The sequence below is a fragment of the Arthrobacter sp. NPDC090010 genome (genome assembly GCF_044748305.1).
In the GTDB taxonomy this organism is placed as follows: Bacteria; Actinomycetota; Actinomycetes; order Actinomycetales; family Micrococcaceae; genus Arthrobacter_E.
The window spans coordinates 239,456-352,131 of record NZ_JBIVFT010000001.1; the positions used below are offsets into that span (position 1 = coordinate 239,456).

The 112,676-nt window shown below is 65.6% G+C and carries 104 protein-coding genes and 1 tRNA gene (2 of these 105 running past the window's edge); 64 read left to right on the forward strand and 41 right to left on the reverse strand.

Annotation, left to right across the window (positions count from 1 at the left end):
- Window positions 1-574, forward strand: the 3' portion of a protein-coding gene (gene tsaD / locus ACIPXZ_RS01145) for a tRNA (adenosine(37)-N6)-threonylcarbamoyltransferase complex transferase subunit TsaD (protein ID WP_400590261.1). It extends 506 nt beyond the left edge of the window; only the last 574 of its 1,080 coding nucleotides appear in the window; its start codon lies beyond the left edge, outside the window; the stop codon is at window positions 572-574.
- Window positions 575-660: 86 nt separating this feature from the next.
- On the opposite strand, the gene ACIPXZ_RS01150 is transcribed toward tsaD, so the two are convergent.
- Window positions 661-993, reverse strand: coding sequence for a TfoX/Sxy family protein (locus ACIPXZ_RS01150; protein WP_400590263.1), 333 nt, complete (start codon window positions 991-993; stop codon window positions 661-663).
- A gap of 117 nt (window positions 994-1,110) precedes the next feature.
- Window positions 1,111-2,265, reverse strand: a complete 1,155-nt coding sequence (locus tag ACIPXZ_RS01155) for a glutamate--cysteine ligase (protein ID WP_400590265.1) — start codon at window positions 2,263-2,265, stop codon at window positions 1,111-1,113.
- 174 nt (window positions 2,266-2,439) lie between these two features.
- Between ACIPXZ_RS01155 and ACIPXZ_RS01160 the strand changes: the two genes are divergently transcribed.
- The 4 genes from ACIPXZ_RS01160 (at window position 2,440) to ACIPXZ_RS01175 (ending at window position 6,816) form a co-directional block, all read left to right on the forward strand.
- The gene (locus tag ACIPXZ_RS01160) at window positions 2,440-3,549 is read left to right on the forward strand and encodes a GTP-binding protein (protein WP_400590267.1); all 1,110 of its coding nucleotides are present in this window, start codon (window positions 2,440-2,442) and stop codon (window positions 3,547-3,549) included.
- A gap of 16 nt (window positions 3,550-3,565) precedes the next feature.
- On the forward strand, window positions 3,566-3,688 hold the full coding sequence (gene ykgO, locus ACIPXZ_RS01165; protein WP_400590269.1) for a type B 50S ribosomal protein L36: 123 nt from the start codon (window positions 3,566-3,568) through the stop codon (window positions 3,686-3,688).
- A gap of 67 nt (window positions 3,689-3,755) precedes the next feature.
- A complete protein-coding gene (locus ACIPXZ_RS01170) occupies window positions 3,756-4,586 on the forward strand; it encodes a shikimate 5-dehydrogenase (protein ID WP_400590271.1) in 831 nt (276 codons plus the stop codon).
- Between the two features lie 130 nt (window positions 4,587-4,716).
- Complete coding sequence (locus ACIPXZ_RS01175) at window positions 4,717-6,816, forward strand: hypothetical protein (protein ID WP_400590273.1); 2,100 nt, start codon at window positions 4,717-4,719, stop codon at window positions 6,814-6,816.
- Here the strand turns inward: ACIPXZ_RS01175 and ACIPXZ_RS01180 are convergent.
- Window positions 6,813-8,039 carry an SAM-dependent methyltransferase gene (locus ACIPXZ_RS01180; protein WP_400590275.1) on the reverse strand — a complete coding sequence of 409 codons (1,227 nt, stop codon included), beginning with the start codon at window positions 8,037-8,039 and terminating at the stop codon, window positions 6,813-6,815. The two genes, ACIPXZ_RS01175 and ACIPXZ_RS01180, sit on opposite strands and share 4 nt — an antisense overlap.
- Window positions 8,040-8,107: 68 nt before the next feature.
- Here ACIPXZ_RS01180 and ACIPXZ_RS01185 point away from each other — a divergent pair, with 68 nt between their 5' ends.
- The 3 genes from ACIPXZ_RS01185 (at window position 8,108) to groL (ending at window position 10,735) form a co-directional block, all read left to right on the forward strand.
- Window positions 8,108-8,488: a hypothetical protein gene (locus ACIPXZ_RS01185; protein ID WP_400590276.1), complete on the forward strand. Its 381-nt coding sequence runs from the start codon at window positions 8,108-8,110 to the stop codon at window positions 8,486-8,488.
- Between the two features lie 238 nt (window positions 8,489-8,726).
- Window positions 8,727-9,023: a co-chaperone GroES gene (groES, locus tag ACIPXZ_RS01190; RefSeq protein WP_066211406.1), complete on the forward strand. Its 297-nt coding sequence runs from the start codon at window positions 8,727-8,729 to the stop codon at window positions 9,021-9,023.
- 101 nt (window positions 9,024-9,124) lie between these two features.
- Window positions 9,125-10,735, forward strand: coding sequence for a chaperonin GroEL (gene groL, locus ACIPXZ_RS01195; RefSeq protein WP_400590278.1), 1,611 nt, complete (start codon window positions 9,125-9,127; stop codon window positions 10,733-10,735).
- Between the two features lie 74 nt (window positions 10,736-10,809).
- Here groL and ACIPXZ_RS01200 read toward each other — a convergent pair whose 3' ends face one another.
- Both ACIPXZ_RS01200 and ACIPXZ_RS01205 read right to left on the reverse strand, forming a co-directional pair.
- On the reverse strand, window positions 10,810-11,796 hold the full coding sequence (locus ACIPXZ_RS01200) for a hypothetical protein (RefSeq protein ID WP_400590280.1): 987 nt from the start codon (window positions 11,794-11,796) through the stop codon (window positions 10,810-10,812).
- On the reverse strand, window positions 11,793-12,158 hold the full coding sequence (locus tag ACIPXZ_RS01205; protein ID WP_400590282.1) for a PadR family transcriptional regulator: 366 nt from the start codon (window positions 12,156-12,158) through the stop codon (window positions 11,793-11,795). Before ACIPXZ_RS01205 ends, ACIPXZ_RS01200 begins: the two co-directional genes overlap by 4 nt.
- 198 nt (window positions 12,159-12,356) lie before the next feature.
- Between ACIPXZ_RS01205 and ACIPXZ_RS01210 the strand changes: the two genes are divergently transcribed.
- Together ACIPXZ_RS01210 and guaB are read left to right on the forward strand one after the other, a co-directional pair.
- Window positions 12,357-14,426, forward strand: coding sequence for an acyltransferase family protein (locus ACIPXZ_RS01210; protein WP_400590283.1), 2,070 nt, complete (start codon window positions 12,357-12,359; stop codon window positions 14,424-14,426).
- A 137-nt stretch (window positions 14,427-14,563) separates the two neighbouring features.
- On the forward strand, window positions 14,564-16,075 hold the full coding sequence (gene guaB, locus ACIPXZ_RS01215) for an IMP dehydrogenase (protein ID WP_400590285.1): 1,512 nt from the start codon (window positions 14,564-14,566) through the stop codon (window positions 16,073-16,075).
- 83 nt (window positions 16,076-16,158) lie between these two features.
- Here the strand turns inward: guaB and ACIPXZ_RS01220 are convergent, their stop codons facing one another.
- Entirely contained in the window at window positions 16,159-17,157 is a 999-nt protein-coding gene (locus ACIPXZ_RS01220; RefSeq protein WP_400590287.1) for an ABC transporter substrate-binding protein, read from the reverse strand.
- Window positions 17,158-17,312: 155 nt separating this feature from the next.
- Here ACIPXZ_RS01220 and ACIPXZ_RS01225 point away from each other — a divergent pair, with 155 nt between their 5' ends.
- Genes ACIPXZ_RS01225 through ACIPXZ_RS01235 form a run of 3 tightly spaced genes read left to right on the forward strand, consistent with a single transcriptional unit; the run spans window position 17,313 to window position 20,217 of the window.
- A complete protein-coding gene (locus ACIPXZ_RS01225) occupies window positions 17,313-18,356 on the forward strand; it encodes a FecCD family ABC transporter permease (protein WP_400590289.1) in 1,044 nt (347 codons plus the stop codon).
- Window positions 18,353-19,420: a FecCD family ABC transporter permease gene (locus tag ACIPXZ_RS01230; RefSeq protein ID WP_400590290.1), complete on the forward strand. Its 1,068-nt coding sequence runs from the start codon at window positions 18,353-18,355 to the stop codon at window positions 19,418-19,420. Before ACIPXZ_RS01225 ends, ACIPXZ_RS01230 begins: the two co-directional genes overlap by 4 nt.
- Window positions 19,417-20,217, forward strand: coding sequence for an ABC transporter ATP-binding protein (locus ACIPXZ_RS01235; protein WP_400590292.1), 801 nt, complete (start codon window positions 19,417-19,419; stop codon window positions 20,215-20,217). The genes ACIPXZ_RS01230 and ACIPXZ_RS01235 overlap by 4 nt, the downstream gene beginning before the upstream one ends.
- Before the next feature lie 74 nt (window positions 20,218-20,291).
- Here ACIPXZ_RS01235 and ACIPXZ_RS01240 read toward each other — a convergent pair whose 3' ends face one another.
- A complete protein-coding gene (locus ACIPXZ_RS01240) occupies window positions 20,292-20,687 on the reverse strand; it encodes a MarR family winged helix-turn-helix transcriptional regulator (protein ID WP_400590294.1) in 396 nt (131 codons plus the stop codon).
- A gap of 84 nt (window positions 20,688-20,771) precedes the next feature.
- On the opposite strand from ACIPXZ_RS01240, the gene ACIPXZ_RS01245 reads away from it, so the two are divergent.
- Entirely contained in the window at window positions 20,772-22,247 is a 1,476-nt protein-coding gene (locus tag ACIPXZ_RS01245; RefSeq protein ID WP_400590296.1) for an MFS transporter, read from the forward strand.
- Window positions 22,248-22,360: 113 nt separating this feature from the next.
- Here ACIPXZ_RS01245 and ACIPXZ_RS01250 read toward each other — a convergent pair whose 3' ends face one another.
- Genes ACIPXZ_RS01250 through ACIPXZ_RS01260 form a run of 3 tightly spaced genes read right to left on the reverse strand, consistent with a single transcriptional unit; the run spans window position 22,361 to window position 24,683 of the window.
- Window positions 22,361-23,008, reverse strand: a complete 648-nt coding sequence (locus tag ACIPXZ_RS01250) for a hypothetical protein (protein WP_400590298.1) — start codon at window positions 23,006-23,008, stop codon at window positions 22,361-22,363.
- A 7-nt stretch (window positions 23,009-23,015) separates the two neighbouring features.
- Window positions 23,016-23,645: a hypothetical protein gene (locus tag ACIPXZ_RS01255; protein WP_400590300.1), complete on the reverse strand. Its 630-nt coding sequence runs from the start codon at window positions 23,643-23,645 to the stop codon at window positions 23,016-23,018.
- Window positions 23,646-23,696: 51 nt separating this feature from the next.
- A complete protein-coding gene (locus ACIPXZ_RS01260; RefSeq protein ID WP_400590302.1) occupies window positions 23,697-24,683 on the reverse strand; it encodes a hypothetical protein in 987 nt (328 codons plus the stop codon).
- Window positions 24,684-24,835: 152 nt separating this feature from the next.
- Between ACIPXZ_RS01260 and ACIPXZ_RS01265 the strand changes: the two genes are divergently transcribed.
- From ACIPXZ_RS01265 to ACIPXZ_RS01285, 5 genes are all read left to right on the forward strand, one after another.
- Window positions 24,836-25,966, forward strand: coding sequence for a GuaB3 family IMP dehydrogenase-related protein (locus ACIPXZ_RS01265; RefSeq protein WP_400590304.1), 1,131 nt, complete (start codon window positions 24,836-24,838; stop codon window positions 25,964-25,966).
- Between the two features lie 322 nt (window positions 25,967-26,288).
- Complete coding sequence (locus ACIPXZ_RS01270; protein ID WP_400590306.1) at window positions 26,289-26,600, forward strand: hypothetical protein; 312 nt, start codon at window positions 26,289-26,291, stop codon at window positions 26,598-26,600.
- Window positions 26,601-26,881: 281 nt separating this feature from the next.
- A complete protein-coding gene (locus ACIPXZ_RS01275; RefSeq protein ID WP_400590308.1) occupies window positions 26,882-27,589 on the forward strand; it encodes an excalibur calcium-binding domain-containing protein in 708 nt (235 codons plus the stop codon).
- Window positions 27,590-27,813: 224 nt separating this feature from the next.
- Window positions 27,814-29,550 (forward strand): glycerol-3-phosphate dehydrogenase/oxidase, encoded by a 1,737-nt coding sequence (locus ACIPXZ_RS01280; RefSeq protein WP_400590310.1) that lies wholly within the window; start codon window positions 27,814-27,816, stop codon window positions 29,548-29,550.
- An 81-nt stretch (window positions 29,551-29,631) separates the two neighbouring features.
- Entirely contained in the window at window positions 29,632-30,120 is a 489-nt protein-coding gene (locus ACIPXZ_RS01285) for a PTS sugar transporter subunit IIA (protein WP_400590312.1), read from the forward strand.
- Between the two features lie 202 nt (window positions 30,121-30,322).
- On the opposite strand, the gene ACIPXZ_RS01290 is transcribed toward ACIPXZ_RS01285, so the two are convergent.
- A complete protein-coding gene (locus ACIPXZ_RS01290; RefSeq protein WP_400590598.1) occupies window positions 30,323-32,092 on the reverse strand; it encodes an ABC transporter ATP-binding protein in 1,770 nt (589 codons plus the stop codon).
- Between the two features lie 55 nt (window positions 32,093-32,147).
- Complete coding sequence (locus ACIPXZ_RS01295) at window positions 32,148-33,857, reverse strand: ABC transporter transmembrane domain-containing protein (RefSeq protein ID WP_400590314.1); 1,710 nt, start codon at window positions 33,855-33,857, stop codon at window positions 32,148-32,150.
- 201 nt (window positions 33,858-34,058) lie between these two features.
- Between ACIPXZ_RS01295 and ACIPXZ_RS01300 the strand changes: the two genes are divergently transcribed.
- The 5 genes from ACIPXZ_RS01300 to ACIPXZ_RS01320 all read left to right on the forward strand — a co-directional run bounded on the left by ACIPXZ_RS01300 (window position 34,059) and on the right by ACIPXZ_RS01320 (window position 41,423).
- Window positions 34,059-34,922, forward strand: a complete 864-nt coding sequence (locus ACIPXZ_RS01300) for an SURF1 family protein (RefSeq protein WP_400590316.1) — start codon at window positions 34,059-34,061, stop codon at window positions 34,920-34,922.
- Window positions 34,919-35,404, forward strand: coding sequence for a DUF3817 domain-containing protein (locus tag ACIPXZ_RS01305; RefSeq protein ID WP_400590318.1), 486 nt, complete (start codon window positions 34,919-34,921; stop codon window positions 35,402-35,404). The genes ACIPXZ_RS01300 and ACIPXZ_RS01305 overlap by 4 nt, the downstream gene beginning before the upstream one ends.
- 174 nt (window positions 35,405-35,578) lie before the next feature.
- Window positions 35,579-37,126: a glutamine-hydrolyzing GMP synthase gene (gene guaA, locus ACIPXZ_RS01310; protein WP_400590599.1), complete on the forward strand. Its 1,548-nt coding sequence runs from the start codon at window positions 35,579-35,581 to the stop codon at window positions 37,124-37,126.
- 194 nt (window positions 37,127-37,320) lie between these two features.
- Window positions 37,321-41,097, forward strand: a complete 3,777-nt coding sequence (locus tag ACIPXZ_RS01315) for an AAA domain-containing protein (protein WP_400590319.1) — start codon at window positions 37,321-37,323, stop codon at window positions 41,095-41,097.
- Between the two features lie 71 nt (window positions 41,098-41,168).
- Entirely contained in the window at window positions 41,169-41,423 is a 255-nt protein-coding gene (locus tag ACIPXZ_RS01320; RefSeq protein WP_400590321.1) for a hypothetical protein, read from the forward strand.
- A gap of 21 nt (window positions 41,424-41,444) precedes the next feature.
- On the opposite strand, the gene cpaB is transcribed toward ACIPXZ_RS01320, so the two are convergent.
- The 3 genes from cpaB to ACIPXZ_RS01335 form a co-directional block, all read right to left on the reverse strand.
- Window positions 41,445-42,113: a Flp pilus assembly protein CpaB gene (gene cpaB / locus ACIPXZ_RS01325; protein ID WP_400590323.1), complete on the reverse strand. Its 669-nt coding sequence runs from the start codon at window positions 42,111-42,113 to the stop codon at window positions 41,445-41,447.
- A gap of 69 nt (window positions 42,114-42,182) precedes the next feature.
- Window positions 42,183-42,455 carry an FmdB family zinc ribbon protein gene (locus ACIPXZ_RS01330; RefSeq protein WP_400590325.1) on the reverse strand — a complete coding sequence of 91 codons (273 nt, stop codon included), beginning with the start codon at window positions 42,453-42,455 and terminating at the stop codon, window positions 42,183-42,185.
- Window positions 42,456-42,554: 99 nt separating this feature from the next.
- Window positions 42,555-43,202 (reverse strand): 5-formyltetrahydrofolate cyclo-ligase, encoded by a 648-nt coding sequence (locus tag ACIPXZ_RS01335; protein WP_400590326.1) that lies wholly within the window; start codon window positions 43,200-43,202, stop codon window positions 42,555-42,557.
- Between the two features lie 71 nt (window positions 43,203-43,273).
- On the opposite strand from ACIPXZ_RS01335, the gene galU reads away from it, so the two are divergent.
- The 4 genes from galU to ACIPXZ_RS01355 all read left to right on the forward strand — a co-directional run bounded on the left by galU (window position 43,274) and on the right by ACIPXZ_RS01355 (window position 45,926).
- On the forward strand, window positions 43,274-44,170 hold the full coding sequence (galU, locus tag ACIPXZ_RS01340; protein WP_400590327.1) for a UTP--glucose-1-phosphate uridylyltransferase GalU: 897 nt from the start codon (window positions 43,274-43,276) through the stop codon (window positions 44,168-44,170).
- A gap of 10 nt (window positions 44,171-44,180) precedes the next feature.
- Window positions 44,181-44,795, forward strand: a complete 615-nt coding sequence (locus tag ACIPXZ_RS01345; RefSeq protein WP_400590328.1) for a GNAT family N-acetyltransferase — start codon at window positions 44,181-44,183, stop codon at window positions 44,793-44,795.
- A gap of 86 nt (window positions 44,796-44,881) precedes the next feature.
- Window positions 44,882-45,784 (forward strand): hypothetical protein, encoded by a 903-nt coding sequence (locus tag ACIPXZ_RS01350; RefSeq protein WP_400590329.1) that lies wholly within the window; start codon window positions 44,882-44,884, stop codon window positions 45,782-45,784.
- Window positions 45,785-45,853: 69 nt separating this feature from the next.
- Window positions 45,854-45,926, forward strand: a tRNA-Ala gene (locus ACIPXZ_RS01355).
- A 70-nt stretch (window positions 45,927-45,996) separates the two neighbouring features.
- On the opposite strand, the gene ACIPXZ_RS01360 is transcribed toward ACIPXZ_RS01355, so the two are convergent.
- From ACIPXZ_RS01360 to ACIPXZ_RS01370, 3 genes are read right to left on the reverse strand one after another with little or no spacing between them, the layout of a single operon-like run.
- Window positions 45,997-48,600 (reverse strand): tetratricopeptide repeat protein, encoded by a 2,604-nt coding sequence (locus ACIPXZ_RS01360; protein WP_400590330.1) that lies wholly within the window; start codon window positions 48,598-48,600, stop codon window positions 45,997-45,999.
- A 43-nt stretch (window positions 48,601-48,643) separates the two neighbouring features.
- Complete coding sequence (corA, locus tag ACIPXZ_RS01365) at window positions 48,644-49,639, reverse strand: magnesium/cobalt transporter CorA (protein WP_400590331.1); 996 nt, start codon at window positions 49,637-49,639, stop codon at window positions 48,644-48,646.
- Window positions 49,640-49,646: 7 nt separating this feature from the next.
- The gene (locus tag ACIPXZ_RS01370) at window positions 49,647-50,162 is read right to left on the reverse strand and encodes an Lrp/AsnC family transcriptional regulator (protein WP_400590332.1); all 516 of its coding nucleotides are present in this window, start codon (window positions 50,160-50,162) and stop codon (window positions 49,647-49,649) included.
- 162 nt (window positions 50,163-50,324) lie between these two features.
- On the opposite strand from ACIPXZ_RS01370, the gene ACIPXZ_RS01375 reads away from it, so the two are divergent.
- On the forward strand, window positions 50,325-51,557 hold the full coding sequence (locus tag ACIPXZ_RS01375; protein WP_400590333.1) for an MFS transporter: 1,233 nt from the start codon (window positions 50,325-50,327) through the stop codon (window positions 51,555-51,557).
- A gap of 53 nt (window positions 51,558-51,610) precedes the next feature.
- Here ACIPXZ_RS01375 and ACIPXZ_RS01380 read toward each other — a convergent pair whose 3' ends face one another.
- Both ACIPXZ_RS01380 and ACIPXZ_RS01385 read right to left on the reverse strand, forming a co-directional pair.
- The gene (locus tag ACIPXZ_RS01380; protein ID WP_400590334.1) at window positions 51,611-52,114 is read right to left on the reverse strand and encodes an Lrp/AsnC family transcriptional regulator; all 504 of its coding nucleotides are present in this window, start codon (window positions 52,112-52,114) and stop codon (window positions 51,611-51,613) included.
- Between the two features lie 62 nt (window positions 52,115-52,176).
- A complete protein-coding gene (locus ACIPXZ_RS01385) occupies window positions 52,177-53,229 on the reverse strand; it encodes an NAD(P)H-dependent flavin oxidoreductase (RefSeq protein WP_400590335.1) in 1,053 nt (350 codons plus the stop codon).
- Between the two features lie 28 nt (window positions 53,230-53,257).
- Between ACIPXZ_RS01385 and ACIPXZ_RS01390 the strand changes: the two genes are divergently transcribed.
- From ACIPXZ_RS01390 to ACIPXZ_RS01410, 5 genes are all read left to right on the forward strand, one after another.
- Complete coding sequence (locus ACIPXZ_RS01390; protein ID WP_400590336.1) at window positions 53,258-54,184, forward strand: N-acetylglucosamine kinase; 927 nt, start codon at window positions 53,258-53,260, stop codon at window positions 54,182-54,184.
- A 77-nt stretch (window positions 54,185-54,261) separates the two neighbouring features.
- The gene (locus ACIPXZ_RS01395) at window positions 54,262-56,085 is read left to right on the forward strand and encodes a beta-galactosidase family protein (protein ID WP_400590337.1); all 1,824 of its coding nucleotides are present in this window, start codon (window positions 54,262-54,264) and stop codon (window positions 56,083-56,085) included.
- Between the two features lie 125 nt (window positions 56,086-56,210).
- Window positions 56,211-57,212 (forward strand): ABC transporter substrate-binding protein, encoded by a 1,002-nt coding sequence (locus ACIPXZ_RS01400; RefSeq protein WP_400590338.1) that lies wholly within the window; start codon window positions 56,211-56,213, stop codon window positions 57,210-57,212.
- 27 nt (window positions 57,213-57,239) lie between these two features.
- Window positions 57,240-58,460 (forward strand): pyridoxal phosphate-dependent aminotransferase, encoded by a 1,221-nt coding sequence (locus ACIPXZ_RS01405; protein WP_400590339.1) that lies wholly within the window; start codon window positions 57,240-57,242, stop codon window positions 58,458-58,460.
- A 31-nt stretch (window positions 58,461-58,491) separates the two neighbouring features.
- Window positions 58,492-59,358 carry a polyphosphate kinase 2 family protein gene (locus tag ACIPXZ_RS01410; protein ID WP_400590340.1) on the forward strand — a complete coding sequence of 289 codons (867 nt, stop codon included), beginning with the start codon at window positions 58,492-58,494 and terminating at the stop codon, window positions 59,356-59,358.
- A 144-nt stretch (window positions 59,359-59,502) separates the two neighbouring features.
- Here ACIPXZ_RS01410 and ACIPXZ_RS01415 read toward each other — a convergent pair whose 3' ends face one another.
- Complete coding sequence (locus tag ACIPXZ_RS01415; RefSeq protein ID WP_400590341.1) at window positions 59,503-59,727, reverse strand: exodeoxyribonuclease VII small subunit; 225 nt, start codon at window positions 59,725-59,727, stop codon at window positions 59,503-59,505.
- Window positions 59,724-61,100 carry an exodeoxyribonuclease VII large subunit gene (gene xseA / locus ACIPXZ_RS01420; RefSeq protein ID WP_400590342.1) on the reverse strand — a complete coding sequence of 459 codons (1,377 nt, stop codon included), beginning with the start codon at window positions 61,098-61,100 and terminating at the stop codon, window positions 59,724-59,726. Before xseA ends, ACIPXZ_RS01415 begins: the two co-directional genes overlap by 4 nt.
- Window positions 61,101-61,284: 184 nt before the next feature.
- Between xseA and ACIPXZ_RS01425 the strand changes: the two genes are divergently transcribed.
- Window positions 61,285-62,181 carry a hypothetical protein gene (locus ACIPXZ_RS01425; protein ID WP_400590343.1) on the forward strand — a complete coding sequence of 299 codons (897 nt, stop codon included), beginning with the start codon at window positions 61,285-61,287 and terminating at the stop codon, window positions 62,179-62,181.
- A gap of 26 nt (window positions 62,182-62,207) precedes the next feature.
- Here ACIPXZ_RS01425 and ACIPXZ_RS01430 read toward each other — a convergent pair whose 3' ends face one another.
- Window positions 62,208-62,795, reverse strand: coding sequence for a MarR family winged helix-turn-helix transcriptional regulator (locus ACIPXZ_RS01430; protein ID WP_400590344.1), 588 nt, complete (start codon window positions 62,793-62,795; stop codon window positions 62,208-62,210).
- Window positions 62,796-62,921: 126 nt separating this feature from the next.
- Here ACIPXZ_RS01430 and ACIPXZ_RS01435 point away from each other — a divergent pair, with 126 nt between their 5' ends.
- From ACIPXZ_RS01435 to ACIPXZ_RS01450, 4 genes are read left to right on the forward strand one after another with little or no spacing between them, the layout of a single operon-like run.
- Window positions 62,922-65,108, forward strand: coding sequence for an MMPL family transporter (locus tag ACIPXZ_RS01435; RefSeq protein ID WP_400590345.1), 2,187 nt, complete (start codon window positions 62,922-62,924; stop codon window positions 65,106-65,108).
- Window positions 65,109-65,117: 9 nt separating this feature from the next.
- Entirely contained in the window at window positions 65,118-66,203 is a 1,086-nt protein-coding gene (locus tag ACIPXZ_RS01440; RefSeq protein WP_400590346.1) for a 4-hydroxy-3-methylbut-2-enyl diphosphate reductase, read from the forward strand.
- Between the two features lie 44 nt (window positions 66,204-66,247).
- Window positions 66,248-67,105: a PhzF family phenazine biosynthesis protein gene (locus ACIPXZ_RS01445; protein WP_400590600.1), complete on the forward strand. Its 858-nt coding sequence runs from the start codon at window positions 66,248-66,250 to the stop codon at window positions 67,103-67,105.
- A complete protein-coding gene (locus ACIPXZ_RS01450) occupies window positions 67,098-67,664 on the forward strand; it encodes a nitroreductase family protein (protein ID WP_400590347.1) in 567 nt (188 codons plus the stop codon). The genes ACIPXZ_RS01445 and ACIPXZ_RS01450 overlap by 8 nt, the downstream gene beginning before the upstream one ends.
- 12 nt (window positions 67,665-67,676) lie before the next feature.
- On the opposite strand, the gene ACIPXZ_RS01455 is transcribed toward ACIPXZ_RS01450, so the two are convergent.
- Window positions 67,677-68,891 carry a DNA recombination protein RmuC gene (locus tag ACIPXZ_RS01455; protein WP_400590348.1) on the reverse strand — a complete coding sequence of 405 codons (1,215 nt, stop codon included), beginning with the start codon at window positions 68,889-68,891 and terminating at the stop codon, window positions 67,677-67,679.
- A 78-nt stretch (window positions 68,892-68,969) separates the two neighbouring features.
- On the opposite strand from ACIPXZ_RS01455, the gene ychF reads away from it, so the two are divergent.
- The 3 genes from ychF (at window position 68,970) to ACIPXZ_RS01470 (ending at window position 72,207) form a co-directional block, all read left to right on the forward strand.
- Window positions 68,970-70,055 (forward strand): redox-regulated ATPase YchF, encoded by a 1,086-nt coding sequence (ychF, locus tag ACIPXZ_RS01460; RefSeq protein WP_400590349.1) that lies wholly within the window; start codon window positions 68,970-68,972, stop codon window positions 70,053-70,055.
- A gap of 37 nt (window positions 70,056-70,092) precedes the next feature.
- The gene (locus tag ACIPXZ_RS01465; protein WP_400590350.1) at window positions 70,093-71,148 is read left to right on the forward strand and encodes a DUF5677 domain-containing protein; all 1,056 of its coding nucleotides are present in this window, start codon (window positions 70,093-70,095) and stop codon (window positions 71,146-71,148) included.
- Window positions 71,149-71,538: 390 nt separating this feature from the next.
- Entirely contained in the window at window positions 71,539-72,207 is a 669-nt protein-coding gene (locus ACIPXZ_RS01470; protein ID WP_400590351.1) for an MOSC domain-containing protein, read from the forward strand.
- Between the two features lie 380 nt (window positions 72,208-72,587).
- On the opposite strand, the gene ACIPXZ_RS01475 is transcribed toward ACIPXZ_RS01470, so the two are convergent.
- Window positions 72,588-73,124: a DinB family protein gene (locus tag ACIPXZ_RS01475; protein WP_400590601.1), complete on the reverse strand. Its 537-nt coding sequence runs from the start codon at window positions 73,122-73,124 to the stop codon at window positions 72,588-72,590.
- Between the two features lie 24 nt (window positions 73,125-73,148).
- Here ACIPXZ_RS01475 and ACIPXZ_RS01480 point away from each other — a divergent pair, with 24 nt between their 5' ends.
- The 3 genes from ACIPXZ_RS01480 to ACIPXZ_RS01490 all read left to right on the forward strand — a co-directional run bounded on the left by ACIPXZ_RS01480 (window position 73,149) and on the right by ACIPXZ_RS01490 (window position 75,728).
- Window positions 73,149-74,174, forward strand: a complete 1,026-nt coding sequence (locus tag ACIPXZ_RS01480; RefSeq protein ID WP_400590352.1) for a GNAT family N-acetyltransferase — start codon at window positions 73,149-73,151, stop codon at window positions 74,172-74,174.
- 148 nt (window positions 74,175-74,322) lie between these two features.
- Window positions 74,323-74,712, forward strand: coding sequence for a VOC family protein (locus ACIPXZ_RS01485; RefSeq protein ID WP_400590353.1), 390 nt, complete (start codon window positions 74,323-74,325; stop codon window positions 74,710-74,712).
- Window positions 74,713-74,864: 152 nt separating this feature from the next.
- Window positions 74,865-75,728 (forward strand): GyrI-like domain-containing protein, encoded by an 864-nt coding sequence (locus ACIPXZ_RS01490; protein WP_400590354.1) that lies wholly within the window; start codon window positions 74,865-74,867, stop codon window positions 75,726-75,728.
- 414 nt (window positions 75,729-76,142) lie between these two features.
- Here ACIPXZ_RS01490 and ACIPXZ_RS01495 read toward each other — a convergent pair whose 3' ends face one another.
- Both ACIPXZ_RS01495 and ACIPXZ_RS01500 read right to left on the reverse strand, forming a co-directional pair.
- Complete coding sequence (locus ACIPXZ_RS01495; protein ID WP_400590355.1) at window positions 76,143-76,727, reverse strand: histidine phosphatase family protein; 585 nt, start codon at window positions 76,725-76,727, stop codon at window positions 76,143-76,145.
- A 245-nt stretch (window positions 76,728-76,972) separates the two neighbouring features.
- Complete coding sequence (locus tag ACIPXZ_RS01500; RefSeq protein WP_400590356.1) at window positions 76,973-77,341, reverse strand: hypothetical protein; 369 nt, start codon at window positions 77,339-77,341, stop codon at window positions 76,973-76,975.
- A gap of 99 nt (window positions 77,342-77,440) precedes the next feature.
- Here ACIPXZ_RS01500 and ACIPXZ_RS01505 point away from each other — a divergent pair, with 99 nt between their 5' ends.
- Together ACIPXZ_RS01505 and ACIPXZ_RS01510 are read left to right on the forward strand one after the other, a co-directional pair.
- Window positions 77,441-78,433, forward strand: coding sequence for an alpha/beta fold hydrolase (locus tag ACIPXZ_RS01505; protein WP_400590357.1), 993 nt, complete (start codon window positions 77,441-77,443; stop codon window positions 78,431-78,433).
- Window positions 78,434-78,639: 206 nt separating this feature from the next.
- Entirely contained in the window at window positions 78,640-78,885 is a 246-nt protein-coding gene (locus tag ACIPXZ_RS01510) for a GNAT family N-acetyltransferase (protein WP_400590358.1), read from the forward strand.
- Between the two features lie 18 nt (window positions 78,886-78,903).
- Here ACIPXZ_RS01510 and ACIPXZ_RS01515 read toward each other — a convergent pair whose 3' ends face one another.
- Together ACIPXZ_RS01515 and ACIPXZ_RS01520 are read right to left on the reverse strand one after the other, a co-directional pair.
- A complete protein-coding gene (locus ACIPXZ_RS01515; protein ID WP_400590359.1) occupies window positions 78,904-79,734 on the reverse strand; it encodes an oxidoreductase in 831 nt (276 codons plus the stop codon).
- A 57-nt stretch (window positions 79,735-79,791) separates the two neighbouring features.
- Window positions 79,792-80,697: a LysR family transcriptional regulator gene (locus ACIPXZ_RS01520; protein ID WP_400590360.1), complete on the reverse strand. Its 906-nt coding sequence runs from the start codon at window positions 80,695-80,697 to the stop codon at window positions 79,792-79,794.
- Between the two features lie 72 nt (window positions 80,698-80,769).
- Here ACIPXZ_RS01520 and ACIPXZ_RS01525 point away from each other — a divergent pair, with 72 nt between their 5' ends.
- From ACIPXZ_RS01525 to ACIPXZ_RS01535, 3 genes are all read left to right on the forward strand, one after another.
- The gene (locus ACIPXZ_RS01525; RefSeq protein WP_400590361.1) at window positions 80,770-81,708 is read left to right on the forward strand and encodes a DMT family transporter; all 939 of its coding nucleotides are present in this window, start codon (window positions 80,770-80,772) and stop codon (window positions 81,706-81,708) included.
- A gap of 62 nt (window positions 81,709-81,770) precedes the next feature.
- On the forward strand, window positions 81,771-83,006 hold the full coding sequence (locus tag ACIPXZ_RS01530; RefSeq protein WP_400590362.1) for an acetyltransferase: 1,236 nt from the start codon (window positions 81,771-81,773) through the stop codon (window positions 83,004-83,006).
- Between the two features lie 45 nt (window positions 83,007-83,051).
- Window positions 83,052-83,567: a GNAT family N-acetyltransferase gene (locus tag ACIPXZ_RS01535; RefSeq protein WP_400590363.1), complete on the forward strand. Its 516-nt coding sequence runs from the start codon at window positions 83,052-83,054 to the stop codon at window positions 83,565-83,567.
- A gap of 22 nt (window positions 83,568-83,589) precedes the next feature.
- Here the strand turns inward: ACIPXZ_RS01535 and ACIPXZ_RS01540 are convergent, their stop codons facing one another.
- Genes ACIPXZ_RS01540 through ACIPXZ_RS01565 form a run of 6 tightly spaced genes read right to left on the reverse strand, consistent with a single transcriptional unit; the run spans window position 83,590 to window position 90,181 of the window.
- Window positions 83,590-84,402, reverse strand: a complete 813-nt coding sequence (locus ACIPXZ_RS01540; protein ID WP_400590364.1) for an HpcH/HpaI aldolase/citrate lyase family protein — start codon at window positions 84,400-84,402, stop codon at window positions 83,590-83,592.
- The gene (hpaH, locus tag ACIPXZ_RS01545) at window positions 84,387-85,172 is read right to left on the reverse strand and encodes a 2-oxo-hept-4-ene-1,7-dioate hydratase (RefSeq protein WP_400590365.1); all 786 of its coding nucleotides are present in this window, start codon (window positions 85,170-85,172) and stop codon (window positions 84,387-84,389) included. The genes ACIPXZ_RS01540 and hpaH overlap by 16 nt, the downstream gene beginning before the upstream one ends.
- 26 nt (window positions 85,173-85,198) lie before the next feature.
- The gene (gene hpaD / locus ACIPXZ_RS01550; protein WP_400590366.1) at window positions 85,199-86,362 is read right to left on the reverse strand and encodes a 3,4-dihydroxyphenylacetate 2,3-dioxygenase; all 1,164 of its coding nucleotides are present in this window, start codon (window positions 86,360-86,362) and stop codon (window positions 85,199-85,201) included.
- Between the two features lie 30 nt (window positions 86,363-86,392).
- Window positions 86,393-87,946 carry a 5-carboxymethyl-2-hydroxymuconate semialdehyde dehydrogenase gene (gene hpaE, locus ACIPXZ_RS01555; protein ID WP_400590367.1) on the reverse strand — a complete coding sequence of 518 codons (1,554 nt, stop codon included), beginning with the start codon at window positions 87,944-87,946 and terminating at the stop codon, window positions 86,393-86,395.
- Between the two features lie 46 nt (window positions 87,947-87,992).
- A complete protein-coding gene (locus ACIPXZ_RS01560) occupies window positions 87,993-88,661 on the reverse strand; it encodes a GntR family transcriptional regulator (RefSeq protein ID WP_400590368.1) in 669 nt (222 codons plus the stop codon).
- Window positions 88,658-90,181 (reverse strand): fumarylacetoacetate hydrolase family protein, encoded by a 1,524-nt coding sequence (locus tag ACIPXZ_RS01565; RefSeq protein ID WP_400590369.1) that lies wholly within the window; start codon window positions 90,179-90,181, stop codon window positions 88,658-88,660. Before ACIPXZ_RS01565 ends, ACIPXZ_RS01560 begins: the two co-directional genes overlap by 4 nt.
- Before the next feature lie 108 nt (window positions 90,182-90,289).
- Between ACIPXZ_RS01565 and ACIPXZ_RS01570 the strand changes: the two genes are divergently transcribed.
- Window positions 90,290-91,675, forward strand: coding sequence for an MFS transporter (locus ACIPXZ_RS01570; RefSeq protein WP_400590370.1), 1,386 nt, complete (start codon window positions 90,290-90,292; stop codon window positions 91,673-91,675).
- Window positions 91,676-91,817: 142 nt separating this feature from the next.
- Here the strand turns inward: ACIPXZ_RS01570 and ACIPXZ_RS01575 are convergent, their stop codons facing one another.
- Window positions 91,818-93,470, reverse strand: coding sequence for a thiamine pyrophosphate-binding protein (locus ACIPXZ_RS01575; RefSeq protein WP_400590371.1), 1,653 nt, complete (start codon window positions 93,468-93,470; stop codon window positions 91,818-91,820).
- 285 nt (window positions 93,471-93,755) lie between these two features.
- On the opposite strand from ACIPXZ_RS01575, the gene ACIPXZ_RS01580 reads away from it, so the two are divergent.
- On the forward strand, window positions 93,756-95,642 hold the full coding sequence (locus ACIPXZ_RS01580) for an FAD-binding monooxygenase (protein ID WP_400590372.1): 1,887 nt from the start codon (window positions 93,756-93,758) through the stop codon (window positions 95,640-95,642).
- A gap of 20 nt (window positions 95,643-95,662) precedes the next feature.
- Here the strand turns inward: ACIPXZ_RS01580 and ACIPXZ_RS01585 are convergent, their stop codons facing one another.
- Together ACIPXZ_RS01585 and ACIPXZ_RS01590 are read right to left on the reverse strand one after the other, a co-directional pair.
- Complete coding sequence (locus tag ACIPXZ_RS01585; protein ID WP_400590373.1) at window positions 95,663-96,370, reverse strand: IclR family transcriptional regulator; 708 nt, start codon at window positions 96,368-96,370, stop codon at window positions 95,663-95,665.
- Window positions 96,371-96,400: 30 nt separating this feature from the next.
- Window positions 96,401-96,616, reverse strand: coding sequence for a hypothetical protein (locus ACIPXZ_RS01590; protein ID WP_400590374.1), 216 nt, complete (start codon window positions 96,614-96,616; stop codon window positions 96,401-96,403).
- A 93-nt stretch (window positions 96,617-96,709) separates the two neighbouring features.
- On the opposite strand from ACIPXZ_RS01590, the gene ACIPXZ_RS01595 reads away from it, so the two are divergent.
- The 6 genes from ACIPXZ_RS01595 (at window position 96,710) to ACIPXZ_RS01620 (ending at window position 103,973) form a co-directional block, all read left to right on the forward strand.
- The gene (locus tag ACIPXZ_RS01595) at window positions 96,710-97,693 is read left to right on the forward strand and encodes a DUF5937 family protein (protein ID WP_400590375.1); all 984 of its coding nucleotides are present in this window, start codon (window positions 96,710-96,712) and stop codon (window positions 97,691-97,693) included.
- A 57-nt stretch (window positions 97,694-97,750) separates the two neighbouring features.
- The gene (locus ACIPXZ_RS01600) at window positions 97,751-98,290 is read left to right on the forward strand and encodes an MOSC domain-containing protein (protein ID WP_400590376.1); all 540 of its coding nucleotides are present in this window, start codon (window positions 97,751-97,753) and stop codon (window positions 98,288-98,290) included.
- A 259-nt stretch (window positions 98,291-98,549) separates the two neighbouring features.
- The gene (locus ACIPXZ_RS01605; protein WP_400590377.1) at window positions 98,550-100,223 is read left to right on the forward strand and encodes an ABC transporter substrate-binding protein; all 1,674 of its coding nucleotides are present in this window, start codon (window positions 98,550-98,552) and stop codon (window positions 100,221-100,223) included.
- A gap of 141 nt (window positions 100,224-100,364) precedes the next feature.
- Window positions 100,365-101,294, forward strand: coding sequence for an ABC transporter permease (locus ACIPXZ_RS01610; RefSeq protein ID WP_400590378.1), 930 nt, complete (start codon window positions 100,365-100,367; stop codon window positions 101,292-101,294).
- Window positions 101,284-102,249, forward strand: a complete 966-nt coding sequence (locus ACIPXZ_RS01615; RefSeq protein WP_400590379.1) for an ABC transporter permease — start codon at window positions 101,284-101,286, stop codon at window positions 102,247-102,249. Before ACIPXZ_RS01610 ends, ACIPXZ_RS01615 begins: the two co-directional genes overlap by 11 nt.
- Entirely contained in the window at window positions 102,246-103,973 is a 1,728-nt protein-coding gene (locus ACIPXZ_RS01620) for a dipeptide ABC transporter ATP-binding protein (RefSeq protein WP_400590380.1), read from the forward strand. Before ACIPXZ_RS01615 ends, ACIPXZ_RS01620 begins: the two co-directional genes overlap by 4 nt.
- Window positions 103,974-104,056: 83 nt before the next feature.
- Here the strand turns inward: ACIPXZ_RS01620 and ACIPXZ_RS01625 are convergent, their stop codons facing one another.
- Window positions 104,057-104,821: an SGNH/GDSL hydrolase family protein gene (locus ACIPXZ_RS01625; protein WP_400590381.1), complete on the reverse strand. Its 765-nt coding sequence runs from the start codon at window positions 104,819-104,821 to the stop codon at window positions 104,057-104,059.
- 257 nt (window positions 104,822-105,078) lie between these two features.
- On the opposite strand from ACIPXZ_RS01625, the gene typA reads away from it, so the two are divergent.
- From typA to ACIPXZ_RS01640, 3 genes are all read left to right on the forward strand, one after another.
- Complete coding sequence (gene typA, locus ACIPXZ_RS01630; protein WP_400590382.1) at window positions 105,079-106,986, forward strand: translational GTPase TypA; 1,908 nt, start codon at window positions 105,079-105,081, stop codon at window positions 106,984-106,986.
- Window positions 106,987-107,123: 137 nt separating this feature from the next.
- Window positions 107,124-108,650 carry a WXG100 family type VII secretion target gene (locus ACIPXZ_RS01635; protein ID WP_400590383.1) on the forward strand — a complete coding sequence of 509 codons (1,527 nt, stop codon included), beginning with the start codon at window positions 107,124-107,126 and terminating at the stop codon, window positions 108,648-108,650.
- A gap of 33 nt (window positions 108,651-108,683) precedes the next feature.
- A complete protein-coding gene (locus ACIPXZ_RS01640) occupies window positions 108,684-109,136 on the forward strand; it encodes a hypothetical protein (protein WP_400590384.1) in 453 nt (150 codons plus the stop codon).
- A gap of 70 nt (window positions 109,137-109,206) precedes the next feature.
- On the opposite strand, the gene ACIPXZ_RS01645 is transcribed toward ACIPXZ_RS01640, so the two are convergent.
- Together ACIPXZ_RS01645 and ACIPXZ_RS01650 are read right to left on the reverse strand one after the other, a co-directional pair.
- A complete protein-coding gene (locus tag ACIPXZ_RS01645; protein WP_400590385.1) occupies window positions 109,207-109,656 on the reverse strand; it encodes a hypothetical protein in 450 nt (149 codons plus the stop codon).
- Window positions 109,657-109,768: 112 nt separating this feature from the next.
- Window positions 109,769-110,041, reverse strand: a complete 273-nt coding sequence (locus ACIPXZ_RS01650; RefSeq protein ID WP_400590386.1) for a hypothetical protein — start codon at window positions 110,039-110,041, stop codon at window positions 109,769-109,771.
- Between the two features lie 121 nt (window positions 110,042-110,162).
- Between ACIPXZ_RS01650 and fdxA the strand changes: the two genes are divergently transcribed.
- The 3 genes from fdxA to ACIPXZ_RS01665 form a co-directional block, all read left to right on the forward strand.
- Window positions 110,163-110,486, forward strand: coding sequence for a ferredoxin (gene fdxA, locus ACIPXZ_RS01655; RefSeq protein WP_400590387.1), 324 nt, complete (start codon window positions 110,163-110,165; stop codon window positions 110,484-110,486).
- Between the two features lie 11 nt (window positions 110,487-110,497).
- Window positions 110,498-111,640: a succinyldiaminopimelate transaminase gene (gene dapC / locus ACIPXZ_RS01660; protein WP_400590388.1), complete on the forward strand. Its 1,143-nt coding sequence runs from the start codon at window positions 110,498-110,500 to the stop codon at window positions 111,638-111,640.
- A gap of 220 nt (window positions 111,641-111,860) precedes the next feature.
- Window positions 111,861-112,676 carry the 5' portion of a citrate synthase gene (locus ACIPXZ_RS01665; protein ID WP_400590389.1) on the forward strand. Its footprint extends 468 nt past the window's final position, so the window shows 816 of its 1,284 coding nt (coding positions 1-816); its start codon is at window positions 111,861-111,863; its stop codon lies beyond the right edge, outside the window.

Sequence of the window (112,676 nt, forward strand, 5' to 3'; positions counted from 1 at the left end):
CGCGGGTGAGGCTTATGACAAGGTGGCCCGTCTGCTGGGGCTGGGCTATCCGGGCGGACCGGTGATCGATCGGCTCGCGCACGAAGGCGATCGCAAGGCGATCCGCTTCCCGCGCGGCCTGACCCAGCCGAAGTACATGGGCACCGTAGAGGAACCCGGCCCGCACCGTTACGACTGGTCGTTCAGCGGCCTGAAGACCGCCGTCGCACGCTGTGTTGAACAGTTCGAAGCGCGCGATGAGGAGCCTCCGGTGGCCGATATCGCCGCGAGCTTCCAGGAGGCCGTGGTCGACGTGGTGACCGCCAAGGCCATGCTGGCCTGTAAGGAGCACGGCATCACGGAGCTGCTGCTGGGCGGGGGAGTGGCCGCGAATGTTCGGCTGCGCGAATTGACGGCGCAACGGTGCGCTTCGGCCGGCATCAGACTGCATGTGCCGCCCATAAACCTGTGCACGGACAACGGCGCCATGGTCGCGGCACTCGCGTCCCGGCTGGTCATGGACGGCGCCGAGCCGTCCAGTCTGGACTTCGCCCCGGACTCCTCGATGCCGGTTTCCACGGTCCTGCTGCCCTAGTCAACCACCCTGCCCGCGAAGTAACAGTTCACGCCCCCAAAACACGATTTTGGGGGCGTGAACTGTTACTTCGCGGGCAGGGAGGGCTACTTGGGTGGCAGGGACTTCGCGAAGTCCACGCCCACGGCCACCCAACGCGCCAGTCCGGCGTCATCGGATGTCACTGCGTCGTCCACGCGTAGCCAGCCGTCCATCGCTTTGCCGCGCATCACCACGCGTTCCACGCCGGCTTCCTCGGTCAGTCTTCCGCTGTCGGACGGCTCGCAGCGGAGCATCATGCCGCCGTTCCCGCTTGCGCTCACGGCCATGTTGCCGCCCACCAGGAACGCGAGTCCGCCGAACATCTTTTTCTCGCTGACCCCAGGGGTGCCGCTCAGGGCGCCGCGCATGCGGGCGGCGAGCTCTTCGTCATATGCCACGCGCTCATCGTCGCACCACGCCGTCAGCCCCGCAATGGCCCGCGAAGTTACAGCTGACGCCCCTAAAACCGAGTTTTAGGGGCGTCAGCTGTAACTTCGCGCAAGAGGGTGAGGCGCTCAGGCGTCCGGGCCGCGGCGCATCTGCTGGACGAGATCGAGCACGACGGCGCGCAGCTCGCCGTCGTTGGCCTCTGCCACGCGGCGCTGGCGCTGGTAGCCGGCACCACGCTCGATGATGTGGTCCACGTGGGCCAGCTCCTCGGAGCAGCCGAGCTTGGCGGCCACCGGTTCAAGCCGGTTGAGGACGTTGTTGCGGAGGTGGTCGGTGATGAGGAGCTCATCACCCGCCTGGTTCAGGATGATGATCGCATCCATGCCGTACCGGGCCGCGCGCCACTTGTTCTCCTTGAGGAACCACCGGGACATGGTGGGGACGGCCCAGCCCTCGTCCAGCCGTTGGGAGGCCTCTTCCACCAGGCATTGGGTGAGAGCTGCGATGGCGCCCACCTCCTCCAGAGTCGCCAGGCCGTCGCACACCCGCATCTCGATGGTGCCGAGTGCCGGGACCGGTCGGATGTCCCAGCGGATCTCACTGCCCGCATCGATCACGCCGGTGGTGAACATGTCCTGGACGTAATCCTCGTACTGTCCCCAGGAGGAGAAACTGAACGGCAGCCCGGCGGTGGGCAGCTGCTGGAACATCAGGGCGCGTTGGGAGGCGTATCCGGTGTCCTCGCCGCCCCAGTACGGGCTTGAGGCGGACAGGGCCTGGAAGTGGGGCATGTAGTTCAGCAGGGCGTCCATGACGGGGAGCGCTTTGTTGCGGTGGTTCAGTCCGACGTGGACGTGCACGCCATAGATCACCATCTGCCGGCCCCACCACTGGGTGCGGTCGATCAGCTTGGCGTAGCGTTCCTTGTCCGTGACCGGCTGGAGCTGGGGAGGGCTGAAGGGGTGACTGCCGGCGCTGAAGACCTCGACGCCCATGGGGTCCGTGACCTGACGGACGGCATCCAGAGAGCGCTGGAGATCTGCTTTGCCCTCGGCGACGGTGTGGTGCACGCCGGTGACCAGTTCCACGGTGTTGAGCAGGAGTTCCTGCTTGATGTGCGGATGTTCTTCGCCGTCCTGCAGCTCGGGGTGGTTGGCGGTCACATCGCTCAGGACCTCCTGAGCAACGGACTTGAGTTCGCCCGTGTGGGAGTCCACGAGCGCCAGCTCCCATTCGATGCCGAGCGTGGATTGCTCGGAGTGCGCGAAGTCGATCTGCACCTAGGTCCCCTCTTCCGTGATCGGCGTCCTCGCGTGGCCGTCCGGAGACCATGCCGATGCTTGCACAAGTTTAGGGCAGGAGCGCCGTCCTTCGAGGGGAGGGGCCGGACGGTGACGTAACAGAGCAATCACCTCAGATTGATAATGAGAATCATTCTCATGTAGTCTCGAATCATGCATCTTTCCCTCGTGAGTTCCCTGGACAGTCAATGCCGTGCGGCTGCGACCGCGATGGTGGGACAAGGACACCGCGATTCGGTGCTTGTGCTCCACGACCTGTTGCCGGACGGGAGCGTGCTGCGTCGCATCCACTTCCGAGGACGCCTCATTGAGCGGCAGGAAAGGCGGTTGGAGCACGGATGCCTTTCCTGCACCGTGCGCCTGGATGTGATTCCGACGGTCCGGGAGTTCCTGCGGGCGGGCTGTCCGCATCTGACTCTCGGGCTGCCGCCCGGGGTGGCGGCCGCCCAGGTTCTGGAAGAGCTGGGGCTCGGTGGCCTGGAAGGACTCCGGGTGGACAACCTTCTGGTGGCGGTGGACCCCCTGGAGCTCGAAGAGCAGATCTGGGACGCTCGCACCTTGTATGAGGCGGGATTCACCGCGCTGCGAGGGGACGACCGGATCGGTGGCGAGTTCCTGGTGGGGGAGTTCGCCCTGAGTGACACGGTCCTTGCCGTGCCGGGCATGTCCTCGCTGCTCTCCGAGCCGGATGATGAGCGGTCCCCGAAGCGCGAGCCCTGGATGCAAGGTGTCCGCCTTCTGGGGCATCTGGCGCCGCATGCCACGGTCCTTGAACCCGAGGACGACTTCCTTCCCGGATGCCATGACCACCGCGAGGCGTTCTCGCGCAGCAGGCCCGGCTCCGTGCGAGTCCCGGTTCTTGACGACCCGGGCGACTTCCGCACCGTTCTGCACCGGCTCGACCGGCCCCTTCATCCGGTGCGGTTCCACGAGTCCCTGCCGCTGATGGCCCAGGGCGTGCATTGGCTCCGCGGAAATCTCCGGATCGCCGGCGCAGGCGCGGAGCCGGTCGCCCTCCAAGGTGTCGGGCCGCGGGTCTGGATGGAACCCGCCCAGGCCGCCCCGCCGGCGGCTCTTCTGGCCGGAGCCGCTGACCGGTCCGGGGTGGTCGCGGTGACCGGCCGCGCCGAGGACGTGGACCAGGCGGAACTGACGCGTCTTCTGGACCATTGCAGCCTCCGGGACGACGAACTGCGCCTGGACCACTCCCGGTTCCCGGACACGTTCGGACTTGCCGGACCGTTTTCAACCAACAGCGAATGACCCTCGAAGGAGAATCATGAAAGTCCGTAACTCCCTGCGTGCCCTGAAGAAGATCCCCGGTGCCCAAGTCGTCCGGCGCCGCGGACGGGTCTTCGTGATCAACAAGAAGAACCCTCGTTTCAAGGCGCGCCAGGGCTGATCGTTCCCTGCATCCCGTCCGGCCCGAGTGGAGTCCGGTCGGGATGCGGTGCCGTTTAATGGTGGTCATGGCCATCTTGAACAAGGACATGACCCTTTGCATCTCTCTCGCGGCGCGGCCCAGCAACATCGGCACGCGCTTTCACAATTACCTCTACGAGAAGCTCGGGCTGAACTTCGTCTACAAGGCGTTCGCGCCCGCCGATCTGGCAGCGGCGGTCCAGGGCATCCGCGGCCTCCCGATCCGTGGCGCCGCCGTCTCGATGCCATACAAGGAGGCCGTGATCCCCTTGGTGGACCGCCTTGCGCCTTCTGCCGCCGCCATCGACTCGGTGAACACGATCGTCAACGACGATGGTGTCCTCACGGCCTACAACACCGACTATCAGGCAGTTGAGCGGCTTCTCGCCGAGCACGAGGTGCCCACCGGACTGTCCGTCATGCTGCGGGGCTCTGGTGGCATGGCCAAGGCCGTGGCCGCTGCCTTCCGCGACGCCGGGTTCCGTGATGTCACGCTCGTGGCGCGGAACGAGGAGAAGGGGCGTGCGCTCGCGGAGCTGTACGGTTTCGCCTGGCAGGCGGACGACGACGGCGGGCGCACTGCCTCGGGCGCTCCGGCGCAGGTGCTCGTGAACGTCACACCGCTCGGCATGCGGGGCGCCGATGAAGCCGCTCTGGCTTTTCCGCAGGTGGCGATCGAGGCGGCGGAACTCGTGTTCGACGTCGTCGCCATGCCTGCTGAGACCCCGCTCCTGGCGGCGGCCCGGGCTGCGGGAAAGGCTGTGATCACCGGTGCGGAAGTGGCTTCGATTCAGGCCGAGGAGCAGTTCGTGCTGTACACCGGTGTCCGGCCGGATCCGGAAACGGTCCGTGAAGCCGCGGAGTTCTCCCGCCAGTAGCTCTGAGCCCGTCCGCTGGGACAGGCTGTTTTGTCATGTCCGGAACCCTTGGCGCGGTATTGCTAAACCGTTATAGTTCCTGGCAGCGGTGCACCGTGGCACCGCCAGTGACTTGAAGGGCGGTATCTGAATGTCCAATTCCAGCGCGACCAGCAGGCGAACCTTCCTCACCGTGGGCGGAGCGGGGCTGGCAGGATTGCTCGGCCTCCCGGCGGCGCCCCCGGCCTCGGCGGCTCCGGCCTCCGCAGCGGCAGGCATGGCCCCCTCGGCTGCACCCGCACATCCGGTGCCGGGGAGCGGCGGCATACCCGCAGGCCCATCCACCTTCGGATGGAATCCCCAGGACCTGCTCGACTTCGACCCCGCCACCACCCCCTGGGGCCGGCAATTGCGTTGCCTCATCCCCCGGGCCCCGCGCATCGCCCCGTTCGCACCGACCCAGGCGCACCCCGATCTGGATCCTGCCGTGCAGCTGTCAACCCTCACGATCGATGACGCGGGTTCCATTTACGAAGCCCGCAACCAGGCCATCGGCCAGGAACCCTACGTCTACACGCAGCGCTACTGGCCGTACATCGACATCTGGGGCACCTGGCATGGTCAAGTCCTCGCCTCGGTACCCGATGACGTGGTGAAGAATCCCGCCGCCCCGCATCGGGATTACGGTGTCATCGACATCCCCAATCCGGGCTGGACCGAAGCCGCGCACAAGAACGGAGCCCGAGCCATCGGCGGATGGTTCTGGCCGCGGAGCACGACGGCGTTCGACGCCTTCCTCGTCCAGCGGGCGGACGGCAGTTTCCCGGTAGGCGACAAGATCGTGGAACTGAAGAAGTACTTCGGCTTCGACGGCCTCTTCATCAACCAAGAGGCATCCATCACCAAAGCCCAGGTGACCAGACTCTTCGCGCTGTTCCGGTACATCAAGTCCCTCGACGGGGACTTCTATCTGCAGTATTACGATGCCGTGCTCCCGGACAGCGGGGTGCTGGACTACCAGAACGAACTCAACGCCCGGAACCTGCCCTCGCTCGGATCGCCTGAGGACCGTGCGGTCGATTCGATCTTCATCAACTACGACTGGCCCCGCGTCGACCCGGGACTGGTGAACAGTGCCGCCGCGGTGAGGGAGGCTGGATTCGATCCCCGGCAGGTCGGTTTCGCAGGTGTCGAACATCAGAAGGGCGGGTTCCGTCCGATGGAGTGCTTCGGTGATCTGGCAGCGCCGGGCAAGCCTGGCCCGATGTCGGTCGCCCTCTTCGTGGACACCGAATTCTGGCTGGACGCGGCACGCCGTGGTGAGGTCCACGACCCTCAGGGCCGGGCTCAGTACCGCGACTTGGAGCGGAAATTCTGGTCCGGGCCGAAAGGCAACCCCGCTGAATCGGGACGACTGGATGCCAGGAAACCTCCCTACCGCAGCGACGTACTGAACTATCGGCAGTGGGACGGGATCGCGCATTCCGTGGTGGAGCGGTCACCCTACGGAGCGCTGCCGATCGTCCACAGCTTCAACGTGGGTGTCGGGTCATCGTTCAGCATCGAGGGGCGGACGGTGAGTACCCGCGGGTGGAACAACCAGGGGGTGGCCGATGCCGCACTCAGCTGGCAGTACTGGACCGAAGGGGAGCTGACGGTGTCTCTGGACGAGACGGCCTCCTACGACAGCGGTCACAGCCTCGCGGTTTCGGGGGCCGGAGTGCTGCACCTCTTCAAGACGGAGCTGCGGCAGAGCCGTGCGATTCAGGTGGACGTGATCGGCAGTCCGGGCCTGGCGCTTGAGCTGGGCGTCACCCGGCGATCCAGCCCTGGACGGATTCAGTGGCGGACGCTGAAGCAGGAGGCCGGGACCGCTCCAGGCTGGACGGCTTACCGGGGTGCGATTCCGGCGGACCGCGACGTCGTCGCGCGGCTCTCGCTGCGGATCCGGGGCGCCGGGCGACTCGGGCGGCTGTCCTTCCGTGAGGCGGGCTCCGTGCCGGCCCCGGCCGCGGTGACGGGGTTCTCCGCCCGTCGCCCGGGGACGGCGTCGGACGTAGAGTTCACGTGGACCGCGAGTTCTGGGGCCTTCGCCTATGACGTCTTCCAAGGCGGGCTCTGGCTGGGGAGGACCCACCGGGACGCCTTCTTCTCCGAAGGTGTGGACCCGAACGCCGGGAGGACGTTCACCGTCGTCCCGATCTCTTCTGCGGGTGTCCGCGGGGCGGCCGCCGTCGCCGTCCTCGCTTAGCGCACCCGGGGGAGAGGCTCCACCACGATCACCACACGGTCCTGGCCGATCCTAGTCAGGACCAGTGTGGCGTGGCGGCCACCCTTCCGGGGTTTTCCGGGGAGGATCAGGCGGCGCAGTTCCTCCGGAGTGACCGCCGTGCCGCGCTTCTTGATGTCCACGCTGCTGAGGTCCTGTGCCTTGGCCCAGCTGCGGAGGGCCTTGACGTTGTAGGGCATCGTCTCCAGGATCCGGTAGCTCCGGGCGAAGGGGCTCGCCAACGGCCCGGGGCTGCAGAGGTAGGCGATCTGTGGATCAAGGAAATGCGCGCCCAGTTCGACGGCCAGATCGGAGACCAGTCCCGCCCGGATGACCGCACCGTCCGGTTCGTGCAGATAGCCTTCCACGGGCCCAGTGACCGCCTCCGGGCTCTGTCCGAAGTCGGTCCCGGAGCTCAGCTCCAGGACCGCTTCTCCGTCCAGGAGCAAGGCGGAGCGACGCACTCCGGGACGCGCGAGTTCGTTGAACCACAGGGTGGCTTCCGTGACATCGCCGTCCACGGAGACCCATTGGGCTTCGCAACCGCCCGGAATGGATTCGTGCGGCATGCCGGGACCGAACTTCACGCCGACGGCCTTCCCTGTCCCGGCCAGTGCCTCGACGAAGGACAGCGGTGGAGAGAAGGCCTCGGGATCCCAGAGCCTCGCCGACCCCGAGCTGGAGACCTCACGGCGCGCCGGGTCGAGCCAGACGCCGTCGTAGTCCTCCAGGTTCACGGTGGTTGCGTCCGTGTGGAGGACACGCGCCTCGGGGAACGGGCGCAGATTGACGGCGGCGCACGCCGCGGTCTCCTCATCGCGTTCGACGGCGGTGACGGCCAGGTCGAGTGAGGCAAGGGCCAGTGAGTCGGCACCGAGGCCGCACCCCAGGTCCGCCACCGAGTGCACCCCGGCCTGGCGGTAGCGCCCGGCGTGATGGGCCGCGACGGTCAGCCGGGTGGCCTGTTCCAGGCCGGCCTCCGTTAAGAGCATGTCCTGGGCGAAACGGCCGAACTTGGCCGTGGCCTTGGCGCGCAAGCGGCTCTGGGTGAGCAGAGCCGAGATCAGCGAGGGATCGTGCCCCTCTTTGCGCAGGCGCAGATTCAGCTGGAGGGAGTCCTTCTCCGAATACGGCGGCAGGGAGTTCAGCAGAGCGAAGGCGTCGGCGTTCAGAAGCGGGGCGATCAGGCCGGCGGGGGAAGGCATGCTCCCAAGCCTACGAGCTTTGCTCCGGCGGATCGGTCCACAGCTTGCCGCACCGGTACGCTGGAAACATGAGTGCGAACAAGCCTGCCCGGTCCGCATCGAGCACCCGGAAGGTCTTCGTCGCTCTCCTGGGCGAGTATTCCAAAGCCCTCCTGGTGGTCGGGACCGTGGTCCTTCTGGTGGCGCTCGCCGTGCTCGGTGTTCTCTGGATCCTGGACACCTTCAACGCCGCGGTCTATTCGGTGGACGGCAAGAGCATCAGCGATGCGACGGACGAGGCCAGAGCACTGCGCGACACCTATGCTCCTGCCCGTGCCGGCTCGGTGGTGGTCCTGATCTTCGCGGCGGTCTTCATGGTGCTGGGCGGTGCGGGCCTCTATCTGAACCGCGGAGCCAGAGCGGCGCAGCCGGACGACGGTGAACTCGGCGTCGACGACATGTTCGGCTGAACCCGCTCCACCTGACGCGCCGAGCAGACGGGCGGACGACGCCGGACACCGCGGTCCTGTGTGTTCACCCGTGACGAATGCTTGGCACTCGCCTTGACCGAGTGCTAACCCGCCCCTACAGTTTCTATTAGCACTCGAACCCCTCGGGTGCTAAGCCCAAGGTTGCTGCCGGCACCCGCGACGACGGTTTGCTCCCAGGCTGAAGACTTAAGAAATCTCATGAAAAGGAGAGAGCCGAGTGTCGGTCTCCATCAAGCCTCTTGAGGATCGTATTGTCATCCGCCAGCTCGCCGCAGAGGTGACCACCGCCTCCGGCCTGGTCATCCCGGACTCCGCACAGGAGAAGCCGCAGGAGGGCGAAGTCGTCGCCGTCGGTCCCGGCCGCGTCGACGACAACGGCAACCGTGTGCCGATCGATGTCGCTGTGGGCGACGTCGTCCTGTACTCCAAGTACGGCGGCACCGAGGTCAAGGCCGGCGGTGAGGAGTACCTCGTGCTCTCCTCCCGCGATGTCCTGGCGATCATCGTCAAGTAACGCCCCTACAGCTCATGTAGCGCAGATCCCCGCACCGGGCCGGGTGCCCGGCCCGTCCGGCCCAGGCTCCGGTGCGGGGATCCGCTGTTGAAAGGACACACATGGCAAAGCAACTTGCCTTCGACGATGCCGCCCGCCGCGCGCTGGAAGCCGGCATCGACAAGCTGGCCAACACGGTCAAGGTCACCCTCGGTCCGCGTGGCCGGAACGTCGTGCTCGACAAGAAGTGGGGTGCTCCCACCATCACCAACGATGGCGTGACCATCGCCCGTGAAGTCGAACTCGACGATCCGTATGAGAACCTCGGCGCGCAGCTGGCCAAGGAAGTCGCCACGAAGACCAACGATGTGGCGGGCGACGGCACCACGACGGCGACCGTGCTGGCCCAGGCCTTCGTGAAGGAGGGTCTGCGCAACGTGGCCGCGGGTGCTGCCCCCGGCGAGATCAAGCGAGGCATCGAGGCCGCTGTCGAGGCGGTGGCTGACCGTCTGCTGGAGAATGCCCGCGAGGTGGAAGGCAACCACGTGGCCAACGTGGCCGCCATCTCCGCACAGTCCGAGGAGATCGGCGAGCTGCTCGCCGAGGCTTTCGGCAAGGTCGGCAAGGATGGTGTCATCACCATCGAGGAATCCTCCACCACCCAGACCGAACTGGTCCTCACCGAGGGCATGCAGTTCGACAAGGGCTTCCTGTCCCCGTACTTCATCACGGACCAGGACCGCCAGGAGGCCGTCCTGGAGGACGCCTTCATCCTGATCAACCAGGGCAAGATCTCCAACCTCCAGGAGCTGCTGCCGCTGCTGGAGAAGACCCTGCAGGCCAGCAAGCCGCTGTTCGTGATCGCCGAGGACGTGGACGGCGAGGCGCTGTCCACCCTGATCGTGAACCGTCTGCGCGGCACCCTGAACGTCGTGGCCGTCAAGGCTCCCGGCTTCGGAGACCGCCGCAAGGCCATGCTGCAGGACATCGCGATCCTCACGGGTGCACAGGTCATCTCCCCGGAGCTGGGCCTCAGCCTGGACCAGGTTGGCCTCGAGGTGCTCGGCACCGCGCGTCGCATCACCGTCACCAAGGATTCGACCACGGTGGTCGACGGCGCAGGTACGACTGAGGACGTCGCCTCCCGCGTGGCTCAGCTGCGCGCCGAGCTGGAGCGCACCGATTCCGAGTGGGATCGCGAGAAGCTCCAGGAGCGTCTGGCCAAGCTGGCCGGCGGCATCGGTGTCATCAAGGTCGGCGCCGCAACCGAGGTGGAGCTCAAGGAGAAGAAGCACCGCATCGAGGACGCCGTGTCCTCCACGCGTGCCGCTCTCGAAGAGGGCATCGTCTCCGGCGGTGGTTCCGCTCTGATCCACGCCCTCAAGGCGCTGGATGAGAGCCCGGCGGTCGCAGCTCTGGAAGGTGACGCGGCGGCTGCCGTCGGCATCGTCCGCCGCGCCCTGGCCCAGCCGCTGCGCTGGATCGCGCAGAACGCGGGCTTCGACGGCTTCGTGGTGGTTTCCAAGGTCTCCGAGCTGGAGAACAACCACGGCTTCAACGCGAAGACCGGCGAGTACCAGAACCTCATCGAGGCCGGCGTCATCGACCCGGTCAAGGTCACCCGTTCGGCTCTGCGCAACGCGGCCTCCATCGCGGCGCTCGTGCTGACCACGGAGACCCTGGTCGCGGAGAAGCCCTCCGAAGAGGACGAGCACGCAGGTCACCAGCACTGACCCGTTCGCTGACACGGAAAGGCCCGGATCCCCCCAATGGATCCGGGCTTTTCGTGTCTTCAGCGGGGAAGGGCTCAGCGCCCGGCCGTGGCGCTCGCTTTCGGGGCCGGGGTGACCGACGACGACGGCGCGGGGGAGATCGGCGCGGAAGTCGTCCCGTTGCCGGGCACGGCGCTGCCCGGTGTGGTTGGGCTGGGCGCGGGGCTCATGTCCGGGGTCGAGGCTCCGGACGTGCTGCGCGGAGCCACGGTCCACGGCCCGGGATCTTCCGCCGGGGCCAGATCCACCGGAACGGTGGACCCGTCGTAGCTGAAGAATCTGACGTTCTCCAGGCGCGATCCATCCGGCCCGTAGACGAACAGCGGTCCGACCACCGAGCCGTTGTGGCAGACTCCGTCGTAAACGGTGCACGGTCCGCCGGGAGGCGTGTACCCGGTGTACGCCTCGGTGCTGTTCGCGACCGCGATGGCCAGGGGGACCATTACGAGGGAAGCGGCGACCGTCACCACATTGGTGATCGTCCGCAGCCGGGCCGGCCACTGCCCGGGCCGAAGGACCCTGGTGCTCCAGCTGACGCTCAGTACCACGCAGAGGATGAAGAACGCCCAGGTCAACGGTCCGTGCGGGAAGACGAAGCGGGGGACCCCTGATCCCCACGCCGACGCGAAGATCTGGTACACCGTCCAGGCACGCACCACCCACCAGAGCGGTCGCAGCAGGACGAGGAAGTCCCAGGCGGCCCGGAGGAGGGGGTACCGGTCTGCGGCGAGGCGGAGCTTGGTGACCGCCTCCCGGTACGCGGCGGTGAGGCCGCGCGCCGCACCGGACCGGCTCGCCGTCCTGGGTCCGAACCCGGCGGACGTCCGCAGTTCCGCCGCGTAGGCGGCCGGCGATTCCAGCGGCGGCGTCCCGGACTCACGGAACTGCTCCAGGAGGTCGGCGTCGAGGCCTTCGGTGAGCTCGTCGACGTCGTGCTTCGGCAGGTCGCCGAGCTCACGGCGGACTGCCGCGGCGTAGTCGGCGATGGCTGCCGGCATGCCCGTGATTCCTGTGGTGCTCATTCCGTCTCCTGGATGGTTTCGGTGGTGCGGGTGCCGGGGAGCGGAGCTCCGGAGATCAGCAGGTCCATGCTGCGTGAGAAGTCCTGCCATCCTTTGGCCTGGACCTCCAGCAGGGCTTTGCCCTGCGCGTTGATGCCGTAGTACTTCCGATGCGGGCCCCCATCGGAGGGCACGACGTAGCTGCTGAGTGCGCCCCCGTTGTAGAGGCGGCGCAGTGTGCCGTAGACCGAGGCGTCACCGACCTCTTCCAGCCCTGCCGCGCGGAGCCGACGGACGACGTCGTAACCGTAGCCGTCCTCCCGGTCCAGTACGGCCAGGACCGCGAGGTCCAGGACGCCTTTGAGCAGCTGTGTGGTTTCCACGGATCCCCCTCTCTCACCTCTGGTGAACTTGCGTGCTTCTTCTGCACACGACACTACTATGCAATGCGCACTAGTCAAGAGTGCGGAGTAGGTCGGGAGGCCCCGAGTGGGCGCACAGCGGACGCACAGGCTAGAATGTAACGGTGAGATAACGGCCATCCTTCCGGCAGGCGAACCGATACACGACTCAGCGAGATCATGACCCAGACTTCAGTGCAGACCACGGGCGGGACGGCCGCCGGTTCGACGACGGCGACCGTGCGGAACGGGCTGCGTTCCTTCCGCCCGGAGATCCAGGGATTGCGGGCCCTGGCCGTGCTGATGGTGGTCACCTATCACGTCTGGTTCGGGCGGGTCTCCGGCGGCGTGGACGCCTTCCTGCTGATCTCCGCGTTCCTGATGACCATGCAGTTCACCCGGCGCTTCGACAAAGGGCAGCGCGTGAACCTGCCCAAGCACTATCTGCACGTCTTCCGGAGGCTCCTCCCGGCCGCCGTCCTGGTCATCGTGGCAGTGCTCCTGGCATCCCGGTTCCTGGTCCCCGCCACCCGCTGGGCCGAAGTCATCGGACAAGGGCTGGCCTCCCTCTTCTATGTCCAGAACTGGGCACTGCAAAGCCAAGCCGTGGACTACTACGCCGCGGATCACTCCCTGGCCAGCCCCTTCCAGCACTTCTGGTCCCTGTCCATCCAGGGGCAGGTCTTCATCCTCTGGCCGCTGATCTTCGTGCTGTGCGCCGTGCTGGCCCGGAAGATGAAATGGAACTACCGGGGCATCCTGCTCGCGGTGTTCGCCGTGATCTTCCTGGCGTCCTTCATTCACTCGGTGCAGTACACGGCCTCACACCAATTGCTGGCCTACTTCGACACCTTCTCCAGGCTCTGGGAATTCGCTCTGGGCAGTCTGCTGGCCCTCCTGCTCCCGTATCTGAACCCGGCACGAGGCGTGCGGGTGTTCCTGGGCTGGGCAGGGGTCGTGGCCATGCTCAGTTGCGGTTTCGTGCTGGACGTCCAAGGCGTGTTCCCCGGGTATGTCGCACTATGGCCGACGCTCGCGGTCTCCGCGGTGATCGTGGCGGGAGCGAGCGGCTCGCGCTGGGGCGTGGACCGGATCCTCAGTTCCGCCCCGCTGACCCGGCTCGGAGGCAACTCCTATGCCCTGTATCTCTGGCACTGGCCCGTCCTGACCTTGACCCTGATCGTCGCCGACCGGGACTCGGCGGGATTCCTGCTGGGGCTGGGAGTCATCGCATTCTCCCTGGTGCTCGCCGTCCTCACCACGCGTTTCGTCGAGAAGCCGCTGCGCAGCTGGTCCTGGCCGGAGACCCGGACCCGGAACGCGGTCCTCGCCACCGTGGCGTTCGTCCTTTGTGCGGCCGTGCCGCTGACCGCGTGGCGCGCGGATTACTCGGCGAAATCACTCACACCGGTGAGTGTGTCCACGGCCACCAATCCGGGGGCCACGAGCCTGGATCCTGGTTACGTGCCCATGGATGAGCCCACGTCCACTGTCGTGCCGCGGCCCGAACGGGTCGGCAACGACTGGACGACGCTGGACGGCAGCTGTGCAGGGGACTTCCAGCCCGCCGTCGGCGATGAAGTGATCCGCAACTGTGCCATGCAGACGCCGGACGGACCGGCCAGTAAGACGGTGCTCGTTGTGGGGCACTCCCACGCGCAGCAGATGCTCGCCGCCATCAAGCCGCTGGCGGAGAAGGAGCACTGGAACCTGATCGCGGACGTCAAGGGCGGGTGCCCGTATTCCCCGCTGGAGCTCACCGGCAATGAGGAATGCGACGAATTCAACGGCGACCTCCGCCAGTACATCTCGCAGGTGAAGCCGGATCTGGTGATCACCATGGCGACTCAGTCGACGCCGGACTCTCCCCAGGAGGAGATGAGCCTCGGGTTCACCCAGATGGCGCGGGATCTGGACCACCAGGGCATCAAGCTGCTGGGTATCCGGGACAACCCGCGCTCCAGCAAGAATCTCGCTGAATGTGCTCTGTCCAAAGGCATGGACAACCCGTCGTGCCTGCTGAACCGCAGCGACGTGCTGTCCCAGACCCCCGCCTATGCCTCCCTGCAAGGCTCTCTGAAGAACACCACGTTCATGGACCTCAGCAACTACATCTGCACGCCCAGCGAGTGTCCGCCCGTGGTCGGCAACGTCCGGGTCTTCCTGGACTCCAACCATCTGACCCAGACTTTCGTCGAAACTCTGGCCACCCCCTTCGCCACGGAGTTCGCCCGTCTCTTCAGGTGGTGAACGTCACCCCTCTCCGGGGGAACGGGTAGCCCGTCCTGCGCGTTTAGAATTAAATCCACCACGCACGGACCAGACCCGTAATGACTGGCTGGTCATCTGCTGCACACCCACCCGGTAACCCCGAAAGAGTCGCACTCATGACCACCCCCGAACACGATCCGTTCGCACTCATCGGCCTGACCTACGACGACGTCCTGCTCCTCCCCGGGCACACGGACGTCATCCCCTCCGAGGCCGACACCTCCTCCCGCATCTCCAAGCGCATCACGGTCCAGACCCCGCTGCTTTCGGCGGCCATGGACACCGTGACCGAGTCCCGCATGGCCATCGCCATGGCACGCCAAGGCGGCCTGGGCGTCATCCATCGCAATCTGGCCATCGCGGATCAGGCCGATCACGTCGATCGCGTCAAGCGCAGCGAGTCCGGCATGATCACCAACCCGCTCGTGATCGGCCCGGACGCCACACTCCTGGAACTGGACCAGCTCTGCGCCCGCTACCGCGTGTCCGGACTCCCGGTGGTGGATGGCGACAACCGCCTGCTGGGCATCATCACCAACCGCGACACCCGCTTCGTGCCGGAGAGCGAGTACTCGAGCCGTCTGGTCCGCGACATCATGACCAAGATGCCGCTCATCACGGGCCGCGTGGGCATCAGCCGCGAAGAGGCATCGGATCTGCTTGCCAAGAACAAGATCGAGAAGCTTCCCCTGGTGGACGCCGACGGCCGTCTTCAGGGGCTCATCACCACCAAAGACTTCACCAAGGCTGAGCAGTACCCTCTCGCCACCAAGGACGAGGAAGGCCGCCTGCGTGTCGGCGCCGCGATCGGATTCTTCGGTGACGGCTGGGAGCGTGCGATGACCCTCGTGGAGGCCGGCGTCGACGCGCTCTTCGTGGACACGGCCAACGGTCACTCCCAGGGCGTGCTGGAGATGATCTCCCGCCTGAAGAAGGAGAAGGCCGCGGCGCACGTGGACATCATCGGTGGCCAGGCCGCCACCCGTGAGGGTGCTCAGGCACTCATCGACGCCGGTGCCGACGGTATCAAGGTCGGAGTCGGTCCGGGTTCCATCTGCACCACCCGCGTGGTCGCAGGCGTCGGTGTTCCGCAGATTACCGCGATCTACGAATCCGCCAAGGCGGCCAAGCCGGCCGGTGTCCCGTTGATCGCCGACGGCGGCCTGCAGTACTCGGGCGACATCGGCAAGGCCCTGGTGGCGGGCGCCGACACCGTCATGCTCGGTTCGCTGCTGGCTGGTTGCGAGGAGTCCCCGGGCGACCTCATCTTCGTCAACGGCAAGCAGTACAAGAGCTACCGGGGCATGGGGTCCTTGGGGGCCATGCAGACCCGCGGCAAGAACACCTCGTACTCGAAGGACCGTTACTTCCAGGCGGACGTCTCCGGGGACGACAAGCTCATCCCCGAGGGCATCGAAGGCCGTGTCGCCTACCGCGGCCCGCTGTCCTCCGTGGCGTACCAGCTGGTGGGCGGCCTGCGCCAGACCATGTTCTACGTCGGTTCCCCGACCATCCCCGAGCTGAAGGCACGCGGCAAGTTCGTCCGCATCACCCCGGCCGGTCTCAAGGAGAGCCACCCGCACGACATTCAGATGACCGTCGAGGCACCGAACTACACCTCACGCTGAGTCTCCTGAACAACGACGACGGCGGCGGGTCACCCGGAAAGGTGACCCGCCGCCGTCGTCGTTCGCGGGGTGGCGACGGGGCGTCAGCTCTTCACGGCGAGCTGGGGGTCCACACCGAAGTGCTCTGCCAGCTTGCTCAGCGCCGCATTGGCACCCTGGAGGCTGACCGAGGTGGCGAAGACGGTGTCGCTGACTTCGAGCACGTCTCCCTTGAGGGACTTCCACAAGGGGTTGGCCTGGAACTTGTCCCGCAGCTTGAGCGCCTTGTCGCCACCGGAGGCGGTGGCCGAGGTGACGATCAGACCGGCGTCCGCCTCCAGCAGCTTCTCCTGCGAGAGCTCGGTGAAGATGGTGTCCTTGGAGTCCGGCTGCCCCGCGGGCCGGGGGATGCCTGCGTCCTTCATGATCTCGCCGAAGAACGAGTTCGTGGAGTAGAGCCGTGCGGTGTCCTCTCCGGAGAACCGCAGGTAGGAGTAGGTGAGTCCAGGCTTCTTCGCCAGGATCTCGGCGCCGACCTTCTTCGCCCGGGCCTCGTAATCGGAGATGAGTTTCTCGGCCAGGTCTTTTTTGCCCAGGGCGTCCCCGAGCATGACGATGTTCTGCTTCCAGGTCGGGCCGGTCGTGGTGGAGAAGACGGTCGGTGCGATCTTGTTCAGCTGGCCGTAGAGAGCCTCGTGCCGGACCTTCGCCGAGACGATCAGATCGGGCTTCGCATCGAGGATCTTGTCCAGGCTCGGCTCGGCCAGGGAACCGACGTCGACTGCGTCCTTGGTCTGGGCGCTGACGTCGCCGAGGTAGTCCGGGAAGCTGACGTCGCCCTTGCGGTAGATGGTGTAGCCTGCGATGTCCGCGCCCAGAGCGAGAGCGGCATCGGTGTAGCTCGGGTCGAGGGTCGCCACCCGGACCGGCTTGGACTCGATCGTGGTGGTTCCCATGGCGTGTTCGATCGTCTTGGGGAATTGCGTGTCGGAGGTGCCGGAAGCGGGGGCCGCCGGCGCGGAACCACCGCAGGCGGTCAGGGTGAGGAGTGCGGCGGCCGCGGCCGTGCCGAGCAGGGATCGCGTGAATCGGGTTCGGAACATGGGTGCCTTCGTCAAAGGGGAGGGGGGACCCCGGAACCTCGTCATGCAGGTTCCGGTTCGGACTAAGGCAAGGCTTGCTTTAGTCATGTTGCTAGACTGTAGCGGCACGGATCGAATACGTGCAATTTTTGTCACGTATTTATTCTGGAGGTCCGGTGATCACTGCTGAGCTGTCACGCTCATCGCGCCGCGAGACCGGACGACGGCGTTCGCCCGTGCGGGGCCTGCTGATCGCCTGCGCGGCCCTCGGGGTCGCGCTGATCGCCAGCGTGCTGTTCGGCGGGCTTGAATCCAGCCTGGCGGACGTCTGGCATGCGGTGGTCTCGCCGACAGGTTCGGAGGCCGACGTCGCGATCCGTGACCTCCGCTGGCCGAGGACGCTCAACGGCCTCGTTGTCGGCGTGTGTTTGGGGATTGCAGGCTGCCTTACTCAAGCGCACACCAGGAACCCCATCGCAGACCCAGGCCTGCTGGGGATCTATTCCGGGGCGGCGTTGGCCGTGGTGACCGGCTCACTCACCGGGGGCGCTGCGTTCGAGTCAGCGCCGGTTCAGGCGGCGCTCGCGTTCGTCGGGGCATTGCTCGCCAGTGCCCTGGTGTTCGCCGTCGGTTCGGCCAGCCGGCACGGGGTCACCACTGTCACCTTGGTGCTGGCCGGTGCCGCGGTGACCGCCTTGGCCGGCGGCGCGGTGTCCATGATCGTCCTGAGCAACGATGCAGCGCTGGACACCCTGAGGTTCTGGCAACTCGGTTCCATCGCGGCGCGGGGCGGCATGATCCCCGGAATTCTTCCCTTCGTTCTTCTCGGCCTCGTCCTGACGGTCCTGAACGTCGGCTCACTCAACGCACTGGCCCTCGGGGAGGAGGCCGCTGCTTCCCTGGGGGTGGACGTCAGAAGATCCAGAATGCTTGGGGTCGCGGCGATCGCCGTCCTGGCCGCCTGCGCCGTCACTCTGGCCGGGCCCATCGCCTTCGCCGGTCTGCTGGTGCCGCACATGACGCGATGGCTCGTCGGGCACGATCACCGCTGGCAGGTCCCGGTCGGTGGGCTGCTCGGCGCGGTCGTGTTGCTTCTTGCAGACACGGCGGGACGAGTGGTGGCAAGGCCGGGGGAACTGCCAGTGGGGGTGCTCCTGGCGGTCCTCGGAGGTCCATTCTTCATCTATCTGGCTCGCCGTAAGAAGCTGGTGGCGCTATGACGGGATGGGCTCTTCGGGTGGGCGGGGTGTCTCTCGTGGTCAGGGCACGACCCCTCCTTGTGGCCGGCCTCGCTGCTGTGGTGCTCCTGGCGGCGGTCCTGGCACACCTCATGCTTGCAGGGCGTCCCTTGGCCTTCAGCGAGGTACTGTCCGGGCTGTCCGGTTCGGCTGCGACTTCTCCTCGCTTGAGCCTTCAGGTGACGGAGTTCCGCCTTCCGCGGACAGTGGCCGGTGCCGTGGCGGGCGCTTGTCTTGCCGTCTCCGGAGCGTTGACTCAGAACGTGGCGAGAAACCCTCTGGCGACCCCCGAGATCCTCGGCGTGACTGCGGGAGCCTCTCTAGGTGCTGTCTCTGTGCTGGTCATCGCCGGCGGCGGAGCGGGCGGGCTCAGTGGTGCCGCGGCAGCCGTTGGGCTGCCACTCGCCGCCGGGTCCGGTGCGCTCCTGTTTGGAGGTGGAGTGTTCCTGCTGGCCATGCGACGGGGCAGCGAGATCCTGGACAGTAACCGGATGGTCCTGGTGGGCTTAGGGGCAACGGCGTTGGCGACGAGCCTTGTGACCTGGCTCTTGACCCTGGGGGACGTGAGTAATGCTGGGCAGGCCCTGACCTGGATGAGTGGTTCCCTCAATGGCAAGGACTGGGACACGGTCACTCCCATGGTGGTTGTCGCCCTCCCCTTCCTGCTGCTCAGTGCCTTTGCAGGACGGTGGCTGCTCCTAGGGGCTTTTGATGACAACACCTCCCGGAGTCTGGGGCTGCCCTTGCGCAGGAGCAGACCCCTTCTGCTCCTGCTGTCCGTGCTCCTTGCGGCGGTAGGCACTGTGCTGGCCGGACCTGTGGCGTTCGTCGCCTTGGTGTGCCCGCTGGCAGCACGCCAGCTGAGCGGCGCGGTGGTGCCGCCTCTGGGGGTCGCCGCCTTGCTGGGAGCCGGATTCGTCGTCGTCGCCGATCTGGTGGCCGGATTCCTGCTCCCGCACGCCTTGCCTGTTGGTGTGCTCACCACTGTTCTCGGGGCTCCTGTGCTGATCGCATTGGTGCTTCGCTCTCAAAGGAGGACCTCGTGAAGGCTCAGATCCTTGTTGCGGAGGCGTTGAGCCTCGGCTTCGACGGCCGTACCGTCGTACACGGCGTGAACCTCGGCTTGGAGGAGGGGAGCGTGACCACGATCATCGGCCCGAACGGCTGCGGCAAATCGACGCTCTTGAAAGGAATGTCCCGCTTGCTCAGGCCGCGCCATGGACGAGTCCTTCTTGAAGGGCGTGATCTGGCGGAGTTCCCGCAACGGGAACTGGCGCAGCGCATCGCCGTCCTGCCCCAGACTCCGCTCGCTCCCAGCGGGCTCACGGTCTCCGAACTTGTCACGCGGGGCCGGCATCCGCGTCAGAGGTGGTATCAGCAGTTCTCCGCGGGAGACGAAGCGGCGGTGGCCTCGGCGCTCGCCGCTACCGACATCACGGCTTTGGCGGACAGCGCTTTGGACGATCTCTCCGGGGGACAGCGCCAGCGGGCCTGGATTTCCATGGCCCTGGCGCAGGAGAGCGACATCCTCCTACTGGACGAGCCGACCACGTATCTCGACCTCGCGCACCAGGTGGAAGTCCTTGAACTCGTGCGGACGCTGAACCGTCAGCTGGGCAGGACCGTGGTCATGGTGCTTCACGACATTTCCCTGGCGGCCAGGTATTCAGACCGGATCATCGCGATGAAGGACGGGGCGCTCCGGGCTCAAGGGAGTCCTGCCGAAGTGGTGACGGAGGAACTGTTGTGGGACGTCTTCGGATTGCGGGCGCTCGTCACCCCGGAGCCTTCCGAAGGCCGTCCGCATGTGATTCCGCTGGGCAATGAGTCTCTGCCCATCTGACACGAAGTGGCAGCTGATGCCCCTAAAACCGAGTTTTAGGGGCATCAGCTGCCACTTCGTGTCAGATGTGGGCCTCAGGCCGGATGTGCCGAGGCCTCCAGCGTGCTCTGCAGCACTTCGCGGTGCACCTTGGAGGCATCCTGGTGCAGGGTGGCACCTGCGTCCGTCAGGCCCACCACCAGCGAACGACGGTCATTGCTGCATGCTGAGCGATGCACATAACCGCCCTTCTCCAGGCGGTCCACGATCTTGCTCAAGGCGCTCTGCGTCATGGGGGAGACCTGCGTGAGGTCTTTCATGCGGCATTCCGCATCCCCGTACTCGGCCAGCAGGTCGAGGGTCTCGAAGTCATTGAGGCCGATGCCGAAGTGGGCGCTGAGCTCGCGATCCAAGACGTTCGAGGTCTTGAGGTAGCAGTTCTGCACGGAGCGCCATTGCTCGACGAGCGGTTCCGGATCCGTAGTAGACATGCCCCGATTTTAGTCCATGACGGAATATTTTTCCATAGAAACTTTTTCCTTGTCATTCAATGATGAGTCATATAAGTTGGCGTCATGGAATCAGGAACCGCACTGACCACTGCTCCCGTGGCAGCGAACGGGACCAGCCGCGCCGCGGCTGCAGGTCTCGCTGTCACCGACCTTCTCTGGAACCGCCGTACCTGGCTGCTCCTCGTGACCCTCTGCATCGTCCTGGCCCTCGACGGGCTGGATGTCTCGATGGTGGGTGTCGCCCTTCCGTCCATCGGGCATGAACTCGGTCTCGGAACCGGTGCGCTCCAGTGGATCGTCTCCGCCTACGTCCTGGGCTACGGTGCGCTCCTGCTGCTCGGCGGTCGGATGGCTGATCTGCTCGGCCGCCGGAGGGTGTTCCTCGTGGCGCTGACCGTCTTCGGGCTCGCCTCGCTTCTGGGCGGCCTGGTGAGTGACCCCACGCTGCTGATCGCGACCCGTTTCATCAAGGGACTCGCCGCCGCTTTCACCGCTCCGGCAGGCTTCTCCATCATCACGACCAACTTCTCTGAAGGCCCGGCCCGCAACAAGGCGATCTCCATCTATGCGACCTTCGGCGCCAGCGGCTATTCGCTCGGGCTGGTGGTCGGCGGCTTCATGACGGAGCTGAGCTGGCGCTGGACCTTCCTGGTCTCCGTGCCCGTCGCCGCCGTGGTGCTCCTGATGGCTCTGCGCTTCATCCCGCGTGACCGTCCCGCAGCGGAAGGAGGGCACGACGTCTGGGGTGCACTCACCCTGGCGGTCGGCATGCTGGGTCTCGTCTTCACCGTCGTACAGGCCCCGGACTCCGGCTGGGCATCGCCGTTCACGATCGGCGGCTTCGTCCTCTCGGCCGTGATCCTGGCTCTCTTCGGTCTCGTGGAGACTCGGACCAAGCACCCACTGATCCGTTTCGGAATCCTCAAGGAGGGCTGGGTGGCGCGCGCCAATCTGGCGGCCGTGGCCCTCTTCGGCTCCTACCTGAGCTTCCAGTTCATCGTCACGCTGTACCTGCAGTCAGTTCTCGGCTGGGCACCGCTGGCGATGGCACTGGCTCTGCTGCCGGCAGGTCTGCTCGTGGTGAGCAGCGCGCCGTTCGCAGACAAACTGATCGACCGCTTCGGGGCCACCCGTCTCATCGTGATCGGCCTGACCGCGCTTGCCGCGGGGTACATCTGGTTCCTGCGGATCGGGCCCGAGGTTAACTACGTGGTGGACGTGCTGCCGTCGGTGCTGCTGCTCGGCGTCGGATTCGCGCTCGGCTTCCCGGCTATCAACGTCCAGGCGACCGCAGGCATCCACGACGACGAGCAGGGGCTCGCCGCGGGGCTCATCCAGTCCAGCACTCAGGTCGGCGCCGCGCTGGTTCTTGCGGTCACGACGGCGCTGGTCACCTCCGGCTCGCACGGCGGTTCACCGACGCATGATGCGGCGGCGATGCTTGCCCAGTTCAAGCCGGGGCTCGTGCTCAGCATGGTGGTCGCCGTCGTCGGGCTCGCCATCGCGGTGGTTCCAGGGCGCCGGCGGTCACGCGTCTGATTCACCCCGCGAAGTAACAGTTGACGCCCCTAAAACCCAGTTTTAGGGGCGTCAACTGTTACTTCGCGGGGTGAGGGGCTGGCCGGCAGCGTGGCCGGTCCGCAGTAGACGGCTCAGAGGGGCCCGTAGCTCGCGTTGCCGACAGGGTCCCGCCAGGTGGCGAGATCCGCTTCCAGAGCCGCGCGCAAAGGCTGTCCCGACTGTGCCCGGCGCCGGAAGGAGTCCCGTGCCCGGCCCAGAACGGCCGACGGGATCACGATGCAGGCCACGAGCAGCAGCACGAACAGGACGTAGGCTCCCGTCAGCCCCGCCACCGTGCCGATGCCCCGGGAAGCGATCCCCGGTGCCACAGCGGCGAGGATCCCGCCCAGCAGCACCGCCAGTACGGCTGCCATGATCATGCCGCCGCGGGCTGAACCCGGACCGCGTGACACCAGAGTCCGTGAGGTGTTCGGAAGTGCCGAGCGGGTCCGTTTCCAGAGGAGCAGCCCCAGAGCGAGGAGTCCGGCTCCCAGGACGCCGAGCACCAGTGCGGCGACGGGGTTGCCCGTCATGACGGTGGTGAAGGCTCCGCCGAGGATCAGCAGAGGACCGGTGGCGATCGCGCTGCTCCAGCCGGCGGCCACGGTCCCCTGAGCGTCGGCGAGTTGCCGCAGCCGGGACGGGGCGTTCGGTGGGCTCAGGCGGGCGAGCTCCGGATCCAGCCAGTGGTCCAGTGAATGAGAGGGCTGCTCCAGCGGAGCGGGGTAGGGGACCGTCATGCCGCTGTCAGAGACCGAGGCCTTCGCGCAGGCGCGCATCCAGATCGCTCACGGCCAAGGGGGTGGACGGGAGGTTCTCGCCCTCGCCCAGAGCCAGTGCCAGCGAACCATCCGCCTCGGCCTTGACGTTCACGGACTTGAAAGAGCCGTCGGCGAGGTGACGGCGCAGGGTTGCCGCGGCGGGCCGGCCGTCGGGAGCCGTGCCGAGGTAGTAGTCCACCATCTGCACCGCCGTGGTGAACATGCCGTCCGAGCTCGTCAGGGGGCGCAGCTCGTGGACACCGTACTTGCTCAGGCTGAGGACCAGGGCACCATCGGCCGCTCCGAAGAGGAAGTAGACGTGGTCGGCCTCCGGGGTCACCAGAGCGACCTCCAGCCAGGCGTCCGAGTTGGCCAGCACCCCGGTGACCGCCACGGCCGGGCCGGTGGGGAGGAGGCTGTTCTGCTCCACGGTCATGAGGCCACGTTCCAGCAGAGTGGCCACGCCGGCCTGTTCCAGGGGAGCGCCCGCAGCATGGTCCAGGCGGAACATGGTCTGGCACTTCTGAGCGCCCGGAGTCCCGGCCAGGGCGATGAGGGCGATGAGTTCGTGCTCGGTGATGAGCAGGGGAGCGTCGTCTGGGGTGGTGGTGGTCATGGCAGCCTTCGTGTCGACGGTTCTGGGTTTCAGTCTAGAGAAGCCGGGTCATCAGGTGAGCCAGCCCCATACCTTCTTGGCGCCGTCGGCTACGGCGTCGACGGTCTTCTTGGCTCCATCCGCCACGGCGCCGACCACGTTCTTGGTGCCTTCCCACACGTGCTTGGCGCCGTCCGCCACCATCTCGGAGGCGGAGCCGTAGCCGAGGTTCGTGGCCAGCAGGCCGAGTCCACCCCAGGCGATGCCCGCCACGGCGAAGAACGGTCCGGCGCCGGGAATGAAGCTGCCGGCCGCGAGAACGGTGGAGATACCGCCGTCGATGGCCATGCCGGTGTTCCCGGTGGAGATGCCCTGGGCCAGCTGGAGGCCGCCGGTCACCACGCCCAGACCGCCGGAGAGGCGGCCGAGCATGGAGGTCCCGTTGAGGAGCTGGGTGCCCTTGACGTAGCCGGTCTCGGCGGCCATGCCGTACTGGGCGCTCAGCCAGGGCCACTTGGTCAGTTCGGTGACCAAGCCGCCCTTGGCCATGGTGGCCAGGAGGTTGTCCGTGTAGAGGCCCGCACCGGTGACCAGAGCATTGCCGGTCCACCATTCGGGGCTGCCAGCGACGGACAGGATACCCTCCAGACCGGTGGGGGCGCCGGGGGTGCCTGGTCCGGCCGGGCCGCCAGCTCCACCCGAGCCTCCGGGACCGCCGTTCCCAGCAGGGCCGCCAGGTCCACCCGGTCCACTACCGCCCGGGCCGCCGCTCACGGATCCACCGTTGGTGCTGGCGCTCTGCTGTTCATCGGCCTGAGCGAGCAGCAGCTTGGAGCCGTCGCTCAGTGACTGGGACGCCTTGTGCAGCATGGGGCGCAGGGTGCCGCTCCATTCGCGCCGGAAGCGCTCGCCGTCTTCACCTTTCCAGGCGACTCCGGACACCAGGCTGTTCACCTGCATCTCCGTGTTCCTCAGACGCGAGCCGGACAGACCCATCGACTTCGACAGGGCTTTCAGCTGCTCGACGTCTGCGCCGTAGAAGCCCGGTGCCATGGGCATCCTCCTCTGAAGTGGTGTGACGGGCGGATCCTTGCCAGCTTAGGTGGTCGGGGTGTCATGGGCGATGGGCAGAGGTCCCCATGTGCGGCTGCAGACGTTCGCGGAAGCGAATGGAAAGAAGCTTGTCGCTTGGACTCAGTAGACTGGACCTCGTGACTTACGAGATTGAGATTGGCCGTGGGAAGCGTGGACGCCGCGCGTATGGACTCGACGACATCGCGATCGTCCCCAACCGCCGCACCCGTGATCCGCGTGACGTGAGCGTCTCCTGGCAGATCGATGCCTACAAGTTCGACATGCCGGTCATCGCAGCGCCCATGGACTCGGTCATGTCGCCGGCCACGGCCATCCGGCTTGGAGAACTCGGTGGTCTGGGCGTCCTCGATCTCGAGGGACTGTGGACCCGGTACGAGGATCCGCAGGCTCAGCTTGACCGCATCGCGGAGCTGACGGCGGAAGTGCCCAGCCCGGTGGTCATCCGTACCCTTCAGGAGATCTATCAGGCTCCCATCAAGGCCGAGCTGATCACCCAACGTCTCGCTGAGATCCGCGCCTCCGGTGTCACGGTGGCCGGTTCCCTCACCCCGCAGCGGACTCAGGAGTTCTACGAGACCGTGGTCGCGGCCGGTGTCGACATCTTCGTCATCCGCGGCACCACCGTCTCCGCCGAGCACGTCTCCAAGACCACTGAGCCGCTGAACCTGAAGCAGTTCATCTACGAACTCGACGTTCCCGTTATCGTCGGTGGCGCTGCCGGATACACTCCGGCCCTCCATCTGATGCGCACCGGTGCCGCCGGTGTGCTGGTCGGCTTCGGCGGAGGGGCCACCACGACGACGCGTCGTGCGCTCGGCATCCATTCGCCGCTGGCCTCGGCCATCTCCGACGTCGCCGCGGCACGCCGCGACTACCTGGACGAATCCGGCGGGCGCTACGTGCACGTGATCGCCGACGGCGGCATGGGCAGCTCGGGGGACATCGTCAAGGCGATCGCCATGGGTGCCGACGCCGTCATGCTCGGTTCGGTGCTTGCGCGTGCTGAAGAGGCCCCGGGCAAGGGCTGGCATTGGGGTGCCGAAGCGCATCACCCGGAGATGCCGCGCGGAGACCGCGCGTTGATGGGTACGGTCGGGCCGCTGGAAGAGGTTCTCTTCGGGCCGGGTCATCACACTGACGGCACCTCCAACCTGATCGGTGCGCTGCGCCGTTCGATGGCGACCACCGGGTACTCCGACCTCAAGGAGTTCCAGCGCGTCGACGTCGTGGTCCGTCCGCGTCAGTAGCCGCCAAGGCCTGACGCTGCGCCGTGCCAGCTGCAAGGCCCTCACGTTGCGCCGTGTCGAGTCCGCTAGTGGTGCCGTGAGTCAGCTACTCCGAGTAGCTGACTCACGGCACCACTAGCGGACTCGTTCGTTAAGGGCCAGCCGATGGCGCGCCGGTTTCAGCCGGACCGCGGTCATGATTGAAATAACCCGGACGGTCGGTATGTAATTTCGATGACGAATGTTACCGTCTCGAGGTATGACCCTTCAGCCTCCACATTTTCAGGCCCCGCCTCCGCCACTTGTCAGCATCGGCAACGTCCACTTCACGGAGCATCATGTCGTGACGCCCGCTGGGTCCTGGCCTCTTCGGGACGTCAATGTGACGACCACGGACCAGACCGCCACCACCACGCACACTCCGGGCTGGGCGATCGTCCTGGTGATCCTGTTCATCTGGTTCTTCTTGCTGAGCCTGCTGTTCCTCCTTGCCCGGGAGAGCAGGGTCCGGGGATACATCGCGGTTCACATCCAAGCGGGTGCGTACTCGTATACCGAGCAGGTTCCGGTGGCGTCAGAAGGTGCCCGGGCAGACGTCATGAACCGGGTTCTCTTTGCTCAGAGCCTGATCGGCCGGGCCAGAGTGGGTCAGTAGGAACTCTGAGATCGACCATCTGCCGAGTCCGCTAGTGGGGCCGTGAGTCAGCTACCCGAGATAGCTGACTCACGGCCCCACTAGCGGACTCGGCGGATGTTGGGGCGGATTGCGACTCCTGTGGCATTGTCTCCACGCCTTGACGAGAAGTTAATTTGGTGTACCAATACTGGCCTCCTCTACAGTGGCGGATCACTGCACCTTTATTTCTCTGGGGGAAATAGGCCATGTTCTTTCGTCGTATTCAAATTTCGGGATCCCATCGCCGATCTATTCGCCATATGTCGTTCGCTGCGATCGCTGTCGCATTGGCGCTTCTGCTGTCAGCCTGTGGCAACGACCTGCCCCAGAAGACCGCACCGCCGTCGTCGAGCCCGACGCCGACTCTCGAATGCCCCAGCCCGGAACCGACCGCGACGGTCACGGTCACTATGGGGGCAGCTCCGGAGCGCAGCCCTTCGCCGTCGGTGCCGGAGCCGTGCCCGACTGCGACTGCGACGGTCCGAGTGGCCTTGCATCACTCCGGCGACACGTGCACGACGATCGGCGACAAGTATCTTGCCGTGGATCCGGCCCTGCTCTGTTTCAGGAATGAGAAGGGCAAAGCGCTCTGGTTGACCGCAGCTCAGGTTCGCAAGGCCCAGGCGGCGATCACCGCGGCCAAGGCGGAAGCATCGCGCAAAAAGGCGGAGGCGGAAGAGACGGCCCGGAAGAATGCCGCCGCCGAAGAGACAGCCCGTCAGAAGGCTGCGGAAGAAGAGCTGAACAAGGCCGCCGAGGAAGCTCAGCAGCCGACGCAGCAGAAACCCAACTACCTCGTTCCGCAAGCACCGAAGAACGACCCAGCGCCGGTTCAGCAGGCTCCGTCAGCGTCCTACTACCCGAATTGTGCTGCGGCCCGAGCCGCTGGGGCCGCCCCGATCTATGCAGGTCAGCCGGGGTATCGGGCAGGCCTGGACCGTGATGGAGACGGCATCGCCTGCGAATAACGCTCATCGTTCGCCCTGCACCTGCCGAGTCCGCTGTCCGGGCCGTGAGTCAGCTACCCCGGGTAGCTGACTCACGCCCCCACTAGCGGACTCGGCGGTAGGTGGGCTGTGGGCAGGGCTGGATCGGCGTGTTTCAGAATGCTTGGGACCCCGCGCCCCTCGCCGGTCTGGACCTCACGCACTAAGCTTGAGGAAAGTTGCAGCCACGCACTATGGAGGCCTCCATGAGTCAGCAGTCCAGCAGCAAGGTTCTCGGTCCGGAGCAGCGCGAACGCTCCATTCGGGCCCTCAAAGAGACCGCCCAGCCCGGCCAGGAACTCGACATCCTGATTGTCGGCGGCGGCGTGGTCGGTGCCGGCGCGGCCCTCGACGCGGCGACCCGAGGCCTCAAAGTGGGCATCGTGGAACAGAACGACTGGGCCTCGGGAACCAGCTCCCGCTCTTCCAAACTGATTCACGGCGGCCTGCGTTACCTCGAGATGCTGGACTTCGCACTCGTGACCGAAGCCCTCCAGGAACGCGGCCTGCTCATCCAGCGGATCGCGCCTCACCTGGTCAGGCCCGTGCCGTTCCTTTACCCGCTGAGCAAGCGTTTCGTGGAACGTCCTTACGTGGGCGCTGGCATCCTTCTCTACGACACCCTGGGTATGACCAGCGGAAACGCTCGCGGTGTCCCCATGCACAAGCACCTGACGCGACGGGGGACCCTCAAAGCGGCCCCGAGCCTCAAGGACGACGCGATGGTCGGTTCCATCCGCTACTACGACGCGCAGGTCGACGACGCGCGTCTGGTCGTCAACCTCGTCCGGACCGCGGCATCGTACGGAGCACATGCTGTCAACCGTCTCAAGGTGGTGGACTTCCTCCGCGAAGGGGAACGCGTCGTGGGCGCCCGTCTGGAGAACATGGAGGATGGCAGCAGCTTCGACGTCCGTGCCCAGCAGGTGGTGAATGCCACCGGTGTCTGGACCGACGAGACGCAAGCGCTCGTCACGGACCGCGGCCAGCTCAAGGTGCGGGCCTCCAAGGGCATCCACCTCGTGGTTCCACGCGACCGTTTCCAGTCCACCGTGGGTCTCATCCTCCGTACGGAGAAGAGCGTCCTGTTCGTGATCCCTTGGGGCCGGCACTGGATCATCGGAACCACTGACACCGACTGGAAACTGGACAAGGCCCATCCGGCCGCGTCCAGCCAGGACATCGACTACCTCCTGGAGCACGTCAACAAGGTTCTCAAGAGGCCTCTTACCCGAGAGGATGTGGAGGGCGTCTACGCGGGTCTGCGCCCGCTGCTCGCCGGTGAGAACGACTCGACCGCGAAACTCTCCAGAGAACACGTCGTCGCGCACCCGGTTCCGGGGCTGGTCGTCGTGGCAGGCGGCAAGTTGACCACGTACCGGGTCATGGCCAAGGACGCGGTCGATGAAGCAGTGCGCGGTCTCGACGAGCGTGTGGCGCCGAGCTGCACGGACAGTATCCCTTTGCTCGGTGCGGAAGGGTTCAAAGCCGCCTGGAACCGCCGGCACCGCAGTGCCGACGAGGCGGGCGTCCACGTCGCCCGCGTGGAACACCTGCTCAACCGGTACGGGTCGTTGACCAGCGAACTTCTGGATCTCATCCGTGAACGGCCCGAGTTGGCGGAACCACTGCCCGGGGCGGATGATTATCTGGGTGCCGAGGTGGTCTACGCTGCCACACACGAAGGCGCCCGCCACGTGCATGACGTTCTCACTCGGAGGACCAGGATTTCCATTGAAGCGTGGGACCGGGGAGTCTCCGCGGCCCCTGTGGTCGCCAAACTCATGGGAGAGGTACTCGATTGGAGTCCGGCCCAGGAGGAGAGCGAAGTCAAGCACTATCTGGCCCGGGTGGAGGCAGAACGACTCTCCCAGGAACAGCCCGACGACGAGTCCGCGGATGCGGCCCGTCTCGGGGTGGAAGACATCGTTCCGTTGCGGTGAAGCCGCAGGCCGACGCCCACTCGCGTCGGCCTGGGACCTGGGGGCGCCCGCCGTGCCGGAAGTTTGAAGAAAGGACGCCCCATGTCAGAGGATCTGAACCGCTACGACGCCGACCTGACCCTGCCCGGCATGGTCATCCTGGAGATGGTCGCCGCTGATCGCGAGGATGCAGCCCAACAGCTTGCCGCACGGCTTTTCGAAGCGGGCCGTGTCACCGATCTGGACGGGTTCATGGCCAGCGTCAACGCGCGTGAACATCAGCTCGCCACCGGGCTCCCGGGAGGGATCGGCCTGCCCCACGCACGCAGCGAGTTCGTCACTCAGCCGTCCATCGCCGTCGGGGTCACCAAATACGATCACGCCCTGGACTTCGGCGCCGCCGACGGTCCCGCGAATCTGGTCTTGTTGATCGCGACGCCGGCTCAGTCGTTCTCCGAGCATCTCGAGGTCCTTGCGACGCTGGCGCGTTCGCTGTCCAAGGAGAGCTACCGGGAGTCCTTGCGGCGCGCCGGCGACCCGGAGGTCATCGCGGAGCTCATCAACACCTCATTGGTGTTCTTCGACCACTGAACTGTATCGACCACTGAACTGCAGCTCCCGCAGGCTTCTCTGAGCTCCGTCGGCCGGCTCAGGTACGGGCCGGGTCAGGACGTCCCCCCATGAACGTCCCGGCCCGGCCGGCCTCGATCCGCCCGAACGGTCTGGCGCCCGGCGCCCGGCCGTCAGACCTTCCGGATGTCTCGCGCCCGGTGAACGCATCAGCGGGCGGTGGTCACTCGCTGCGCCAGGACCGCCAGAGCGCGGCGTAGGAACCGTCCAGGGCCAGCAGCTCCTCGTGACTGCCCAACTCGGTGATCCTGCCGTCTTCCACCACGGCCACCCGGTCGGCGTCGTGTGCGGTGTGCAGGCGGTGAGCGATCGCCACCACCGTGCGACCGCTCAGCACTGCACCCAAGGAGCGTTCGACGCTTCGTGCGGCCTGCGGGTCGATCAGGCTTGTCGCCTCGTCCAGGACAAGGGTGTGCGGATCGGCGAGCACCAGCCGCGCCAGGGCAAGTTCCTGAGCCTGAGCCGGGCTCAGGACGTGACCGCCGGAGCCCAATTCGGTCTCCAGGCCCTTCGGCAATGTCCCGAACCAGGACGCGGCACCGACGTCCCGGAGCGCGTCGCTGAGTTCCTGATCGCTGGCATCCTCCTTGCCGAGCCGCAGATTGTCGGCCAGCGTGCCGACGAACACATGGTGTTCCTGGGTCACGAGAGCCACCTCGCGCCGCAGCTCCTCGACGGGGAGATCCACCAGGGGGACTCCGCCGACGGTCACGGAACCGGAACTGGGCGGGTTGATGCCCGCGATGAGACGTCCCAGTGTGGACTTGCCCGCCCCGGAGGGGCCGACCACGGCCAGGCGCTCGCCCGGAGCGAGTTCCAGGTCCACGCCGTGCAGCACATTGCGTCCTGCCCGGTAAGCGAACGTCGCACCGCTGACCGAGATGCGGCTGCCCTCGGGCTGCTCACCGCTCACGGTGCGATCCGCGGGCACCTCCTTGACCCCCACGATGCGGGCCAGCGAGGCGGCGCCGAACTGCAACTCGTCCAGCCAGAGGATGAGTGTGTTGACCGGCTCGCTGAGGGACACCGCATAGAGCGCGACGGCGGCCACGGCACCGGCGGAGACGGAACCTTCGGACACCAGCCAACCGCCCCACAGAACGACGGCGACCGCGGGAAGCCAGAGTGCCAGCTCGGTCACGGGGAACAGCATGGACCGCAGCCACAGCGTGTAGCGCTCCGCTTCGAACGCTTCGCGGATGGCCGCCCGGGTCCGCGAGATCCGCTGAGGTCCGAGGCCGAGCGCGTCCACCGTGAGTGCGCCGTCGGCGGCCTCGGAGATGGTTCCGTCGATGATGCCGTAGGCGGCGTGTTCGCGTTGGTATCCGGGTCCCGAACGCTTGAGGTACCAGCGGGTGATCGGCACGAGGAACGGCGCGCTGACCAGCAGAGCCAGGCCCAGGACGGGGGAGACCAGGAATGCGGCACCCACGGTCAGCACGACGGTCACCAGCGCCACCAGCAGGCGCGGCACGCCGAAGCGCACCGCATGGGAGAGGGCCTCGACGTCGTTGGTGGTGCGGGAGAGCAGGTCGCCGGTTCCCGCACGCTCCACGGTGGACAAGGGCAGTGAGGTGACCTCGCCCATGAACTCCTCCCGAAGCTCCGCGAAGACCTTCTCACCGAGCACCATGGACCGGTAGGAGGCCAGTCGTTGCAGGAACGCCTGCGCCACGACGGAGACGAGGAGCGCCATGCTCAACCCGGTGACCACGGACATGGTGGTGCCCGTGGTCATGGCGTCCACCAAGCGGCCGATGATGTAGGGGCCCGCCAGGCCGGTGATGGCCGCCGCGGCGTAGAACACCATGACGATCGCGAGGGCGCCGCGGTTGCGCTTCAGGAGCCGGACGGCTTCCGTCCGGACCGCCGCCGAGGCAGCGATCGGGAGACGGTTCCCGGGGGAGGGCAGAGCAGATGCGGCCTCCGGCACGTTGTGCCGGGCCTCTTCTTCGTCGAGCAGAGGATCCTCGAAGGATTCCACCGTGCTACTCACTGCGGATCACGACCATTCGGTACTCGGGACAGGATTCCAGCAGCCCGGCGTGAGTGCCGGACAGCGGGGCTCCTGAGGCGGGAAGGAAGACGACGCGGTCCATGGTGTGCAGCAGGAGCGGACTCGCGGTGGTGACAAGGGTGGCGTGGGCTGCGGACTCCCGCGCGGTGCGCAGACCGTCGGCGATCTTCGCCTCCGTATGAGCGTCGACGGCGCTTGTGGGCTCCACCAGCAGAAGGAACTCGGATTCGCTCAGGAGAGCGCGGGCCAAGGACAGCCGCTGCCGCTGACCGCCTGAGAAGCTCCGGCCCTTCTCGTCCACCTCGTGGTCCAGCCCCTCGTCCAGGGCGTCCAGAATGTCCAGTGCCGCGGACGATTCGAGGGCTTGAAGGATGCGTTCGTCGCTGTGCCTGCCCTGAGGGTCCAGGGCGCTGCGCAGGCTTCCGGTGAAAAGCTGTGCTTCGGCCTGGCTGAACACCACGCGGCGCCGCAGCTCGCGCACCGGATAGGAGGCCAGCGGCTCGTCACCCCAGCGCGCCTGGCCCGACTCCTCATCATCGAAGCGGCCCAGCCGCTTGAGGACGGCGGCCGACCGTGCCGGGTCGGCGCAGACCAGTGCGGTGCGCCCCTGCGGAGGGACACTGACGCCGCTCACACCGTCCACCAAAGGAGCGGACGACGGCGCCGCGACAGTCCCGTCGTCGTGCACCAGGGGCGGGGCGGCCAGGAGCTTGCTGGCCTTGCGGGCACCCACTATGCCGCGGATGCCGACATTGAGCGCCTCCGAGCCGGTGCGGATCGGAGCGACGAGGAAGACCGAGTAGCCGTAGAGCGACATCAGCTGCCCCGTGGTGATCGTCCCGTCGAGAGCCAGTGCTGCACCGGTGAAGGTGAAGAACACGCTGAAGGCGCCACCGATCAAGAGCTGTGAGGCTTCCAGAGTGGCGACGGAACGTGCCACCTGATTGCCTTCCTGGCGTGCGAGCTGGGAGCGCTCGCGGTAACGGTTGACGAAGATGCGCTCGCCGCCGATCCCGCGCAGGACGCGAAGACCGGCCACGGTGTCCGCGCCCACAGAGGTCATCTTGCCGGTTGCTTCACGCTGTGCTTGCTGACGACGCTGGAAAGGCTTCACGACGAAGATCAGGAGGGCGCCCAGCGCGGGCACCCCGACGAGCACTGCGATCCCGAGCGGGAGGTGGATGGAGGCCACGAGCGCGGATACCACCAGGTACGAGACGATCGAACCGGAGAGCCGGGCGGTCACATCGAAAAGCTGCCCGAGTCGCGGCGCGTCATTGGATGCCACCGTGACGATCTCGCCCGTGGGCACGGCCCGTCCCACCGACTCGCCACCCTGGGAGACCTTGACCCCGATCAGCTCCTTGGTGCTCAGCGCGGCCTGGAGCCAGTTGCTGACCGCCAGACGATGCCGGATGGCGGAGGTGAGGGCCTGGATGACGGCGAGCCCGAGGAATATCCCGGTCCAGAAGAGCAGTGCATTGAAGTCGCGACCCACCACGCCGAGATCAAGGGCCTTGCCGATGACGAACGGTGCAAAGGCCTGTGACAGCATCCAGATGATGCCGAAACAGAAACCGCCCAGTAGCGTGGGCCATTGCCCGCGGGCCAGCCAGAGTAGGAATTTGGCGGGGGAGAGCCCGAAGGGATCGTCGGAACGGGGGTAAGGGTACTCTCGCACAGAGACAGCCTAGTGAGGCGGACGTCACAGTGGAAGTTCATGTGAAAGATTTCTTTCGGGAAGGGTCTGGAGTAAACACATCCGGACCTCGTGAAACGTCCCGTAGTCACCCTTCGGGGATGGCTGAATCACGGGGCGTGAGGGTGCTCCTGGGGGTGATGGCCCTTTTGGGGAATTCCGAGGTTCAGCAAGTACGGTGGAATGGTGCTGAAAACTGCCCTCAAGCCGCGTTGGATCGCTGGACTGCTCTTCGCGCTCCTCGTATCGACGGTGTTCGTACTTCTCAGCCAATGGCAGTTCGGGCGGTCCACGGAGAACGAAAAAGCCCCCGACACCTCCCTGGAGACACCCAAACCGCTTTCTGAAGTACTCAAGCCCGGCTCGTTCTTCCCCTCGACGGCATCGGATCAGATGGTCACCCTGAAGGGTCACTACGATCCCGCGCGTCAGGTGTTGATCAAGGACCGTCTGCTGCAGGGCGGCTCCGGTTTCTGGGTGGTGACGGCGTTCGCCGTCGACGGCGCTCCGAAGCTGGCGGGTACGAAGTCGACCGCGACGACCTGGATCCCGGTGGCCAGGGGCTGGGTGGCCGACCCCGGCAAGGCGCCCCGCGCCCCGGAGGGAGAGATCGCACTCACCGGCCGGCTGGTGGCGTCCGAGGCACCCACCGTCACGCACCAGGTACCTGAACAGACCTACGCCAACCTCTCCGTCGCCGAACTCATCAATGTCTGGGACGTCTCCAGCTACCAGGGCTTCGTCGGGGCGAGCCAGGAATTGCAGAACGGGCAGAACGTCGGAGCCCAGGACAACGGGGATCTGAGGGCGCTGAACCTCAAGGCGGTTCCCGATGAGAACGGCGTCAACTGGCTCAACATCTTCTACGCCGTTGAATGGGTGGTCTTCGCAGGATTCGCACTCTTCATCTGGTGGCGGCTGGTCAAGGACGACTACCAGAGGCAGCTGGAGGACGCTGAGGACGCCGCGGTGTTCGCCCAGGCGAACGACGAACGGGCGAGCGGCGAACAGCAGGAGACCACCATGAATCACAGGAGCAAGGAATGATCGACCCCAAGCCCGCAGGCACACCTCAGCCCCGTCCCCGTCGTTTCGGCGGCACGGCTCAGCAGATCCGCTCTGCTCTTAAGTTCTACAAGGTACTGGCCTACACCACCGGCACGTTCCTGCTGCTGCTCTGCGTGGAACTCATTCTGCGTTACGGCTTCGGACAGTTCCTGTTCGCAGGCGGCACCGATGCCGCGAGCGGCAAGGCCAACATCCTCGGTCTGGCCTCCGCGGATCCGGCAGGCGTGATCGGCGGAGTCAACCTCTCCCTGGCAGTGCTGATCGTGCACGGCTGGATGTACGTGCTGTACCTGATCTCCAACTTCCGCCTCTGGAGCCTGATGCGCTGGCCGTTCGCCAAGCTCGTGGTGCTCGCACTCGGTGGCGTCGTGCCCTTCCTCTCCTTCATCGTGGAGAAGAAGACCCATTCCGAGGTCGAGTCCGAACTCGCAGCCTCCCCGCAGTCCGTCAGTCGCTACTGAGACGTTCGACGGCGGCCGCAGCGGCCGCCGTCGAACGCTTTCGGCAGGGGTCTGGGGGCGCTTCGGTGTGAGTCGCGCAACCTCCCGGCCCCCCCTGGCGTGCGGGCAGGGCCCGCGGGCACGTATCCTTGATGGGTGACCATTTCCCCCGCCGCTCAGACTTCCCAGCGTCCCGTGCTGGTGGTTGACTACGGTGCCCAGTACGCGCAGCTCATCGCCCGCCGCGTGCGTGAAGCGAAGGTGTATTCGGAGATCGTTCCGCACACCTTGAGCACCGAACAACTCCTGGCCAAGAACCCCGCAGCCATCATCCTTTCCGGTGGCCCTTCCAGCGTCTACGCGGAGGGCGCACCCGCGGTCCCGCGGGACCTCTTCGAGGCCGGTGTCCCCGTCCTCGGCATCTGCTACGGCTTCCAGGGCATGTCCCTGGCCATGGGTGGCGAGGTCGCCCAGACCGGCCTGCGTGAGTATGGCTCCACGGAGACCACCATTCTCAACCAGGACAGCCCTCTCCTGCAGGGCGTGACCGATCACAAGTCGTGGATGAGCCACGGCGACTCCGTGAGCAAGGCCCCGGAGGGCTTCCAGGTCCTGGCCACCACTGCCGGAGCACCTGTCGCGGCCATCGCCAACGAGGAGAAGTGCCTCTTCGGTGTCCAGTGGCACCCGGAGGTCAAGCACTCCGAGGGCGGTCAGAAGATCCTTGAGAACTTCCTCTACAAGGGTGCGGGCCTTGAGCCCAACTGGACCACGGGCAGCATCGTCGAGGAGCAGGTGGAGCGTATCCGCGAGCAGATCGGCGATTCCCGTGTGATCTGCGGGCTCTCCGGCGGCGTCGACTCCGCCGTCGCCGCGGCTCTCGTGCAGCGCGCCGTCGGCGACCAGCTGACCTGTGTGTTCGTCAACCATGGGCTGTTGCGCGAGGGCGAAGCCGAGCAGGTCGAACGCGATTTCGTCGCGGCCACCGGTGCGAAGCTCTATGTCGCCAACGAACAGGACCGGTTCCTGAACGCGTTGGCCGGAGTCAGCGACCCCGAGACCAAGCGCAAGATCATCGGCCGCGAGTTCATCCGTGCCTTCGAAGAGGCCGAGCGTGCGATCATCGCGGAGGCGGCTTCCGAGGGCGAGAGCATCAAGTTCCTCGTCCAGGGCACCCTGTACCCGGACGTCGTCGAATCCGGCGGTGGCGAGGGCACGGCCAACATCAAGAGCCACCACAACGTGGGCGGCCTGCCGGAGGACCTGCAGTTCGAGCTCGTCGAGCCGCTGCGCACCCTTTTCAAGGACGAGGTCCGTGCCGTCGGCGCCCAGCTCGGCCTGCCCGCCGAAATCGTGGGACGTCAGCCGTTCCCCGGACCCGGCCTGGGCATCCGCATCGTCGGTGAGATCACGGGCGAACGTCTCGAATTGCTCCGCAAGGCCGACGCCATCGCTCGTGCCGAGCTGACTGCGGCCGGTCTGGACCAGGAAGTCTGGCAGATGCCGGTGGTACTCCTGGCCGATGTCCGCAGCGTGGGCGTGCAGGGTGATGGCCGTAGCTACGGTCACCCGATCGTGCTTCGTCCGGTCTCCAGTGAGGACGCCATGACGGCCGACTGGTCGCGACTGCCGTACGACCTCCTGGCGCGGATCTCCAATCGGATCACCAACGAGGTCGACGGTGTCAACCGCGTGGTGCTCGACGTGACCAGCAAGCCGCCGGGAACCATCGAGTGGGAGTGATCCCCAGTAGTTGAAGGCCGTGGCCGGTCCGCTTCGCAGCGGGCCGGCCACGGTGCGTTCGCCCGGATTTTCGCTGTGCTTTGGCCTTTCTTGGGCGTTGCAAGACGACGGTGAGGTCCGGGGCGGATACCCTCGAAGGTATGCCCATCTGGTCAAGAGCCTCACGTGCCAGTGCAGAGAAGAAGAAGGAACCCGTGGCGGACACACCCCAATCCGAAGAACGCTCCGAGGAGCTGAGCCGTTGGCTCTCCGGGTTCGCGGCCGTCGCCGGTCCGGACACTCTCCTGCGCTTCTCACGCACGTCCGACGGCGTCATCGACCTGGCACATGCGCACCCTTCGGGCCTGGCGCAGCTGATGGCCGGCCGTAAGACCCGGCTGTCCACCCTCGTCCGGGAATCGCAGGACTACAAGCAGGCGGCGCGGTCTGCGCGGAACATCCGCGCCAAGATCTTCGAGATGCATCAGGACCGGGGGCTCGACGTCGGCTATCTCGCCGCCGGCACCGCGGTCTGGACCTCCGCTGTCGGGGGTAAGCCCCAACGGGTCAGCGCCCCGATCCTGCTCGCCGCCGTGAACCTCAGTCTCCGGCCCGGCGGTGATGACTATGAGCTTCAAGTCATGGAACAGGCGAACATCAACCCGGCCCTGATCCGCCACTTGAAGACCGTGCACGGTATCGTCTTCGACTCGGCGGCCCTCGCACGGCTCGCCTACAGCACCGCACGCTTCGATCCCCAGCCCGTGCTGGAGCGGATGGAGACGGTGCTCGCTCCGATTCACGGCAGCGAGGTGGGACACGATCTCCTGGTCTCCACGTTCGCAGACCTGCCCCAGAACCTTGATGATCCGTGGATCAACGATGCGCATCCCGTCATCGCGGCCCTGGCGGATCCTGAGGCGGCGGAACCCAGGGCGCCTGTCACCGCGGATGAGTTCGCCCCGCTCGACGAGAGGGATCCGGAAGAGGAGTTCCTCCTGCTGGACGCTGATCCGTCCCAGCAGCTCGCCCTGGACGTGATCCGGGCGGGCGAGTCCGTCGTCGTCTCCGCTCCTCCGGGAACCGGACAGACGCAGACGATCGTCAACGCACTCGGCGAGCTGGCGATGGCAGGTAAGTCGGTCCTGGTGGTGGGCGAGCGCAGAACGTCTCTGCAGGAGCTCACCGAGCGGCTCTCGGCGCTCGGTCTCGGTTCCCTCGTGTTGTCCCTCGGTGCCTCGAGTGCTCCGGCACAGCTCAAGGCGCAACTCATCCAGGCGATCGTCCGCAACGAGAAGGCGGAAGAGCCACAGCTGGCCCAACTGCACCAGACGATCCGGGAGCGTCGGCACGCTCTGGCGGAACATGTCGCGTCCTTGCACAATGTCCGGCCGCGCTGGGGTTGCTCGCCGTATCAGGCGATGCAGGCTCTGGCCCAGGCCGTGGCCACGGACACCACTCCGGGGACCACCGTCAGGCTCAAGCGCAGTGTTCTGGACAGCATCAAGGATCGGCAAGAGACCGCAGGGCAGTTGGTACGGGCTGCGGAACTGGGCAGTTTCACCCGCTCCACGGTGACCAGCCGCTGGCATGGGGCCCGTCTGCTGACCCGCAAAGAGGCTCAGGAGGCGCATGAGACCGCAGCGCGGTTGAATGAATCCGTCCCTGCTTTGCGTAGCCGTATGGAGGAGTTCGCCGAACAGGCCCAGCTGCACCTCGGCGCCACGTTCGTGCAGTGGGGCGAGCAGCTCGAGCTGTTCCTCGGCATGCGTGACAGCCTGAGCCGTTTCTCCGTGGAGATCTTCGACCGAGATGTCCACGACTTCATCGCCGCGACGGCTCCGAGCGCTTGGCGGCGGGAGCGCGGCATCGAGATGACCAGCCTCGGCCGGGCGAAGCTGCGTAAGTACGCCAAGGAATTCGTGCGCCCCGGGGTACACATCCTGGACCTTCACGAAAGTCTGAAGGAGGTCCAGGCACAGCGCGAGCAGTGGTCCAAATACGCGGCATCCCAGCGGCATCCGGTGGTGCCGTCGGGTCTGGCCGAACTGGACACACGCTACGCCGATGTGGCGAGGGATCTCCACGCTCTCGGTGAGGCCCTCAAAGGGACTGCTGATGGCAGCGCGCTCGTGGACACTCCTTTGGCGGAGCTGGAACAGCGCCTCGCGGCGTTGAGCGCCGACACGGCAGCCCTGGAGACGCTTCCGGAGCGGACGCTGATCCTGGACAGCCTCCGCGGGCAGGGACTGGATGAGCTTCTGGACGACCTCGCCGCACGCGAGGTGCCTGCCGAAGCCGTCAGCGCCGAACTCGATCTGGCCTGGTGGCAGTCGGTGCTGGAAGCCATGATCAGCGGGGACGACTACCTCGCCATGTCCGACGGCGAGAGCCTGCGCAAGACCGAAGGCGAGTTCCGTCTGGCGGATAGCGCACACATCGCGAGCGGTGCTGCGCGGCTCAAGTGGTCGCTGGCCGAGCGCTGGGGTGCCCTGCTGGAGACCGAGACACGGCAGGCAGAACTGCTGCGCAGCCTCCTCAAAGACGGCCGCGTCAGCATGGCGGCCCTGTGGGCACAGGCCCCCGGGCTGCTGTCCAGCCTGGTTCCCATCTGGACCGTCAGCCCCCACGCCTTGTCGCGTCTGCTGCCGGCCGGGATTCATTTCGACGCGGTCGTGCTCGTCGACGCCGAGTCCATAGCACTGCGGAGCGCTCTCCCGGCGATCGCCCGCGGCACCCAGGTGATCAGTTTCGGTGATGCCAGCATCGGTACCCCGCGCGCGTTCTCCGCTGCGGTGGAACGTGCCGCCGACGGCGAGGGGGACCCCAGGCCGTTGAACAGTACGCTGGACGCCCTCCAGGCGGTGCTGCCCGGCGTGGAACTGCGGCACGCCTATCGTTCGGTGGACGAGGACCTGAGTCTTCAGCTGAGCCGCTCCTTCTACCACGACCGCCTGAACCGTCTGCCTGACGGCCATGCAGTCACCGGCCTTGACCGTGATGTGGTCGTTGAGTATCTCGCGGACGGCACCGGTCTGCCCGTGCCCGGCAAAGAGGCCGTCGAGTCGGTGGCGGCTGAGGTCAACCGGGTGGTGGACCTGGTCTTCGAACATGCGCGGACCCGTCCTCGTCGTTCGTTGGCGGTGGTGACGACCACCCTGGGGCATGCCGCAAGAATCGGGGAGGCGATCCGGCTCCAGCTGCCGAATCACCCACTGCTCGCCGACTTCTTCCAGGGTGCTGGACCGGAGTCGTTCCGTGTGGTGGATCTTGAGCGCGCCAAGGGCCTGGTCCGTGATCATGTGATCTTCTCTCTCGGTTTCGGACGGACGCCGCATGGGCGGGCCTTGCACAGCTTCGGGCCACTGTCCGTGCAGGGTGGGCGGGCTCGCTTCGCGTTGGCGATGTCCCGGGCCCGCCAGCACTTGCACATCCTGAGTTGCTTCCGTCCTGAGGATCTGGACAGGGGCCGGTTGAACCATGGAGCCGCGGACTTCTACGACCTCCTGGACCGTGAGCTGGGCGGCAACTTCTCGCTGGGCAGTCATGCCTCGCGTGCCGCGTCCACCGATCCGGCTCTCGGCGAGGATGCCCTCGTCGCGGATCTGGCGGACCGGCTGCGTGTGCGTGGTGCCAGGGTCTGGCACCAGTACGACGGGGCCATCGACGTGGTGGCGGCAGCAGACCCTCTGCACACCATCGGGAAGGACGATTCCGATATCCCCACTCCCGTGGCGATCGAGTCGGACGGCACGGCCGCGTACCGTGCGCTGAGCATCAGGGAACGTAGCAGGCTGCGTCCCGAGCACCTCGAACGCATGGGCTGGCGGCATGTCTCCCTCTGGACGATCGAGGTCTTCACCGATCCTTCGCTGTGTGCGGACCGGATCGCGTCCTATCTGCATCTGGATGGTGAAGAGCACCCTGAGCGGGGCGACTCCAGCACTGGGTTCATGCAGCAGGTGACACTGCACGACGACGGGGACGAGTGACGTCCCGTCGTTCGCGGAGGGCGACGGTGCAGGCCACTCGCCTGAACAGGGCCACCGATCAGCCTCCCGTCATGGCTTTCCCGTCGGAGCGCGCTCCCGGGCAGGCTCTGGAGAAGACGGTGGCCTCTGAGGAACCGGTCCCTTCTGCCGAGGAAGGGGCTCGCGGGAAGAGTGTCTCGGATCGGTCCGCCACGTCTCAGCCCGCCTCCGAGGGAGTGCTGCCGACGAAGGCCCGGGAAGACGAAGACGTCTCCTGGGGCGACGGTTCTGGAACCCTGGAACGCGAACGCTGGCTCCGCGAGCAGCGACCGCCGCACTGGGACTGAGCTGCTCGCCGTCTGCGCGGCTCATCGGACCAGTACGAACGAGAGTTTTCCGCCGATGCCGGCCCCGGCCAGCGATTGCGCCTGCGAAGGACTGGCGGCGAGTACGAGGAGACCCTCTGCATCGCCTGTCCCGAGCCAACCGTCGGAGGATCCGTCTTTCCCGAGCCAGAGGACGGCGAGTCTGGAAGCGACGACGGTGGACGTGCCGCGGGATCCGGCTTCCCCATCCTGGCTGAGCACGATGTCCACGAGCTGTCCGGGGGAGAGGACCTTCAGGGATTGCGGATCGGCCAAGCGGACCGGCACCGCGCTGGTCCCCGGGGCGGTTCCGGACAGCAGACCCGGCCCGAGCAACGAGACATCGCTGAGCGGCTGGCCGCGTTTGAGAGGCGTCGCGAGGCTCCTGCCAACGAGCCGGTCCACCTCTCGGAACGCGCCGGGTGTGATCGCCTGAGCCGGCAGCTGGATGAGCGTGAGATTCTCCCGGCTCAGGGTGGTCCCCACGGGCAGATCGGAGGAAGCGGCCACCACGGCTTCGCGCTGGGCCGGTTCAGGCGTGAGTTGATACACCAGCAGACTTGCCGAAATGGTCAACATGATCGCGGCGAGCAGTCGTTTATGCCGGAGGACCCTTCGGCGGATGTCGTTCAGCCGGGGATGGGGTCGCCCGTCCGGGCGGAGTGTTCTCATGTGCCGAGATTAGGACCCGGCGTGGACCGATCGGCGGGGTGCCCCGCCTATGTGGAGAAGACGGCCGGGTCAGTTTCCACTGGTGGCCGTGGCGGGGGCCGGCGTGGAGGCGGTTCCGCTGTCGGCGGGCTTCGCTGCGGGCACGGTGCTGCTGCTCCCCGAGGAACCCCGCGAATCGGTCCGGTAGAAACCGGAACCCTTGAACACCACGCCCACACTGTTGAACTTCTTGCGCAGGCTGCCACCGCATTCAGGGCAGGTGGTCAGCGAGTCATCACTGAAGGACTGGACGATCTCGAAATCGTGACCGCAGTCTTTGCAGGTGTAGGCGTATGTAGGCACGGAATCTCCTCGGCTCTGGGAACCCGGAACCCCTTTGATTGGCACTCGCGGGTTCCGAGTGCCAATTCTACCAAAGGCTGCCCAGAGCGCACGGTGGTGTCAGCGAGGCAGCCGGAGCCAGCGTTCTTCCGTGATGACTGCGTCCATTGGGGCGTCGAAGACTTCCACCGGGAAGGTGCCGGGGGTGACGAACTCCGTTTCGAAGATCAGCGCCGCGCCGGGGCAGGAGTGTCCGGTCAGGGTCAGGGCATCCAGGAATCGGTCGTAGTAGCCCCCGCCTTGACCCAAGCGGTTGCCATTCGAGTCGATTCCGGTGGCGGGCAGGAGGATGGCGTCCATGCCGTGATCGGCGAGAACTTGCGAGAGCGAGAGCCCGGCGGCATCGGGTTCGTCCACCGGAGCGTAGGGGCTGCGGTGCATTGGGACGCCCGGGCGCCAGCTGACCCAATCCATGACGTGTTCCGGGCGGCAGACCGGCAGCAGTACTGTGGCCCCTTGTTCGTGAAGCAGGGCCAGCAATCGATCCGTCGGGGGCTCGAGCGGACCGCTGAGATAGCAGGCGACGGCGGCGCCTCGCAGTGCCGCGGGGTCTTCCGAGTCGTGGTGCAGCGCATCCCGGAGCCAGGCGATCGAGTTCGCGGCGAAGCGTTCGGCGAGCAGGGCGGCGTCGTCCGCGGTGCGGCTGACGGCGGCGGCCCGGCGTCGTGCTCTGATCGCGGCACGAGCCGTGGACTTGTCCGGGATCATTCGGGGACCGCCTTTTCGCCTCAAAAGGTCGCGACCATGGGCCTGGCCGCTCCATCCGCTAGATTAGTCGTGTGAGTGCACAGAAGCAGATTCGCAAAGCCGTCATTCCTGCGGCTGGTTTGGGGACCCGATTCCTTCCTGCCACCAAGGCCATGCCCAAGGAGATGCTGCCGGTGGTGGACAAGCCGGCCATCCAGTACGTGGTTGAGGAAGCCACGAGCGTCGGTCTCACCGACGTCCTGATGATCACCGGGCGCAGCAAGCGAGCCTTGGAAGACCATTTCGACAGGGTTCCCTCACTGGAGGCCACGTTGGAAGCCAAGGGCGACGCCCGCAAGCTTTCGGCGATCCAGGAGTCCACCAACCTCGCCGACATCCACTACCTGCGCCAGGGTGACCCGCTGGGCCTCGGACACGCCGTGCTTCGCGCGCAGCAGCACGTTGGTGACGAGCCCTTCGCAGTCCTTCTGGGCGATGACCTGATCGACGCCCGGGACGAGCTCCTGTCCACGATGATGAAGGTCCAGCAGGAGACCGGTGGTTCCGTGGTAGCCCTCATCGAGGTCGAACCGGAGCAGATCAGCGCCTACGGTTGCGCCGACATCAGCGTGGTCGACGGGCAGGACTTCGTCCGTGTCAACAAGCTGGTGGAAAAGCCGGCCGTCGAGGACGCGCCGTCCAATCTGGCCGTGATCGGCCGCTACGTCCTGCACCCCGCCGTCTTCGAGGTCCTGGAGCGCACCGAGCCCGGCCGTGGCGGTGAAATCCAGCTGACCGATGCGCTCCAGACTTTGGCAGCGGGCGATGGCGAGGGCTACGGCGTGTACGGCGTGGTCTTCCGAGGTCGTCGTTATGACACGGGTGACAAGCTGAGCTACCTCAAAGCCGTCATTCAGCTGGCCTCTGAGAGCGAAGATCTGGGCCCCGGCCTGCGTTCCTGGCTGGGCGAGTTCACCGCGACGATCTAGCCCGCCGCCGGTGCGCCACGTCCCTTATTGGCCTGTCACGCTTGAGCACGGTGACATCATCCTTCGGCCGATCCGACAGCAGGACCGTTCCGAATGGACTGCCGTCCGGCAACGGAATCGGGAGTGGCTGCAACCCTGGGAAGCCAGCAATCCAGTTCCGGGCGGCAGGCTTCCCAGCTATCGGGACATGGTCTCCTCGCTCAAGACCCAAGCCAAACAGGGCAGTGCTCTGCCGTTCGTCATCACGGAGCGGCAGAGCCCTGGCCGGGTGCCTCCCATCGTCGGGCAATTGACCGTCTCGAACATCCTGTGGGGTTCGGCGATGATGGCGACGCTCGGCTATTGGGTGGATCGGGACAGAGCCGGCCGGGGGATCGTTCCCACGGCGGTCGCCCTCGCCACCGACTTCTGTTTCCAGGAGCTCGGGCTGCACCGGATGGAGATCAACATCCGGCCGGAGAACACGCCGAGTCTCCGCGTGGTTGAAAAGCTGGGATTCCGCTATGAAGGTCTGCGTCCCGCCTTCCTGCATATCGACGGGGTCTGGGCGGACCATCACAGTTTCGCTCTGACCGCCGAGGAGGTCCCTGAAGGGCTTCTGCGGCGTTGGGTTGCCGCCCGCTGAGAGACTTGCGTCTTTTCCTGTCGAAGTGGGCGACACACTAGGTCAAATGGCCGGGGCCGTGATGACCACCCCCTAACGTGAAGATTGTGGATTTCCCCATCAGCAGCTCAGTGGTCCTGGTGGCCGCTGTCGCGTTCTGGCTGTTGGGGATCGCTCCTGTACTCCTGAAACGCCGGGCTCGAGTTCAGCCCGTTGCGGAGGCAGTGCAGGAACAGGGCGAAACGTCGGTGACGATGCTTCAGTCCAGGACCACGAGCAGTCGGCAGAAAGAGCGCAAGGAGGACGAGACCGTGCCCATGGACGAGCCAGAGCAGCTTCCCCTCCCCGGGCACACTCGGAGTCCGCGGATCAAGACCGGCCGGGCAGCCATCGCCTTGCTCGGGGCCGCTTCTCTCGTGGCCGTGCCCATCGTCGCCTTGCTGGCGGTCTTCTCGGTGCTGTCCTTCGGGGCCCCGGTCATCTGCTTGGCGGTCACGGCGGCCTGTGTGGCGTCGCTGCGCCACCTCGCGAAGAAGGACCGGGAACGCCGCGTCCAGCGTGCTTTTGAGGAAGCCATGGCGCCTGTCGTCGTGCGAACGGACGACGTCGTGCCCTCCAACCCCCGCACGTCGCCGAGCGAGCCTTTCGACGTCGCTCCTGCCGCAGACGAGCCGGAGGAGGCGCCTCTGACGGCACAGGAGCTGCGTGAAGCGGCGCTTGCCGTGGCGCGGGAAATCGGCGATGCCGAGACCGCGTCGGCGAGCACCTGGGAGCCGGTTGAGGTGCCGAAGCCGCTGTACGTCGACGCTCCGAAGGCCGAGCGCCCTGCTCCCGAACCCCTGGCCATGCCGGAGACCCCCAAGCCGGAGGGCAAGAGCCTCATCAAGGACGCCCTCAAACCCGACCTTTCGAAGGCGCTTCAGGCCGGTGGCGTGAAGGTCGCCATGGTCGGATCCGGGCAGTCTTCGCTGCGCAATCTGGACGCGATTCTGCAGCGCCGACGCGCCTGAGCGCGTTTTTGAACTTGCCACGGATTCTCTGTAGTCTGTAGCAGTTGGTTCCGCCGAGTGCGGGACTGCGGGGCCTTAGCTCAGTTGGTAGAGCGCTTCGTTCGCATCGAAGAGGTCAGGAGTTCGAATCTCCTAGGCTCCACAAAAAAGCCCTGTCCGGTGCACAAACCGGGCGGGGCTTTCGCGTGTCCGAGGGCGGTCGGTGCAGCCCGCTACCGTTGCTGTCGCTTGGCCTCCCGGCGGGCGAGCTTCGCAAAGCCTGCCGCTTGACGAAGCTCCTCCCGTGAGAAGCCGAGGTGACCGGCCGAGCCGATCCAGGCATAGGTCTCCGCGGCCGCGCGGTGATCGCCGAGCCGTGCGAAGCAGCCGGCCAGTGCGAAGGCCGATAGGCGTGCCCGTGGCAGCAGCGCCGGCTCCGGGGAGGACCCCGCGATGTCGAGTACCTGGCGGTGAGCCGTTGCAGCGTCGCCGTGCAAGGCGAGCTGTTCAAGAAGCAGGCTCTTGTTGCGCAGGGCCTTGACGGCGCGGAGGCGACGCTCTGCCGAGGTGACAGCTGACTGCTGCGCCCAGAGCAGCCGGTCATAGGCGGCCAGGGCCGTGTGGACGTCACCCATGTCGTCCAGCAGAATGGCCCGGTTGTACAGCGCGGTTTCCCGAGCGCTGACGATGTCCCCGTCCTGAGAGTCCGCTGCGAAGCGGTCGAGGTCCTCGTAGATCTCCAGTGCGGAGGCCGTGTTTCCCAGTTCCTGGTGGGCCCTGGCGAGGCGCAGCCGGGCGCGGGCATTCACGCGGGCTGCACGGGTGTCCAGCCCGTCCCTGGTCTGTGCGGCACGCGCCGCGATGATGGACAGTTCCTCCCAGCGTGCAGCATCCTCAAGCAGGCCGCCCAGCACATCGAGAGCGGCCAGCCCGAGCAGCACGGTCGTCGGGTCGGTGGACTTCGCCGCCTCCTCGGAGACCCCGAGGAGTCCCGCCTCGGCGTACTCCATGCGGTTCCCCGCCATGGCCTCCTCGGCGTCGTGCAGTCGCTCCCTCAGCTCCCTGTAGCGGTTCCTCGCCTCGGCCCCTCCCTCAGAGAGCACAGGGACCCGGAGAATTCCGAGGTTCTCCCGCGCAAGCCGCACAGTGTCCTGAACGTCAGGATCCTGGCTTTCGTCGTGGCGTGCGAGAAGAGCCTCCAAGGTGGCCACCGCAGTGGCCTTGTCTCCGTCCTCCGCCTCATGAGCGGCCTGAACCAGGAGGCGCCGGGCGTCGAGGCCTCGGATATGCGGTTCTGAATCCTCGGCGAACAGTTCCTGGAACCGTTGCCGTGCGGCGGCCTGCTCCGAGCCGGTCACATCGGAGGACTGCCACAGCGAGAAGAGCGCATTCGCGGCGGGGACACGCAGTTCGCCCTCCTCCGCGGTCGCGAATCGACGCAGGACGGTCTCCACGGACGCCTGAGACTCGGTCATCCTCCCGGCTTCTCGGAGGAAGCGGCCCTCCCAGTACAAGGCCTGGGCGATGACATGGGAGGCCTCCGGCAACTCCCTGTCGGCGGCGAACCGGGCCGGGATGCTGCCGAGCAGGCGGAGTGCGTCGTCGCGGCGGCCCAGATCGTTGAGCCGAAGAGCCCGTTCCAGCTCGGCCGTGGCGAACGGGCCGCGCAGGCGTGCGTCATGTTCCGCCGTCGGGAATCGCTTGATCAGTTCCTCAGCGAGTACGATGGCGCCGGCCGGGTCTCCGAGGGCTGCGGTGGTCTCGGCACGCCGGGCGCGGATTCGCAGCCGCGCCGGCGCGGTCACGGAGCTCTCGTCCCGGGACACGGCAGCATCGAGATGGCTGAGGAGCCGCAGGGCGGTTGCCGTCCGTGACGACGCTTCGCCCTGTCTGCCGTAGCGGAGCAGCGCTGCCCAGAGCAGAGCGTCCCGGATCGCGTCATCGGGGTGGACGGCGAAGCGGTCGATCAGGGAGCGGAAACGCGCTTCAGACTCGGCCTCACGCAGTTCGTCCGGAAACAGGGCCAGGATCTCGTCCAGGAAGGATGTCTGGAGGGCGAAGCCGCCGGGCGAATCCTCCATGAGGGGCAGGGCGAGGACGACGTCGGCGATGTGCCGAAGCGTCTCCACGTCCCGTTCAGTCTCCGCGAGAAGGATTGCGGCACGATGCAGGAGGACGCGGGCCTCCGGCAGGGTCACCGCTTCGTCGATCACCCGACGCAGGAGTTCCAGACTCTGGGGCCGTTCGTCGTCGAGCCCGAGGCGGATCCGTGAGGCCTCCAGGAGAGCGTGCAGCCGCAGTACCCTCATCCTCGTGTCGGCTTCCCCGGTCAAGGAGATCGCCAGGCTTTCGAATCCGAGGGCCACCTCGGATTCCTCACGGCCCAGATGACGTGCCAGCAGGCAGGCGGTCAGCGTGGCCTCGGCCCGTGCCCGCCGGATCCCTGGCATCTCCTCCGGCGCGGAGTACCGTTCCGCGAAGCTCTCCGCGGCCCGCAACACGTCCACCATGACGATCGCGTCAGGCTCGGTTCCGTGGACCCATTCGATGGCGTCCAGCTCGGTGAGCGCGAAGGCCTCCCGCACGGAAGGCGTGCGATGGTTCTGGAGGAGCGAGGCGAGCAGGCTGAGCCGCTCCGGCACGACGGAGTAGTTCTCGGGCGTCGTGCCGAGCCGGATGAGAAGCGCCATCGCTTCGGCATACAGGAGCGCCGCCGGCTCGTCCGGCGCGGGATCGAGGTTTTCGAACGAGGCCTCCAGGATCCGCACGGCCTGATCGTCATCGCCGCCGTCGGACAGCACGCGGACGAAAGCCAGGAGATCGGCGTCGATGGTCATCAGGACTCCTCGGACAGAGTGGACGCTGGGTGGCCCCGGCCCCCTACATCCACCCCTTTTTCTTGAAAATGAGGTACAGCAGGCCGGCGAGAGCGATCATCATGAAGACCGCCATCGGGTATCCGAAAGGCCAGGCCAGTTCCGGCATCTCGTGGAAGTTCATGCCGTAGATCCCGGCCACGATCGACGGGGCGAAGAAGATGGCCGCCCAGCCGGAGATCTTCTTGACCTGCTCGTTCTGAGCGAGAGTGACCTCGTTCATCCGGTTGGCGGTCAGTGTGCCGTCCAGGGTCAGCGCGTTCTGGAGGATTTCACGGAAGGCGTTGACCCGGGCGATCACGGAGTCCACGTGGTCTTTGACGTCCCGCAAGTTGCGTTGCAGCTCCACGTTGACCTGGAACTTGGTGAAGCCCTTCTCCAGGGCCTCCATCATGGCAGGCAAGGGCTGGATGGCCCGCTGGAACTGGATCACTTCACGGGTGAGCTCATAGATGCGCCGGGACACGGCGGGATCCCCGGAGAAGAGCTGGTCCTCGATCTCGTCGATGTCGTTTTCCAGGCCGGCCACCACGGGCGAGTAGTCGTCCACCACCTTGTCCAGGAGGGCGTACAGCACCGATTCCGGGCCCATGGCGAGCAGTTCCGGATCGTCCTCCAGGCGGCGGCGCACGGCGGCGACACCCTGGGTCTCCGCATGGCGGATGGTCACCACGAAGTCGGGTCCGGTGAAGATGTGGAGCTCCCCGAACTCCACGGTCTCGCTGGAGTCGACGTAGCGGGCCGGACGCAGCACGGTGAACAGCGTGGAGTCGTAGCGTTCCAGCTTGGGCCGCTGGTGGGCGGTGATGGCGTCCTCGACGGCCAGGGGGTGGAGATTGAACTCCGCGGCAACGTCCTTCATGTCCTCCTGGCTCGGCCGGTAGAGCCCGACCCAGGCCATGCCGCCGGTCTCGTCCATGGCTTCGCTGGTCTGGAGTACGGAAGCCGGTTCCAGGATCCGGAGGCCGTGGAGGTAGACGGCGTTGTCGATGATCGTCACGGTTTCATTATCCGTGGTTGGGAGCCGCTGCCCGCGAAGGACGCCCGCCGGAGCTCAGCTCGGCCGCCCTGGCGAGGAGCGGCTCCGCGCGGTAAGCGATGTGGGTGTGGAGCGCCAGGACCGTTTCGGTGCGGATGACGCCCTTGATCCGGACCACCTGGCGTAGGGCCGACTGGAGATTGTGAGTGTCGGTGGCGGCCAGCCGGACCCAGAGATCACCCCGGCCGGAGATCTCGTGGACTTCCAACACCTGCGAGATGAGCCGCAACGCTGCGATGACGACGTCGAGTTCGCGGTGGGTCACCTCGATCGTGACGAAGGCGACGACGTCGTACCCCACTGCCGCGAGGTCGATCTCCCGGCCGCCGCCGTCGAGCACTCCGGAGCGCTGAAGACGCTTCAGCCGCGCCTGAGCGGTGTTCCGTGCGATGCCCAGGGTTTCCCCGAGCTCGCTGATCTGGATCCGGGGATCACGGACGAGTTCCAGCAGGATCTTCAGATCGGTGGCGTCGAGGTTGTTCAAGTGCGCACTCCGGCTCAGTCGACTCGGTTTGTGTTGGAGGTTTTGCGCAATGGAACACGCAAACACTGATCGATAGTACGGGAATGCCCCACTATGTGAACAGGCCCATACCCGGGCCGGAGACCACGGCGGGACACTCACCGTCAGGCACGAAGGACGGCAATGAGCGTCATCAACGAACTGCGCATGCGCCCGGCGTCCCGCGAATGGGGCTGGGAGGCGTCGACCACGGCGCGTCTGGTGCTCTCCGGCGTCGTGATCTTCCTGCTTCTGGTGGGTGCCAATCTGGCCACTCCGCTCTATCCGGCCTTGCAGGCAGAGCTCTCACTCGGCCCCTTCGGCACCACGGTGGCGTTCTCCAGCTACGTGCTCTCGCTCGTCGCCACACTCATGCTCGCCGGCCATTGGTCCGACCACATCGGGCGCCGTGCGGCCCTGGTCATCTCCGTCCTGATCGGACTGGGTGGGACGGTGGTGTTCGGGCTGGCCCAGAACCTCGTGATGCTGTGCGCCGGACGGGTTCTGCAGGGAATCTCGGTGGCGCTGGCCACCGGCGCCAGCGCGGCGGCGTTGCGAGAGCTGTTGCCCAGCCGCCCCGAATGGGCCTCACGTTTCACCCTGCTGGCTTCCTCCGGTGGGGTGGCCGCAGGCCCGGCACTCGGCGGGCTGCTCTCTCTGCTGCCCGGGGGCCGGCAGGCTCCGTTCTTCCTGCAAGGACTGGCGTTGGTCCTCATCCTGCTGCCTTTGTGCGTGATCCGGGCCCGGCCCGCCATCATGCGCGCCGAGCAGGGCTACAACCACCGTGCCCTCGCTCCGAGAGCCGTAGGAGTGCCGTCCGGTGCGCGCGGGGCGTTCTGGCTGGCAGCGCTGGTCGGGTTCCTCAGCTTCGCCGTGTTCGGCTTCCAGCTCTCCTTGGCGCCGGGATACTTCGCGCATGCGCTGGGCGTCTCGTCTGCGCCGCTGGTGGGAGTACTGGCGGGACTCTCTCTCGCGGCATCGGCTCTGAGTCAGCTCACCGCGATCTCGGGCCGTCTCACGGTGCCCGGCGGCTTGCTCGTCCTGGGTGCCGCCCTGCTCCTCATGGGATGGGCCACGGCACAGCCCAGCCTCCTGCTCCTCGTGCTCGCGTCCATTGCGGCCGGCTTCGGCCAGGGACTCGCGTTCCGGACCGTCTTCAATCAGGCGGCCACCGCTGTGCCCGCCACCCAGCACGCGCAGATGGTCTCGACCGTGTACGTCGTCACCTATCTGGGCAGTGCCGTGCCGGTCCTCGGCCTCGGTGCCGCTGCGTCCATACTGGGGATGACGACGGCGGCGCTGGGCTTCTCGGTTCTGGCCGCTGCGGCAGCGTTCATCCTTGCTGCGGTCTCCCTGAAGGCTCTCCGCCGGGGCTGACGCGCCCGAAGGCCTGACGGGGAACCCCAGGGACGACAGGTGCGCGCTTGTCGTCAGTCGATCAGACCTGAATTGCCGTCCATGTGCTCGAACACCAGGGTGGTCTCGGTATGCCCCACCACGGGATCGGTCGCCAGATTGTCCAGCACCCAGTCGCGCAGTTCCTCGGTGGTCGCCACCGCGATGTGCAGCAGATAGTCGACCGAGCCGGAGGTGTGGAACGTGGAAAGCACGGCCGGCAGGCGGGGGACCCGGGCGGTGAAACGATCGATCTGATCGCGGTCGTGTGCCCGCAGCCGGACCGCGATGAGCGCCTGGACGCTCCGGCCGATCGAGGCGAGGTTCAGCTCGGCGGTGAAGGCCCTGATGATCCCGCGTTCCTGGAGCGTCCTGGTGCGCATGAGGGCGGTGGAGGGGGCGATGCCGACGTCCTCGGCCAGCTGTTTGTTGGAGATCCGGGCGTCCTCGGAAAGAATCCGGATGATTTTCCGGTCAACCTCGTCCAGAGACTCGGCTCCATTGCCTGGAGTGCGAAGATTCTTCGCTGAATCGGCCATTTTTCCTCCGCTTCGAATGTCTCTACATGATACGGCGGTGGCGGGGTTCGCGAAATGCTGTTTCAGTCACTCCGCGTTGCTGCTCGGAAACGCGCGATGATGTCGCCGACGGCTTCGGTCGTAGCCTGCTCCCAAGCGGTCCCGGCCCACAGATTGAGCCCATCGGCTTCCCCTCTCCGTGCCGCGGCGGCCCGCAACGGTGCAGTGAGATGGTGAACCGTGGGGTACGCCTCGGGTGCCTGGGCGTCATACTCGCGCACGAAGTCGTTCACCAACGCTCGCGCGGCCCGTCCGGTGAAAGCCCTGGTGGTCTGCGTCCGGGTGAATCGTGCATCCGCCAGAGCGTCCTTGTGCAGCTGCCGTGCACCGGATTCCGGTGAGCGGAGGAGCGCCGTGCCCAGCTGCACGGCGTCGGCTCCGGCCTCCAATGCGGCGGCCGCCTCCGTGGGGGTGGCGATGCCGCCCGCAGCCACCAGGGTCACAGCACAGTGGGGCCGCAACTCGCGCACCAGATCCTGCACAGACGCAGCCTCAGGCGCGGGGCCGGGCAGGAACCGTCCGGAGTGGCCGCCGGCGTTGCGGTGCTGGAGGACCACCCCGTCCATCCCCAGCCCGAGCGCGGCGTCGAGTTCGGCCCGGTGCGTGACCGTCGCCCAGAGCAAGGTGCCGCGCTTGTGCAGGGCCTCGGCGGTTTCCTGGTCCGGCAGCCCGAAGGTGAAGCTCAGCAGTGGGACCGGGTGTTCGAGCAGCAGGCGGATCTTGGCCGGGTAATCGTCATCGTCGTCGTAACGCGGCAGGGGGACCTCGACACCGAGCCGCTCGGCCCAAGGCTGCAAGGCTTCCGCGTAGCGTTCGACGGCGGCCCGCTCGGGCGCGCTTTCCTCGGGAACGAAGAGGTTCACGCCGAAGGCGGCCCCCTCCTTCACGGCCGCGCCGTTGCGTACCTCGAGGAGCTGCTTGCCCAGGGACTCGGCACTGAGATACCCGCCCGCCATGAAAGCAAGGGCGCCGGCGTCAAGAGAAGCTGAGACGAAGGCGGTGGAGCTGGTGCCGCCCGCCATGGGGGCCGCCACGACACGGGGCATCGGAAATCCGGGGCTGACGCTTCCTGACATGCGCTTCCTTCCTGCGTACCCTGTACTGGTGACTACTCCCAGCCATCCTGCCACCCCGCCTCGGAGTGCTGCATCCGTGCAGCAGATCGCCATCGACATCGGGGGCACCAAAACCCGCGGACTGCTGCTGGACGGGGACTCGGTTCTGGCGGATGCCACGGTCGGGAGCACCAACACTCAGAACGTCAGCCGCGAGGAAGCCGAGCTGGCCTTCGGAGAACTGTTCCAGGCTCTGGCCCCTGCCGCCGTCGACCGGGTCGTGGTCGGCGCCGGGGGAGTCGATACCGAAGCTGACAAGCGGGCGCTCGCCGCCCTGATCGCTCCGCACCTGCCGGACGCCCGGATCACCGTGGTCCACGACTCGGAGCTGCTGCTCGCGGCGGCTGGAGCTGTCACCGGGGTCTCCGTGATCGCCGGCACAGGCAGCGCAGCTTGGGGGCGTGATGGCGATGGACGGGAGTCGCGCTCAGGAGGGTGGGGGTATCTTCTGGGCGATGAAGGCAGCGGGTACTGGCTCAGCCGGGAAGCGGTGCGACGCTCGTTGCGCCGGATGAACCTCGGAGAGTCTCCCGATGACCTGGCTCAGGCCGTCTGCACCTCTGTCGGTGCCGACGACGTCGCGGGGCTCATCGCCGCATTCCATGACCCGGCCAAGGGTCGGCGCTACTGGGCCGAGCGCAGTCGCCTGGTCGTCGACGCGGCCCGTGGCGGCAACGCCGAGGCGCAGGACATCCTGGCCTGTGCTGCGCGCGACCTCGTGGGGCTGGCCGCGGCCGTCCTGAAGCGCCTCGATCTCGCCGGCCCGGTGGTCCTGGGCGGCGGTCTTGGCCAGCACGTTCCCGAGCTCAGCGGCGCCTTCCGGGCTGGACTGGCCGAACTCGGTCATGACGATGTCAGAATCCTGGACCGGGAACCGGTCTTCGGGGCCGTCGAGCTGCTCGGTCGCACGGTCTGAGTTCCACGGGCCTCGGTCGTGTGCGTAAATGTTTGTTTTGTATCGAATAAGTGATTCCCGACACCTACACTGATCACATGCCCGCACCGATCCTCAGCTATCAGCACGGCCGGCTTTTCCGGAACGGCCAGGAGCACCGCATTCTCGCCGGTGCCATCCACTACTTCCGAGTCCACCCCGAGCAGTGGAAGGACCGCCTCGCCAGGCTCAAGGCGATGGGGGCCAACACGGTCGACACCTATGTGGCCTGGAACTTCCACCAGGAACGCCGTGAGGACGTGGTGGACTTCAGCGGATGGCGGGATCTCGGACGTTTCATCGACCTCGCGGGTGAAATCGGGCTGGACGTCATCGTCCGGCCCGGGCCTTACATCTGCGCCGAGTGGGACAACGGCGGCTTCCCTTCCTGGCTGACGGGTCAACCGGACATCATGCTGCGCTCCCTGGATCCCCGTTTCACCGGGCCGGTGGCCGAGTGGCTGGACGAATTGGCTCCCGTCATCTCCTCGCGCCAGGCAGCTCACGGCGGCCCGGTGGTCGCCGTGCAGGTGGAGAACGAGTACGGCAGCTACGGGGACTCCGCGGACTACATCCGCTGGAGCGCCCAGATCCTGAGGGACCGCGGCATCACGGAGACGCTCTTCACGGCCGACGGCGGCAGCGACTACTACCTGGACGGGGGCGCCGTCCCCGAAATCTGGGCGACTGCCACGCTCGGGTCGCGCGGCGATGAGGCGATCGACGTCTGGCATCGGCGCCGCCCGGGGGAGCCGTTCTTCAATGTCGAATTCTGGGGCGGCTGGTTCGATCACTGGACCGAGGAACACCACGTCCGACCGGCATCCGAAGCGGCTGCAGAGATCCGCAAGATGCTCGACGGCGGCGGCTCGGTGTGCGTCTACATGGCCCATGGAGGGACCAACTTCGGTCTTGGAGCCGGAGCCAACGAAGACGGCGGGATCCAGCCGACCGTCACGAGCTACGACTCCGATGCACCGATCGCCGAGGACGGGGCATTGACCGAGAAGTTCCATGCCATCCGTGCTGAGTTCCTCCGGGTACGGGGCCTGAGCGAGGATGCCTGGCCGGCCATTCCCGAGGCCCTGCTCGAACCGGTCCCGGTGCTTCCCGCAACGACGCTGGGACTTCCTACGGCAGACCGGCCGTTGCTCGACGTCCTGCGGGACGGACTGCGCTCCGCCGTTGAGGCCGGGCGGCACCATCCGAGCGAACGTCCCCTGAGCTTCGAGGAACTCGGATTGCACAACGGGCTGCTCTTCCATCGCTCCACTGCGGTGTTGCCTGGCCTGCCGGATGCTCCCCAGGAGTCCCGCATCAAACTCCCGGGCTTGCAGGATCGGGCCCATGTCTGGGTGGATGGCGAGCTGGTAGGCATTCTGGACGACAGAACCGGTACGGAAGGCCTCCTGGTCCAGGGCAGAGGCGCCGCGGTCGTCCTGGAAATCCTGGTGGAGAACGTCGGGCGCATCAACTACGGGCCCCACACGGGGCAGCGCAAGGGATTGCTCGGTGGCGTGCTCATCAACCAGCGTTTCACTCTCGGCTGGGAGCACTCGGCGCTGGACCTCGGTCATTGGACGGAGGAAGACCTGGCCACCCTGCCGGCCACGACTTTCGAGGTCGCCGAGCCCGCGGACACGTACCTTGCTCTGCCGGGATCGACCAAGGGTTTCGTCTGGCTCAATGGCTTCCTTCTCGGCCGTTACTGGGAAGTGGGGCCTCAGGAGACCCTCTATGTTCCTGCTCCTCTGATCCGCGCCGGGCAGAACCTCGTGCAGGTCTTCGAGCTCGGATCCTCCGGCGGAGTAGTGGAACTGCGGGAGCGTCCTTCCCTTGGCACCGCTGGGACGGGCCTCATCGAAGCCGCCGAACTCGCCTGATGTTCCGTGGTGCCGGTCTTCGGGGACCGGCATCACGGAATGCCGGCGTTCCGGGGAACCGCCCAGGCCGCGGCCGATATGCTGGATGAGCCCCTCACCCCGAACGATCCCTGAAGGAGCGCTCCATGGCCCCGACGCGCCCACCTGCCATCCGCCGGATGGTGCTGACCGCCGTCGTTCTCGCGACCATGCCCGTCGTGGCCGGCTGCACGGCCGGGCAGCCTGCACCGGAGCCCTCGCTGAGCAGCAGCACGCTGACGCATTCTCTCGTCGTCGGCGCCCCCAACACCGCTGAGGGTGCCGTCATCGCGGAGCTTTACTCCGGTGCTCTTCAGGCGGCCGGTGTGCCGAGCTCGGTCAAGACCGGGCTGGGGGATCAGACGGCCGCCCTGGACGCGCTCAAGGCGGGATCCGTGCAAATCCTCCCGGCATACACCGGGGACCTTATGAGGACCGTGAACGGTACGGCGAAGGACACCGGCGACGACACTGTCCGCAATGCTGCGGCCTCGGCGTTGCCTAAGCCGTTGTCGATGCTGGATGCGTCGGGGGCCCAGAATCGCGAGGTCGTGGCCGTCACCCAGGTGACCGCGGAGCGCTATCAGCTCAAGAGCATGGATGACCTGGGCAAAGTCTGCTCGCAGCTCGTGCTCGCAGCTCCCTCCGGCTTCTCGGAGAACACCTACGGATCTTCCGCACTGGAAAGCGCCTACAACTGCAAGCCGAAGCGAATTCAGGCATTCGGCGTCACCGCAGGCCCTGACGGTGGCCCTGCCGCGCCGACCGCCGCGGAGCAGGACAGCCCTTATACGATCCCGCAGCCGCTCAAGGCACTTCTCCAGGACGACGTCCAGGCCGCGGTCCTCCTGAGCACGGACCCCGCCATCAACGACAACGCCCTGGTGGTCCTCGATGACGGCAAGAAGGCGCTGCTGCCGGAACAGATCGTGCCGCTCGTCAACGACCCCGCGCTGCCGCAGCAAGCACGGGATGCCGTCAACAATGTGTCGCGGACCCTCAGCTCCGATGATCTCATCCAGATGAATCGAGCGGTCCAGGGGGATCAGGCCCGGTCACCCCGCGAAGTCGCACTTTCCTGGCTCAAGGACAAAGGCATCGCCAAATAGCCCGAGGCCATATGGCATATTTGGTAAATGGCAGAATTCAAGCAGTCCACCAAGCTTCACAACGTCCTCTATGACATCCGGGGACCGATTCTTGAGGCTGCCCAGCAGATGGAGGCCGAAGGGCACAAGATCCTGAAGCTGAACATTGGCAATCCGGCACCCTTCGGCTTCGAAGCGCCTGACGCCATTCTGGTGGACATGATCCGTCATCTGCCCCATGCGCAGGGCTACAGCGATTCGCGTGGCATCTTCTCCGCCCGTACCGCCGTGTCCCAGTACTACCAGACCCGCGGAATCCAGAGCATCGGCGTGGATGACATCTACCTCGGCAACGGGGTGAGCGAATTGATCACCCTCTCGCTCATGGCTCTGCTGAACGACGGCGACGAGGTGCTCGTGCCCACCCCGGACTATCCGCTGTGGACGGCTTCGGTCAGCCTGGCCGGCGGACGCCCGGTGCACTACCTTTGCGATGAGGACGAAGGCTGGGCTCCGGATCTCTCCGATCTGGAGTCCAAGATCACGGAACGCACCAAGGGCATCGTGATCATCAATCCCAACAACCCCACGGGTGCCGTTTACCCGGAGAGCACCGTGCGGGCCATGGTCGAGCTGGCGGACAAGCACGGCCTCATCGTGTTTTCCGACGAGATCTACGAGAAGATCCTGTACGACGATGCCGTCCATGTGAACACCGCCAAGATCGCCGGCGACGATGTGCTCTGCCTGACCTTCAACGGACTTTCCAAGGCCTATCGTGTGTGCGGCTACCGTGCCGGTTGGATGGCCATCTCCGGGCCCAAGGCCAATGCCAAGGACTTCCTGGAAGGCATCAACCTCCTGGCGAACATGCGCCTGTGCGCCAATGTGCCGGGACAGCACGCCATCCAGACAGCACTTGGCGGATACCAGAGCATCAACGACCTCATCCTTCCGGGCGGGCGTCTGCTGGAACAGCGGAACAAGGCGTACGAACTGCTCAACGCCATCCCGGGCGTGAGCACGCAGCAGGCCAAGGGCGCTCTCTATCTCTTCCCGCGACTGGACCCGGAGGTGTACAGGATCAGGGATGACGAGAAGTTCGTCCTGGATCTGCTGCGGGAGCAGAAAATCCTCCTGTCGCACGGCAGGGCGTTCAACTGGGTGCGTCCGGACCACTTCCGTATGGTCACTCTGCCCGCGGTCAAGGACATCGAAGAGGCCATCGGGCGGATGGCCGAGTTCCTGAGCCGTTACCCCGGCAACTGAGTTTCACGCACGACGACGAAAGGCCGCGAGGATGAAGACCAAGCCGAAGAAGTTGGTGGATTTTGACCTGGACCCCTCCGACACTCTGAGAGTGGAGGATGGTTTCGAACTCGCATCCGTCGACCCGGAGTCAACGCCCGGCTACCCGGGCAAGAAGGCTGACGGCGTGGCCCACCTGGAGCATCAGGACGCTCTGCTGTCCGAGTTGCAGGAACGTCTCTTCGCGGCGTCCAAGGGCGGTTCGGAACAGCGCGTCCTGCTGGTCCTGCAAGCGATGGACACGGCCGGCAAGGGCGGCATCGTCAGTCACGTGGTGGGTTCGATGGACCCGCAGGGTGTCCGCCTGAAGGCCTTCAAGGCTCCGAGTGATGAGGAGAAGGCCCACGACTTCCTCTGGAGGATCGAAAAGGAGATTCCCGGGGCCGGGATGGTGGGGGTCTTCGACCGGTCGCATTATGAGGACGTCTTGATTCACCGGGTTCACGCCTGGGCTGACGAGGCGGAGCTGGAGCGGCGGTACGCCGCGATCAATGACTTCGAAGAACGCCTGATGGCGGAGGGGACCACCGTGGTGAAGGTGATGCTCCATATCTCCAAGGACGAGCAGAAGGAACGTCTGCTGGCCCGTTTGCACGACCCGGCCAAGTACTGGAAGTACAGCACGGGTGATCTGACCGAACGAGGCTATTGGGAGGACTACCAGAGGGCATTCCAGGCCATGTTCGAGAAGACCTCGACTGCGGGCGCACCGTGGTACGTGGTTCCGGCCAACAAGAAGTGGTACGCACGAATCGCCGTGCAGCAGCTTCTGATCGACGCCTTGGAAGGCATCAATCCTCAGTGGCCGGCCGCTGAGTTCGATGTCGACGAGCAGATCGCGGCCGTCACGGCGTCCTGATCTGCTCCGGTCGGAGTCGGAGCCCCGAGCTGGGCCCCGGAATCGCGGCTCCGGTGTCAGAGATCCGGTTGCAGAAGTCCGGTTGCAGAGAACCGTCCGGTTCAGCGAGGGCCGCCATCCGTCGGGATGGCGGCCCTCGGCCGTTCAGTCCTGGGTGTTCGGCTGTGCGGCGCGGAGCCGTTCGCGTGCACCCTCCAGCCATTCCTCGCAGCGCGCGGCGAGCGCCTCTCCGCGTTCCCAGAGGGACAGAGATTCTTCGAGAGTTCCTCCGCCGGCTTCCAGGCGCTGGACGACGCCGAGGAGCTCTTCCCGGGCCTCTTCGTAGCTCAGCGTGCTCACCTCGGGCCGGCCGGTCTGTGCAGACGTCATGCGTCGTTCCTCTCCTCAGTGGTGGTCTCGATCGTGGCTGCGGCCTTGTTCCGGGGTTTCGCGGCCCGGCTCGGCGATGACTTCGTGGTGGCGCGCGGCGCGGCTGCCCCTGCCGCGGTGGACGGGACGGACCGTGCCGCGAAGCGGCCGCCCGCCACACGCACCAGGAGGGCGTGGCTGCCCTCCACCTGTGCCGGATCACGGACGATGCTTCCAGTCTCTGGACCGTCATCCAGATGCACGACGGCATAGCCGCGGTCCAGGGTCTTCTGAGGGGACAGCGCGAGCAGCTGTGCCCGCAAATGGGTGATCCGGTCCTGAGCCCGTGTGAGGGCGGTGCTCAGCGTCGTCGTCGCCGTCTGCCGCAGCCGTGTCAGTTCCTCCGCCCGGGAGTCCACCATGACCAATGGCTGGGCCATCACGGGACGGGAACGCAGATGTTCCAGACGCTCCGCCTCACGTTCCACTCGCTGAGTGATGATGCGGCGCATCTGCTCCCGGGCGTAGGCCAGTCCGGAAAGCTCCTCGGCGACGTCGGGGACGATACGTTTGGCGGCGTCGGTGGGAGTGGATGCGCGCAGATCGGCGACGTAGTCGAGCAGTGGCCGGTCGGCTTCGTGCCCGATGGCGCTGACCACAGGAGTCGTGGCAGCAGCGACGGCCCGGATCAGTTCCTCGTTGCTGAACGGCAGAAGATCTTCCAGGGATCCGCCGCCTCGGGCGATGACGATCACGTCCACGTCCGGGTTCGCATCGAGCTCGGCCAGAGCCGACATCACCTGCCCCACGGCGGTGACACCCTGGACGGCGACCTCGCGGATCTCGAACTCCACGGCAGGCCAGCGGAGCGCCGCATTGCGCAGGACGTCCTTCTTGGCGTCGGAGTCCCGCCCGGTGATCAGCCCGATGCGGTGAGGGAGGTAGGGGAGGGGAAGTTTGAGCTCTTCGTCGAAGAGGCCTTCGGAAGCCAGCGCCTGGCGGAGCCGCTCGATGCGTGCGAGGAGGTCGCCCAGGCCGACCGGGCGGATGTCCTTGACGGACATGTTCATCCGCCCTGTCTTCAGCCAGAATTCGGGCTTGAGCAGTGCGACCACCCGTGAGCCACGTTCCAGCGGTGACGCGATGCGGTCCAGATTCGTGGCCCAGATGGAGGCCGGGAGCGAGATCTCGGCGTCGACGTCCCGGAGTGTGAGATAGGACGCCTTGCCCCGGTGATTGAGCTCGATCACCTGACCCTCGACCCAGCAGCTGGGCGTCCTGTCGATATGGGCTTTCAGTTTCTCGGAGAGCAGCCGCAGGGGCCAAGGATTGTCCGGAGAGGTCTCGCCCGCCGTGGCGGGCAGGACCGTCGGCCTGTCCTGCTCATCGCTCATGATTCGATTCCTCACTCTGTCCACCGTTGACTTCACCCTACCGAGCGGAACCGACATTTTTCCCGCCCGAACCTCCGTCGTCGCGTGCGGGCTCCGGCTGTCGCGGCAATTAGACTGGCTCCAGGCGCGGGTCCGGGGGCGGACCAGCCGCGATTTCCGCCAGACGTGCAAGAGAAAGGTCCCGGTGCGTACCACCATCGCCGTCCTCGCGGCCATCCTGTCCTTCATTCTGACTCTGATCGCAGGCCCCGTGGTGTGGTTGGAACGGAACGTGGTGGACCGGGCCGGTTTCGTCCAGACGCTGAGTCCCCTTGGGCAGGACGAGTCCTTCAAACAGGACCTGGCCTCGGCGATCGGACGACGGGTCGCGACGGAGATCACCGTGCCGGAGAGCCTTCAGCCGCTCATCACCCGCACGGTGACTGCGGCGGCCAACGGCATGTTCGAACTGCCCGGATATCCGGCCGCCTGGAACGAGACCCTGGACCGGAGCCATGAGCTCAGCATCGGCGACGGTGCGAAGAACTCCACGAGCGCCTTCACCCTGGATGTCGCTCCGTTGGTGGACCTCGTGGCGCAGGAGGCGAGCAAGAATCTCCCGGTGAAGGTCTCGGGGCCGAAGGTCGCGGTCATCAGCCTGGGCAATCTCAGTCAGCGTCAGATGATCGATCCGGTCCTGCAGATGGCTCCGTACGGGATTCCGCTCGCGGCCGGGGCCGGGATCGCCTTCCTCCTCGCGCTGGTCAGCGCACGACGGCGAGGCGCCTTCCTCATGGTGATGGGAATCGGCGCGGTGATCATCGCGGCGTTGTGGAAGGTCGCGAGTCTGATCGGTGTCGGCATCCTCGGACAGCGCCTCAACGGTGAGCTGGAAGGCCTGGTCGTCGCGCGGATGGGTGAGGTCATCAACTCGCATGTCGATCAGGCGTTCTGGGTCATGCTGCCGGCAGGGCTGGTCCTGCTTGTGTTCGGCGTGGTCCTCGAATCGATGCGTCGGCGCCGGGAGATCCGCGCGGCCGACGGCGCACGCCCGGAACCTGAGGAATGGCGCGACGGCGATGGCATGGTTCCCGGTCTCTGATTCACGCCCGACGGTGGTGGTCCGGGTCAGCGCTCTCCGCCGCCGGGCGTTGAGGCCCAGCCGTCCGCTGACGGTGTGATCTCCCGGGCGGTGTCCAGGAGGAAGCGGGTGACGGTCTCGCGTTCCGCGCTGCTGAGCTGGGCCGCGACCCCGAAACGCCGGGCCTGCTGACGGCCCACCGTGCTCATGGCCGCGGTGCGGGTGTCCGGTGTGACGGTGATGGCGAGGGCGCGGCGATCCTGAGGATGCTGTCCGCGAACCACGTGCCCTCCGCGTTCCAACCGGTCCAGGAGCTTGGTGGTGGCGGCGCTGGAGATGCCGAGATGCGCCGCGATGGCCCCCGGAGTGGCGACGCGTCCCTGGTTCTCGGCACCGATCAGATAGTGCAGCGCCCGCATGTCCGATTCGTTCAGTTTCATGTAGCTCCTGGAAGCGTCGGAGAGGAGCCGCTCCGCGTTCCGGAGCGAGGCCATCGCATCCATCAGGGCGTTGATCTGGGCAAGGTCCTGTCCTGTCAGGCCGTGGGTGTCCACCAGTTCGCGCCGTGGATCACTGACGTCCACGTGGTACAGCGAGCCTGAGACTCCTGATTCCTCTGCTGAACTCTCTGACATGGAAATAGAATATCTCCAAGGCTTTATTTACGCTTAGTGTATTGCTAACCTAGTTAGCAAATGGCGAGACCGAGGCAGCCCGGCACTCAAGAGCGGGCTCCTCCGGCCGATTCCGAGGGGGAAGCGATGAAGCAAGCCGTGGGTTCCCGTTCCGTTGCGAATGGCGAGGGTGGCAAAAAGGACGAGGGCCGGAGCCGACCGTGGTGGCGCGTCGTCCTTCCGGCCTTGTTGATCGTGGCCTGGCTTGCGGGTGGTTCCATCGGCGGGCCGTATTTCGGGAAGGTCGACGAGGTCTCCTCCAACGATCAGACGAGCTACCTGCCGTCTTCGGCGGAAGCCACCCAGGTCCAGAAACTCCTGCCTGGATTCAGCGAACCCGGGCGGATCCCCGCGATCGTGGTGTTCTCCTCGGCCGAGAAGCTGAACCCGGCGAAGGCGAAGCAGCTTTCGGACGGACTCGGTTCATTGAAGGGAAGGCCGGGTATCGTCGGCGAGATCTCCCCGGCGATCCCTTCGCAGGACGGCAAAGCGCTGCAGGCTTTCGTCTCCGTGGACTCGGCGTCCGACGTCGGCGTCGTCGTGGAGGGGATCCGCGCCGATCTCAGGGAGAAAGCCCCTGACGGCGTCTCCGTTCAGGTGACGGGCCCCGCGGGATTCACGGCCGACCTCTTGGAGGGGTTCACCGGTATAGACGGGCTGTTGCTCGGCGTCTCCCTGCTGGTTGTCCTGGTGATCCTGGTGATCGTCTACCGTTCCTTCCTTCTTCCGCTCGCCGTTCTGGCCAGTAGTCTTTTCGCCCTCTGCGTGGCCCTTTTGAGTGTCTGGTGGCTGGCGAAGGCGGGCGTTCTGCTGCTGAGCGGCCAGACGCAGGGCATCCTGTTCATCCTCGTGATCGGCGCCGCGACGGACTACTCACTGCTGTACGTTTCGCGGTACCGCGACGAACTCGGACACGGTGCGGACCGCTGGGCGGCGAGTCTGACCGCCTTGAAACGGTCTGTGGAACCCATCGTCGCGTCGGGTGGAACGGTCATCGCGGGCCTGTTGTGCCTCCTGCTGAGCGATCTGAAATCCAATAGCGCACTCGGCCCGGTCGCGGCGATCGGGATCGTCTTCGCGATGCTCTCCGCCCTGACATTCCTCCCGGCGTTGCTCTACGTGATGGGCAAAGCAGCCTTCTGGCCGCGTCGCCCACGCCCGGCCGTGACTGCCGGCGAGGAAGCCTCCGGGACGCAACGACGCAACGTCTGGGACCGGCTCGCCGGGACCATCCGCCGTCGTCCGCGAGCGATCTGGGTGAGCACAGCCCTGGTGCTGATGGCAGCGTGCCTCGGAGTCTCAGGCCTACAGGCGTCGGGCGTGCCGCAATCCGATCTCGTGCTGGGACACTCCGAGGCGCGCGATGGGCAGCGCGTGCTGGGCGAGCACTTCCCGGGCGGTTCGGGGAGTCCTGCTTTGGTGATGGTCCCCGAAGCCCGGTGGAAGGATGCTGCGGGCCTGGTCGCCAAGCAGGACGGTGTCCAGTCCGTGAGCGTCAGCTCGAAGACCGCAGCCGGTGGATCGCTTCCGTGGGCGGCCTTCGGGAGTGCTCCGGCGGGCGGTCCCGCGCCCACGGTCGATGACGGCAGGGTGCTGCTGCAGGCCACGCTCCGTGACGCGGCCGACTCCGCGGACGCGGAACGCACCGTGATCTCCTTGCGGAGCTCGCTGAGCAGGGAGGTTCCCGGCAGTCTGGTCGGTGGGGTGACGGCTACGGCTCTCGATACGAACACCGCATCGGTTCACGACCGGAATCTCATCATCCCGGTGGTTCTCGCCGTGATCTTCGTGATCCTGGGTCTGCTGCTGCGTTCGATCATGGCTCCGGTGATCCTCATCGCGACCACGGTCCTGTCCTTCGGTGCGTCCTTGGGCGTGGCGGCGCTGGTATTCAACGGGGTCCTGCACTTCCCCGGGGCGGATCCGGCGGTGCCCCTGTACGGCTTCGTCTTCCTGGTCGCCCTCGGTATCGACTACAACATCTTCCTCATGAGCAGGGTCCGTGAGGAGGTGAAGCGTCACGGTGCCCGGGAGGGCCTGCTGCGCGGCCTCCGCGTGACCGGAGGCGTCATCACCTCCGCGGGCCTGGTTCTCGCCGCCACCTTCGCTGCTCTGGGCGTGATCCCGATCCTGTTCCTCGCCCAGATCGCCTTCATCGTCTCCTTCGGCGTCCTGCTGGACACCTTCGTGGTGCGTTCCCTTCTGGTTCCGGCGCTCGCCTACGATCTGGGCCGCAAGACCTGGTGGCCCTCGCGGCTATCGCGGGGTCAGTAGAATGGGTGCATGACGTCGGCAGCAGTCTCCGTGCCCATGCCCTCCATTCCTCGTAAGCGGCGCAGCCGTCACGAGGTGGAAGCGGCCGCCCCTGTGGTGACCCCCAAGAAGGTTCTTCTGGCTGCCCCCCGAGGCTATTGCGCCGGCGTCGACCGCGCCGTGATCGCGGTCGAGAAGGCCTTGGAGCACTACGGGCCTCCCGTGTATGTGCGCAAGCAGATCGTCCACAACGTCCACGTGGTGAGTTCACTGGAGGCCAAGGGTGCGATCTTCGTCGAGGAGAACGACGAGGTGCCGGAAGGCGCGCTGGTGATCTTCTCAGCCCATGGCGTTTCCCCGGCGGTCGTGCAGTCCGCGGAGGACCGCGGCTTGCGGACCATTGATGCGACCTGCCCGCTGGTGACCAAGGTGCATCGTGAGGCCGTCCGCTTCGCCAAGGACGACTACGACATCCTGCTCATCGGCCACGAGGGCCATGAGGAGGTCGAAGGCACCTCCGGGGAAGCTCCCGAGCACATCCAGATCGTCAACGGTCCCCACGAGGTGGATCAGGTGATGGTGCGTGATCCGGACAAGGTCATCTGGCTCTCGCAGACCACTTTGAGTGTGGACGAGACCATGGAGACGGTGCGGCGTCTCCGGGAGAAGTTCCCGACGCTGCAGGATCCGCCCAGCGATGACATCTGCTACGCCACCACCAATCGGCAGGTTGCGATCAAGAAGATCGCCCCTCAGGCGGATCTGGTGATCGTGGTGGGCTCTGCGAACTCGTCCAACTCGGTCCGTCTGGTCGAGGTGGCGCTGGAATACGGCGCCAAGCGTTCGGAGCGGGTGGACTACGCGAACCAGGTGGATGAAGCCTGGTTCGAGGGCATCGCCACGGTCGGCGTGACCTCGGGTGCGTCTGTGCCGGAGGTATTGGTGCAGGACGTGCTGCGCCTGCTGGCTGACTACGGATACGCCGACGTCGAGGAAGTGGTCACGGCGGAGGAGGACCTGCTGTTCTCGCTGCCGAAGGAACTCCGTGCCACATTGAAGAAGGCCGGCGATTCCAGCCGCGCGCTCGGTGGGCGTGGCAGCCGTCCCACGAACTGAATCCCGGATCGGGGCCGGCATCTGCTGTTAGCCTGTTCGACGTGATGCGACGATTCAGGCAGGTTGATGTTTTCGGAACGTCCGCGCTGGGCGGCAACCCGGTGGCGGTGGTGCTCGACGCCGAAGGGCTGAGTACCGAGGACATGGTGCGGTTCACGGCGTGGACGAATCTTTCCGAATGCACCTTTGTGTTGCCTCCCGAGGACCCGGCTGCTGACTACCGGGTGCGGATTTTCGCGCCGGGCACCGAGCTGCCGTTCGCCGGGCATCCGACTCTGGGCACAGCGCGAGCCTGGCGTGATGCCGGGGGAGTCCCGAAGTCCGACGGCGTGATCGTGCAGGAGTGCGGCACAGGTCTGGTGCCGATCCGTGAGGACGGCGAGTTCCTGGCTTTCGCGGCTCCCGGCCTTTTGCGGGAGGGGCCGGTGGAGGCCGGCTATCTGAAGGACGTCACAGAGATCCTGGGCATCGGAACCGAAGACGTGCTGGACGCGCGCTGGATCGACAACGGCCCGGGCTGGGTCGGGGTCCTTCTCGCAGATGATCGGGCGGTGCTTGAGCTGACCCCGGATGCGAGCCGTCATCCCGGCCGCTGGGACATCGGCGTGCTCGGTGCGTGCTCTGAGGGTTCCGAGGATGCTTTCGAAGTCCGTGGTTTCTTCTCGGACGGAATCGGTCCGCTTGTCGAGGATCCCGTGACGGGCAGCCTGAACGCGTCGGCCGCGCAGTGGATGATCGATACCGGAAGGGCGGTGCTGCCGTTCAGCAACCGCCAAGGGACCGCGATGAGGCGTGACGGACGGATTCACCTCAGCGGCTCCGACGGCCGGCCGGATTCAGACGAGACGCTCTGGGTGGGCGGTACGGCCACAGTGGTGTTCAGCGGCGAATTCCGTGACTGAGGAGACCGGCGGCCCGGAACTTCACCCGGCACTCGCTCAGAGGTTCAGCCCGGTGGGGTTCGATCCGGAAGCGGCTGTCAGCCCGGCACAGCTGGACACTTTGCTGGAGGCTGCCCGGAGAGCACCGTCGGCTGGGAACTCGCAGCCGTGGAGATTCGTCGTGGGACTGCGCGGCGATGAGGTGTATTCGAGGATCATCCCCCACCTGGCGCGGAGCTCTTCGCGGTGGGCCGTCTCCGCGTCGCTCCTGGTGGTGAATCTGGCGCAGGTCCACCTGGAAGATATGCCGGGGTGGGAGTACTCCGAATTCGCCCGTTACGATCTCGGCCAGGCCGTGGCGCATATGACGGTTCAAGGACTTGCCCTCGGCCTCGATGCGCATCAGTTCCGAGCGTTCGACCGGGACGGGCTCGCCGCCGAGTTCGAGGTTCCGGCCCATTGGGAGGTCACGTCGATGACGGCCTTCGGCGTCGCGGCCCACGCCGCCGGTGAGGTGGCATCCGCCGGGACCAGTAGGGACAGGCTCAGCCTCGATGAGGTCACCTGGGCAAGGGCCTGACCATAGGACGGCTCAGGATGCCGTGCGTTCGTCTTCCAGCGGGGCGGCTTCATTCAGCAGTTCTACTGCCGTGAGGACACGGGGAGTCGAGTCGATGGCTCCCGGCGAGGACAGCTGTTCCGCGTCGCCCAGGTTCAGGGCGGTCATCTTCCGGGCAGTGGTGAGTACTCGAGTCTCCACGGCCCCCACGAAGCGGTTGTAGTTTTCGACACTGGACTTCAAGGAGGAGCCCATCTTGCTGATGTGCCCGCCCATGGTCCCGAGCCGTGAGTACAGTTCCTGGGAGAGGTCGTAGAGTTCCCGGGCGTTTTCGGTCAGGAGTTCCTGGCGCCAGGTCACGGCGACAGCCTTGAGCACGGCCATGAGCGTGGCCGGGGAGGCCAGCGCGACGTTCTTGGCGAATCCGTAGTCCAGCAGACCGGGGTCCGCTTCGAGGGCGGCCGCGAGGAAGGACTCGGCGGGAAGGAAACAGACCACGAGTTCGGGACTGGCCGGGACGGCGTCCCAGTACCGCTTGGCGGCCAGTGCGTCCACGTGGGACCTGACGGCCTTGGCATGGGCCTTCATGAGTTCGGCCCTCCGTTCGGGGTTTGGGGATTCCCCGGCCGACTGTGCTTCCAGGAAGGAGCTCAGAGGTACCTTCGAATCCACCACCAGATACTTGCCTTGAGGCAGCTGAACCACGAGGTCCGGCCGGACCGAGGCTTCGCCGGAGACTGAGCTGAACTGTTCGTGGAAGTCCACATGGTCCAGCAGGCCCGCGGCCTCGACGACCCGGCGCAGCTGCACCTCACCCCAGCGGCCTCGGCTGGCGTTGTTCCGCAGCGCGGCCTCCAGGGAGCGAGTGCTCTCCAGAAGCGTGGCGTCGGTGGTGCTTGCGGCTTTCAGCTGCTCCGAGAGCTGACCGAACTGGAGCTGACGATCGCGCTCCAGCAGAGCCACCTGCTGCTGCACCGCGGCGAGACGTTCCGAGACCGGGGCCAGTGCGTGCAGCACGGTGTTCTCCTGCTCGTCGAAACTGCTCAGCGCGCGGTTCTGCCGCTCCAGCAGTTCGGCACGCGCCCTGGCATCAGCAAGCGATTCCCGAGCAGCCCCCAATTGCTGTTCGGAATCCCGCAGCTGATTGCGCAAGAGCGGCGCGCCGTCGTCGTTCCTGGAACGTCCCCAGAGGAAACCGGCGACGAGACCGAGGAGGAGAGCGAGCACCACGAGCAGGATGTTTTCCATGGCTTCACTCTGTCACGGGGGACTGACAATAATTTGCGGGCAGGGGGCCGGTGGGCGTTCCCGGTATGATGAGTGACCGTGGCTCTTACTATCGGCATCGTCGGACTGCCCAACGTCGGCAAGTCAACGCTCTTCAACGCACTGACCCGGAACCAGGTTCTCGCGGCGAACTACCCGTTCGCCACGATCGAGCCGAACGTCGGCGTCGTGAATCTTCCTGACCCGCGTCTGAACCAGCTGGCCGAGGTCTTCGGCAGCCAGCGCATCCTGCCGGCCACCGTCTCGTTCGTGGACATCGCGGGCATCGTGAAGGGTGCCTCCGAGGGTGAAGGCCTGGGCAACCAGTTCCTGGCCAACATCCGCGAAGCCGAGGCGATCGCCCAGGTCATCCGCGTATTCGATGATCCGGATGTGATTCACGTGGACGGCAAGGTGAACCCGCGCTCCGATATGGAGACCATCAACACCGAGCTGATCCTGGCCGATCTGCAGACCATCGAAAAGGCCATCCCGCGCCTGGAGAAGGACATCCGCGCCCGCAAGCGTGAGCAGGCCGAACTCGACGCCATCAAGGCCGCGCAGGCCGTTCTGGAGCGCGGTGACACGATCTTCTCATCGATCACTTCGGACAAGCTGGACCTCGAGAAGCTGCGCGAGCTGAGCCTGCTGACCGCCAAGCCCTTCATCTACGTCTTCAACGCCGACGAGGCCATCCTGGGCAGCGAGGAGAAGCAGGCCGAGCTGCGCGAGATGGTCGCCCCCGCCGACTGCATTTTCCTGGATGCGAAGCTTGAGGCCGATCTGGTGGAGCTGTCCGAGGAGGAAGCCCGCGAGATGCTGGAGATGAACGGCCAAGAAGAATCCGGTCTGGACCAGCTGGCCCGCGTCGGGTTCCACACGCTTGGCCTGCAGACCTATCTGACGGCTGGCCCGAAGGAAGCCCGCGCCTGGACGATCCGCCAGGGTGACACCGCCCCGCAGGCCGCCGGTGTCATCCACACCGACTTCCAGCGTGGCTTCATCAAGGCCGAAGTGGTCTCCTTCAACGATCTGATGGAAGCCGGGACCATGGCCGAGGCCAAGTCCCGCGGCAAGGTCCGGATCGAAGGCAAGGAATACGTGATGTCCGACGGCGACGTGGTGGAGTTCCGGTTTAACGTCTGAAAGTTCGATTCGGTACTGGTAGTCGAAGCGAGCCAGAATGTCAGACCACGAGGATGAGGAACCTTCCGACGCAGCTGCTGAAACTCTAGAGGCTCTCTCGAAGTTTTCGACACATATCGGTCGCCGATGGCGCGATCTTTATGGCCTCCTCGATCTCATCGACAACGAACTGTTCGACATTGAAGGGCGACTTCATGACCTCGGTGAGAAGTCGCGGCAAGAATTTGGCGAAGTTCCGGCGTTGATTCAGCATGACGTCGGACATCTTCCGTTGTTCGAAGCCGCGATGGTCAGCCATGCAGCAACGCATCTTGCGGGATCGAGTTGGGGCACTGCGGTTCCAGAGCATTCTCGATATTTGTTCGCCGGGCTTTCCACGCGGGCGATCTCGACTGTACGCGAGATCGCCATATTGCTCGACCATGGCTACGCGTTGGGCGCGAAGTCTCGGTGGCGCACGTTGTCAGAGATTCTCGTGGTCGCGCGCGTCATCGCGCAAGGTGATCGCTTCACGGCCACCCGATATAGGGAGCACCGCTGGATTATCTTGGCCATGGAGCGTGCCAGGACTGGCCCGACCGAGTGGTCGGGTGATCTTCCAACTCCTGAGGTGATGAAGCGTCGGCTAGTCAGGAGGTTCGGACCTGAATACGCCGGGCTATACGGTTGGGCCGCTCGCGTCACGTCTCGACGGTTGGGCGTAACCAAGCCTGGTTGGCAACATCTCCAACAACTCGCGCGTGTCGATGAACATGCGGGTCGGGTCCAGGACGCACACCATGCTGTCCATGGAGCGGACGCTTTTGGACTTTTGGGGACAATTGACTTTAGCTCGGGGTATTTCCATGCTGGTGCGTCTCCACAAGGCATCCTTGACGTGGCACGAGACACCACTCGACTCTTCCGGCAGACGCTGTCAGCGGTCTTCGATATTTGCTTAAAGTACACCTCGGCGCGTAAGCCGCAGATATTGCAGGGTGTTGTTGAAGCGCACCTCCTCAACCTCGAACGCGATCTTGGATGGCGCATACTGTCAACGAATGCTGAAGCACGTGATCGGTACTCGGCAACGATCGATGATTGGTTGAACTAGATCGAGGGAAGCCAGCCGTCGAATAACGAGCGTTTTTGACGGGACCCGGAGGTCTGGCGCAATGTGGCGTCCGCAAACCAAGGGTTCAGCGGACGAGGCTAGAGGGGCGCGAATCGATGCGTACAAGGGGCCGATTTCGCTCACGTACGCACCTACTTGCTGCGGATGAGCTGCAGGAGACCTCTCGGGTGTCACGTAGGCCACCCGCACGGGAGGCCCCTTCATCGCCGCGACTGCCGGTAAGGCCTGACTGGCGGTATTGGCGCAGGTAGCCGGTGGAGACGTTCGAGTCGTGCCGACAGCGAGCGGTCGGTGCACCAGATGGTCCTACGTGTGGGCGCGTGGTGGAGTTCCGGTTTAACGTCTAGTTCCCCGACGGGAGGAGTCGGCATGGCGCATGTTGTCTCGGTGAACATCGGCGCGGCTCGGCCGAACACCGCCAAAGACACTCCCACCGGCATCTACAAGCGGCCGGTCGACCAGATCGAACTGCGGCCGCCTGGCCCGAAGCGCGGTGGACTTGGCAGCGGCGTCGTGGGTGACTTCATCGGTGACAGGCAGCACCACGGTGGCGACAACCAAGCCGTGTACGCGGTCTCCAGAGAGGAACTGGACTGGTGGGGCAAGGAACTCGGGCGTGATCTGAACGACGGCATGTTCGGGGAGAACCTCACCACGGCCGGACTCGATACTGATTACGCACTCATCGGTGAGCGCTGGCAGGTGGGGGAGACGGTGGTGCTTCGGGTCGAGGGGCCTCGAATCCCGTGCGGAACGTTCCGCATGCACATGGGCGAGACCGGCTGGCTCAAGCGGTTTGTCGATCACGGCCTGTCGGGCGCCTACCTGTCGGTTGAGCGTCCGGGGTTCGTCAGGGCCGGTGAGCCGATCACGGTGCTCTCCCGCCCGGACCACGCGATCGATGTGCCGACGGCCTTCCGGGCGTTCTACGACGACATCGACGCGATGCGTTTGGTCATCGATGCGGGTGTTCTATCGAACCCCGAGGACGCGACAGCGCTGGAAGCCCGCTTCGAACGACTACGCCGTACGCGCTGAGGCCTCGCCGCGGTTCAACATGATGGGGTTCCACTTCAACGTCTAGGTCGACCGGCGAAAGGCTGCCCAGTCCGCTGAGCGGGTGCCCGGTTCATCCTGGTGAGCCCTGAGGGAGCCCTTGGCAGACGAGTTGGACTTCAGGTCTCTCGTGACAGCCGGTCACCGAAAGTTCAGATCCGGCGCGGTGCGGTGCCCTCCTGCCAGCGATACAGGTCACGCAGCAGGGAAATCTCGGCACCATGATGGATCAGCTCCCTATTGACGTGCAGGATTATGCCTTCCATGGGAAAACGTTCGGGACCCGCTGCGGGTGGACTCTCCAGGTCGGTATCCGAGAGCCGGAGGACCCCGGCGTTCCATCTCCCATACATCTCATCGAGCTATTCCAACGCCTCGTCAGCGCTCCCTGCGTAGGCGAACGTTTCGGAGTCAATATCCTGGCCACCAAAGTGCCATCCGACCCGATACCCCAGGCAGGAGACGATGATATGGGCCAGCCGCCAGGCGATCGTGGTCACTGGGGCAGGCACCGGGGCCGGGGACACAGAATCCATCGTCCAATTCCCAGAATGCGCCGGCATCGATACCCCTGACGTGCCGGGTGGGCGGATGCTCCAGCAATCGCGTACGGGTTCCCAAAAGTATTCTTCATCGGAGAGACCGTGCAGCCGTGGCCGCAAGTTCTTGTGCCAGTGCCTGTCCAACTGGTCTGCGATTCGCTCGCTTCTTCCCATTTCCTCACAGTACATCTCGACCACATCTGTTCTTTTCGTGGTGAGTGCTCCGCCGTCGGAATGAGACGGAGTAGATACTGCCGCCGGCCGGTTCTGCCTTGCTCGCCTCATCTGCCCCATTGACCATGCGATGGGGACGGATCTGAGTAGGATGATCCCGCCCGGAACGATCGCCGGGACCATCTCGCTGAGCGGACGGAGAAATGGATGACGGATAGGTACCTGAATCGACAGGCGCACAAAGTCGTAGGGTATGTCGTTCGTTCAGGTCAGCTTCTGGTGTTCGCTCACGACCATATTCCTCTGGAGGTCGGCGGCGTTCAGGTCCCGGCGGGGACCGTGGAGCCCGGAGAAACGGCAGAGGCCGCCGTCGTGCGGGAGGTCTTTGAGGAGACCGGGCTACGGGTGCGCGTGATTCGATATCTGGGTTCGGAAAGCTATGACGTGCGGCCGGCGAAATCGGAACGGCATATCCGATATTTCTTCCATCTTGAGCCCGTCGACCGTGAGAGTCCCGTGCGGTGGTCGGCTGGCGAACCTGATCCGTCGGACGGCAGCGGTCCGAAGAGCTGGACCTGTTGGTGGCTTCCTTTGGAAGATGCGCATGTGCTTTGTGCCGGCTTCGGGGCTCGGCTCAGCGAAGTCGTGGCTGACAGAACCGGGCACCGAGTGGAGGATGCGAGTCCCGGCCTTGGCGGCGGCGATCCGGACCTTCGCCTGCGAAGAATCCGGGCGGAGGACGCTCCAGATGTTCTGGACGCGTTCGCATCGGATCAGGACATGAACCGGCAAGGGAGAGTGGCCTCACTCGCCGATGCCGAGACGTACCTCGATCGTCTGACGGATCCTGACTCCGGGCACGAGCCATGGGTGATCTCTTTGGCGGGCCGACTCGTTGGCCTGGTGTGCGTCAGTGTTGATGAAGCGAACCGCAATGGGTGGTTTTGGTACTGGATGAGTGCGGGGACGCGTGGCCGGGGTTTGGTGAGACGGTCTGCTGCGACTGTCGCGGACTGGGCGCTGAATGTGCGTGGACTTGACCGCTTGGAACTCGGCCATCGTGTGAACAATCCAGCGTCGGGTGGAGTCGCGCGGGCTGCGGGCTTTGTGAAGGAAGGCACCGAACGAGCGAAATTCCTGGTGGATGGACAGCGAATCGATGTGGACACTTATGGACGGTTGAGCTCGGATCCACGTCCTGTTTTCGATGCGGTGCCCATGATCGATGCGTAGGACGTGAAGCGGACGTTCTTCTGGTGGGGTAGGCCTCGGAACGTCACTCCGATGCCCCAGAACCTCACCCAGGAGTCAGCACAGGCTGAGATGATGGTCTGGCCGGTTATTGGATTTGATGCGATCTCGCAGCAACCCGGAGGACGTCATGAGACTTCACCACGTACAGATCTCCATGCCGAGCGGCGGGGAAGCCGAGGCTCGCAGATTCTATGCAGATGCATTGGGTCTGCACGAGGTCGAGAAGCCGCCCGCGCTCAGCGGACGGGGCGGGTGCTGGTTCCGAGCCTTTGATGGAGACGCCGTCGTCGCTGAGATTCACCTGGGGATTGATGAGCCGTTCGTTCCTGCTGCGAAGGCACATCCGGGTCTGCTCTGTGCCTCCATCGAAGAATTGGAGTCGATAGCGGGCCGGATCGAACGTGGCGGGTACGAGCTGTCCTGGGCCGAACGAGACACCTTCAAGGGGTACGCCCGTTTCCACGCGCGTGATGGTTTCGGAAATCGCGTCGAAGTTCTGGCCGTTGCCACGCAGTGAACAGGACGGGCACGGTGCCGGGGCGGGGTCCGCTCATGCGCCGCCTCGCCAGCGGCTCCGGCAAGTCTCAGTCCGACTGATCGGATGTGGCTGGAACTATCGGGTTTCGCTCCCTTTCCGAGACAGAGAATCGATGGTGACAGGAGGACCACATGATCGGAACACTCAACGCCCTCGTCGACCACATCGAGCAGAATCTCGGGGAGTCGATCGACGTCGCCGCTTTCGCGCAGAGACACGGCACGACGGAGTATCACCTGCGGAGGATGTTCTCGTCGCTGGCACAGATGCCACTGTCTGAGTACATCCGGAATAGGAGGATGACGCTTGCCGGTGCCGCACTTGCTGCAGGCGAGCCCAATCTCCTGGATGTCGCAGTGCGCTATGGATACGGTTCCGCTGAAGCGTTCGGCAGGGCCTTCCGTGCGGTGCATGGTGTGAGCCCGGCCGAAGTGCGCCGTCAGGGTGGTCCTCTCAGCACACAATCCACGCTCCGATTCCGTCTGAGCGTAGAAGGAGGTACACCCATGGATGTCACCATCACGGAGCGGCCGGAGTTCATTCTCACGGGCCATGCCGCGCAGGTTCCGCTCATTCACGAAGGCGTCAACCCGCACATTCAGGCGCATATCGCCGCCATTGCGCCCGAAGAGCACCTGCGACTCAAACAACTCAGCAACACCGATCCTGGCGGGATCCTCGCCGTGACGGCGGACCTGGATCCGGATGCGCCGGAAGGGTCCATGCTCACCTACCTGCACGGCGTCGCCGTGGAGTCCGGAACCGTGCTTCCTGAAGACCTCGACACCATCCGGCTTGAGGCCGGCGTCTGGGCGGTGTTCGGCTCGCGTGGTGCGTTTCCTGAAGCGCTCCAGAAGGTCTGGGCCGCGACGGCGACCGACTGGTTTCCGTCGAACCCGTGGCGATTGCGCCCAGGACCGTCGATCGTGCGCTATCTGGAGTTCACAGAGAGCCATGCCTCCTGCGAGCTGTGGCTGCCGGTCGAGAAAGCCTGAATGCCGCTCACGGTTCGGATGCCCCGTCACCCCATGGTGGCGGGGCTTCCGCTGTCCCGGCCAAAATTCGCCGACGTTAGAGCTTGTCAGCGAGGACCGAGCCGAACAAATCCGTTGCTGTGCCTAGAAACAACAGCCTAAGCACAACCTGTGCTGCTCGCCGCCCTGCCTCCGCGTCGGCTGGGGATGCCGGAAGACATGGCTCCGCTTCGCTTCGGTCACGCTGATCCGGCTGCTCCCTTCTCTGCCAGATATCTTTTCGTGGCAGGTCAGCCGGCCTTCGAGCTGTCGCTCTGGTGTGGGACTTGCCCGTTCCACCAGGGAACCGCCGGGCCGTGCGTCTGAAATTCTGAGAGGTAACGGTTCTCCGTTGTGTTCAATACCTTGACCATGTGGCTGGACAGACCGCCCTGATCACTCAGTTGCGGCTGGCATAAGGCTGCTCTTCAGGTGGATCGTGCTGTTCACGCCGTCAATAGCCCATTCTCCAGACGGCCGCACATGTAATTCAGTGATGCTCGCGTTGGCGATGTGGAGCCTCATCCATGCGTTTGGTGCAGCTCCGAGCACATGACTGACGAAGGAACTCACTACAAAAGCGTGTGTCACGGCGATCACCGTTCCGGCCTGCATAGAGTCGTTCAACCGGTTCCAGGACTCGGTGATCACCTCACCATTCACATCGCGTTCATCCTCCGGCACAGTACGGAGATAGTCTCGTTGCCACGGCGTATAGTCCCTGACGCGATCGTTCGAAGGATAGGGGGTCCGGTCCTCCAGGAGCTCGGACGGCGCCGAGGAGAGGGACAACTGTCGTGCGATGATCCGGGCGGTCTCATGGGTTCTCAGACGCGGCCCGTGGAGGAGCACATCCGCTTCAAAACCCATGAGAAATTCAGCTAGACGCTCTGCCTGCTTCCTGCCGATAGGGCTGAGCGCCGGGTTCGGGCTATCGTCCTTTGCTGCTTCGGCATGTCTGATCAGAAGCAATCGATCCATGCCGTCACTGTATATGCTGCGCCGCCGCCCCAGTCGTATCGGCATGGCAGTGTTTGATGTCGGAGACGAGAGCGCCGGAGGCTGAAGCAGCTCAGGAGTGCCTCTCCTCGTTCTGCTACGAGCGGCCAGGGAGCTTCACCGGAATGTAGAAGACCCCTTCGTCATTGTCGACGACCTGGACTTCGACGCGGTCCCCTTGAACCAGGTACTCGTCGACGCTAATGAGGCCGGTGGCTCCGGCGAGATCACGTACCGCGTAGGCAGGGATCAGACCGCGGCGCTTGTTCGCGTCGTCTGCCGGCGCGTAGCGAGGGCCGGTCGCGAGTCGACTTGCACAGCACTTTCATGCCCACCAGGTCGCCTAGCTCGGTCTCGATGTCCTGCCAGGCGCGAATCTGGATCCCAGGGTTGTCTTCTAATTTCTGCTGTAGCTTGACCAGCGTACGGTCCGGGCCTCTGATACGTCCTTCGTGCACGCTGAGCCGCATGCGGTCGCCGTCCTCAAGTACCCGGTCGCATTGCTGATTGAGCCATCTCAGGAGCGATGTCCGGGCAGAGTCCCAAGCGCCGTATCGCTTCTGATAACAGTCATTGACAACCTCCTGTTCACTCATGCTGGGATGGTACGCCAGAAAACAGGTCCAGTCGACGGTTTCTGCCGGGGGTTCCGCTGTGCCAAAATGAACTTCACCGCCAGGAAGGGAGTCCGTCCCATGAATGAAATGCCACGCGAGTCAGGGCTTCTCGACACCACCGACGGGCAACGGGTCTATTGGGAGGAGTGGGGCGTCGCTGACGGCGTGCCGGCACTCTATCTGCATGGAGGTCCAGGCGGAGGGCTGGGGACGAGCGGTTATCGCCACCGTTTCGATCTGAACCGCACCAGGCTCATCGGCTTTGAACAGCGCGGCTGTGGACGGTCTCTGCCGCACGCCTCAGACCCGTCAACCGATCTGAGCGTAAACACCACCACCCAGCTGATCGAGGACATCGAGGCGCTGCGCGCGGCTCGCGGTGTCGACCGGTGGATCGTGAATGGAGTTTCCTGGGGATCGACCCTGGCTCTTGCCTACGGTCAGACGCATCCTGGGCGCATCGCCGGGCTTGTCTTGTTCGCAGTCACCACGACCAGCCGTCGGGAAGTCCACTGGATCACCGAAGGCGTCGGCGCAGTCTTCCCCGAAGCATGGCACCGGTTCGCGAGCTTTGCTGAGGAAGCGGACCCGGGGTATCGGAGAGGAGAAACCCGTCTCGTGGACGTATACGCCCGGCTCCTGAATTCACCGGACGAGGTCCTTCGCGACACGGCTTCCCGGGAATGGGCTCTTTGGGAGGACGCTCACGTTTCAATCGCGAGTGGGGGCGTTTTCCGTGATCCCCGATGGCATGATGACGCCTATCGACTCGCCTTCGCACGGCTGACCACTCACTACTGGGCACATGCCGGCTTCAGTGAGACCGGTCTCCTGGCACGCATGAATCGCTTGGCGGGTATTCCGGGGACACTCATCCACGGCAGAAACGACATCTCGGGGCCCGCGGTGACGGCGTGGGAGGTCCATCGCGCATGGCCCGGATCAACGCTGATCATTGACGAAAAAGGCGGTCACGGTGGCCCGGCGATGGTTGATGCGTGGTCTCGGGCGAACACTCAGCTTGTCGCCGATCTGTCCGGTCCCAAATCCCAGCAAGGAGAATCGTTGTGATGGAGCTACGCGTTGAGTTGGTCGATGGCTTCGTTATCGATACGGATCGTTCGAGGCTGGACCTGGAACGAGTGCACCGGTGGCTGTCCACTGACGCGTTCTGGGCTATTGGTCGGTCGTTCGAGACCATCCGTCGATCCGTGGATGCCTCGCTTAATTTCGGGCTCTATGCTCCCGACGGTGCGCAGCTCGGTTAGGCTCGCGTCGTGACGGACGGCGTCACCTTCGGGTGGCTCTGCGATGTCTACATCGCGCGAGAGGCACGAGGCCGTGGCCTTGGGAGGCAACTGTCTCAGACGATCGTCGATGTTGTGAGACCCCTGGGTTTGAAGCGTTTCATGCTGTCTACCCTGGACGCGCACGAGCTCTATTCCAAGGCGGGTTTCATTCCACTCCCGGAGCCGGAGAAGTTGATGGTCCTTGATGACCTTGAGGCTGCTCAGAGGTCTTGATCAGTTCGATACGTGCTCTCACACTCCGGTCGCCCGTGCGATCAGGGCGTCGAATGCCCGGTCTGGGAGAACCCTTCGGAGGAATGTCAGGGGCAGTGCGCCGAAGCCCGGCAGGTAGCGCGTCCGGGGACGCTTAGCAGTGGCCGCCTTCACCACGGCGCGGGCGACGACGTCGGGCGCCGAGGCCATACGTGCGGTCGGCTGCGAGCTGCCGCCCAAGGTCGCGGCCATGGCTGCCGCCTGCCGGGCATACGGCCCGTCACCCGAGATCTCCAGGAGGTTCGATGCCGCGATGACGCCCCATTCGGTGCGGATGGAGCCGGGCTCGATGAGCACGACGTCGATGCCGAACGGAGCGAGTTCCAGCCGCATCGCATCGCTCAGCCCTTCCACGGCGAACTTGCTCGCGTGGTACCAGGCACCCATCGGGGTGGCGAAGCGGCCACCCATCGAGCTGACGTTCAGGATCCGGCCACCACCCTGTGCCCGCATGTGGGGAAGGACCAGCTGCGCCATGCGCGCCAGGCCCAGCACGTTGACGTCCAGCTGCGCCTGCGCCTCCTCGAGGGGAACTTCCTCGACAGCGCCGTACGATCCGTATCCGGCGTTGTTGAGCAGGACATCGATCCGTCCCTCAGCGTCGACGATCGAAGACACGGCCTCCGTGGCGGATCCGGCGTCGGTCACATCAAGGGCGATGGTGTGAACGCCGGACGTCCGGAGTGCGGCCATTCGATCCACCCGCCGGGCAGCGGCATAGACGACGAATCCAGCCTTCCGGAGCTGTCGCGCACTGGCCTCGCCGATCCCGGAGGAGGCCCCCGTCACCAGGGCGATCTTCTGAGTCATGTCCCATTCCTTTGTTCGCTGTGGCGCTTCGCCTGAGTCGATCCGCTGACACCATTCTCATGGCGTTTCCAGATACATCGATGCCTGACATTGGATTTCCTGGACGACGGCCCGCAGATTGGGTCCGTTCGAGGCCGCAGTCCTGAGAAGAAGAGATACCTCACGGAACGAGGAATCTCCTGTGAGCGGTACCGCTACGACCCCGGGTGGAAGTGGACCTCGGCCGAGGCGGGGGACGGCGCCGACGGCCAGGCCGAGGGAGATGTACTGCATGATCGACTGAAATTCCGCCGCCTGGTACGCGGGGCCGGACGGGCTGCCCAGGCCGCCTTGTGCTTCGATCCATTGACGGTACGGCCCGTCGTCAGGAGTGACAGCCCAAGGCTCATGACGCAGCTGCTCCATGGAGAGCCCTGGCCGGTCGGCCAGAGGATGCGAGCTCGGGAGAATGGCGTCGATGCGGTCCACTCCGAGCGAGATGCGTTGCAGTTCATCGTCTGGAACCTCTTCGGCCAGCCGACCCCACGACTTGACCACCGCGGCTTCCGTGAGCCCCGTCCGGACGAAGAGCAATGCCTCATCGGGTTCGAGTTCGAGCGGCTGGACTGCCAGGGAGGGATGCGCCGAGGCGAGCGCCGCGACGGCCGGGATCACAAGCCCTCGAAGAGCCGTCGGAAACACTCCGATTCGCACCTGGCCCGCGGGCTCGCCGTCGTGCGCCGCCGCCAGATCATCAAGTGCGAGGACGATGGGACGGCCACGTTCGACCAGGGACCGTGCATACTCGGTCGGCACCACCCCGCGGCCTACCCGTTCCAGCAGGGGGCATTGGACTGTTCGTTCCAGCCGGCGAATGTGCTGAGTGATGTTCGACGGCGTGTAGTTGAGCAGTGTCGCCGCGGCGGTGACGGAGCCGGTGTCGGCCACTGCGATGAGGGCGCGGAGCGAGAGCACATCGATCATTTACTAATTCTACGGCGATTTCAGCATTAACTATTACTGGTGCTTAAAGATCTTTGGGTCGAAGATCGAAGCATGACTTCCTCCTGCGATCTCGCCGAAACTCGCCACCCGCGGCTGGACACCCCGTCTCGACGCTCCACCCAAGTGCGGGCCAAACTGTGGCTCGCGCTCGCGATGGCGGGCTGGGGCACGATCGGAGTCTTCAGCATTCAGGCGGGAACGGACCCGATCACCACGGTCGCCTGGCGTTGCGTCTTCGCGGCAGGCGCCCTGCTCATCCTGGCTCTGGCCACTGGGGCATTCCGGAAGAGTGTCTGGTCGCTGAAAGCGGTGCTCCTCACGATCGGCGGCGGGGTGGCGCTCGTGGCGAACTGGGTCCTGCTTTTCGAGTCCTTTGCCACGACCACCATCACCGTGGCGACGGTGTCGTATCACATGGAGCCGTTCCTGCTGGTGGCTTTGGGGGCGATCATCAGCCGGGAACGGCCCCGGGGACGGGACATCGCCTGGCTGGGGGTGGCTTTCGGAGGGCTTCTCCTGGCGACGCGTTTCATCGGGACCGCCGGGATCGAGCAGCTGTCAGGGACGGAGCTCGTGGGAGTCGTCTCCGCTCTGCTTGCCGGATTGCTGTACGCACTCGCCACCCTGGCGGCCAAACACACGGAGGGCATCCGTCCGTATGTCATGACGCTCATCCAATGCGTCACGGGCGCGGTACTGCTTCTTCCGTTTGCCACGCAACTCCACTGGAACAGCCAGGGATGGCTGTGGATCGCCGCCATGGGGGTCATCCACACGGGGCTGCTCTACTCCGCGCTCTACAGCTCGGCCAGGGTGCTGTCCACCATGGCGCTCGCAGGTCTGTCCTTCGTGAATCCCGCGGTCGCGATCTTCGCGGACATCGCCGTGTACGGCCACATCCCTGATCTGCTGCAACTGGCGGGAATAGCACTCATCGCCGTCGCCACTCTCATCGTCACCGCGCCGCGGAAGGACGGCGACCTCCACTAGTCTGGTTGAACGGCGCCCCTGCGGTGCCAGGTCGCCTGAGCACGCCAGGAGGAGCTCCATCCATGTCCACGCTGATCATCCGCGACTGTCTGGGCCCGGAAGAACACCCCCGGCTCGTGGAGATCTGGCGCTCCGCCGTCGATGCCACCCACCACTTCCTGGCGGCCGCCGACCGGGACGAGATCGAGCAGCAGCTCGCGGCGGCCTACTTCCCACAGGTGCGTCTGACGGTCGCGGAGCGCGAGGGGCATCTGCTCGGGTTCGCGGGCACTGCCGAGGACCGGCTGGAGATGCTCTTCGTCGAAGCCTCGGCCCAGGGGCAGGGGATCGGGACAGCGCTGCTGGGCCACGCCATCCGTCACGACGGCGCCCGGGCCGTCGACGTCAACGAGCAGAACCCCGAGGCCACGGCCTTCTACAAGAGTCAGGGATTCAGGGTGCGCGGACGCAGTGAAACGGACGACGCCGGCCGGCCCTACCCCTTGCTGCATCTCGCGCTCGCCGCAGCGCGACCACGCCCTCACCTCATCCGTAGAGGGAGCGGCACTCCCGTGCTGTTCATCCACGGCAACGGCGTGGACCACAGGCTCCTGCTGGACCTTGACGACGCCTTCGCCGATGGGCCCTGGGAGCGCATCCATCTCGATCTGGCCGGTTTCGGGCAGACCCCGGCACTGGACGACGACGGCGGACTGCCGCAGCTCGCAGACTGGCTGGACGACCTCGTGGCAGAGACCGTGGGGGAGGCGCCCTTCGCCGTCGTCGGGAATTCGCTGGGAGGTCTTCTGGCCCGAGAACTCACGGCCAGACGCCCGAGCCAGGTGCTCGGAATGGCTTTGCTGGCGCCAGTCGTGGACCCGGTTCAGGAGCACCGGACACTTCCGAAGCGTACCGTCCTGCACCGTGATGAAGCGCTGCTGAACTCCCTCAGACCCGGAGAGGCGCTGAAGTACCAGGAGATGGCCGTGGTCCAGTCGCCGGAGAACTGGGAGCGCTTCCGTTCCGCCGCTCTGCCAGGTCTGAAAGCAGCCGATACGCAGGCCATGGACCGGCTCGCCGCACGGTATCTCCTGGACCCGATGCCGGAAGAGCGGTTGAGAGGCTACACCCGTCCAGTTCTGATCGTGGCCGGCCGCCAGGACCACGTCGTCGGATTCCACGACCAGGAAGTGCTGGCACGGCAATTCCCGGACGCCCGCTATGTGGCCCTGGACAGGGCCGGACACAATGTCCACCTGGACCAGCCTCTGGAGGTCAGGATGCTGCTGGGGGAGTGGCTCGCCCGCCTCCACTCCTGATCCGGCCGTGCACGAGCACGTCAGAGGCCCTACTAGAGTTGCTCCATGGAACTGATCATCCCGAGCCCGGCATACTTCCGTTCGTTCTCCGAGTCCCTGAAAGAGTGGGGCGACGCCCACCAGGATGGCGCCGGCATCCGGAATCCTGAGACGCTCGTGACTGAAGAGGGTTTCACCGAGTGGGTGCATCAGCTGATCTCTGAGGAGACCGAACCCGCCGGACGAGGCTTCGTCACGTGCAGCTACCGCTGGATGGTGGACGGCGACGAGTACCTGGGCAGCATCGCCCTGCGTCACGACCTCAATGACTACCTGCTGAATTACGGCGGCCACATCGGCTACGGCGTCCGGCCTTCCGCCCGGCGTCAGGGACACGCCTCCCAGGCGCTCGCAGAAATCCTGCCCGTCGCCATCGAACAGGGCCTGGAACGCGTCCTGGTCACCTGTGTCGAATCCAACGAGGGCTCGCGCCGCACCATCGAACGCCAAGGCGGGGTCCTCGAAGACATCCGGCCCCAGGAGCACGCGGAGCCGGTCCGCCGTTATTGGATCGAACTGTAGAGGCAGTCGGAGGGACAAGCACTCAGTACGACGGCGGGACGGAGCCGCCGTCGTACTGAGCGTCCGTGATGAAATGCGCGGCCAGCGCCTCGGAGGCCCGTGCGGCCAGCGCGACATCGGCTCCCACGAGGAGGAAGCGCGCGCCGTCGGCGGCGTAGTTCTCCGCGGCCCGCGGGTCGAAGGCGTTGACGCCGACCGGTCTGCCGGCCTCGGCCACCGCTCGGAAAGCACGCCGCACAGCGGTGAGCACCTCCGGATGAGTCTGCTGCCCGAGCAGGCCCATGGACGCCGCGAGATCGCTGGGGCCCACGAACACTCCGTCGATGCCGGCCACTGCGGCGATCGCCCGGGCGTTCTTCACCCCCTCCTCGGTCTCCACCTGCACGAAGACCGAGACATGCTCTGCGGCATTCTCCAGATAGGCCGGAACACGATTCCAGCGCGCGGACCGCGCCAGAGCGCTCCCCACACCCCGGATGCCGTTCGGCGGGTACTGGGCCGCAGCGGCCACAGCGCGTGCCTGCTCCTCGGTGGAGACCATCGGCACGAGGATGGTCTGGGCCCCCAAGTCCAGGACCTGCTTGATGACCACGGGATCGGCCGAGGGAACCCGCACCACGGCTGTCACCGGGTATCCGGTCACGGCGTGCAGCTGAGCCAGCACGGACTCCAGCCCGTTCGGCGCGTGCTCCATGTCGATGAGTACCCAGTCGAGTCCCGATCCGGCCATGATCTCCGCCATCACGGGGGAACCGGAACACACCCAGCCTCCGAACAAGGGTCGTCCGGAATCCTGGAGGCGGTGACGCAGGGTCGGTGTCAGTCGAAGCGGCATGTGATGGTCCCCAATGGTCCGTAGTCGCAGAGCACGCTGTCGCCGCGGGAGATCCACACGGGCCGGGTGAAGGACCCGGCCAGGATGATCTCCCCGGCCTCCAGCCGTGCACCGTGGTGGTGGAGCTTCTTGGCAAGCCAGGCGACGCCGCTGGCGGGATGATTGAGCACACCGGCGGAGACGCCCGTCTCCTCGATGGTCTCATTGCGATACAGCAGAGCCGAGACCCAGCGCAGATCGACGGCATCGGGCCGGGTCGGGTTGCCGCCCAGCACCATGCCGCCGTAAGCGGCGTTGTCGCTGATGGTGTCCACGATCGTCCGGTCTTCCAGCTCGATGTGGGAGTTCAGCACCTCCAGAGCAGGAGTGACGTATTCGGTGGCCCGCAGCACATCCATCACTGAACAGTGCGGGCCTTCCAACGGTTCCTTCAGCACGAACGCCAGCTCCACCTCGATGCGGACGTTGGAGTACGCATCGAACGGCAGCACGGAGCCGTTCTCCCAGACGGTGTCATCGAACATCACACCGTAATCGGGTTCGGAGATGCCCGTGGCCTGCTGCATCGCTTTCGATGTCAGCCCGATCTTCCGGCCCACCAGGCGACGCCCGGCAGCGAGGTTCTTCTCCCGCCAGACGCCCTGGATGGCGTAGGAATCCTCGATCGTGGCCTCCGGATACCGTGCGGTGATACGGGGGATCACGGCGTGATTGCGCTCCGCTTCGGCGAGTTCGTCCGCCAACTGTGCGATGGTGCTTTCGTCCAGCATGGTGTTCCTCTCTCCTGCGCCGGCTGTTACAGCTGGTTCCCCAGCTTGTACTCGCCCTGCTTCCATTCGGGCATGGCCTCCTGGTCGTCAGGGCGGGTGTAGGAGAACCCGTCGGCTCCGATGGTCACGGCCATCTCGCTCGAATCAGTGCGCGCGACGACGGGCTGCGGGTTCCCGTCCAGGTCCAGGACGAGCGATGCTTCGGTGTACCAGCTGGGCACTACCGGGTTGCCCCACCAATCGCGTCGCTGATTGTCGTGCACGTCCCAGGTGACGACCGGGTTGTCGGGGTCGCCGGTGTAGTAGTCCTGCGTGTAGACCTCAACCCGGTGGCCGTCGGGATCCCGGAGGTAGAGGTAGAACGCGTTCGAGACGCCGTGCCGGCCGGGGCCGCGCTCGATCGCGTCGCTGCGGCGCAAGGCGCCCAGCTTGTCGCAGATGGCCAGGATGTTGTGCTTCTCGTGGGTGGCGAAACACACGTGGTGCATGCGCGGACCGTCGCCCCCGGTCATCGCCGTGTCGTGCACGGTGGGCTTGCGGCGCATCCAGGCGGCGTAGACCGTGCCTTCCTCATCCTGGATGTCCTCCGTGACACGGAAGCCGAGGTCCTGCATGAACTTCACCGCGCGTGGCACGTCGGGGGTCACCTGGTTGAAGTGGTCCAGGCGCACCAGCTCGCCCGGCACGTGCAGGTCGTAACGCCACGACAGCCGCTCGACGTGATCCGTCTGGTGGAAGAACTCGTAGGGGAAGCCGAGCGGGTCTTCCACGCGGACCGAGTCGCCGATGCCCTTGACGAAACCTTCCGGGCGGCGCTCCACCCGGCAGCCGAGTTCCGTGTAGAACGCGACGGCGCGGTCCAGGTCCTCCGGGGTACGCACGCGGTAGGAGAAGGCGGCGACGGCGGCCACCGGCCCCTTGCGCAGCACCAGATTGTGATGGATGAACTCTTCGGTGGAGCGGAGGTAGATGGTCTCTTCGTCCTCCTCCGTCACGTGCAGTCCCAGCACATCCACATAGAAAACCCGGGAGGCGGCCAGATCGGTCACCACCAACTCCATGTACGCGCAGCGGAGGATGTCCGGGGCGGGGGAGGTGGGAGTGGGCACGGGATTCGTGGTGTGGATCGGGGCCTCCTGGCTCACATAGAAGCCGGAGGAAGTGAGGGTGCGGTCGTCCAGATGCGTCATGTCATGCGTCCTTGCGTGAGTCGATGCGGTTCAGCGGGGGTCCGGGTCGTCGAGATCGTTCTCGTGCGGAGCCTCTTGCTTCCCGAACGTCGGATTGTGGACCTTGCCGAGCGTGATGTGCACGGCCTGCTGGTCGGTGTAGAAGTCGATCGAGCGGTAGCCGCCCTCGTGGCCGAGACCGGAAGCCTTCACTCCGCCGAAGGGGGTGCGCAGGTCGCGGACGTTGTTCGAGTTCAGCCACACCATGCCGGCGTCGATGGCCTGTGCGAAGTTGTGGGCGCGCTTCAGATCGTTGGTCCAGACGTAGGCGGCAAGACCGTACTTGGTGTTGTTCGCCAGAGCCAGAGCTTCCTCATCCGTGTCGAAGGGAGTGATGGCGACGACGGGGCCGAAGATCTCCTCCTGGAAGATCCGGGCGTCCGGCGAGACGTCGGCGAAGACCGTGGGCGCCACGAAGTTGCCGAACTCGAAGCCTTCCGGCTGGCCGCCACCGGCGAGGAGACGGCCTTCGCCCTTGCCGATCTCGATGTAGCTCATGACCTTCTCGTAGTGCTCCGGGTGCACCAGGGCGCCGACTTCGGTCGCGGGATCGTGGGGGTATCCGACCTTCACCCGCTTGGCCTGGGCCGCGTAGCGCTCCACGAACTCGTCGTAGACGTCGCGCTGGACAAGGATGCGGGAGCCGGCGGTGCAGCGTTCGCCGTTGAGGGAGAAGACACCGAAGATCGTGGCGTCGATGGCTGCGTCGAGGTCCGCGTCCGCGAAGACGATGGCGGGGCTCTTGCCGCCCAGTTCCATCGAAAGGCCCTTGAGGTACGGGGCCGCGTTGCCGAAGATGAGCTGGCCGGTGCTGCTCTCACCGGTGAAGGAGATCAACGGGACGTCGGGGTGCTTGACCAGCGCGTCGCCGGCGTCTTCGCCGAGCCCGTTGACCAGGTTGAACACGCCCTTCGGCAGCCCGGCCTCCTCGAAGATCCCGGCCCAGAGAGAGGCGGAGAGGGGCGTGAACTCGGCCGGCTTGAGCACCACGGTGTTGCCGGTGGCCAGAGCCGGCCCGAGCTTCCAGGACTCCAGCATGAACGGGGTGTTCCACGGCGTGATCAGTCCCGCGACGCCGATGGGCTTGCGGTTGACGTAGTTGATCTGCCGGCCGGGCACCTTGAACGTGTCGTCGGCCTGCGCCACGATCAGGTCTGCGAAGAAGCGGAAGTTCTCGGCCGCCCGCCGGGCCTGTCCGAGGGCCTGGGTGATGGGCAGGCCAGAGTCGAACGACTCGAGCTCCGCCAGCCGGGTGTCCCGGGACTCCACGATGTCCGCGATGCGGTGCAGTACCCGGGAACGCTCACGGGGCAGCATTCGAGGCCACGGGCCATCGGTGAAGGCACGCCGGGCGGCCTCGACGGCGCGTTCGATGTCCGCCTTCTTGCCTGCGGACGCCTTGACGTAGGCCTCATTGGAGACCGGCTCCAGCACGTCGAAGGTGTCACCGTCGAGGGAGTCCACGAACTCGCCGTCGATGTAGTGCCGGATGCGGTCGGGCAGGTCCGCGGGGACGTGCCGGCGGTCCAGGGGGGTCTGACTCATGGGTTTCTCCTCGCTGAGATGATGACGTTCCGGGGTGCTGCAGGGTTCAGGTGATGGGTTCGCCCACCGGATGGCGCTGTGCAAGAAAGGCGTTCAGGGTGGCCCAGCGGTGATTGCGGGCCGCGAGCTCGATCTCCAGGGGATCGGCCTCGGACTCGATCAGTTCCAGGATCCGCTCATGCTCCTCGACCGATTCGCGGGCGCGTTCCGGGACGAAGGAGAAGGTGGAGTCGCGGACGCCGGCCATCCTGGTCCAGCCACGGTGCACCAGGTCCAGGATGTGGGGATTCGGGCACGGCTCGAACAGGACCGAGTGGAACTCCTGGTTCATGGTGGTGAAGGCGTGCGGGTCGAAATGGTCCAGCAAGCGGCGGAGCCGCTCGTTGACCTCCCGCGCCCGTACCAGGTCCGCCGGGTCCAGGAGTGGTGCGGACAAGGAGGTCGCGACTCCCTCGACGACGCCGAGTGTCTGCATGGAGTGCACGTATTCGGTCTCGTCCACCAGGGTCACCCGTGCTCCGACGTTGCGTTCGAACTCGACGAGCCCTTCCGCCTCCAGACGCCGCACTGCTTCCCGCACGGGTACCACGCTCATGCCGAGCGCTTCGGCCAGGGAACCGAGCACCAGGCGGTAACCCGGGCCGAATTGATGGCGGGCGATCCGTTCACGGATCCACTCATACGCCTGCTGGGATTTGCTGAGCGTCTCGGTCACGGCCGGGTGCCTCCTTGCTCGGCGTCGAAGCGTGCACGCCACTCGGCGTTGAGAGGGAACAAACCGTCCACTTTCTCGCCGGCTTGCACCTTGGCGGCGATCCACGCGTCTTCCGCCTCCTGATGGAGGGCTGCGTCCACCACCTCTGCCACCAGGGCCGGCGGGATGACGATCACACCGTCGTCGTCGCCGACGATCACATCGCCCGGCTGGACGGTGGCACCCCCACAGGCGATGGTGACGTCGACGTCCCAGGGAACGTGACGACGGCCGAGCACGGAGGGGTGGGGGCCTTGGCTGAAGACGGGAAGGTCCATCGCCGCGACGGTGGCGTAGTCGCGCACGCCGCCGTCGGTGACGACGCCTGCTGCTCCGCGTGCGATGGCCCGGAGCGCGAGGATGTCGCCGAGCGTACCTGTGCCGCGTTCGCCGCGAGCCTCGATGACGATCACTTCACCGGGTTCGACGGCGTCGAACGCGCGTTTCTGGGCGTTGTACCCGCCGCCGTGGCTGCGGAACAGGTCCTCACGGTGAGGCACGAAGCGCAGGGTCTTGGCGACGCCCACCAGTTTCGTGCCGGGCGTGGCCGGATGAACACCGTCGATGAAAACATCCAGATAGCCGCGCTTGCGCAGCTGCTGGGAAAGGCCCGCGACGGGGGCTTCGAGGAGTTTTGCCCGCAGTTCCTCGCCGATCTGGAAGGGCTCCTCCTCAGGCGGAAGACCAGCCGCTTCCCGGGATCCCCATGCTTCCTCGCGTTGCGTGTCGTTCACCGTGGGAAGGGACCCGAGCGCTGGATCGAAGGTTCCGTGCCCCTCGGTCACCGGGGAGACGAGTCGTCCGGTACTGGGTGTCCCCTCCGCCGTCGGGGCGTCCACTTCGACTTCGATGACGTCGCCCGGAAGGGCCACGGATGATCCTGCCGGGGTGCCGGTCAGGATGACGTCCCCGGGCTCCAGGGTCAGGTGCTGCGAGAGGTCGGCCAGCAGTTGAGCGAAGGGGAAGATGAGCTTCTCGCTCGTGTCCTCCTGCACCAGCTCGCCGTTGCGCCAGCTGCGGACGCGCAATGCGGCGGGCTCCACGGTACGGGCGTCGATCAGTGCCGGCCCGAGAGGGGTGTAACCGTCACGGCCCTTGTTCCGGAGGTTGGAGCCTTTGTCATTGGACCGTAGATCGTAGAGTCCCCAGTCGTTCGCCGCGGTCACCCAAGCCACGTAGGACCAGGCCTCGCCACGGTCGATGTTGCGGGCCTGAGAGCCGATCACCAAGGCGATTTCGCCTTCGAAGGCCAGCAATTCGGTTCCCTCGGGGCGTTCCACAGGCGTGCCGGAGGGTGCGAAGGAGCTTGCCGGCTTCAGGAAGTAGGACGGGGCCGCGGGCACGCGGCCGCGTTGCGCGGCCCGGGAAGCATAGCTCAGATGCACGGCGATGATCTTGCCGGGGGCCTGCTGAAGCGGCGTCCAATCGTGTTCCGTCACGAGTGCTCCTTCGCATCGAGGGGATGGCGTACACCAAATCATATACGATCTGCACTTGCTGACAAGGGTCTTGCCGGGACGTATCTCAAATCGTATATTTTCTGGAACGCTCTCGTACCGCCATGAGATCTCGCCACAAAGGAGTGCCAGATGACTGAACCATCCCTGCCCGCCACTGCGCCGGGCACGCCAGGAAGCCCGGAATCACGGACGGTGGATCGCCGGCGTGTGGCGATCGCGACCGTCGTGGGAACCACCGTCGAGTGGTACGACTACTTCATCTACGCTTCGGCCGCGGGCCTGGTCTTCGGTCAGCTGTTCTTCAAACCGGCGGGCGAGGGAGTGGCGACCATCCTCTCCTTCCTGACGGTCGGGCTCAGCTTCCTCTTCCGGCCGCTCGGGGCCTTCCTTGCCGGTCACTTCGGGGACCGCTTCGGGCGTCGGGTCGTGCTGGTCGTGACCCTGATCCTGATGGGAAGCGCGACCACGTTGATCGGTATCCTGCCCACGTACGGCCAGATCGGGGTGGCGGCTCCGATCCTGCTCATCGCACTGCGCGTCCTGCAAGGGGTCTCGGCGGGCGGTGAATGGGGTGGTGCCGTGCTGATGGCGGTGGAACACGCTCCCCGGACCCGGCGAGGATTCTTCGGTGCCATGCCCCAGATCGGTGTCCCGATCGGGCTTCTGCTGGCCAGCGCCATGCTCGGCATCATGACCTGGCTCTTCCCCGGTGAAGCGTTCCTCGGCTGGGGCTGGCGCATTCCGTTCCTCTTCTCGATCGTGCTCATCCTGGTCGGGTATTGGGTGCGCCGTCGGGTGGAGGAAAGCCCGGTGTTCGCCGAGATCGCCGCGCGGAAGGAACGTTCGAGCGCGCCGATCGGGCGGCTTTTCGCGCGTTTCACGCCCCTGGTGATCCTCGCCGCGCTCGTCTTCGCCGGGAACAATGCCGCCGGGTACATGACCACCGGCGGCTACGTGCAGAACTATGCCAGCGATCCGCATGGCCCGGTCGGCCTGGACCGGGGCACGGTGCTCTGGGCGGTCACGGCATCCTCGGTGACGTGGCTGATCTCCACGTTCGTAGCGGGCTGGCTCAGCGACCGGATCGGCCGCCGGACCACCTACCTCATCGGCTGGCTGGCGCAAGCGGCCGCATTGCTGGCGCTTTTCCCGCTGGTCAACTCTGCAAACGGCGGCCTGCTCGCCCTCGGGCTGATGCTTCTGACCCTGGGGCTGGGTTTCACCTACGGTCCCCAGTCCGCCTGGTACTCGGAACTCTTCCCGGCCTCGGTGCGGTTCTCCGGCGTCTCGATCTCGTATGCGCTCGGCGCGGTGGTCGGTGGCGCTTTCGCGCCGGCGATCGCGGCCTGGCTCCAGCAGCAGACGGGCAGCTCCGTCTCCGTCACCTGGTATCTGATCGGCATGACGGCGGTCGGTCTGGTGGCGACCCTGCTGCTCCGCGATCGGCCGGGAATCGACCTCAGCCCGGCCGCCGAGGAGGAACAGACGCGCGGGCTCTACGCCTGGCAGCGCTGAGTCCGACGGCGTCGTGATCGCTTCAGTCTGCAGTTTCTCGGGCGATTCCAGATCTGGGCCCGAGAAACTGCAGACAGAAAGTGAAACTGCAGACTGAAAGTGAAACTGCGGACTGAGGGGGCCTCGGGGCGAAGGCGAATGCTCAGCTGTTCACGCGGATGACCTCGTGCTGATACGGGGCGATGACCGTGCGGGAGACCCGGAGATCCAGGAGGAGGAACGGGCGCTCGGACACGGGCCTGGCAGCCCAGGCCGCCAGATGCTCCAGTTCGGCGAGTTCCCGGACCACGACGCCCTCCGCACCGAGGGCGCGGGCCAGAGCCGCGAAGTCGACGTCGGGAATGAGCATGGGCTCCTCGGCAAGACCCTTGAGCCCGTAGAGATTCACTTCGGCGCCATAGGCGCCGTCGTTCCACACCACGCAGAGGCCGCGGCCGCCGGCGGTTCGCACCGCCGTCTCCAGGTCCGAAAGCGCCATGAGTCCTCCGCCGTCACCCGTGGTGAGCACGACCGTCGCCTCGGCGTTCGCCTGAATCGCTCCGGCCACGCTGGGAAACCCGAGCCCGATGGACTGATAGGCGGTGCCCACCATGACCATTCGCTCCGGTGACGCCACGGGCCAGAACATGTTCGCCCAGGCGATGAAGTGTCCGCCGTCGCTGACCACGATCCGGTCCTCCGGCAGGAGTTCGGCGATCCGCGCCGCCGCACTGCGAGGATCGAGCCGTCCGTCCGGAGCTGAAGCGTCACCGGGGACCTGTGCCCGGAGGGCTTCGAAGTCGAGGCTTTCGCGCCAGGCGGGCTGCGCGGGGCGGCCGATGGAGTCAAGCTCGGCGAGCAGTGCCTCCGCTACGACTCGCGCATCGCCCTGAAGGTAGTCGCCGATGCGGGGATGGGTGGCGGCCGGTGCGATGTCGACCTGGACCACACGGGTTTCCGGGGCGAAGAGTTCGCCGAAGCGCATGGTGAAGGGGTTCAGGGAGGCGCCGAACACGACGGCGACATCCGCCTGGTGGATCAGTTCCATGGCCCCCGGCGCTCCGAAGCCGCCGGTGACGCCGAGGTCGTAGCGGGAATCCGGGAACACGCCCCTGCCCAGCGCGCTGGACGACGTGACGGCGCCGGTCGCCTCGGCGAGCTCGCCCAGGGCACGGCCTGCACCGGCCAGATGCGCACCGCGCCCAGCCAGAAGCATGGGCCGTTCGGCGCCCGCCAGAGCTTCCGCGACGCGGCGGACTGCTGCTTGGGTGAACGGTGCCAGGGGCTTCGGTGGGGTCGCTGTCAGGGGAGGGGTTGCGGGGACGTCTCCGGCTTCGAGGGTCGGAACATCGTAGGGGATCGCCAGCACGACGGGAACGCGGTAGGACAGTGCGTGTTCGATCGCGATGACCGTGCTGGCCGCAGCGTCCAGGCGTCCCGCGGTATAGGTGCGGACCCCGACGGCGGAGGACAGGGCGATCTGGTCCACGTCCCAGGCGCGCGGGCCCGAGGTGGGTTCATCGCCGACGATCAGAACCAGTGGGATACGCGCCTGCGCGGCCTCTGCAAGGGCCGTGAGTGTGTTGGTGAAACCCGCGCCGTACGTGGTGGTGGCTGCGGCGATCCTGCCACTGGCCCGGTAGTGGGCATCTGCTGCGACGACTGCCCCGGCCTCGTGCCGGACGGCCGTGAACTGGGCGTCGGTGTCGCGGAGCAGCGAGTCGAGGAAGTAGGCGTTGCCGTTGCCCATCAGCCCGAAGACCTGATCGATGTGGCGGGAGAGGGCGACGGCGACGTGCTGGGAGACGGTGGACATGGCTGTGCCTTTCGAGACAGACGGATGAGGTGGGTCCGTATATGTCTCGCGCGTGCCGTTCCGCATGGCTTCGTGCCCCTTTTTCGAGCACCGGGGTGTGCGCTCGCGTGGCGGGCGTCACAGCCGGACGTGCTCAGCATAGCTCAGTCGGAGGATGGATCGTATACGTTCCCTTGTGCGGCTTCCGGGACGGGGCTATGCTCTAGATCACTCGATAACAGAACTTGAAGTTCTATTATCGAACACTATCAATGTCCATCCCACACCGACGTGAGGTGACCTTTCGTGCAGTTCCACCACCATGGCTATGTCTCCGGAGATCCACGAACCCTGCCCGCGGCAGGCGTAGGGCTGAACCGCCCGGACGAGCTTCCCGATGAAGTCGACGTCCTCATCGTCGGCACCGGCCCTGCGGGTATCACGCTGGCAGCACAGCTTTCGCAGTTCGCTCAGGTCACCACTCGCATCGTGGAACAGCGTCCCGGGCGGCTCGAGGTCGGCCAGGCCGATGGGATCCAGGCCCGGAGCGTGGAGACGTTCCAGGCTTTCGGCTTCGCCAACCGGATCATCGAGGAGGCCTACCGGATCACGGAGATGGCCTTCTGGAAGCCCGACGCGGAGCAGCCTCAGAACATCGTGCGCACCGCGGTGGCTCCGGACGATCCCGCGGGCGTCAGTGAGTTCCCGCACCTGATTGTGAACCAGGCCCGTGTCCAGGACTACTTCCTGGAGTTCATGGCCAACTCGCCCACGCGCAACCGGCCGGACTACGGCTGGGAGTTCGTCGGGCTCGACGTCGCAGAGGAGGGCGAGTATCCGGTCGCCGTGACCCTCCGGCGGACGGCGGGCGACGACGTCGGGTCTGAGCGCGTGGTGCGGGCCAAGTATGTTGTCGGCGGTGACGGTGCGCGCAGCAAGGTGCGCGAATCGATCGGCCGCAAGCTGGTGGGGGACCAGGCGTTCCATGCCTGGGGTGTGATGGATGTGCTCGCCGACACCGACTTCCCGGACATCCGGCGCAAGTGCGCCATTCAATCGCACGACGGCGGCAGCATCCTTCACATTCCCCGGGAGGGGAACCATCTTTTCCGCATGTACGTCGACCTCGGCGAGGTGTCGCACGACGACGACGGGAAGATCCGGTTGACCACCCAGGAGGAGGTCGAACGGCGCGCGAACCAGATCCTCCACCCGTACACGCTCTCGGTGCGCCACGTGGCGTGGCGAAGTGTCTATGAGGTGGGGCACCGGGTCACTGACCACTTCGACGATGTCCCCGCCGAGCAGCGCGGCACCCGTGACCCGCGGGTGTTCATCATGGGGGATGCCTGCCACACGCACAGTGCGAAGGCGGGGCAGGGCATGAACGTCTCCATTCAGGACGGCTTCAACCTCGGTTGGAAACTCGGGCATGTGCTGGAGGGCCGTGCGCCGGCGTCGTTGCTGGAGACCTACTCGGCCGAGCGGCAGGTGATCGCACAGAATCTCATCGATTTCGACCGCCAGTGGTCGACTCTCATGGCTGCGCGACCGGAGGAACTGACGGATCCTGAGGAGTTGGAGCGGTTCTACGTCCAGACCGCGGAGTTCCCCGCCGGATTCATGACCCAGTACCAGCCCTCGATGATCGTGGGGGAATCGGCGCGGCAGGACTTGGCTCCGGGCGTCCCGCTCGGCAAGCGCTTCCGTTCGCATCCGGTGCACCGAGTCTGCGACGGCAATCCGGTGCAGCTGGGGCACCATGCCCGGGCCGATGGGCGCTGGCGCATCTACGTCTTCGCGGACGCTTCGGCCTCGGCGGAGGAGTCGGCGGCGAGAGAACTGGGAGACTGGCTGGCTCAATCGCCGGATTCGCCGCTGGCGACCACGCCCCGGGACCTCGACGGCGACGCCTGGTTCGACGTGAAGGTCGTGTACCCGCATTCACACCTCGAGGTGGACCTCATGCGTGTTCCGCCGGTGTTCCTGCCGCGCACCGGCCCGTTCCAGGTGGTGGACTTCGAGAAGGTCTACGCCGTGGACCCGGGAGACGACATCTTCGACGCCTATGGCATCGGAGCGGACGGGGCGGTCATCGTGGTCCGTCCTGACCAGTACGTGGCGAACATCCTGCCCCTGGATGCGCGCGATGAGCTGGCGGCGTTCTTCGCGGGGGCCACGCTCCGGGCGTGATCCGGGGCCCGGAGCGTCCGTCAGGCTCCGAAGGCCCGTGCGATGCGGTCCCCGGCTTCCTGAAGCAGCGCGGCGATGTGATCTTCACGTTCTGGGAGGGAGACGTGGATCGCCGCTATCGCGGCCGGAGGCTGCCCCGGAAGCGTGAGCGGTACGGCGACGGACCACAGGGATGGGACCACCTCGTCATGGCTGAGGGCGTAACCGCGGGACCTGCTCTCCGCGAGCTCCTCGCGCAGGCCGGCCGGAAGCTCGGCCGGCCAGAGGCGCTCCGGAAGGGCGAGCAGGATCGCCTTGCCCGGCCCGCCGCGCGTGATCGGGTGCCGGTGTCCCGGCCGATAGGAGACGACGGCCACCCGCTGTCGCGGCGACGCGCTGATGAGAGTCACGGCCTCCTCCTGATCGAGCTGGATGGCGAGTAGACAGGTCATGCCGAGCTGGTTTGCGGCGGTGTCGAGTTCCGGAAGTGCCGCCTGTTGCAGATCCCGCGAGACGCCCGCGGCCAAGGCTGCCAGTCCGGCTCCGAGATGGACCTTCCCGGACTCCTCGCGCACGGTCAACCCGTGGTCTTCCAGAGTGCGCAGCAGCCGGTAGACCACGGACCGGTGGACGTCCAAGGACGCCGCCAGATCCGCGATGGTCGGAGGGCGTTCTGCGGCTGCGATGATCTCCAGCACGCGGATTCCGCGGCTGAGGGTCTGGGATCCGCTGGGATTCTTCTCGCTCACGGGTTCGATAATAGAACACCGCGCTCGATATCAGCGGATGGCCGAATACGCCTGCGCCTTGGCGAGATCCAGCTCGCGCCGCAACTCCTCCGCCTCCTGCCGTGCCTTGTGACGGAGGATGGCGAGTTCGCGCACGGCGTCGTCGTCGGAGAGAAATGCAGGGGCGAGTGGCTGAGCAGAAGCCGGGAACATCCGGCTGAGAAGTGAACGATGGGCGGGGGCTGCGGGAGTGAATGGAGTGAACATGTTCTCAAGTCTGCGAATGGTCGCGGGACCTGTCCTCGATTCGGATCTGGCCGAATCCTCGCCGTGCTGATAGGACGCGGATAGTCTCAGGGCATGTTGTTGACGCTCACCCCTGCGGACCTGACGCGCATCAGGTTCTGCGTCTCTCCCTGGTGGGAGGTGGTCACCTCGGTGCTCACCCTCGCCAAGGGGACTCCGATGCACCGCAGCTGGATCCAGCAGTCCCGCCCGCTTCTGTCCGCGGACCCTGACGTCGCCCGGAAGTGGGACGTGCTGCGGGCCTTCATCGTTGCGAACGGGCACATCCTTGATGCATTGACCCCGACCCCGTCCGGGGATGAGAGTTTTGACGAGAGCCGGCACCGGGTCCTCGAACAGGAGCCGGAGGTCCTGTTGCATGACCTCGACGTCCTCCGCGCCGTTGCGGACCGCCCGGCCTCAGCAGAGATTCTCAAGGCCTTCGCCGACCGTCCCCAGTCCGTGGTGGATGAGTTGTGCGCGGCTTTGGACTGGGTGTGGACGACGGCGGTGCGACCCCATTGGGAGCGTATCCAAGCGCTCCAAGTCGCGGACATCGACTACCGGTCACGGTTGCTGGCGCGCGGCGGGCTGGACGAGGTCCTCCGTACTCTGCACCCTCAGGTGCTCCGGGTCGACCAGGGCCTCGAATTCCTTGGAAAGACCTGCGACGTGACCACGGGCGTCGCAGGCCCGGGGCTCACGCTGATCCCGTGCGTCTTCGCCTGGCCCGGAACCCTGGTGCTCAATGCGCGCCCCTACACTCCGACCGTCTCCTATGCACCGCGTGGCGTCGGCTCCCTGTGGGAGCGATCCGGACCGTCCTGCACGCCGTCAGCGCTCGCCGACCTCATGGGCGGGACCCGGGCCGCCGTCCTCCAGCAGATGGATATTCCCATGACCACGAAACACCTTTCGCAGCACCTGGGAATTTCGGCGGCCACCGTGAGCGAGCATCTGAAAGTGCTGTCCGCCGCACGGCTTCTGGACGCGTCCCGGCGTGGGCGCGAGGTCTACTACCGCAGAACGGAGCTTGCCGACGGGCTGCTCACCAGCTGAACGACGACGGCGGGCGGGCCGCGGCTCCGGGAATTGTCACTGTCCTAGGCTGGTGCCGTGAACGCCGTCGTCGAAGCACTGCACCTGAGCCCTGCTCACGATTTCTCCAAGTCCTCGGTTCCCAGTCTGGAGCTCATCGAAGGCCGGGGAGTGAAGGGGGATGCTCACTGCGGGGTGACGGTTCAGCATCGCTCCAGGGTCGCGGCGGATCCTTCGCAACCCAATCTCCGCCAGGTCCATCTGATGCATGCGGAACTCTTCGACGATCTTCTCGGGGCAGGTTTCGCGGTGGAGCCGGGTGATCTGGGGGAGAATCTCACCACACGGGGAATCGATCTTCTGGCGCTGCCGGTGGGTTCCCGGCTCAGCGTCGGGGACGCGGTCGTCACCATCACCGGTCTGCGGAACCCATGTCAGCAGATCAACGACTTCCGGCCGGGTCTGCTCAAACAGGTGACCCGTAGAGGGCCGGACGGCGAGCTGGTCCGTCTGGCAGGGGTCATGGGAATCGTCTCGCGAGGCGGCCGCCTGTGGGTGGGCGACAGCATCGAGGTGGCATTGCCGCCCTCTCCACACTTCCCCCTGACGCGCGTCTGAGCCAGGCCCTCCAAGTGGTGCGGAGGTCGCTCGGAGCATGACCTGGGAGTGATGAGAGTGACAGGATTCGTCAAGGTTCGCCACAGCTTCCGCAAAGGCCCGTACCCTCATCACGGTTTGGCAACGGATGCCCACGTGCTGGACAAAATCAAGCTAAGCTTTCACATTGTGTAGGCCAAGTCACACCTGTGTGACGCGGCTCATCGATGGGAGTCCGAGGGATTCTCACTCTCTACTTAAGAACTCCGAAGGAGGCGGAATGCGTTTCTCGCGCACTTCCAAAGCACTGGGTGTGGCGGCCATCGCTGCCCTGGCCCTGACGGCCTGTGGCGGCGGCAGCAACAATGCCAATAGCTCTGACAGCGGCAACGCCGACCCGAGCGGCATCGTGCGGGCCTACAGCAACGAGCCGCAGAACCCGTTGCTTCCGGGCCAGACCAACGAGGTCTTCGGCGGCCGCGTCGTCGATCTCCTGTTCGCAGGTCTGGTCAGCTACGACAGCAGCGGCAAGACCGTGAACGAGCTGGCCGACTCGATCGAGTCCTCCGACTCGCAGAACTACACGATCAAGATCAAGTCGGGTCAGAAGTTCACCAACGGTGAAGCGATCACGGCCAAGACCTTCGTGGACACCTGGAACTTCGAGGCGCTGAGCACCAACGCTCAGTCCAACGGCAGCTTCTTCAGCTCGCTCGAAGGCTACGACGATGTGGCTGCTACGACGGGCACCGGGGACAACGCCAAGCCGGCTCCGAAGGCGCAGACCATGTCCGGTCTGAAGGTCGTGGATGACACCACCTTCACTGTCAAGCTGAAGCAGCCGGAGTCCGACTGGACCCAGCGCCTCGGCTACACCGTGTTCTACCCGATGCCGTCTGAAGCCTTGAAGGACCCGAAGAAGTACGGCCAGAGCCCCGTCGGCAACGGCCCGTACAAGATGGCGGCTCCCGATGCCTGGCAGCACGACAAGCAGATCGCTCTCGTCAAGAACGACGACTACAAGGGTCCGCGTGAAGCCAAGAACGGTGGCGTGACTTTCGCGTTCTACACGAACTCCGATTCCGCCTACACCGATGTCCAGGGCAACAGCCTAGACGTCCTCGACGTGATCCCGTCCACCGCGCTGGCCACGTTCCAGCAGGATCTCGACGGCCGCGCGGCCAACAAGCCGAGTGCGCTGAACGGTACGCTGAACATCCCGGTCTACCTTCCCGATTTCCAGGGTGAGGCCGGTTCGCTCCGTCGTCAGGCCATCTCCCACGCCATCGACCGTGCACAGATCACCAAGGTGATCTTCCACGACACCCGTACCCCTGCCAAGGAATTCACCGTTCCGTCCATGCTTGGCTATGACGCCAACATCCCGGGCAATGACGTCCTGAACTTCGACGCCGCCAAGGCCAAGGATCTGTGGGCCCAGGCCGACAAGATCAAGCCGTGGGATGCGTCGAAGACCTTCACCATCTCCTACAACACCGATGGTGGAAACAAGGAGTGGGTCGACGCTGTCGCCAACCAGCTGAAGAACAACCTCGGCATCAAGGCTGAAGGCAAGCCGTACCCGAAGTTCGCCACCATGCTGGACGATCGCCTGAACCGCAAGCTGACCGGCGCCGTCCGTGCCGGCTGGCAGGCCGACTACCCGTCGATCTACAACTTCCTGGAACCGACTCTCGGAACCGATGGCAGCTCCAACTATGAGAAGTACTCGAACCCCGAGTTCGACAAGCTCCTCAAGGAAGGTGAGGCCGCCAAGACTGCTGAAGACGGCGCGAAGATCTTCAACAAGGCTCAGGAGATCCTGTTCAAGGACCTGCCGAACCTGCCCCTGTGGTCCCAGAACCAGCCCATCGGCTGGAGCACCAGCGTGAACAACGTTGAGACCGACTGGCACGGAGTCATCGAGTACTACAAGGTCACCAAGAACAAGTAGGAACCATCACCTGATGTAGTCCAACGCCGCGAGCGAGCGTAACCTGACTGCTGTTGTCTGGTTACGCTCGCTTGTTGGCGTTCATCTACGGAGAACCCCTCATATGAAAAACACGACTTCGATCAAGTTCAGGTGGCGCTCATGCTCCGTTATCTAGGACGACGCCTCCTGCAGGTCATCCCCGTCTTCTTCGGTGTGACGCTGCTCGTCTACGCCATGGTCTTCGCGGTCCCCGGTGATCCCATCCGCGCCATGTTCGGGGACAAACAGCCCTCGGACGCCGTCATCAACGCACTCCGTGCGCAGTACAACCTCGACCAGCCCTTCTTCGTCCAGTACTTCCTGTTCCTGAAGAACCTGCTGTCCTTCAACCTCGGTGTGGACTTCACCGGCCGCCCGATCGCCGATATCCTTGCCCAGATCTACCCGGTCACTGCACAGTTGGCCATCATGGCCCTCGTGATCGAGGCCGTTTTCGGCATCGCTGCCGGTCTTATCGCCGGTCTGAACAAGGGCAAGTTCTTCGATGCGACGCTTTTGGTCTTCTCCTTGTTGCTGATCTCCGTTCCGACCTTCGTCATCGGCTTCGTCCTGCAGCTCGTGATCGGTCTGCAGCTCGGCTGGGCGCGGCCCACCGTTGGTTCGTCGGTCGATTTCAACTCGTTGATCCTGCCCGCCATCGTGTTGGCATCAGTCTCCTTCGCCTACGTCCTGCGCTTGACCAGGACGTCCGTGGCTGAGGGAATGGACGCCGATTACGTTCGAACCGCCACTGCTAAGGGCCTGTCCCGCGGCCGCGTCATCAGTGTCCACGTGCTGCGTAACTCGCTCATCCCTGTGGTGACGTTCCTGGGTGCTGACCTGGGTAACCTCATGGGCGGCGCGATCGTCACCGAAGCCATCTTCAATGTGCCCGGCGTCGGTAACAAGCTCTACAACTCCATCATCCGTGGTGAGGGTCCGACGATCGTGGCCATCGTGAGCCTGCTCGTTTTGGTCTTCGTCATCTCCAACCTGGTCGTGGACCTGCTGTACGCCTGGCTTGATCCGAGGATTCGCTATGACAAATAAGAAAAACTCGCGTGTGATCGAGCACTACGTCGCCCCGCTGGACGAGACGCCACTCGCGGCCGTCGACAGCACGGTTTCCGACGACGCTCCCAGCAGCCTCTGGAAGGAGGCCTGGGTCAATCTCAGGACCCGGCCGCTCTTCATCGTCTCGGCGTTCCTGATCGTCGTGATCGCCGTGGTGTCCCTGTTCCCTCAGCTCTTCACTTCGTTGGACCCGAGCAAGCCGAACTTCTGCGATCTCGGGGTGGCGCTCCAGGGCCCTTCCGGGGCGCATCTCTTCGGCACCGACGGCCAGGGCTGTGACATCTATGCCAAGACCATCTATGGTGCCCGTGCTTCGGTGTCCGTCGGCATCCTGACCACCGTTTTCGTGGTCATCATCGGTGGTGCCCTGGGTGCCATCGCAGGCTTCTTCGGTGGCTGGGTGGACTCGGTGCTTGCCCGTCTGGGTGATATCTTCTTCGCTCTGCCCCTGGTGCTCGGTGCCCTGGTGGTCTTCCAGATGCCGCTGTTCCGTGACAACAAGGGAATCCTCTCGGTGGTGGCGGTGCTGACCTTGCTGGGCTGGCCCAACATCGCCCGCATTACTCGTGGTGCTGTGCTCTCGGTACGGAACGCTGACTACATCACCGCATCCAAGGCCTTGGGCGTGAGCCGGTGGGGTGCCCTCATCCGGCACGCGCTGCCGAACTCCCTCGCGCCGATCATCGTCGTAGCGACGGTGAGCCTGGGCACGTTCATCGTGGCCGAGGCGACGCTGTCCTTCCTCGGCATTGGGCTCCCGCAGGAGCTGCTGTCCTGGGGCCAGGCCATTTCGGATGCCCGGACGCAGCTGAGGACTAATCCTTCGGTTCTGCTGTACCCGTCGGCAGCGCTCTGCATCACCGTGCTGAGCTTCATCATGCTCGGCGACGCCCTGCGGGACGCCCTTGACCCCAAAGCGAGGAAGAAGTGACTCCTGAGATCAATGTGAACGAGGTGCCGAATACGCCTCAGGGCGATCAGGACCGTCCGCTCCTTGAAATCAAGGACCTGGAGATCGAGTTCACCACGGCAGGCGGCACTGCCAAGGCGGTCCGGAAGGTCAACTTCACCGTGATGCCTGGTGAGACCGTCGCGATCGTGGGCGAGTCGGGTTCCGGCAAGTCCACTTCGGCGCTGGCCGCGATCGGTCTGCTGGCCAAGAACGGCCGGGTGTCCGGCGGACAGATCGTGTTCGACGGTGAGGACATCACCCATGTGAGTGAGAAGCGCATGATCGAATTGCGCGGCAACTCCATCGGCATGGTGCCTCAGGATCCGATGTCCAACCTGAACCCGGTCTGGAAGATCGGATTCCAGGTGAAGGAGACGTTGCGCGCCAACGGCCTGCCCAGCGGGCCTAAGGACGTGGCACAAGCCCTGTCCAACGCCGGTTTGCCGGATGCTGAACGTCGTGCGAAGCAGTACCCGCACGAGTTCTCCGGTGGTATGCGTCAGCGTGCCCTGATCGCCATCGGGCTGTCCTGCCAGCCGCGACTGTTGATCGCCGACGAGCCGACGTCCGCCCTTGACGTGACCGTTCAGCGCCAGATCCTGGACCATCTGGAGGGCATGACCGAGGAACTCGGCACAGCCGTCCTGCTCATCACCCACGACCTTGGTCTGGCCGCCGAGCGCGCCCAGAAGGTCGTCGTGATGTACAAGGGCCAGGTCGTCGAGTCTGGTCCGGCCCTGGAGCTGTTGCGTAACCCGCAGCACCCCTACACCAAGCGCCTCGTTTCCGCAGCGCCATCCTTGGCCTCCCGCCGTATCCAGGTGGCCAAGGAAGCGGGCCTGGAATCCGAAGAGGTGCTGAGCGGCACCGAAGCGGTTCACGCGAAGGGCAAGCCGGACGCCGTCCTGCAGATCAAGGATCTGACCAAGGTGTTCAAGCTGCGCGAGGGTGCCTTCGGGCGCAAGACCGATTTCACCGCGGTGGACAAGGTCAGCTTTGAGGTCAAACGCGGCACGACGACCGCCGTCGTCGGTGAGTCGGGTTCTGGCAAGTCCACGGTGGCGCGCATGGTGCTCGGATTGGAGACGCCGACGTCCGGTTCGATCCACTTCGACGGGGTTGACGTCAGCTCGCTCACTGGACGGGACGCGCTGAAGTTCCGCCGTCGTGTGCAGCCAATTTTCCAGGATCCTTATGGTTCTCTGGACCCGATGTTCAACATCTTCCGGACCATCGAAGAGCCCCTGAGGGTTCACAAGGTGGGGGACAAGGTGAGTCGGGAGAAGAAGGTCCGCGAGCTCCTGGATGCCGTGGCCCTTCCGTCGAGCATGATGCGGCGCTACCCGAACGAGCTGTCCGGTGGCCAGCGTCAGCGTGTGGCGATCGCCCGCGCCCTGGCGTTGGATCCGGAAGTGATCATCTGCGACGAGGCGGTCTCCGCTCTCGACGTCCTGGTCCAGGACCAGGTGCTCAACCTGCTGGCCAATCTGCAGTCTGATCTCGGCCTGACGTACCTGTTCATCACCCACGACCTCGCAGTCGTCCGCCAGATCGCCGACGATGTCTGCGTGATGGAACGCGGACAGCTCGTGGAGACCGGGACGACCGACAGCGTCTTCGAGAACCCGCAGCGGGAATACACGCAGAAGTTGCTCGACGCCATTCCCGGCGCCCGGCTGCTGCTGCCGCCTGAGGTCGCTTGAGCGCGGCCGGATCGTGAACGCCGAAGGGCGGTGCCACTTGAGAGTGGCACCGCCCTTCGGCGTTATTCGGTGAGTGCGCCGGTTCAGTCCAATGTCGCTCGTATCGCCTCCGCGAACACCGTGGTCAGGACGTCATGTCCCTGCGGCTTCAAGTGCACTCCGTCGGCCATGCTGCCACCCAGCCGGTAATGCGTGATCCAGCCACCTGGATCGACGAAGGGGACTCTCAGCTCGCGTGCCGTATCGGCCAGGACCGAGTCCATCGCGATGCGGGCGCCGCCGCCGTCGTGGGCCGCGCGGGAGAGCACTCCCACCATGACCATCCGTGAGGAGGGATACCTGCGGTGCAATAGGTAGACGAGCTGGCGGCAGTTGGAGGCGACGTCGGCGGCGGACTTGCCCTGGTTCGCGTCGTTTCCACCGCCCTCCAGCACGATCAGCGCGGGATCATGGGCGGGAAGCCGCCAGTTCCCGTTCCGGAAGGCATCGAGGTAGTTGCTCGCGTGTCCCCGCGGTCGTGACGCCACATAGCCGGTCCCGCCTGCACCCACCCAGCGGACCGAGTAGCCCAGCGCGCCCAGGCCCCGCTGGGGCCAGGTGTCCTCCGGGTGCACACCCGCGGCACCACCGGCCTGGGAGTCGCCGACGAGCAAGGCGATCGGCGCGCCGTCCCGGAGCGACAGGACAGCCGGCGCCTGGCGTCCCACCGTGCCTCCGACGGCGGGAGGGAGCGACCCCGCCGTGGCCTCGGTGGAGGCCGGCGGCATCGGCTGTGGTGCAATCCCTGCTGTAGCCAGCAACGCCAAAGACGCCGCCAGCAGCAGCGTTCGGCGCGGTAGTGACTTCACTGGATTCCCTTGTCTGTCGGAACGGATTCTGAAACAAGTGTGAAGGCACGAGGACGGATAACCTAGTCACCTTTTGATCACGGGTGGGTGGCTCCGCAACCGGCTTCTGAAGTGGGTGTGCAAGACCCTTGCTCCGAGCCGGTAGAATTGCATTGGGAGGGCTGTGGTGTCCTCTCCGTCTTGTGTCCCGTCGCGTGGTGTGCGGCCGTCGGACACGGAACCACTGTCTTGTCGTCGTTGAAACGAGTCGAAAACGCATGTCCGAAAACACTGCCTCGCGTTCTGATCTGCGCAATGTCGCAATCGTCGCCCACGTTGACCATGGCAAGACCACCCTGGTCGACGCCATGCTCCGCCAGACGAACTCCTTCGCCTCTCACGGCGCGGTGGAAGACCGTGTGATGGACTCCGGTGACCTGGAGAAGGAGAAGGGCATCACCATCCTGGCCAAGAACACCACGGTGGCCTACAACGGTCCCTCCTCCAACGGTGAGACGATCACGATCAACGTGATCGACACCCCGGGCCACGCTGACTTCGGTGGCGAGGTGGAGCGTGGGCTGTCCATGGTCGACGGTGTCGTGCTGCTCGTGGACGCCTCTGAGGGTCCGCTGCCGCAGACCCGCTTCGTGCTCCGTAAGGCACTGGCGGCCCACAAGCCCGTGATCCTCCTGGTCAACAAGACCGACCGTCCGGACGCACGCATCGAGGAAGTCGTCCACGAGTCGATGGACCTTCTCCTTGGTCTAGCCTCTGATCTGGCCGATGAGGTCCCGGACCTCGATCTGGACAAGGTCCTTGAAGTTCCCGTGGTCTACGCAGCCGCGAAGGTCGGCCGCGCCTCCACCGAGCAGCCTGCCGATGGCGCTGCCCCGGACAACGAGGATCTCGAGCCGCTCTTCAAGACCATCATCGAGCACATCCCGGCTCCCACGTACAACCCGGAGGGCGTCCTCCAGGCACACGTGACCAACCTGGATGCCTCCCCGTTCCTGGGTCGTCTGGCTCTGCTGCGTATCTACAACGGCACCCTCCGCAAGGGTCAGCAGGTCGCCTGGGCTCGCCAGGACGGCACCCTCAAGACCGTCAAGATCACCGAACTCCTGGCTACCAAGGCCCTGGAGCGTGTTCCGGCCGAGTCCGCCGGGCCGGGTGAGATCGTGGCCGTCGCCGGTATCGAGGACATCACCATCGGTGAGACCTTGACCGATCTGGAGAACCCGCAGCCGCTGCCGCTCATCACGGTGGATGACCCGGCCATCTCCATGACCATCGGTATCAACACCTCCCCGCTGGCCGGCAAGGTCAAGGGCGCCAAGGTCACCGCTCGCCAGGTCAAGGATCGCCTGGACAAGGAACTGATCGGCAACGTGTCCCTCCGTGTTCTGCCGACCGAGCGCCCGGATGCCTGGGAAGTCCAGGGTCGTGGTGAGCTCGCGCTGGCCATCCTGGTGGAGCAGATGCGTCGTGAAGGTTTCGAACTGACCGTGGGCAAGCCGCAGGTGGTCACCAAGACCATCGACGGCAAGATCCACGAGCCGATGGAGCACATGACCATCGATGTGCCCGAGGAATTCCTCGGCGCGGTCACCCAGCTCATGGCCGCCCGCAAGGGCCGCATGACCAACATGGCCAACCACGGCACCGGCTGGTGCCGCATGGAGTTCATCGTTCCGGCCCGTGGCCTGATCGGCTTCCGCACCAAGTTCCTCACGGACACCCGCGGTGCCGGTATCGCCTCCTCCATCGCCGAGGGTTACGAGCCCTGGGCAGGCCCCATCGAGTACCGCACCAACGGTTCCATGGTGGCCGACCGCGCCGGTGTGGTGACGCCGTTCGCCATGATCAACCTGCAGGAGCGCGGTTCCTTCTTCGTCAAGCCCACCTCCGAGGTGTACGAGGGCATGATCGTCGGCGAGAACTCCCGCGCCGATGACATGGACGTCAACATCACCAAGGAGAAGAAGCTCACCAACATGCGTGCGGCTTCCTCGGACTCCTTCGAGAACCTCACGCCGCCGCGCGAGTTGACTCTGGAGGAATCCCTCGAATTCGCCCGCGAGGACGAGTGCGTGGAGATCACCCCGGAGGACATCCGCATCCGGAAGGTCATCCTGGACTCCAGCGAGCGTCTGAAGGCGAGCAGGGCCCGAGCCCGCGCCTGAGTCGCCACAGCATCGAATGACGCAGGGCACCATGGGGAGTTATCCCCATGGCGCCCTGCGTCATTGTCATGAAAAGCTAGGCTCTGGATCAACTGGGCGGCCCTCGGCCGCAGTCGAGGGGAAGGAGCGCGATCGCCATGGGGCTTTACGGCGCTGACGTCGGAAAGCTCCGGGAGCTGTCCACCAGGATGGACAAGGCAGCCGAGCTGCTGGGCTCGCGGAGCAAGAACCTGCACGCTGAGATCATGGCCGCGCCCTGGAAGGGGCAGGATGCGAGCCGCTTCATTCAGAGCTGGAACAGCGACTACCGGCCAGGGCTGGAGCGGGCCATCGCGGCGCTGCGGGAGAATGCCAAGGTTCTGAAGAACCAGGCCAAGGAGCAGGAAGACGCCTCCAACTCCAGTGGAGGGGGAAGCGGGGGAGCGGGCAACGGTCCCTCGCCCGCCACTTCGCAGGAAGATCAGAAGGCGCTCACGGACAAGCTCGACCAGATGGCCCACGCCACGCCCGAGCAGCAAGCGGCGTGGTGGAACAGCCTCACCGACGCCGAGAAGAAGTACTTGCTCAGCAACAAGGACACGGCGACGGCGATCATGGGCATGGAAGGCGGGGTTCCGGAATCCGCCAGGGACACTGCCCGGGACTACCTTCTGAATGCAGCGCGTCATGACGTCCCGGTCTACAAGTCCACCGATAAGGCCGGGCTTGAGGCGGAGGTCGCCTGGTTCCACGGTGGAGCCCACGTCACGGCCGAGGTGACCAAGAATGCCGATGGCACCGCGACCATGAAGGTCTCCGGGGATCTTGGCCTCGGCGTCAATACCAAGGGTGACGACAAGGTCGGAGCAACCCTCAGCGGCGAAGTCTCCCGGACTTACCAGTTCAAGTCGCTGGAGGATGCCGTGGCCGCCCGGAACAAGATGTATGACGATCTGCCCCCGGACAGCTTCGGCAAGGCCAAGGACGTCATCAGCAATCCTCCGGGCTATGTGCTGGACACGATCGATCACGCGGCCACGGCCAACCACACCATCAGTCACAGCGATTCCGCCAAGGGCGAGCTGTCCTTGGAGGCCTCTGGCAAGGCTGGAGACGCCTCGGGCAACGCCAGCCTCAAGATGGCCTACGAGCAGAACCTCACGGACGGGACCTCCTCGGGGTCCGTGCAGGTTTCCGCCACGGGCAAGCTGGACATGGACGGTCGGGTGTTCCAGGCCAATGGCAATGCGGGCCTGACGGTCAATATGGACAAGGGGCACAACATCAGCTCCGTCTCCCTGGCCATGGACGGAACGGTCGCGCAGGGCGCCTCGGAGGCCACGGGGGTCGACGGGAATGGTTACAGTGGTTCCGTGACCGCGGGAACCCAGGGGTCGGTCAAGATCGACATCCCCTACACCCCGGACAACAAGGTCATCATCGACAGCTACCTGCACAATGTGGCGGTCGGCAACGATCAGGCGGCCAATGCGGACGCTGCGCGGCTTTACCACGCGGGATCGGCCACGTACCAGACCAACAGCGTGGTCACGGCCAAGGGCGACTACGGCTTCGACATCAAGGCCGCTAGCGTTAAGGTGACCACGGAGAGCTCGACGTCGACGAATGTCTCCACGTATCAGAAGGCCCCGAACGACGGCAAGCTCGTTCAGATGAAGCAGTGACCGGAATCAAGACTCAGGAAAGGACTGCCAGGGATGACCATGCGCATTGATTCGGAGCTGGGATTCTCCGCGGAATTCCCGGACTGGACCATCGTCTTGGATGAGTCCACTGCTGGGCCGGGTACCGAGCAGTACGGCCTGCCGGGAAACATCCTGGTGACGGTGATCAAGGATGAGCAAGCCGTGCAGTCGGCGCCGCAGCTGTCCGGTTGGGCACACCTGATGGCCGAGTTCTACCTGCAGAAGAACGGCCGCGTGCTTGCCGAGGGCGATCTTCAGCTGGAGGGCAGACAGAGCTACGCGGTCATGGTCGCTTTTGAATCGGAGGATGGCGAAGCGAAGAGTGCCACGAGCGTCGCAGTACTGCAGAACGGGCGTTTCCTCGGATTCCTCGTGGTGCGTCCGGAGACGGACCCTGAAGCGGAACCGCGTACCGAGGATGTACGGGAGATCGTGGGAGCCGTGACCGTCAACGCTGCGGCATAGCGCTCATCACAGGCCAGGGGCCGGAAACACATCGTGTTTCCGGCCCCTGGCCCGTGTCTGTGGAACTCGTTTACAGTTCGGCGGTGACCCCGGCTGAGGAACACGGCGCGGAGATGGCCTGCCATTCCTGGGTCATGCGGTCCTTGTCCTCCTGGGGAAGCGTGTCACTCTTCGTGTAGTCGAGCGCGAGGATTCCGATGGCCGTCAGGGCCTTCTTGGTCTCGGCCGGCGCCGACTCAGCGGCAGTCTGGCTCTCCGTGTACAGATTCATGTAGCCGGAGCTGTCTGGGTAGCTCATCGTGCGGAGTTTGGCGGCGAGTTCGTTGAATTTCTGGCAGGAGGCCTTGAGGCCGCTTGCGTCGGCGGCGGCGTCGCTGCTCGGCGCCGCATCAGAGGTGGTCTCCATCGGGCTGTTTTCCGAGGTGGCGCTTTCGCTCGGTGCGGGCGCAGGAGCGCTCGGTGAACAGGCTGCCAGCAGCGGAGCCAGGGCCAGGACGGCCCAGATCGCGGTCTTCTTCATGATTGCCTTCCCATGGGGTGCGGGCGAACGGTAGGAATACTCCCACGTCACGCTACCGGGAACGGTGGCCGATCTCATGTCATACGGATGGGGAGGGCTCCCCATCCGAGGTTCACGGGCGGGGCGGGAACCGTGGAGCCCGGGGCGCCGGAGCGGGCGGAACCGGCTTGGCCGCGGTCACCCGTTCGAGGGGCACCGTGATGGCGCCCCGACGGCCGGTGACGACGATTTTCAGCTTCCCGTCGGCGTCCTGTTCCCGAGCGCTCAATTCGCCGAGTGCGTCGCTGAGCACGCCGTCGTCGTCCAGTTTGAAGCGCACGACGACGCGGGTGCCGATCGGGGCACTGAGCAGGAGCTGGACGCCGCGGAGTGAGGATAATGACACGCCACCATGGTAGGCGGGCGTCACGCTCTTCGGTGAAGTGGGGCCTGGGGTAATACAGTGGAGAACAACGGATGAACGCCTGCGGGACACAGGCACCGTAGCCGAAGGGAAAAGACGGAACGTGACGTACGTAATCGCACAGCCTTGCGTTGATGTGAAGGACAAGGCCTGCATCGAGGAATGCCCGGTCGACTGTATCTACGAAGGCGAGCGTTCCCTCTACATCCACCCGGACGAGTGCGTCGATTGCGGTGCCTGTGAGCCGGTCTGCCCGGTGGAAGCCATCTACTACGAGGACGATGTCCCCGACGAGTGGAGCGAGTACTACAAGGCCAATGTCGAGTTCTTCGTCGAACTCGGTTCCCCCGGCGGTGCTGCCAAGATCGGCAACACGGGAACGGACCACCCCTTCATCTCCGCTCTGCCGCCGCAGAACCAGGACTGAACGCAGCGGACATGGGATTTCCTTCGGACGCCTTCGGACTGAGCCTGCCTGAATACCCCTGGGAATCCCTTGCCCCGTACCGGGCCAGGGCGGCCCAGCATCCCGACGCCGTCGTCGATCTCTCGATCGGCACGCCCGTGGACCCCACACCGTCGTTCATCCAGGAGGGGCTGGCCGCCGCGGCGGACGCCCACGGCTATCCGACGGTGCACGGCACCGCGGCGCTGCGGGAGGCCGTGGTGGACTGGTTCGCCAGGCGCAGGAACGTGCCCGGCTTGAATCCCGACGCCGTGCTGCCGACAGTCGGTTCGAAGGAGATGGTGGCCTGGCTGCCCTTCTTCCTCGGCCTGAAACCCGGGGACGTGGTGGTGCGCCCCAGCGTGGCCTACCCCACCTATGACATCGGAGCCCAGCTGGTCGGCGCCACCGCCGTGGCCGTGGACGACCTGGACGAGCTCGATGCGGCCACCCGGGCCAGAGTCCGGCTGGTCTGGCTCAACTCGCCGGGCAATCCCACCGGTGAGGTGCGCTCGGCCGAGAGCCTCAAGAAGATCGTGGACCAGGCCCGCGCGCAAGGCGCAGTGGTCGCCTCGGATGAGTGCTACGCGGAGCTCGGCTGGGATTCCTGGGACGTGCAGCGGGGCGGCGAAGCCGTCCCCAGCGTTCTCGACCCGCGGGTGAGCGGGGGAGACGTCTCCGGACTCCTCGCCGTCTACTCGCTGAGCAAGCAATCGAATCTGGCCGGCTACCGGGCCTCCTTCGCAGCGGGAGATCCTGTGTTGATCGCCAGCCAGGTCAACAGCCGCAAGCACGCGGGGATGATCGTCCCCGCCCCGATCCAGGCCGCCCTGCGGCTGGCCTTGGGCGAAGACGAGCACGTCCAGGCGCAGAAGGACCTGTACCGCGGACGACGCGAGCGCTTGCTGCCGGCTCTGCGCTCCTTCGGGCTGGAGATCCGTCATTCGGAGGCCGGGCTGTATCTCTGGTCGACGGCGGGGGAGGACACCTGGGAGACCGTGGGTCGTCTCGCCGAGCGGGGCATCGTCTGTGGCCCCGGTGTGTTCTACGGAGAGAAGGGCAACGGATTCGTCCGGATCGCCCTGACCGCGTCCGATGAGCGGATCGATGCCGCAGTGAGCCGTCTGACCGCCTGAGACCGCGGCAGATACCGCGCCGTGAGCGAAAGCGCAAGGCTTTCCTGGGAAGTGGCTGCCGATTAGGGCGGCACTTGCCGATGGTTGTAGTTTGTTACTGGACACTTGGCGATTCCTCCGGGAATTTCGCCCAGACTTTGTTGGAAGCGGACAACCCGTCGCCGGCGAAGCCACAGCATCACGAGTTCTAGCGGGGTGAAGCCCCACAAAGGAGACTCCTATGACCGAGCACAAGAGCGCAACGCTCCGCCACGAGAACGGCGAACTTGAACTCCCCCGGATTCCGGCGGTTGAAGGCAACGACGGTTACGACGTCTCGAAGCTCCTGAAGTCGACCGGCGCGGTGACCTACGACCCCGGATTCATGAACACCGCGGCCACGGCCTCGGCGATCACCTACATCGACGGTGACGCCGGCATCCTGCGCTACCGCGGGTACCCGATCGAGCAGCTGGCACAGCACTCCAGCTTCCTGGAAGTCTCTTACCTGCTGATCTACGGCGAACTTCCGACCCCCACGGAGCTGGAGGCGTTCGACCAGAAGATCCGCCGTCACACCCTTCTGCACGAGGACCTCAAGGGATTCTTCGGTGGGTTCCCGCGTGACGCGCACCCCATGCCGGTGCTGTCCTCCGCGGTCTCCGCGTTGTCCACCTTCTACCAGGACTCTCTGGACCCCTTCAACCAGGAGCAGGTGGAACTCTCCACCATCCGCCTTCTGGCCAAGGTCCCGGTCATCGCGGCCTACGCCCACAAGAAGTCCATCGGCCAGCCGATGCTCTACCCGGACAACTCGATGAACCTGGTGGAGAACTTCCTGCGCCTGTCCTTCGGTCTGCCCGTGGAGCAGTACGAGATGGATCCGACCATCGTCAAGGCACTGGACCTCCTCCTGATCCTGCACGCGGATCACGAGCAGAACTGCTCCACCTCCACGGTCCGTCTGGTCGGTTCCGCGAACGCGAACCTCTTCGCCTCCGTCTCCGCCGGCATCAACGCCCTCTTCGGCCCCGCACACGGTGGCGCCAACGAGGCC

Coding starts and splice junctions, on each gene's coding strand:
- ACIPXZ_RS01160 (WP_400590267.1), top strand. CDS start 2,440: ATGCATCTTTCCCTCGTGAGTTCCCTGGACAGTCAATGCCGTGCGGCT.
- ykgO (WP_400590269.1), top strand. CDS start 3,566: ATGAAAGTCCGTAACTCCCTGCGTGCCCTGAAGAAGATCCCCGGTGCC.
- ACIPXZ_RS01170 (WP_400590271.1), top strand. CDS start 3,756: ATGGCCATCTTGAACAAGGACATGACCCTTTGCATCTCTCTCGCGGCG.
- ACIPXZ_RS01175 (WP_400590273.1), top strand. CDS start 4,717: ATGTCCAATTCCAGCGCGACCAGCAGGCGAACCTTCCTCACCGTGGGC.
- ACIPXZ_RS01180 (WP_400590275.1), bottom strand. CDS start 8,039: ATGCCTTCCCCCGCCGGCCTGATCGCCCCGCTTCTGAACGCCGACGCC.
- ACIPXZ_RS01185 (WP_400590276.1), top strand. CDS start 8,108: ATGAGTGCGAACAAGCCTGCCCGGTCCGCATCGAGCACCCGGAAGGTC.
- groL (WP_400590278.1), top strand. CDS start 9,125: ATGGCAAAGCAACTTGCCTTCGACGATGCCGCCCGCCGCGCGCTGGAA.
- ACIPXZ_RS01200 (WP_400590280.1), bottom strand. CDS start 11,796: ATGAGCACCACAGGAATCACGGGCATGCCGGCAGCCATCGCCGACTAC.
- ACIPXZ_RS01210 (WP_400590283.1), top strand. CDS start 12,357: ATGACCCAGACTTCAGTGCAGACCACGGGCGGGACGGCCGCCGGTTCG.
- guaB (WP_400590285.1), top strand. CDS start 14,564: ATGACCACCCCCGAACACGATCCGTTCGCACTCATCGGCCTGACCTAC.
- ACIPXZ_RS01220 (WP_400590287.1), bottom strand. CDS start 17,157: ATGTTCCGAACCCGATTCACGCGATCCCTGCTCGGCACGGCCGCGGCC.
- ACIPXZ_RS01230 (WP_400590290.1), top strand. CDS start 18,353: ATGACGGGATGGGCTCTTCGGGTGGGCGGGGTGTCTCTCGTGGTCAGG.
- ACIPXZ_RS01240 (WP_400590294.1), bottom strand. CDS start 20,687: ATGTCTACTACGGATCCGGAACCGCTCGTCGAGCAATGGCGCTCCGTG.
- ACIPXZ_RS01245 (WP_400590296.1), top strand. CDS start 20,772: ATGGAATCAGGAACCGCACTGACCACTGCTCCCGTGGCAGCGAACGGG.
- ACIPXZ_RS01250 (WP_400590298.1), bottom strand. CDS start 23,008: ATGACGGTCCCCTACCCCGCTCCGCTGGAGCAGCCCTCTCATTCACTG.
- ACIPXZ_RS01255 (WP_400590300.1), bottom strand. CDS start 23,645: ATGACCACCACCACCCCAGACGACGCTCCCCTGCTCATCACCGAGCAC.
- ACIPXZ_RS01260 (WP_400590302.1), bottom strand. CDS start 24,683: ATGCCCATGGCACCGGGCTTCTACGGCGCAGACGTCGAGCAGCTGAAA.
- ACIPXZ_RS01275 (WP_400590308.1), top strand. CDS start 26,882: ATGTCGTTCGCTGCGATCGCTGTCGCATTGGCGCTTCTGCTGTCAGCC.
- ACIPXZ_RS01280 (WP_400590310.1), top strand. CDS start 27,814: ATGAGTCAGCAGTCCAGCAGCAAGGTTCTCGGTCCGGAGCAGCGCGAA.
- ACIPXZ_RS01285 (WP_400590312.1), top strand. CDS start 29,632: ATGTCAGAGGATCTGAACCGCTACGACGCCGACCTGACCCTGCCCGGC.
- ACIPXZ_RS01300 (WP_400590316.1), top strand. CDS start 34,059: ATGGTGCTGAAAACTGCCCTCAAGCCGCGTTGGATCGCTGGACTGCTC.
- ACIPXZ_RS01305 (WP_400590318.1), top strand. CDS start 34,919: ATGATCGACCCCAAGCCCGCAGGCACACCTCAGCCCCGTCCCCGTCGT.
- ACIPXZ_RS01320 (WP_400590321.1), top strand. CDS start 41,169: ATGGCTTTCCCGTCGGAGCGCGCTCCCGGGCAGGCTCTGGAGAAGACG.
- cpaB (WP_400590323.1), bottom strand. CDS start 42,113: ATGAGAACACTCCGCCCGGACGGGCGACCCCATCCCCGGCTGAACGAC.
- ACIPXZ_RS01335 (WP_400590326.1), bottom strand. CDS start 43,202: ATGATCCCGGACAAGTCCACGGCTCGTGCCGCGATCAGAGCACGACGC.
- ACIPXZ_RS01360 (WP_400590330.1), bottom strand. CDS start 48,600: ATGACCATCGACGCCGATCTCCTGGCTTTCGTCCGCGTGCTGTCCGAC.
- ACIPXZ_RS01375 (WP_400590333.1), top strand. CDS start 50,325: ATGAGCGTCATCAACGAACTGCGCATGCGCCCGGCGTCCCGCGAATGG.
- ACIPXZ_RS01380 (WP_400590334.1), bottom strand. CDS start 52,114: ATGGCCGATTCAGCGAAGAATCTTCGCACTCCAGGCAATGGAGCCGAG.
- ACIPXZ_RS01385 (WP_400590335.1), bottom strand. CDS start 53,229: ATGTCAGGAAGCGTCAGCCCCGGATTTCCGATGCCCCGTGTCGTGGCG.
- ACIPXZ_RS01395 (WP_400590337.1), top strand. CDS start 54,262: ATGCCCGCACCGATCCTCAGCTATCAGCACGGCCGGCTTTTCCGGAAC.
- ACIPXZ_RS01400 (WP_400590338.1), top strand. CDS start 56,211: ATGGCCCCGACGCGCCCACCTGCCATCCGCCGGATGGTGCTGACCGCC.
- ACIPXZ_RS01405 (WP_400590339.1), top strand. CDS start 57,240: ATGGCAGAATTCAAGCAGTCCACCAAGCTTCACAACGTCCTCTATGAC.
- ACIPXZ_RS01410 (WP_400590340.1), top strand. CDS start 58,492: ATGAAGACCAAGCCGAAGAAGTTGGTGGATTTTGACCTGGACCCCTCC.
- ACIPXZ_RS01415 (WP_400590341.1), bottom strand. CDS start 59,727: ATGACGTCTGCACAGACCGGCCGGCCCGAGGTGAGCACGCTGAGCTAC.
- xseA (WP_400590342.1), bottom strand. CDS start 61,100: ATGAGCGATGAGCAGGACAGGCCGACGGTCCTGCCCGCCACGGCGGGC.
- ACIPXZ_RS01430 (WP_400590344.1), bottom strand. CDS start 62,795: ATGTCAGAGAGTTCAGCAGAGGAATCAGGAGTCTCAGGCTCGCTGTAC.
- ACIPXZ_RS01435 (WP_400590345.1), top strand. CDS start 62,922: ATGAAGCAAGCCGTGGGTTCCCGTTCCGTTGCGAATGGCGAGGGTGGC.
- ACIPXZ_RS01440 (WP_400590346.1), top strand. CDS start 65,118: ATGACGTCGGCAGCAGTCTCCGTGCCCATGCCCTCCATTCCTCGTAAG.
- ACIPXZ_RS01445 (WP_400590600.1), top strand. CDS start 66,248: ATGCGACGATTCAGGCAGGTTGATGTTTTCGGAACGTCCGCGCTGGGC.
- ACIPXZ_RS01455 (WP_400590348.1), bottom strand. CDS start 68,891: ATGGAAAACATCCTGCTCGTGGTGCTCGCTCTCCTCCTCGGTCTCGTC.
- ACIPXZ_RS01465 (WP_400590350.1), top strand. CDS start 70,093: ATGTCAGACCACGAGGATGAGGAACCTTCCGACGCAGCTGCTGAAACT.
- ACIPXZ_RS01470 (WP_400590351.1), top strand. CDS start 71,539: ATGGCGCATGTTGTCTCGGTGAACATCGGCGCGGCTCGGCCGAACACC.
- ACIPXZ_RS01475 (WP_400590601.1), bottom strand. CDS start 73,124: ATGGTCCCGGCGATCGTTCCGGGCGGGATCATCCTACTCAGATCCGTC.
- ACIPXZ_RS01480 (WP_400590352.1), top strand. CDS start 73,149: ATGACGGATAGGTACCTGAATCGACAGGCGCACAAAGTCGTAGGGTAT.
- ACIPXZ_RS01485 (WP_400590353.1), top strand. CDS start 74,323: ATGAGACTTCACCACGTACAGATCTCCATGCCGAGCGGCGGGGAAGCC.
- ACIPXZ_RS01490 (WP_400590354.1), top strand. CDS start 74,865: ATGATCGGAACACTCAACGCCCTCGTCGACCACATCGAGCAGAATCTC.
- ACIPXZ_RS01495 (WP_400590355.1), bottom strand. CDS start 76,727: ATGGATCGATTGCTTCTGATCAGACATGCCGAAGCAGCAAAGGACGAT.
- ACIPXZ_RS01500 (WP_400590356.1), bottom strand. CDS start 77,341: ATGAGTGAACAGGAGGTTGTCAATGACTGTTATCAGAAGCGATACGGC.
- ACIPXZ_RS01505 (WP_400590357.1), top strand. CDS start 77,441: ATGAATGAAATGCCACGCGAGTCAGGGCTTCTCGACACCACCGACGGG.
- ACIPXZ_RS01515 (WP_400590359.1), bottom strand. CDS start 79,734: ATGACTCAGAAGATCGCCCTGGTGACGGGGGCCTCCTCCGGGATCGGC.
- ACIPXZ_RS01520 (WP_400590360.1), bottom strand. CDS start 80,697: ATGATCGATGTGCTCTCGCTCCGCGCCCTCATCGCAGTGGCCGACACC.
- ACIPXZ_RS01525 (WP_400590361.1), top strand. CDS start 80,770: ATGACTTCCTCCTGCGATCTCGCCGAAACTCGCCACCCGCGGCTGGAC.
- ACIPXZ_RS01530 (WP_400590362.1), top strand. CDS start 81,771: ATGTCCACGCTGATCATCCGCGACTGTCTGGGCCCGGAAGAACACCCC.
- ACIPXZ_RS01535 (WP_400590363.1), top strand. CDS start 83,052: ATGGAACTGATCATCCCGAGCCCGGCATACTTCCGTTCGTTCTCCGAG.
- ACIPXZ_RS01540 (WP_400590364.1), bottom strand. CDS start 84,402: ATGCCGCTTCGACTGACACCGACCCTGCGTCACCGCCTCCAGGATTCC.
- hpaH (WP_400590365.1), bottom strand. CDS start 85,172: ATGCTGGACGAAAGCACCATCGCACAGTTGGCGGACGAACTCGCCGAA.
- hpaD (WP_400590366.1), bottom strand. CDS start 86,362: ATGACGCATCTGGACGACCGCACCCTCACTTCCTCCGGCTTCTATGTG.
- hpaE (WP_400590367.1), bottom strand. CDS start 87,946: ATGAGTCAGACCCCCCTGGACCGCCGGCACGTCCCCGCGGACCTGCCC.
- ACIPXZ_RS01565 (WP_400590369.1), bottom strand. CDS start 90,181: ATGATTTGGTGTACGCCATCCCCTCGATGCGAAGGAGCACTCGTGACG.
- ACIPXZ_RS01570 (WP_400590370.1), top strand. CDS start 90,290: ATGACTGAACCATCCCTGCCCGCCACTGCGCCGGGCACGCCAGGAAGC.
- ACIPXZ_RS01575 (WP_400590371.1), bottom strand. CDS start 93,470: ATGTCCACCGTCTCCCAGCACGTCGCCGTCGCCCTCTCCCGCCACATC.
- ACIPXZ_RS01590 (WP_400590374.1), bottom strand. CDS start 96,616: ATGTTCACTCCATTCACTCCCGCAGCCCCCGCCCATCGTTCACTTCTC.
- ACIPXZ_RS01595 (WP_400590375.1), top strand. CDS start 96,710: ATGTTGTTGACGCTCACCCCTGCGGACCTGACGCGCATCAGGTTCTGC.
- ACIPXZ_RS01605 (WP_400590377.1), top strand. CDS start 98,550: ATGCGTTTCTCGCGCACTTCCAAAGCACTGGGTGTGGCGGCCATCGCT.
- ACIPXZ_RS01610 (WP_400590378.1), top strand. CDS start 100,365: ATGCTCCGTTATCTAGGACGACGCCTCCTGCAGGTCATCCCCGTCTTC.
- ACIPXZ_RS01615 (WP_400590379.1), top strand. CDS start 101,284: ATGACAAATAAGAAAAACTCGCGTGTGATCGAGCACTACGTCGCCCCG.
- typA (WP_400590382.1), top strand. CDS start 105,079: ATGTCCGAAAACACTGCCTCGCGTTCTGATCTGCGCAATGTCGCAATC.
- ACIPXZ_RS01635 (WP_400590383.1), top strand. CDS start 107,124: ATGGGGCTTTACGGCGCTGACGTCGGAAAGCTCCGGGAGCTGTCCACC.
- ACIPXZ_RS01640 (WP_400590384.1), top strand. CDS start 108,684: ATGACCATGCGCATTGATTCGGAGCTGGGATTCTCCGCGGAATTCCCG.
- ACIPXZ_RS01645 (WP_400590385.1), bottom strand. CDS start 109,656: ATGAAGAAGACCGCGATCTGGGCCGTCCTGGCCCTGGCTCCGCTGCTG.
- dapC (WP_400590388.1), top strand. CDS start 110,498: ATGGGATTTCCTTCGGACGCCTTCGGACTGAGCCTGCCTGAATACCCC.